At 72.3% G+C, this 114869-nt stretch carries 97 protein-coding genes, 1 tRNA gene and 2 pseudogenes (1 of these 100 running past the window's edge); 45 read left to right on the plus strand and 55 right to left on the minus strand.

Translation table 11 applies throughout. The features are described 5' to 3' along the window. The 3 genes in view from NLX94_RS02660 to NLX94_RS02670 are tightly spaced (each overlapping or abutting the next) and all read right to left on the minus strand, a layout consistent with a single transcriptional unit that may run on beyond the window. Positions 1-41, minus strand: the start of a protein-coding gene (locus NLX94_RS02660; RefSeq protein WP_254380901.1) for an iron-containing alcohol dehydrogenase family protein. The gene continues 1021 nt to the left of window position 1, outside the view; 41 of the gene's 1062 nt are visible here — the first part of the coding sequence; it begins with the start codon at positions 39-41; its stop codon lies off the left edge, out of view. After that, the gene (locus NLX94_RS02665; protein ID WP_254380902.1) at positions 29-781 is read right to left on the minus strand and encodes a sugar phosphate nucleotidyltransferase; all 753 of its coding nucleotides are present in this window, start codon (positions 779-781) and stop codon (positions 29-31) included. The genes NLX94_RS02660 and NLX94_RS02665 overlap by 13 nt, the downstream gene beginning before the upstream one ends. Further along, a complete protein-coding gene (locus tag NLX94_RS02670) occupies positions 778-2568 on the minus strand; it encodes a DUF5941 domain-containing protein (RefSeq protein WP_254381211.1) in 1791 nt (596 codons plus the stop codon). Before NLX94_RS02670 ends, NLX94_RS02665 begins: the two co-directional genes overlap by 4 nt. Before the next feature lie 432 nt (positions 2569-3000). Between NLX94_RS02670 and NLX94_RS02675 the strand changes: the two genes are divergently transcribed. Both NLX94_RS02675 and idi read left to right on the plus strand, forming a co-directional pair. Continuing rightward, positions 3001-4320: a GNAT family N-acetyltransferase gene (locus NLX94_RS02675; protein ID WP_374683888.1), complete on the plus strand. Its 1320-nt coding sequence runs from the start codon at positions 3001-3003 to the stop codon at positions 4318-4320. Between the two features lie 150 nt (positions 4321-4470). Next, positions 4471-5070 (plus strand): isopentenyl-diphosphate Delta-isomerase, encoded by a 600-nt coding sequence (idi, locus tag NLX94_RS02680; RefSeq protein ID WP_254380903.1) that lies wholly within the window; start codon positions 4471-4473, stop codon positions 5068-5070. Positions 5071-5115: 45 nt separating this feature from the next. Here the strand turns inward: idi and NLX94_RS02685 are convergent, their stop codons facing one another. Beyond that, a complete protein-coding gene (locus tag NLX94_RS02685; RefSeq protein ID WP_374683889.1) occupies positions 5116-5670 on the minus strand; it encodes an ATP-binding protein in 555 nt (184 codons plus the stop codon). A 94-nt stretch (positions 5671-5764) separates the two neighbouring features. After that, positions 5765-6457 carry an HdeD family acid-resistance protein gene (locus tag NLX94_RS02690; protein WP_254380904.1) on the minus strand — a complete coding sequence of 231 codons (693 nt, stop codon included), beginning with the start codon at positions 6455-6457 and terminating at the stop codon, positions 5765-5767. Between the two features lie 125 nt (positions 6458-6582). Here NLX94_RS02690 and NLX94_RS02695 point away from each other — a divergent pair, with 125 nt between their 5' ends. Beyond that, positions 6583-7332, plus strand: coding sequence for an enoyl-CoA hydratase/isomerase family protein (locus NLX94_RS02695; RefSeq protein ID WP_254380905.1), 750 nt, complete (start codon positions 6583-6585; stop codon positions 7330-7332). Here NLX94_RS02695 and NLX94_RS02700 read toward each other — a convergent pair. Continuing rightward, positions 7307-7945 carry a DJ-1/PfpI family protein gene (locus NLX94_RS02700; RefSeq protein ID WP_254380906.1) on the minus strand — a complete coding sequence of 213 codons (639 nt, stop codon included), beginning with the start codon at positions 7943-7945 and terminating at the stop codon, positions 7307-7309. The two genes, NLX94_RS02695 and NLX94_RS02700, sit on opposite strands and share 26 nt — an antisense overlap. Before the next feature lie 134 nt (positions 7946-8079). Then, a pseudogene (locus NLX94_RS02705) lies at positions 8080-9033 on the minus strand (GlxA family transcriptional regulator); the annotation flags it as partial. Between the two features lie 125 nt (positions 9034-9158). On the opposite strand from NLX94_RS02705, the gene NLX94_RS02710 reads away from it, so the two are divergent. From NLX94_RS02710 to NLX94_RS02720, 3 genes are all read left to right on the plus strand, one after another. Continuing rightward, complete coding sequence (locus tag NLX94_RS02710) at positions 9159-10424, plus strand: SLC13 family permease (protein WP_254381214.1); 1266 nt, start codon at positions 9159-9161, stop codon at positions 10422-10424. 74 nt (positions 10425-10498) lie between these two features. Continuing rightward, positions 10499-12136, plus strand: a complete 1638-nt coding sequence (locus NLX94_RS02715) for an ABC-F family ATP-binding cassette domain-containing protein (protein WP_254380907.1) — start codon at positions 10499-10501, stop codon at positions 12134-12136. Between the two features lie 244 nt (positions 12137-12380). After that, on the plus strand, positions 12381-12626 hold the full coding sequence (locus tag NLX94_RS02720) for a hypothetical protein (protein ID WP_254380908.1): 246 nt from the start codon (positions 12381-12383) through the stop codon (positions 12624-12626). A gap of 52 nt (positions 12627-12678) precedes the next feature. Here NLX94_RS02720 and NLX94_RS02725 read toward each other — a convergent pair whose 3' ends face one another. The 6 genes from NLX94_RS02725 to NLX94_RS02750 form a co-directional block, all read right to left on the minus strand. Continuing rightward, complete coding sequence (locus NLX94_RS02725; protein WP_254380909.1) at positions 12679-13467, minus strand: SDR family oxidoreductase; 789 nt, start codon at positions 13465-13467, stop codon at positions 12679-12681. Positions 13468-13504: 37 nt separating this feature from the next. Next, positions 13505-14686 (minus strand): MAB_1171c family putative transporter, encoded by a 1182-nt coding sequence (locus tag NLX94_RS02730; protein WP_254380910.1) that lies wholly within the window; start codon positions 14684-14686, stop codon positions 13505-13507. Next, positions 14676-15206, minus strand: coding sequence for a hypothetical protein (locus NLX94_RS02735; protein ID WP_254380911.1), 531 nt, complete (start codon positions 15204-15206; stop codon positions 14676-14678). The genes NLX94_RS02730 and NLX94_RS02735 overlap by 11 nt, the downstream gene beginning before the upstream one ends. Positions 15207-15459: 253 nt before the next feature. Then, complete coding sequence (locus NLX94_RS02740) at positions 15460-17946, minus strand: Tex family protein (RefSeq protein ID WP_308402358.1); 2487 nt, start codon at positions 17944-17946, stop codon at positions 15460-15462. A gap of 124 nt (positions 17947-18070) precedes the next feature. Then, positions 18071-18934 carry a hypothetical protein gene (locus NLX94_RS02745; protein ID WP_254380913.1) on the minus strand — a complete coding sequence of 288 codons (864 nt, stop codon included), beginning with the start codon at positions 18932-18934 and terminating at the stop codon, positions 18071-18073. A gap of 85 nt (positions 18935-19019) precedes the next feature. After that, entirely contained in the window at positions 19020-19595 is a 576-nt protein-coding gene (locus tag NLX94_RS02750) for a cysteine hydrolase family protein (protein ID WP_254380914.1), read from the minus strand. A gap of 297 nt (positions 19596-19892) precedes the next feature. On the opposite strand from NLX94_RS02750, the gene NLX94_RS02755 reads away from it, so the two are divergent. Then, entirely contained in the window at positions 19893-21422 is a 1530-nt protein-coding gene (locus NLX94_RS02755) for a M1 family metallopeptidase (RefSeq protein WP_254380915.1), read from the plus strand. Between the two features lie 34 nt (positions 21423-21456). Here the strand turns inward: NLX94_RS02755 and NLX94_RS02760 are convergent, their stop codons facing one another. Further along, on the minus strand, positions 21457-22329 hold the full coding sequence (locus NLX94_RS02760; RefSeq protein WP_254380916.1) for an oxygenase MpaB family protein: 873 nt from the start codon (positions 22327-22329) through the stop codon (positions 21457-21459). A 95-nt stretch (positions 22330-22424) separates the two neighbouring features. Between NLX94_RS02760 and NLX94_RS02765 the strand changes: the two genes are divergently transcribed. Next, positions 22425-22700: a hypothetical protein gene (locus NLX94_RS02765; RefSeq protein WP_254380917.1), complete on the plus strand. Its 276-nt coding sequence runs from the start codon at positions 22425-22427 to the stop codon at positions 22698-22700. A 130-nt stretch (positions 22701-22830) separates the two neighbouring features. After that, entirely contained in the window at positions 22831-23817 is a 987-nt protein-coding gene (sph, locus tag NLX94_RS02770) for a sphingomyelin phosphodiesterase (protein WP_254380918.1), read from the plus strand. 66 nt (positions 23818-23883) lie between these two features. Here the strand turns inward: sph and NLX94_RS02775 are convergent, their stop codons facing one another. The 4 genes from NLX94_RS02775 to NLX94_RS02790 form a co-directional block, all read right to left on the minus strand. After that, on the minus strand, positions 23884-25542 hold the full coding sequence (locus tag NLX94_RS02775; RefSeq protein WP_254380919.1) for a bifunctional aspartate transaminase/aspartate 4-decarboxylase: 1659 nt from the start codon (positions 25540-25542) through the stop codon (positions 23884-23886). A 49-nt stretch (positions 25543-25591) separates the two neighbouring features. Continuing rightward, positions 25592-27295 carry an aspartate-alanine antiporter gene (gene aspT, locus NLX94_RS02780; protein WP_254380920.1) on the minus strand — a complete coding sequence of 568 codons (1704 nt, stop codon included), beginning with the start codon at positions 27293-27295 and terminating at the stop codon, positions 25592-25594. Between the two features lie 24 nt (positions 27296-27319). After that, positions 27320-29005, minus strand: coding sequence for an aspartate-alanine antiporter (gene aspT / locus NLX94_RS02785; RefSeq protein WP_254380921.1), 1686 nt, complete (start codon positions 29003-29005; stop codon positions 27320-27322). A 121-nt stretch (positions 29006-29126) separates the two neighbouring features. Continuing rightward, positions 29127-30968, minus strand: a complete 1842-nt coding sequence (locus NLX94_RS02790; protein WP_254380922.1) for a long-chain fatty acid--CoA ligase — start codon at positions 30966-30968, stop codon at positions 29127-29129. An 87-nt stretch (positions 30969-31055) separates the two neighbouring features. Here NLX94_RS02790 and NLX94_RS02795 point away from each other — a divergent pair, with 87 nt between their 5' ends. After that, on the plus strand, positions 31056-31832 hold the full coding sequence (locus NLX94_RS02795) for a MerR family transcriptional regulator (RefSeq protein ID WP_254380923.1): 777 nt from the start codon (positions 31056-31058) through the stop codon (positions 31830-31832). After that, positions 31795-32463 (plus strand): 1,4-alpha-glucan branching protein, encoded by a 669-nt coding sequence (locus NLX94_RS02800; protein ID WP_254380924.1) that lies wholly within the window; start codon positions 31795-31797, stop codon positions 32461-32463. Before NLX94_RS02795 ends, NLX94_RS02800 begins: the two co-directional genes overlap by 38 nt. 5 nt (positions 32464-32468) lie before the next feature. On the opposite strand, the gene NLX94_RS02805 is transcribed toward NLX94_RS02800, so the two are convergent. The 6 genes from NLX94_RS02805 to NLX94_RS02830 form a co-directional block, all read right to left on the minus strand. Further along, positions 32469-34640, minus strand: a complete 2172-nt coding sequence (locus NLX94_RS02805) for a 3-hydroxyacyl-CoA dehydrogenase NAD-binding domain-containing protein (protein ID WP_254380925.1) — start codon at positions 34638-34640, stop codon at positions 32469-32471. Positions 34641-34690: 50 nt separating this feature from the next. Then, a complete protein-coding gene (locus NLX94_RS02810; RefSeq protein WP_254380926.1) occupies positions 34691-35905 on the minus strand; it encodes an acetyl-CoA C-acetyltransferase in 1215 nt (404 codons plus the stop codon). Positions 35906-35966: 61 nt separating this feature from the next. After that, positions 35967-37109: an acyl-CoA dehydrogenase family protein gene (locus NLX94_RS02815; protein ID WP_254380927.1), complete on the minus strand. Its 1143-nt coding sequence runs from the start codon at positions 37107-37109 to the stop codon at positions 35967-35969. Positions 37110-37120: 11 nt separating this feature from the next. Beyond that, complete coding sequence (locus NLX94_RS02820; RefSeq protein ID WP_254380928.1) at positions 37121-38146, minus strand: LLM class F420-dependent oxidoreductase; 1026 nt, start codon at positions 38144-38146, stop codon at positions 37121-37123. After that, the gene (locus NLX94_RS02825; protein WP_254380929.1) at positions 38146-39306 is read right to left on the minus strand and encodes a CaiB/BaiF CoA-transferase family protein; all 1161 of its coding nucleotides are present in this window, start codon (positions 39304-39306) and stop codon (positions 38146-38148) included. Before NLX94_RS02825 ends, NLX94_RS02820 begins: the two co-directional genes overlap by 1 nt. A 104-nt stretch (positions 39307-39410) precedes the next feature. Next, entirely contained in the window at positions 39411-39833 is a 423-nt protein-coding gene (locus tag NLX94_RS02830) for an MmcQ/YjbR family DNA-binding protein (RefSeq protein WP_374683890.1), read from the minus strand. Between the two features lie 534 nt (positions 39834-40367). On the opposite strand from NLX94_RS02830, the gene NLX94_RS02835 reads away from it, so the two are divergent. Further along, the gene (locus NLX94_RS02835; RefSeq protein WP_254380930.1) at positions 40368-41996 is read left to right on the plus strand and encodes a PKD domain-containing protein; all 1629 of its coding nucleotides are present in this window, start codon (positions 40368-40370) and stop codon (positions 41994-41996) included. A gap of 147 nt (positions 41997-42143) precedes the next feature. After that, the gene (locus NLX94_RS02840) at positions 42144-43349 is read left to right on the plus strand and encodes a trans-acting enoyl reductase family protein (RefSeq protein ID WP_254380931.1); all 1206 of its coding nucleotides are present in this window, start codon (positions 42144-42146) and stop codon (positions 43347-43349) included. A gap of 10 nt (positions 43350-43359) precedes the next feature. On the opposite strand, the gene NLX94_RS02845 is transcribed toward NLX94_RS02840, so the two are convergent. Further along, positions 43360-44049: an endonuclease V gene (locus NLX94_RS02845; RefSeq protein WP_254380932.1), complete on the minus strand. Its 690-nt coding sequence runs from the start codon at positions 44047-44049 to the stop codon at positions 43360-43362. Between the two features lie 30 nt (positions 44050-44079). Continuing rightward, a complete protein-coding gene (locus tag NLX94_RS39255) occupies positions 44080-46056 on the minus strand; it encodes a zinc ribbon domain-containing protein (RefSeq protein ID WP_254380933.1) in 1977 nt (658 codons plus the stop codon). A gap of 194 nt (positions 46057-46250) precedes the next feature. On the opposite strand from NLX94_RS39255, the gene NLX94_RS02855 reads away from it, so the two are divergent. The 3 genes from NLX94_RS02855 (at position 46251) to NLX94_RS02865 (ending at position 49085) form a co-directional block, all read left to right on the plus strand. After that, the gene (locus NLX94_RS02855) at positions 46251-46550 is read left to right on the plus strand and encodes a YciI family protein (RefSeq protein WP_254380934.1); all 300 of its coding nucleotides are present in this window, start codon (positions 46251-46253) and stop codon (positions 46548-46550) included. Positions 46551-46828: 278 nt separating this feature from the next. Further along, positions 46829-47245, plus strand: a complete 417-nt coding sequence (locus NLX94_RS02860) for an SsgA family sporulation/cell division regulator (protein ID WP_254380935.1) — start codon at positions 46829-46831, stop codon at positions 47243-47245. Between the two features lie 199 nt (positions 47246-47444). After that, entirely contained in the window at positions 47445-49085 is a 1641-nt protein-coding gene (locus tag NLX94_RS02865; RefSeq protein ID WP_254380936.1) for an ABC-F family ATP-binding cassette domain-containing protein, read from the plus strand. A 23-nt stretch (positions 49086-49108) separates the two neighbouring features. On the opposite strand, the gene NLX94_RS02870 is transcribed toward NLX94_RS02865, so the two are convergent. After that, positions 49109-49576 (minus strand): ATP-binding protein, encoded by a 468-nt coding sequence (locus NLX94_RS02870; protein WP_254380937.1) that lies wholly within the window; start codon positions 49574-49576, stop codon positions 49109-49111. 211 nt (positions 49577-49787) lie between these two features. On the opposite strand from NLX94_RS02870, the gene NLX94_RS02875 reads away from it, so the two are divergent. From NLX94_RS02875 to NLX94_RS02900, 6 genes are all read left to right on the plus strand, one after another. Then, on the plus strand, positions 49788-50639 hold the full coding sequence (locus NLX94_RS02875; RefSeq protein WP_254380938.1) for a helix-turn-helix transcriptional regulator: 852 nt from the start codon (positions 49788-49790) through the stop codon (positions 50637-50639). A 67-nt stretch (positions 50640-50706) separates the two neighbouring features. Further along, entirely contained in the window at positions 50707-50946 is a 240-nt protein-coding gene (locus NLX94_RS02880; protein ID WP_254380939.1) for a hypothetical protein, read from the plus strand. 166 nt (positions 50947-51112) lie between these two features. After that, positions 51113-52084, plus strand: a complete 972-nt coding sequence (locus NLX94_RS02885) for an acyl-ACP desaturase (protein WP_254380940.1) — start codon at positions 51113-51115, stop codon at positions 52082-52084. 72 nt (positions 52085-52156) lie between these two features. Then, the gene (locus tag NLX94_RS02890; RefSeq protein ID WP_254380941.1) at positions 52157-52468 is read left to right on the plus strand and encodes a hypothetical protein; all 312 of its coding nucleotides are present in this window, start codon (positions 52157-52159) and stop codon (positions 52466-52468) included. Further along, positions 52461-53636: a hypothetical protein gene (locus NLX94_RS02895; RefSeq protein WP_254380942.1), complete on the plus strand. Its 1176-nt coding sequence runs from the start codon at positions 52461-52463 to the stop codon at positions 53634-53636. The genes NLX94_RS02890 and NLX94_RS02895 overlap by 8 nt, the downstream gene beginning before the upstream one ends. Further along, complete coding sequence (locus NLX94_RS02900; protein WP_254380943.1) at positions 53633-54325, plus strand: hypothetical protein; 693 nt, start codon at positions 53633-53635, stop codon at positions 54323-54325. Before NLX94_RS02895 ends, NLX94_RS02900 begins: the two co-directional genes overlap by 4 nt. A 10-nt stretch (positions 54326-54335) precedes the next feature. Here NLX94_RS02900 and NLX94_RS02905 read toward each other — a convergent pair whose 3' ends face one another. Beyond that, entirely contained in the window at positions 54336-54602 is a 267-nt protein-coding gene (locus NLX94_RS02905; RefSeq protein ID WP_254381216.1) for a WhiB family transcriptional regulator, read from the minus strand. Positions 54603-54708: 106 nt separating this feature from the next. On the opposite strand from NLX94_RS02905, the gene NLX94_RS02910 reads away from it, so the two are divergent. Then, on the plus strand, positions 54709-55455 hold the full coding sequence (locus NLX94_RS02910) for a TetR/AcrR family transcriptional regulator (RefSeq protein ID WP_308402359.1): 747 nt from the start codon (positions 54709-54711) through the stop codon (positions 55453-55455). Here NLX94_RS02910 and NLX94_RS02915 read toward each other — a convergent pair. Further along, positions 55400-56890 carry an MFS transporter gene (locus NLX94_RS02915; RefSeq protein ID WP_302168640.1) on the minus strand — a complete coding sequence of 497 codons (1491 nt, stop codon included), beginning with the start codon at positions 56888-56890 and terminating at the stop codon, positions 55400-55402. The genes NLX94_RS02910 and NLX94_RS02915 overlap by 56 nt on opposite strands. Continuing rightward, positions 56887-57777, minus strand: coding sequence for an alpha/beta hydrolase (locus NLX94_RS02925; protein WP_254380944.1), 891 nt, complete (start codon positions 57775-57777; stop codon positions 56887-56889). The genes NLX94_RS02915 and NLX94_RS02925 overlap by 4 nt, the downstream gene beginning before the upstream one ends. Positions 57778-58140: 363 nt before the next feature. Between NLX94_RS02925 and NLX94_RS02930 the strand changes: the two genes are divergently transcribed. Continuing rightward, positions 58141-59589: a S41 family peptidase gene (locus NLX94_RS02930; protein ID WP_254380945.1), complete on the plus strand. Its 1449-nt coding sequence runs from the start codon at positions 58141-58143 to the stop codon at positions 59587-59589. A gap of 19 nt (positions 59590-59608) precedes the next feature. On the opposite strand, the gene ligD is transcribed toward NLX94_RS02930, so the two are convergent. After that, complete coding sequence (ligD, locus tag NLX94_RS02935) at positions 59609-60628, minus strand: non-homologous end-joining DNA ligase (RefSeq protein ID WP_254380946.1); 1020 nt, start codon at positions 60626-60628, stop codon at positions 59609-59611. Between the two features lie 75 nt (positions 60629-60703). On the opposite strand from ligD, the gene NLX94_RS02940 reads away from it, so the two are divergent. Then, positions 60704-61774, plus strand: coding sequence for an ATP-dependent DNA ligase (locus NLX94_RS02940; RefSeq protein ID WP_254380947.1), 1071 nt, complete (start codon positions 60704-60706; stop codon positions 61772-61774). Between the two features lie 82 nt (positions 61775-61856). On the opposite strand, the gene NLX94_RS02945 is transcribed toward NLX94_RS02940, so the two are convergent. Further along, entirely contained in the window at positions 61857-63251 is a 1395-nt protein-coding gene (locus NLX94_RS02945; RefSeq protein ID WP_254380948.1) for an NAD(P)/FAD-dependent oxidoreductase, read from the minus strand. Positions 63252-63458: 207 nt separating this feature from the next. On the opposite strand from NLX94_RS02945, the gene NLX94_RS02950 reads away from it, so the two are divergent. Continuing rightward, positions 63459-64040, plus strand: coding sequence for an NUDIX domain-containing protein (locus tag NLX94_RS02950; protein WP_302168641.1), 582 nt, complete (start codon positions 63459-63461; stop codon positions 64038-64040). On the opposite strand, the gene NLX94_RS02955 is transcribed toward NLX94_RS02950, so the two are convergent. From NLX94_RS02955 to NLX94_RS02970, 4 genes are all read right to left on the minus strand, one after another. Next, positions 64037-64699 (minus strand): GPP34 family phosphoprotein, encoded by a 663-nt coding sequence (locus NLX94_RS02955; protein WP_254380949.1) that lies wholly within the window; start codon positions 64697-64699, stop codon positions 64037-64039. The two genes, NLX94_RS02950 and NLX94_RS02955, sit on opposite strands and share 4 nt — an antisense overlap. A gap of 91 nt (positions 64700-64790) precedes the next feature. Beyond that, positions 64791-66869, minus strand: coding sequence for an MDR family MFS transporter (locus NLX94_RS02960; RefSeq protein ID WP_254380950.1), 2079 nt, complete (start codon positions 66867-66869; stop codon positions 64791-64793). A gap of 71 nt (positions 66870-66940) precedes the next feature. Further along, positions 66941-68290, minus strand: coding sequence for a 6-phospho-beta-glucosidase (locus NLX94_RS02965; RefSeq protein WP_254380951.1), 1350 nt, complete (start codon positions 68288-68290; stop codon positions 66941-66943). Between the two features lie 64 nt (positions 68291-68354). Next, a complete protein-coding gene (locus NLX94_RS02970) occupies positions 68355-69344 on the minus strand; it encodes a helix-turn-helix domain-containing protein (protein WP_254380952.1) in 990 nt (329 codons plus the stop codon). Positions 69345-69565: 221 nt separating this feature from the next. Between NLX94_RS02970 and NLX94_RS02975 the strand changes: the two genes are divergently transcribed. The 3 genes from NLX94_RS02975 (at position 69566) to NLX94_RS02985 (ending at position 72031) form a co-directional block, all read left to right on the plus strand. Then, positions 69566-70234, plus strand: a complete 669-nt coding sequence (locus NLX94_RS02975) for a helix-turn-helix transcriptional regulator (RefSeq protein WP_243338946.1) — start codon at positions 69566-69568, stop codon at positions 70232-70234. 64 nt (positions 70235-70298) lie between these two features. After that, complete coding sequence (locus NLX94_RS02980) at positions 70299-70856, plus strand: toxin-antitoxin system, toxin component (protein WP_254380953.1); 558 nt, start codon at positions 70299-70301, stop codon at positions 70854-70856. Beyond that, a complete protein-coding gene (locus NLX94_RS02985; RefSeq protein WP_254380954.1) occupies positions 70853-72031 on the plus strand; it encodes an MAB_1171c family putative transporter in 1179 nt (392 codons plus the stop codon). Before NLX94_RS02980 ends, NLX94_RS02985 begins: the two co-directional genes overlap by 4 nt. Before the next feature lie 22 nt (positions 72032-72053). Here NLX94_RS02985 and NLX94_RS02990 read toward each other — a convergent pair whose 3' ends face one another. Together NLX94_RS02990 and NLX94_RS02995 are read right to left on the minus strand one after the other, a co-directional pair. Next, entirely contained in the window at positions 72054-72830 is a 777-nt protein-coding gene (locus NLX94_RS02990) for a DUF4239 domain-containing protein (RefSeq protein ID WP_254380955.1), read from the minus strand. A gap of 48 nt (positions 72831-72878) precedes the next feature. Continuing rightward, positions 72879-73463 (minus strand): hypothetical protein, encoded by a 585-nt coding sequence (locus NLX94_RS02995; RefSeq protein WP_254380956.1) that lies wholly within the window; start codon positions 73461-73463, stop codon positions 72879-72881. A gap of 207 nt (positions 73464-73670) precedes the next feature. On the opposite strand from NLX94_RS02995, the gene NLX94_RS03000 reads away from it, so the two are divergent. Both NLX94_RS03000 and NLX94_RS03005 read left to right on the plus strand, forming a co-directional pair. After that, a complete protein-coding gene (locus tag NLX94_RS03000) occupies positions 73671-75074 on the plus strand; it encodes a M20/M25/M40 family metallo-hydrolase (RefSeq protein ID WP_308402360.1) in 1404 nt (467 codons plus the stop codon). A gap of 38 nt (positions 75075-75112) precedes the next feature. After that, positions 75113-76624 (plus strand): YfcC family protein, encoded by a 1512-nt coding sequence (locus NLX94_RS03005; RefSeq protein ID WP_254381220.1) that lies wholly within the window; start codon positions 75113-75115, stop codon positions 76622-76624. 14 nt (positions 76625-76638) lie between these two features. Here NLX94_RS03005 and NLX94_RS03010 read toward each other — a convergent pair whose 3' ends face one another. From NLX94_RS03010 to NLX94_RS03050, 9 genes are all read right to left on the minus strand, one after another. Continuing rightward, on the minus strand, positions 76639-77718 hold the full coding sequence (locus tag NLX94_RS03010; RefSeq protein ID WP_254380957.1) for a polyprenyl synthetase family protein: 1080 nt from the start codon (positions 77716-77718) through the stop codon (positions 76639-76641). After that, positions 77715-78923 carry a 3-hydroxybenzoate 6-monooxygenase gene (locus tag NLX94_RS03015; RefSeq protein ID WP_254380958.1) on the minus strand — a complete coding sequence of 403 codons (1209 nt, stop codon included), beginning with the start codon at positions 78921-78923 and terminating at the stop codon, positions 77715-77717. Before NLX94_RS03015 ends, NLX94_RS03010 begins: the two co-directional genes overlap by 4 nt. Continuing rightward, the gene (locus NLX94_RS03020; protein ID WP_254380959.1) at positions 78920-80833 is read right to left on the minus strand and encodes an anthranilate synthase family protein; all 1914 of its coding nucleotides are present in this window, start codon (positions 80831-80833) and stop codon (positions 78920-78922) included. The genes NLX94_RS03015 and NLX94_RS03020 overlap by 4 nt, the downstream gene beginning before the upstream one ends. After that, the gene (locus NLX94_RS03025) at positions 80830-81492 is read right to left on the minus strand and encodes an isochorismatase family protein (RefSeq protein ID WP_254380960.1); all 663 of its coding nucleotides are present in this window, start codon (positions 81490-81492) and stop codon (positions 80830-80832) included. Before NLX94_RS03025 ends, NLX94_RS03020 begins: the two co-directional genes overlap by 4 nt. A gap of 85 nt (positions 81493-81577) precedes the next feature. Continuing rightward, entirely contained in the window at positions 81578-82348 is a 771-nt protein-coding gene (locus NLX94_RS03030) for a 2,3-dihydro-2,3-dihydroxybenzoate dehydrogenase (protein WP_254380961.1), read from the minus strand. Positions 82349-82356: 8 nt separating this feature from the next. Next, entirely contained in the window at positions 82357-82827 is a 471-nt protein-coding gene (locus tag NLX94_RS03035; RefSeq protein ID WP_254380962.1) for a DUF2834 domain-containing protein, read from the minus strand. Between the two features lie 51 nt (positions 82828-82878). Then, entirely contained in the window at positions 82879-84384 is a 1506-nt protein-coding gene (locus NLX94_RS03040; protein ID WP_254380963.1) for an NAD(P)/FAD-dependent oxidoreductase, read from the minus strand. Beyond that, positions 84381-85277 (minus strand): 1,4-dihydroxy-2-naphthoate polyprenyltransferase, encoded by an 897-nt coding sequence (locus NLX94_RS03045; RefSeq protein ID WP_254380964.1) that lies wholly within the window; start codon positions 85275-85277, stop codon positions 84381-84383. Before NLX94_RS03045 ends, NLX94_RS03040 begins: the two co-directional genes overlap by 4 nt. Continuing rightward, positions 85274-86011: a methyltransferase domain-containing protein gene (locus tag NLX94_RS03050; RefSeq protein ID WP_254380965.1), complete on the minus strand. Its 738-nt coding sequence runs from the start codon at positions 86009-86011 to the stop codon at positions 85274-85276. The genes NLX94_RS03045 and NLX94_RS03050 overlap by 4 nt, the downstream gene beginning before the upstream one ends. A 188-nt stretch (positions 86012-86199) precedes the next feature. Between NLX94_RS03050 and NLX94_RS03055 the strand changes: the two genes are divergently transcribed. Beyond that, the gene (locus tag NLX94_RS03055) at positions 86200-87489 is read left to right on the plus strand and encodes an FAD-binding protein (RefSeq protein ID WP_254380966.1); all 1290 of its coding nucleotides are present in this window, start codon (positions 86200-86202) and stop codon (positions 87487-87489) included. 72 nt (positions 87490-87561) lie between these two features. Here NLX94_RS03055 and metG read toward each other — a convergent pair whose 3' ends face one another. Beyond that, complete coding sequence (gene metG, locus NLX94_RS03060) at positions 87562-89277, minus strand: methionine--tRNA ligase (RefSeq protein ID WP_254380967.1); 1716 nt, start codon at positions 89275-89277, stop codon at positions 87562-87564. Between the two features lie 365 nt (positions 89278-89642). Continuing rightward, positions 89643-91787, minus strand: a complete 2145-nt coding sequence (locus NLX94_RS03065) for a hypothetical protein (RefSeq protein WP_254380968.1) — start codon at positions 91785-91787, stop codon at positions 89643-89645. A gap of 313 nt (positions 91788-92100) precedes the next feature. On the opposite strand from NLX94_RS03065, the gene NLX94_RS03070 reads away from it, so the two are divergent. Then, complete coding sequence (locus tag NLX94_RS03070) at positions 92101-92628, plus strand: RNA polymerase sigma factor (protein ID WP_254380969.1); 528 nt, start codon at positions 92101-92103, stop codon at positions 92626-92628. A gap of 866 nt (positions 92629-93494) precedes the next feature. Next, positions 93495-94214 (plus strand): annotated as a pseudogene (locus NLX94_RS39565) (IclR family transcriptional regulator C-terminal domain-containing protein); the annotation flags it as partial. Between the two features lie 479 nt (positions 94215-94693). Here NLX94_RS39565 and NLX94_RS03080 read toward each other — a convergent pair. Continuing rightward, positions 94694-96469 (minus strand): protein kinase, encoded by a 1776-nt coding sequence (locus NLX94_RS03080; RefSeq protein WP_308402361.1) that lies wholly within the window; start codon positions 96467-96469, stop codon positions 94694-94696. Positions 96470-96593: 124 nt separating this feature from the next. Here NLX94_RS03080 and NLX94_RS03085 point away from each other — a divergent pair, with 124 nt between their 5' ends. The 4 genes from NLX94_RS03085 (at position 96594) to NLX94_RS03100 (ending at position 104159) form a co-directional block, all read left to right on the plus strand. Continuing rightward, a complete protein-coding gene (locus NLX94_RS03085) occupies positions 96594-99848 on the plus strand; it encodes an NACHT domain-containing NTPase (RefSeq protein ID WP_254380971.1) in 3255 nt (1084 codons plus the stop codon). A gap of 35 nt (positions 99849-99883) precedes the next feature. Next, entirely contained in the window at positions 99884-100444 is a 561-nt protein-coding gene (locus NLX94_RS03090) for a TetR/AcrR family transcriptional regulator (protein WP_302168754.1), read from the plus strand. A gap of 152 nt (positions 100445-100596) precedes the next feature. Further along, complete coding sequence (locus tag NLX94_RS03095) at positions 100597-101772, plus strand: agmatine deiminase family protein (protein WP_254380973.1); 1176 nt, start codon at positions 100597-100599, stop codon at positions 101770-101772. A 167-nt stretch (positions 101773-101939) separates the two neighbouring features. Beyond that, positions 101940-104159, plus strand: a complete 2220-nt coding sequence (locus tag NLX94_RS03100; RefSeq protein WP_254380974.1) for a VCBS repeat-containing protein — start codon at positions 101940-101942, stop codon at positions 104157-104159. Positions 104160-104189: 30 nt separating this feature from the next. Here NLX94_RS03100 and NLX94_RS03105 read toward each other — a convergent pair whose 3' ends face one another. Together NLX94_RS03105 and NLX94_RS03110 are read right to left on the minus strand one after the other, a co-directional pair. Continuing rightward, on the minus strand, positions 104190-104759 hold the full coding sequence (locus NLX94_RS03105; protein WP_254380975.1) for a GNAT family N-acetyltransferase: 570 nt from the start codon (positions 104757-104759) through the stop codon (positions 104190-104192). Positions 104760-104783: 24 nt separating this feature from the next. Continuing rightward, positions 104784-105356, minus strand: a complete 573-nt coding sequence (locus NLX94_RS03110) for a TetR/AcrR family transcriptional regulator (RefSeq protein ID WP_254380976.1) — start codon at positions 105354-105356, stop codon at positions 104784-104786. 243 nt (positions 105357-105599) lie between these two features. Here NLX94_RS03110 and NLX94_RS03115 point away from each other — a divergent pair, with 243 nt between their 5' ends. From NLX94_RS03115 to NLX94_RS03145, 7 genes are all read left to right on the plus strand, one after another. Then, on the plus strand, positions 105600-106613 hold the full coding sequence (locus NLX94_RS03115) for an agmatine/peptidylarginine deiminase (protein WP_254380977.1): 1014 nt from the start codon (positions 105600-105602) through the stop codon (positions 106611-106613). Positions 106614-106726: 113 nt separating this feature from the next. Next, the gene (locus tag NLX94_RS03120; protein ID WP_254380978.1) at positions 106727-108433 is read left to right on the plus strand and encodes an ABC transporter substrate-binding protein; all 1707 of its coding nucleotides are present in this window, start codon (positions 106727-106729) and stop codon (positions 108431-108433) included. Then, a complete protein-coding gene (locus NLX94_RS03125) occupies positions 108430-109389 on the plus strand; it encodes an ABC transporter permease (protein ID WP_254380979.1) in 960 nt (319 codons plus the stop codon). The genes NLX94_RS03120 and NLX94_RS03125 overlap by 4 nt, the downstream gene beginning before the upstream one ends. Further along, positions 109386-110240: an ABC transporter permease gene (locus NLX94_RS03130; protein WP_254380980.1), complete on the plus strand. Its 855-nt coding sequence runs from the start codon at positions 109386-109388 to the stop codon at positions 110238-110240. The genes NLX94_RS03125 and NLX94_RS03130 overlap by 4 nt, the downstream gene beginning before the upstream one ends. After that, on the plus strand, positions 110237-111265 hold the full coding sequence (locus tag NLX94_RS03135) for an ABC transporter ATP-binding protein (RefSeq protein ID WP_254380981.1): 1029 nt from the start codon (positions 110237-110239) through the stop codon (positions 111263-111265). The genes NLX94_RS03130 and NLX94_RS03135 overlap by 4 nt, the downstream gene beginning before the upstream one ends. Next, a complete protein-coding gene (locus NLX94_RS03140) occupies positions 111262-112101 on the plus strand; it encodes an ABC transporter ATP-binding protein (protein ID WP_254380982.1) in 840 nt (279 codons plus the stop codon). The genes NLX94_RS03135 and NLX94_RS03140 overlap by 4 nt, the downstream gene beginning before the upstream one ends. Positions 112102-112209: 108 nt before the next feature. Continuing rightward, positions 112210-113355, plus strand: coding sequence for an agmatine/peptidylarginine deiminase (locus tag NLX94_RS03145; RefSeq protein WP_254380983.1), 1146 nt, complete (start codon positions 112210-112212; stop codon positions 113353-113355). A gap of 79 nt (positions 113356-113434) precedes the next feature. Here NLX94_RS03145 and NLX94_RS03150 read toward each other — a convergent pair whose 3' ends face one another. The 3 genes from NLX94_RS03150 to NLX94_RS03160 form a co-directional block, all read right to left on the minus strand. Further along, positions 113435-113845, minus strand: coding sequence for a DUF4440 domain-containing protein (locus NLX94_RS03150; protein WP_254380984.1), 411 nt, complete (start codon positions 113843-113845; stop codon positions 113435-113437). Between the two features lie 118 nt (positions 113846-113963). Next, positions 113964-114048 (minus strand) — tRNA-Leu (locus NLX94_RS03155). Positions 114049-114216: 168 nt separating this feature from the next. Beyond that, on the minus strand, positions 114217-114678 hold the full coding sequence (locus tag NLX94_RS03160; RefSeq protein ID WP_254380985.1) for a hypothetical protein: 462 nt from the start codon (positions 114676-114678) through the stop codon (positions 114217-114219). Positions 114679-114869 lie beyond the last annotated feature (191 nt).

Here is a 114869-nt window from a genome sequence, read left to right on the forward strand (position 1 = left end):
ACGACGACGGGCGAGGGGATGAGCCTCGTCAGTACTGGCATGCGATCGTCCGGCCCTTGGCGAGGTCGTCGTGGTTGTCGATCTCGACCCACTTGACGTCGCCGATGGGGGCCACGTCGATGGTGAAACCGTCGTTGACGAGCTGCTGGTATCCGTCCTCGTAGTAGAGGTCGGGGTCGCGCTCGAAGGTGGTCTTCAGGGCCTCGGCCAGCGCCTCGGCGGCCTCGGGCTCGATGAGGGTGACGCCGATGTACTCGCCGGTCGCGGTGGCCGGGTCCATCAGCTTCGTGATGCGCTGCACACCCTTCTCGCCGTCGGTGATGACCTTCATCTCCTCGTCGGCCAGGTTCTTGACCGTGTCGAGGGCGAGGATGATCTTCTGGCCCTTGCCGCGGGCGGCGAGCAGGGTCTTCTCGACGGAGACCGGGTGGACGGTGTCGCCGTTGGCGAGGATCACACCGCGCTTCAGGACGTCACGGGCGCACCACAGGGAGTAGGCGTTGTTCCACTCCTCGGCCTTGTCGTTGTCGATCAGCGTGATCTTGACGCCGTACTTGGCCTCCAGGGCCTCCCTGCGCTCGTACACGGCTTCCTTGCGGTAGCCGACGACGATGGCGACCTCGGTCAGACCGACCTCGGCGAAGTTGCCGAGCGTCAGGTCGAGGACGGTGATGCTCTCCTCGTCCCCTTCGGGTCCGACGGGCACGAGGGCCTTGGGCAGGGTGTCGGTGTAGGGACGCAGGCGGCGTCCGGCTCCGGCAGCGAGGACGAGGCCGATCATGCTGGTTCTCCTTCGTCATGTACGGCGGGTGCCCCGGAGGAAACCCAGAAGCGGATGCTCTCCACGAGCACCACGAGTGCCACGAAAACGGCGAGGGCCGTGAGCGCGACGGGGAAGTCGGTGGCGCGCGACGCCAGGACGTAGGCCAGGACCGCGGTCAGCAGCACCCGGCCCTCGTGCCCGCCGATCGTCCGCACCAGCCAGTGCGGGGGCGCGCCCGTACCACCGCGAATGCGGTAGACCGTGTCGTAGTGATGGTAGGCGACCGCCGCGACCAGTCCGAATGCCGCCGGAAGGGCCCCGGGGACGTCCGCCTTGGCGGCGAGGATCAGCACGGTGGTGTACTCGGCGGCCCGGAAGACGGGCGGCACGAGCCAGTCGAGGGCGCCCTTGAGCGGCCGGGCGACGGCCGCGCCGGCGAGCAAGGCGTAGAAGACGGCGGCGACGATCACCTGACGGCTGCCGAAGGTGTGGGCCCATGCGGCCCACAGAAGGGCGCCCGAGCCGATGACGGCCGCGGCGATCCCGGCGCCGGGGGCCATCCGGCCGATCGCGCGGCCCGTGAGCTCGGCGACGGGGCCCGAGTCGGCGAGGTCCGCGAGGGCCTGCGCGGCGCGGTCGGTCCGCTTCGCCTTGCGGGTCAGCGAGCGCAGGACCCGGCCGGCCGTGGTGTAGAGCGCGCCGAAGGCGCAGCCGACGAGCAGGGCGTAGAAGACGATCCGCGGGGTGGTGAAGGCGATGAGGACCGCGATCATGGCCCAGCGTTCGCCGATCGGCAGGATGATCATGCGCCGGACCCAGACCGTCCAGCCGACGCTGTCCAGCTTGTCCGAGAGGGCCGCCGTCGGACTCGTGTTGGCGGTGGCGTCGTGGTTGGCCTCGTTGAAGGCGAAGTCCACCACGTGCCGGCAGGTCATGAGGATCATCGCGCCGAGGGCCAGGGCCCATACGTCGTCGCCGTTGCGGGCCGCGCCGAGCGCGAGGCCCGCGTAGAAGGAGTACTCCTTCGCGCGGTCGAAGGTGGCGTCGAGCCAGGCGCCCATCGTCGAGTACTGGAGCGAGTAGCGGGCGAGCTGCCCGTCCGTGCAGTCCAGGACGAAGGAGACGAGGAGCAGCACGCCGGAGGCCACGTAGCCCCAGCGGTCGCCGGTGGCGGCGCAGCCGGCCGCGATCAGCGCGGTGATCAGCGAGGCGGTGGTGACCTGGTTGGGGGTCAGTCCGCGGCGCGCGCACCAGCGGGCGATGTAGCGCGAGTAGGGGCTGATGAAGAAGGTGGTGAAGAACCCGTCGCGGGACTTCACGGCGGTGCGCAGCCGGACGGCCTCCTCGTCGACGGCGGCGACGGCGGCGGTGGCCGCCCGGCGCTCTTCGACGGTGGCGGGCACGGCGGCGACGAGGGTGCCGAGCTCGGGGCGGTGCACGGGGGTGCCGGCGGCCTCGACGGCGGCGGCGAGCCGGTCCGGGTACGTGCCGTGGCCCACGGGGGCGGACGCGTCGAGCGCGGCGGCCCGGTCCAGGGCCGCGCGGGCTCCGGGCTGGACGGCGAAGGCTCCGGTGACGGCGCAGGCGTCGAACCGCGGGTCGGTCAGCGCGAGCCGCAGGGCGTGCACGTGCCCGACGAACTCCCCGTCCACGACGGCCACCCGCTGATCGGCGGGTACGAGCGCCAGTGCGGCGGCGGTGTCCGACGGGGTGGCCGCGGGGCGCACCTCGAAGCCGAGGGAGCGCAGCTCGTCGGCGAGCGCTGATCCGGGCACCGGCAGGCCGGTAAGGATGACGGTCGGCAGACGAACTCACTCCTTGCACGCACACGGGTAACGAGCGCCGAGTGGGTCGGCGGCACGTCGGCAGAGGCTATCGGATGAACGGAAGCAGGGGTTCACCGCCTGTTTACGCTCCGATAAGCCGAAAATCACGGGCCTGTCGGTCCCGTGGCGATCATCATTGACGATCGGCGGGAGCGATCACAAACCGCCCTCGGCGCTCCCCCTGTTAAGGTGGATCGCAGACGCGTACGAGTTTCGCGTAAGCGTCCCAATCGCCCGAATGTCACCTAGAAGTGACGAAAGAAGAGAAAGAGGTGGGGTTGATGACCGTCGCAGGCGTCGCCGCCCAGCGCAGCGCACTCCGGTACATCCCCCTCTCCTTCCGGGCGTCCGGCCGGGCCTGATCACACCGATCACCCCCGTCGGCCGGAGCCCCCTTTCCAAGGGTTCACGTTGACCGACCACACCGGTAACACCAGCAACTCCCACAGCACCGATTTCAGCACGGAGAGCGACCTCTTCTTCGAGGCGTTCCTCGCGCTGCACCGCGGCCTGCCCCGGCAGTCCCCCGGTTCCGAAGCGACCACCCGGCACCTGCTGTCCCTGTGCGGACCGCTGCCCGAGCGGCCGCGCGCCCTGGACCTGGGCTGCGGTCCCGGCCCCAGCGCCCTGCTGCTCGCCGCCGAGGCGGGCGCTCTCGGCGCCGACGTCACGGCCGTCGATCTCCAGGACGGCTTCCTCGACGAGCTCCGTGCGGCCGCCGCGGCCCGCGGGCTCTCCGACCGCATCCACGCCGTCAAGGCGGACATCGGCGACCTCGACCTTCCGGACGGATCCTTCGATCTCGTCTGGGCGGAGGGTTCCGCCTACAACATCGGCTTCGCCACCGCGCTCGCGCGGTGGAAGCAGCTGCTCGCCCCCGGCGGCACCCTGGTGCTGAGCGAGTGCGAATGGACCGTGGACGAACCGTCCGCCGGAGCCCGCGCCTTCTGGGACGTGCACTACCCGCTGCGCTCCACCGCCCGCAACCTGGCGGCCGTCCAGGCCGCCGGCTACCAGGTGCTCGCGGTCCACCGGCAGCCCGACTCCGACTGGGACGCCTACTACGTCCCGCTCGGCGAGCGGACCTCCGCGGCCGCGGAGCCTTCGGGTCCCGAGGCCGCGGCCGCGCTGGGCTTCGTACGCGAGGAGATCGCGGTACGGGAGCGGTACGGGCACGAGTACGGCTACACCTCCTACGTCCTGCGGCCGGTGACGGCCGGGGACGGCGGCGGCTGGCCCGTCCGCCCCGAGTCCGACGGGGACGCGGCCGCCGTGCACGCGGTGAACTCGACCGCCTTCGAGACCCCGGCCGAGGCCGATCTCGTGGACGCGCTGCGCGCGGACGCCTCCTGGCTGCCCGGCCTCTCCTACGTGGCCGAGGGCCCGGACGGGTCGGTCGCGGCGCACGCCCTGCTGACCCGGTGCGAGGTGGACGGGGTGGCGGCGCTCGCCCTCGCCCCGGTGGCCGCGGCGCCCGCGCTCCAGCGCTCGGGCGCGGGCAGCGCGGTCGTACGGGCCCTGCTCGCGGCGGCCGCGGAGCGCGGGGAGAACCTCGTGCTCGTCCTCGGGCATCCCGCGTACTACGGGCGGTTCGGGTTCGCGCCGGCTTCGCACTTCGGGATCAGGGCGCCCTTCGAGGTGCCCGACGAGGCCATGATGGCGCTGGTGCTCGACGATTCGGTGCCGGTTCCCACGGGCACGATCAAGTACCCGGCGCCGTTCGGGGTCTGATGCCGGGTCCGGCCCGTGGCCGGACGAACAAGTTCCGCCCCCCGCCGCATATCACGCGGCGGGGGGCGGACATGCGCGGATCACCGAAGTCGGGGCAATCCCCATTTGTACGGCAGACTTGAAAGCCGAAGTCCGAAGCGAAGGATGGGTATGCCGACCACACCAGCCACCGCCGCGAACAGTGCGACCACCGGCACCGGCGCTCAAGAACCGATCATGCTCGAACTGGTCGACGAGTCCGGCAACACCATCGGTACGGCGGAGAAGCTCTCCGCCCATCAGGCTCCCGGGCAGCTGCACCGGGCGTTCTCGGTGTTCCTCTTCGACGAGCAGGGCCGGATGCTGCTCCAGCAGCGCGCCCTCGGGAAGTACCACTCCCCCGGGGTCTGGTCGAACACCTGCTGCGGTCACCCCTACCCCGGGGAGTCGCCGTTCGCGGCGGCGGCCCGGCGGACCCACGAGGAGCTGGGGCTGTCGCCCTCGCTGCTCGCGGAGGCGGGGACGGTCCGCTACAACCACCCGGACCCGGCCTCGGGCCTGGTGGAGCAGGAGTACAACCACCTGTTCGTGGGACTCGCGCAGCGGTCCGTGCGGCCCGATCCGGAGGAGATCGCGGACACCGCCTTCGTGACCGCGGAGGAACTCGCGAAGCGGCACGCCGAGGTCCCGTTCTCGGCCTGGTTCATGACCGTGCTGGACGCGGCCCGGCCCGCGATCCGCGAGCTGACGGGCGACACGGCGGGCTGGTAGCCGCCCCGGGGCGCTTCAGGCCGCCTCGGATCGCCCCGGATCGCCTCAGACCGCCGAGGTCGGGGTGGCGGCGGGTGACGCGAGGGCCGTGGTGAGCGGCAGTGCCGCCCAGATGACCTTGCCGCCCGTGGAGGTGTGCTCCACGTCGCAGACCCCGCCGGCCTCCAGCGTGACCTCCCGGACGAGCAGGAGGCCCCGGCCGCCGGTCTGGCCGAAATCGGCCTCCAGCGCCTTGGGGCGGTACGGGTGGTTGTCCTCGACGGCCACCCGTACCCATTCCCGGCCGATGGCCACCTCCACGGCGACCTCCGGAGAGAGCACGGCCGCGTGCCGGACCGAGTTCGTCACCAGTTCGGAGACGATCAGCAGCAGGGAGTAGACCAGGTCCCGGTCGGCCGGCACCTCCTGCCGGCCGAGCAGGTCACGGACCGCACGGCGGGCCTGCGGAACGGATTCTTCTACCGCGGGCGCCGTGAAGCGCCACACTCCTTCGTACGCGAGGGGGGTGGCCGCGACCTCCGGCTCCTCCCCCTTGACTGGCGGGACGCTCCCGCTCACATCCATCTCCCGGCCCCCGTCTTCACGCTCGATCGTCTGCACACGTCAAGAGTGGGGACCGGACCGCTCCGGGCCGGACCACTGACCAGAAGTCAGCATCAATCGGACACTTTCTGACCGCTGGCGTATGACAGAGTCAGTTGTTCGACCGTTCCTGATCTTCTGGGGGCAGCTTCTCGGCCGCCTCGTACGTCTCGGGCGCCGCGGCACCCGCCCCCGCCGGCGTCACCGGAACCTCGTCGTCCCTGACCAAGCCCAGGATGCGGCGGGCTCCCATGCCCACGGCGATCAGACTCAGACCGTCGAACAGCAGCGCGAGGGAGAAGAACGCTCCGATCACGTACAGACTGCTGCCGGGCCAGTTGGCGAGGATCAGCAGGCCCAGCAGGATGCCGAAGGCGCCCTGGACCAGGGTCAGCCCGAGGTGGGCGCCGCGCACCACGACGGCCCCGGCCAGCCGGAACACCCCGCCGGTGAGGAACAGCAGCGCGGCGAACATGGTGAGCGCCTCCGCGCTCGCTTCCGGACGGCGCAGGATCACGAAGCCGGCGGCGATGTTGATCGCGGCGACGATGACGGCGAGCCAGAAGTAGTTGCTCTTGCGGGACTGGATCGCCTGGAGCAGACCCACCAGGCCGCCGAAGAGCAGCAGCCAGCCGAAGAGGAACATCGTGGTCAGGGTGGCGAAGCCGGTGTAGACGAGGCCGACGAGGCCGGCCACCACCAGGAGCGCCCCGAGCAGGGCCATCCACGCGAAACTGCGGCTGACCTTCTTCTTGTCGGCCTTCATGTCCTGTGGACCCGTACGGTCCGCACGGTCTGCGGCCATGGACACGCCACCTCTCAGCTGCCCCCGACGGACCCTCGGACACCGCGACTGCCTGCCGGTCCGCCGAGCTGCCGGTGACCGGTCTTTTGATCATAGGTTTGACCGTCCGGGATAGCATCCGGCGCATGGACGCAGCCCTCCTCTCCTCCGTCGCCGACGGGGTCGCCACCGTCGTGATCTCGCACCCCGCCAAGCGCAACGCCATGACCGCCGCGATGTGGCGCGGGCTGCCGGAGCTGCTGGCCGGGCTCGCGGCGGACCCCGCCGTACGGGTGCTGGTCCTGACGGGGGCCGGCGAGACCTTCTGCGCGGGGGCCGACATCTCCTCGCTGACCGGGGACGACGATCCGCAGGCCCTGGCCGTGGCCGCCGAGGAGGCGCTCGCCGCCTTCCCCAAGCCCACGCTGGCCGCGATCCGCGGGTTCTGCGTGGGCGGGGGCAGCCAGCTGGCCGCCGCCTGCGATCTGCGCTTCGCGGAGGAGGGCTCCTCCTTCGGGGTGACCCCGGCGAAGCTGGGCATCGTGTACCCGACCTCCTCCACCCGGCGCCTCGCCTCCCTGGTGGGCCCGGCCGCCGCCAAGTACCTGCTCTTCTCCGCCGAGTTGATCGACGCGGAGCGGGCGCTGCGCACCGGACTCCTGGACGAGCTGCTCCCGGCGGGACAACTGGCGAAGCGCGTAGCGGAGTTCACCCGGATCCTGGTCACGCGCTCGCGGCTCACGCAGGCCGCCGCGAAGGAGTTCACGGACGGCCGCACGGACCGGGACGGGTACTGGGCCGCACAGGCAGCCGGAAGCGGCGACACCGCCGAGGGTGTCGCCGCGTTCCTGGAGCGGCGCGCGCCCGCCTTTACCTGGACTCCTCCGAAGGCTTGAACGCACGCAGCCGTGCGACCAGTTCGGCGGGTGCCTTCTCGGGGGAACCGGCGTCGTAGGGCGGCTGCGGGTCGTACTCGGTCATCAGCTGCACCATCTGCGCGTACTCGTCGCCCGCGATGCGGCCGAGGAGCGAGAGCCCCATGTCGATCCCCGAGGACACTCCGGCGGCCGTCACGTACTTCCCGTCGAAGACCACCCGCTCCCCGGTGGGCTCCGCCCCGAAACGGGTCAGCTGGTCGAGGTACAGCCAGTGGCTGGTGGCCCGCCGCCCGTCGAGGAGGCCTGCGGCGGCGAGCAGGATCGAGCCGGTGCAGACGGAGGTGGTCCAGGTCGTGGTGGCGTCGACGGCCCGCAGCCAGTCGAGGACGACGGGGTTCTTCGCCTCCACGTCGGGGGCCGGCCCGCCGGGCACGATGACGATGTCCGGCCGCGTCACCTCGCCGAGCCCCCGGTCGGCGACAAGTGCGAGCGCCCCGCTGTCCGTCCTCACGGGGCCGGGGCGCTCGGAGACGAAGACGGTCTCGGCGCCTTCGAGACGGCCGAGGGTGTCGAAGGGCCCGACGGCGTCGAGGGCGGTGAAGCGGTCGTAGAGCAGTACGGCGATCTGCATGGCTCCTCCGGAGCGGTTGTCGGAACTTCTGCTGGAAGTGCTGTCGGGGCTTCTGCCCGGACTCCTGCCGGAGCTTCTGGTGAGACTTCTGCCGGGATCGACCGGGTCCGGGGTGCCGGGACCCGTTGGCGGGGTGGGCCGAACCTGCGGCGGTATTCGGCCGGGGGCTGGCCCAGGGTCTTCACGAAGGCGCGGCGCAGGGCCTCCGGGTTGGTGTAGCCGCAGGCCCGGGAGATCCGGGCGATGCCCTCGCCGCCCTCCTCCAGCATCCGCCGCGCGTGCTCGACCCGTACCCGCTCCACGTACCGCCCCGGCGTCACCCCCGTCTCCGCCTGGAAGGCCCGCGCGAAGTGCCGGGGCGACAGGGCGGCCCGCGCGGCGAGGGCCTCCACGCTCAGGTCCTCCCCCGGGTGCTCCGTGATCCAGTGCTGCACCTCCCGCAGCGGCTCCCGCCGCGCCGTCTGCGCTTCGAGCTGCGCGCTGAACTGCGCCTGGTTCCCGGGCCGCCGCAGGAAGACCACCAGGTGCCGCGCGATGGACAGGGCCAGCTCCCGCCCGTGGTCCTCCTCCACCAGTGCCAGCGCAAGGTCGATGCCCGCCGTGACCCCGGCCGAGGTGGCCACCGGCCCGTCGCGGACGTAGATCGGGTCGGGTTCCACGGTGACGGCCGGGTAGTCCCGGGCCATCCGCTCGCAGGCGTACCAGTGGGTCGTGGCGCGCCGACCGTCCAGCAGCCCGGCCTCGGCCAGCAGCAGGCCGCCGGTGCACACCGACACCAGCCGCTCCGCGGACCCGCCGTACGCGCGGAGCCAGTCCGTGATCTCTGGTGCGAAGTCCCCCGTGTACCTGCCTCCCGGTACCAGCAGGGTGGTCCCGGCGCCCGGGCGCTCGCTCTCCAGGTCACCGTCCGGGACCAGCAGCAGTCCGCTGCTCGTCCGGACCGGGGCGCCGCCCGGTGACACGGTGCGGAGCTCGTACCGCGGCGGTCCGGGGTGGTGGCCGGCAGCGGAGAACACCTCCATCGGCCCCGTGACATCCAGGCTCTGCACGCCGTCGTAGAGGACGACGAGCACGGTTCGTGACGACATGACCTCATCGTGTGCCACCCGCGGCGATGGCCGCAATGACGTCCACCCCACCTATCCGGCCATACGGGTCCTGATGCGATCCTGTGCCGGTCCCCCGCCCTTCACCGCCCGCTCCGGAGCCCGTCCTGTACCCCGCCGCCGCCGCGTGCCTGTCCGCCGTCCTCCTCCTCGGGGTGCTCGCCTTCGCCGTCCTGCGCCCGCGCGGGCTGCCGGAGGCCGCGGCCGCGGTGCCCGCCGCGGGGCTGCTCGTCGTCCTGGGCGTCGTACCGCCCGCCGACGCGTGGGCGCAGACCCGCGAGCTGCTTCCGGTGGTCGGGTTCCTCGCGGTGATCCTGGCGCTGGCCCGGCTCTGCGCCGACGAGGGGCTGTTCAGGGCCGCCGGGGCCGCGGTGGCCCGGCGGGCGGCGGGGCGCGGACCCGTGGCACTGCTCGGCGGGGTGTTCGCCGTCGCCTCGGTCGTCACCGCCGCGCTGAGCCTGGACGCCACCGTGGTGCTGCTGACCCCGGTGGTGCTGGCGACGGCCTCCCGGCTGGGGGCGCGGCCGCGGCCGCACGTGTACGCGACCGCGCACCTGGCGAACTCCGCCTCGCTGCTCCTGCCGGTCTCCAACCTCACCAATCTGCTGGCCTTCGCCGCGAGCGGGCTGTCCTTCACCCGGTTCGCCGCGCTCATGGCCTTGCCCTGGCTGACGGCCATCGGCGTGGAGTACGCGGTCTTCCGGCGCTATTTCCGCAGCGACCTGGCGGCGGCCCCGGAGCACATACCGCTGGCCGGGGATCCGGCGCCGCTGCCGCGGTTCGCGGCCGGGGTGCTCGCGCTGACCCTGGCCGGTTTCGCGCTCGCCTCCTTCGCCGGGGCGAGCCCCGCCTGGGCGGCGCTCGCGGGCACGCTGGTCCTGGCCGTACGGGCGCTGCGGCGCCGGGAGACCACGCCCGCGCGGATCCTGGGCTCGGCGGCGCCGGCCTTCTGCCTGTTCGTGCTGGCACTGGGCGTGGTGGTGCGCGCCGTCGTGGACCACGGGCTCGGGGCCGGGCTGGAGTGGGTGACCCCGGCCGGGGACTCCCTGCCCGCGCTGCTCGCGGTGGCGGCGGTGGCCGCCGTACTGGCCAACCTGATCAACAACCTGCCCGCGGTACTGGCCCTGCTGCCGGTGGCTGCGGCGGGCGGCGCCGGGCCGGTGCTCGCCGTGCTGATCGGCGTGAACATCGGCCCGAACCTGACCTACGCGGGCTCCCTGGCCACCCTGCTGTGGCGGCGGATCCTGCACGCGGACAAGTACGACGGCGTCACCCTCGGGGACTTCACCCGGCTCGGCGTGCTGACCACCGTGCCGGCCCTGGCCGCCGCGGTGACGGCCCTGTGGGCGGCCCTGCGCCTCGTCGGCGCGTGACCCTCCCGGGCGGCCGCCGCACCTGCCCGGCCCCGGGATCCGCACGTGCGGGGCGCGGATAGGATCGGGACATCATGACTGCAACCCTCGTCGCCAAGAAGCTGACCGCCGCGCACGGTGAGCGCACGCTCTTCGCCGATCTCGACCTCGTCGTCGCGCCCGGCGACGTCATCGGCCTCGTCGGCGTCAACGGCGCCGGGAAGTCCACCCTGCTGCGGATGCTCGCCGGGCTGGACGCCCCCGAGACCGGCGAGCTGCGCCTCTCCCCGCCCGGCGCCGCCGTCGGGCACCTGCCGCAGGAGCCGGAGCGGCGCCCCGGCGAGTCGATCCGCGAGTTCCTGGCCCGCCGTACGGGTGTGGCAGCGGCGCAGGCCGAGCTCGACGCGGCGACGCAGGGTCTCGTGGACGGCACCCCCGGCGCGGACGACGCGTACGCGGACGCCCTCGACCGGTGGCTGAACCTCGGCGGGGCCGACCTCGACGAGCGGGCCGTGCAGGTGGCCGACGACCTGGGGCTGTCCGTCGGCCTCGACCTGCCGATGACCGCGCTGTCCGGCGGCCAGGCCGCCCGCGCCGGCCTCGCCTCGCTGCTGCTGTCCCGCTACGACGTCTTCCTGCTCGACGAGCCCACCAACGACCTGGACCTCGAAGGTCTGGAGCGTCTGGAGCAGTTCGTGAAGGGACTGCGCGCCGGCACCGTCGTCATCAGCCACGACCGCGAGTTCCTCACGCGCACCGTCACCAAGGTCCTCGAACTGGACCTGGCGCAGCAGCAGATCAACCTCTACGGCGGCGGCTACGACGCCTACCTGGCGGAGCGCGAGCGAGCCCGCACCCATGCCCGCGAGGAGTACGACGAGTACTCCGACAAGCGCTCGGCCCTGGAGGACCGGGCCGCGATGCAGCGCGGCTGGAGCGACAAGGGCGTCAAGAACGCCAAGCGCAAGTCCACCGACAACGACAAGTCCGCCAGGAAGGCCGCCGCCGACGCGAGCGAGAAGCAGGCCTCCAAGGCCCGCCAGACGCAGCGCGCGATCGAGCGGCTCGAAGTGGTCGAGGAGCCGCGCAAGGAGTGGGAGCTGCGCATGGAGATCGCGGCGGCCCCGCGCTCCGGCTCGGTGGTGGCCACCCTGCGCGAAGCGGTCGTCCAGCGGGGAGACTTCGCCTTCGGGCCGGCGAGCCTGCAGATCGACTGGGCGGACCGGGTCGCCATCACCGGCGCCAACGGAGCGGGCAAGTCGACCCTGTTGGCCGTCCTCCTGGGCCGCCTCGCCCCGGACTCCGGCTCCGCCACCCTCGGCTCGGGCGTCCGGGTCGGCGAAGTCGACCAGGCCCGCGGCCTGTTCCTCGGCGACGAGTCGCTCATCGACGCCTTCTGCGCCGCCGTGCCCGATACCGAGCCCGCCGAAGTCCGCACTCTGCTGGCCAAGTTCGGCCTGAAGGCGGCGCACGTGACCCGCCCGGCGGCCACCCTCTCCCCCGGCGAGCGCACCCGGGCGGCCCTGGCGCTGCTCCAGGGGCGCGGGGTGAACCTGCTGGTGCTGGACGAGCCGACGAACCACCTCGACCTGCCGGCCATCGAGCAGCTGGAGTCCGCCCTGGAGGCCTACGAGGGCACCCTGCTGCTGGTCACCCACGACCGCCGGATGCTCGACGCGGTCCAGGTCACCCGCCGCATGCACGTCGCGGACGGCAAGGTCACCGAGCTCTAGCGCCGAGCCCCGCCCGAGATGCCGACCCGCCCGGGCACGACTAGCCTTTGTGGGTGAGAGCCGCAACCGCGGAGCACGCCCCCATGGCCGGCCGTTCCATGCCGCCCGGGTGGGCTGACTTGTGCTTCCGCATTTTCGGCGGCCCTGTATCCGATCCGCGTCGCGCGTACCCGTACGCGGTCCGCGGTTCCGTCCTTCAGACCTCGGAGAGGTTCGAGGAGGGTGGAAGGAAAGGGAAATTCTCATGTTCGCAACGAGAGCCAAGCGCCTCTTCGTGGTCTCCGCGGCCGGTCTCCTGATGGCCGGCGGGGCCGCGCTGGGTACGGCGGGCACCGCCTCGGCGGCGACCCCGGCCCAGCAGGTGAGCTACGTCGCCGGTGGCTGGGACCACGACGACAACGGCCACCACGGCGGCTGGTGGGACGACGATGACGACTACGGCTACGGAGGCCACGGAGGCTACGGAGGTCACCACCGCGGCGGCTGCTGAACGCCGTTCAACCCAGGCGTGCGCGACCCTGCCACAGGGCCGCGCACGCGCGTCAGCTCCCGTCCGGCCGCTCCGCCGGGGCCCGCCTCGTGCGGGCCATCTTCCGGGCCACGAAGGTCCTCGGGAGGTGCCGGGCGGCCACGGCGTACGCCCGGTAGCGTCGGCCCGTGATGCTCACCGGGCGGCGCCGGGCCAGGTCCTTCAGAGCCTGGGCCACCACGTCCTCGGGCTCCAGCCACACCGCGTCGCGCAGGGCGCTGACGTCCATCCCGGCGCGCTCCTGGAACTCGGTGCGGGTGAATCCCGGCACCACCGCCAGCACGCGGACCCCGTACGGCTCCATGTCCACGCGCAGCGACTCGCTGAAGGCCGTGATCCAGGCCTTCGCGGCGCCGTAGGTGCCGGTCGGCAGCAGTCCGGCCACCGAGGAGACGTTGAGCACGGCGCCGCGGCGCCGCTCGCGCAGGCCCGGGAGGACCGCGTGGGTGAGCCGGAGCGGCACCTTGACCAGCAGGTCGAGCATCCGCTCCTCGTCCTCGACGGGGCTGTACGGGAAGGGCGCGGGGAGTCCGAAGCCGGCGTTGTTGACCAGGATGTCTACGGGCCGGGCCCGGTCGGCGAGCCGCTCGGCGACGGCTCCCAGCCCGCCCGCGTCGAGCAGGTCGGCGGGCAGCACCTCGCAGACGGAGCCGAACTCCCGGGCCAGGTCCGCGGCGACGGCTTCGAGGCGGCCCTTGTCGCGGGCGACGAGGACGAGGTCGCAGCCCTTGGCGGCGAAGCCGCGGGCGAAGGCCGCGCCCAGTCCGGCGCTGGCCCCTGTGATCAGTACGGTGGTGGTCAAGAGACGTTCACTTCCTGGCGGTTGAGCGTGTGGTGCCTCACGCGGTGAATCCGGCGGTGGCCGGGGAGGCGTAGGCCCGGGCCACGTCGACGAGGAAGCGGGCCTCGCCCTCCAGGTCCCCTCCCTCGGCCGAGGTCTGGAGGGCCGCGGGCAGCTCCAGGGCGTTCTCGTCGGAGCGCTGTTGCGGGATCCCGGCCAGCTTCGCCTGCCGCGCCTCCTTCAGTACGCAGGCCAGCGCGGCCGCACTGGCCCGCTGTTCGGGTACTCCGCTGCCGGCCACGTGGCCGCGCGCGAGCTCCGGCACGCCGGGGGCGACGTACTCCCCCAGGATCAGGATGGCGTCGCGGGTCTCGATGACCTTGCGGTAGACGAGGAGGTTGCGCGGGACCGGCGGCCACAGCAGTTCCAGCACCCGGCCGGCGCGCGGCTCGTTGAGGGCGACGTGCGGGACGGCGTGGACCAGGTCGCGCCAGAGCGGCCACAGCCGCCAGGCGGTGGCGGTGTCGGCGGCCGTGCGGCGCAGGGCGAACAGCGTCGGGACGAGGATGGCCGCGGCACGGAGCAGTCCGTGCACGTTCATCAGCAGCGGGTTCGCGGGCAGTGCCCAGGTGGAGCCGAACAGCGCCTTGAGCAGGTACACGAACCAGAACACCCCGGCGAGCGCGGTGCCGAGGCCGAACAGCAGCAGGCCGGCGGCGAGGCCCCGGCTCTCGGCGCGCCGGCTGTAGCGCCAGCAGACCAGTACGCAGACGGTGTTGGCGATCAGGTGGGCGGAGATCAGGACCAGCCAGTACGCGAGGGAGGGCACCGGGTCGCCCGTGGGCGGGATGGTGTGCGTGCCGTGGTCGGGGGCGGCCGCGTCCAGTGCGACGAGCACGGCCAGCCAGAGGAGGGTGCCGGCGCCCGAGGCGATCTGGAGCCGGCGGCCCCGGGTGGCGGAGGCCACGAAGTAGAGCACGGCGCCGGCCGAGAGGACGCCGATGAGGTTGCGGACCAGCCCGATGGCGTGGGCGTAGCCCGGGTCGCGGCCCATGGCGTAGGCGACGACGTCGGGGAGGTTCAGGGTCATCGCGGCCGCGGCGGTGGCGACGGCGAGCCACAGGCCCCGCTGGTGCGGGGCGCGCAGGGCGCCGGGCGCGCGGAGCAGGACGGCGACCCAGAGGCAGACGACGCCGGGGACGGCGAGCGCGTCGCCGAAGGCGATCAGATCAGAGGCCACGGTGGACCGGCCCCCGCCCGCGCCGCTCGTAGCCCATCGCGGACTCCAGCCGGGCGAGGGTGCTCCCGCCTCCGGCGCCGTGGCCGAGGTGCGGGCCTCGGGTCCCGGTGCGGGTGCGGATCATGCTGGCGAGCATCTCCGCCTCCCGCTCCTGGCGGGTGGTGTAGTTGGTGCGTCCAAGCACGGTGGGGACGGATCCCGCGGAGGAGTCCCCGGCCGGGGCTTCCAGGGAGTGGTGGCCGAAGAGGATGTGGCCGATCTCGTGGAGCACGATGTGCTCCCGATGGAGCAGGGTGGTCTGGGCCTCGTAGAAGACGTAGTCCACGTCGGCGGTGCCGACCCACAGTCCGCACACTCCGGACTCCGCGGCCTCCTTGGGCAGCGGGTGGAGCCGGATGGGGCGGCCCCGTTGCTCGGCTATCCGCTCGCACAGTCCGTCGAGCGAGAAGGGGTGGGTCAGTTCAAGACGGCCGAGAATCGCCTCGCACCGCTTGCGCAGACTGGGTTGAGGGTGGCGCATGTGTTCCCTCTTCGGACCCTTTCTCGGGCAACGATGGTAGGCGTGCGTGGGCTGGAGCATGGCGTCCTTAGCCTTCAAAGCGACCTCGGGAGTGCGGTCCTGAGGGGGAAAGCGGAAACCCGTTCGCCGAAAGACGAACGGGCGTTCCGTCATCCCTACAGATCATGCGGATGAGTTGGCAAGGTTTGTCCCCATGTCGGGTACCTATTCAGCCAATCCGGCACTCGCTGTCACCAAAAGCTGTCACCAGCAGCTAGCGCTTGCGGCCGCCCCGCTCGTCGGGGCCGCTGAGTCCCGCGCGGCGCAGGGCGTCGGCCATCGCGCTGTTGGCGGGGGCCGGAGCGCCACCGCCCTGCCGCTGGCCGCCGCCGCCCTGACCGCCCTGGCGCTGCCCACCGCCCTGACCGCCCTGGCGGCGGCCGTTGCCGCCCTCGCGGGATCCGCCCTGACCGCCCTGACCGCCCTGACCGCCGCCCTGGCCGCGCTGCTGCGGGGGCCGGCCGCCGCCGCGCCGCTCGCCCCGCTCCTCGCGCTGGCCCGGCGCACCGCCGCCGGCGCCGCGCTCCGCCTCGTCCTCCAGCCGCAGGGTCAGGGAGATCCGCTTGCGCGGGATGTCCACGTCCATGACCTTGACCCGGACGATGTCGCCCGGCTTCACCACGTCCCGGGGGTCCTTGACGAAGTTCTTCGACAGCGCCGAGACGTGCGCCAGCCCGTCCTGGTGGACGCCGATGTCGATGAAGGCGCCGAAGGCGGCCACGTTGGTGACCACGCCCTCCAGGATCATCCCGGGGGCCAGGTCGCCGATCTTCTCGACGCCCTCCTTGAAGGTCGCCGTCTTGAACGCGGGCCGCGGGTCCCGGCCCGGCTTCTCCAGCTCGCGCAGGATGTCCGTGACGGTCGGCAGGCCGAAGGCCTCGGTGACGAACTGCTCCGGCCGCAGCGAGCGCAGCACGCCCGTGTTGCCGATCAGGGCCGCGACCTCGCTGCCCGCGGTCTTGCCCATGGTGCGGACCACCGGGTACGCCTCGGGGTGCACGCTGGAGGCGTCCAGCGGGTCGTCCCCGCCGCGGATCCGCAGGAAGCCCGCGCACTGCTCGTACGCCTTCGGGCCGAGGCGGGCCACGTCCTTGAGCCCCTTGCGGTTGCGGAAGGGGCCGTTGGCGTCGCGGTGGGCCACGATGTTCTCGGCGAGTCCGCCGCTGATGCCCGACACCCGCGAAAGCAGCGGCGCGGAGGCGGTGTTGACGTCGACGCCGACGCCGTTCACACAGTCCTCGACCACGGCGTCGAGCGAACGCGAGAGCTTCACCTCGGACAGGTCGTGCTGGTACTGCCCGACGCCGATCGACTTCGGGTCGATCTTCACGAGTTCGGCGAGCGGGTCCTGCAGGCGCCGGGCGATGGAGACGGCACCGCGCAACGACACGTCCATGCCGGGGAGTTCCTGCGAGGCGAAGGCGGAGGCCGAGTACACGGAGGCGCCGGCCTCCGAGACCATCACCTTGGTGAGCTTCAGCTCGGGGTGGCGGGTGATGAGGTCCCCGGCGAGCTTGTCGGTCTCCCGGGAGGCGGTGCCGTTGCCGATGGCCACGAGCTCGACCGCGTGCTCCTTCGCGAGGCGGGCCAGCTTGGCGAGGGCCTCGTCCCACTTGTTGGCGGGCACGTGCGGGTAGATCACCTCGGTGGCGACCACCTTGCCGGTGGCGTCCACCACGGCCACCTTGACGCCGGTCCGGAAGCCCGGGTCGAGGCCGAGGGTCGCGCGGGTGCCTGCGGGTGCGGCGAGCAGCAGGTCGCGCAGGTTGGACGCGAAGACCCGTACCGCCTCGTCCTCGGCGGCGGCGCGCAGCCGGGAGCGCAGGTCGATCCCGAGGTGCACCTGGATCTTGGTGCGCCAGGCCCAGCGGACGGTGTCGGCGAGCCACTTGTCTCCGGGCCGGCCGCGGTCGTTGATGCCGAAGCGCCGGGCAACCATGCCCTCATAGGTGGAGGGGCCGGGCGTCTCGCTCGGCTCTTCCGGCTCCAGGGTGAGGTCGAGCACGTCCTCCTTCTCCCCGCGGAGCATGGCGAGCACGCGGTGCGAGGGCAGGGCGGTGAAGGGCTCGGTGAAGTCGAAGTAGTCGGCGAACTTGGCGCCCGCCTCCTCCTTGCCCTCGCGGACCTTCGCGGCGAGCCGGCCGCGGCCCCACATGCGTTCGCGCAGTTCGCCGATGAGGTCGGCGTCCTCGCCGAACTTCTCGGTGAGGATGGCGCGGGCGCCCTCCAGGGCGGCGGCCGGGTCGGCCACGCCCTTGTCCGCATCCACGAACGCGGCGGCCGCCACGGCCGGTTCCACCGACGGGTCGGCCAGCAGTCCCTCGGCGAGCGGCGCGAGGCCGGCCTCGCGGGCGATCTGTGCCTTGGTGCGGCGCTTGGTCTTGAAGGGGAGGTAGATGTCCTCCAGCCGGGCCTTGGTGTCGGCCGCGTTGATCCGGGCCTCCAGCTCGGCGTCGAGCTTGCCCTGCTCCCGTACGGAGTCGAGGATCGCCGCGCGCCGGTCCTCCAGCTCGCGCAGGTAGCGCAGGCGCTCCTCCAGGGTGCGCAGCTGGGCGTCGTCGAGCATCTCGGTCGCTTCCTTGCGGTAGCGCGCGATGAACGGCACGGTCGAACCGCCGTCGAGCAGCTCGACGGCGGACTTGACCTGCCGCTCCCGTACGCCGAGCTCCTCGGCGATCCTGCCTTCGATGGACATCGTCACTGTGCGGTCCCGCCTGCCTTCGTACGTGTGCGTGATGCTGCCGCGTGCTGCCTGCTGCGTCGGAAGGCTGCCAATTGTGGCAGGTGGCGGAGGCGGACGTCGGGAGCCGGGCCCGCTCCGGGGCTCAGGCCTTGCCCATGAGGTCCCCGGGGAAGGCTCCGGCGACGAAGGCCTGGACGGTGAAACCGCCGCCGATCTCCGCGAGCCGGGCGACTGAGGCCGCGCCGAGGTGCTCGTACGGGGCCTCGTCCAGGCGGTCGGTCTCCGTCTCCAGCGCCTCGCGCAGCTCCGCGCCCGCGGGCGTGAGCTCGCCCCCGGAGTCGAGCAGTCCGCGCTCGCGCAGTCGGTCCGCGGCCGCGTCCAGGTCGGACTGCTCCCAGCCGCGGATGTACTTGAGGTACTTCGGGGTCATGCCGTGGCCGCTGGCCGTGTGGCTGACCAGGGCCTCGACCGGGTCCAGGCCGACGGTGAGCAGGGCGGTCAGGTGCCCGTCGCCGCGGTGCTCGCGCAGCAGGGTGGTGGCGTGCCACAGCTTCAGGTGCGGTTCGGCGGGTACGGGGAGGTCCGCGTGGGCCGAGTAGAGCGTACGGGCGTGCCGGGTGCAGGCCTCGGTAGCGCGCATCGCCAGCCCGGCGGCCTCGGCCATCGCGGGGGACGCGAGGGTCTCCTCGCCGAGGAGCCGGCGCAGCGTGCTGTCCACGGCCCGCAGCCGGGCGGCGAGGACCTGTCCCGGGGTGGCGGTGTCCCAGACGGCGGGCAGGTGCCGGGCGACGAGGTCGTGGCGGTAGTTGTAGAAGGTGGCCGTCACCGTGCCCGCTCCGACCGCGCCCATGGCGGCGGAGCGGGAGGCGAGGTTGACGGCGTTGCCGTCGGTGATCCCGATGGCGGCGAACTCCTTGCCGAGGTCGGGCGAGAAGTAGACGGTCGAGTGCAGCGGGTTGATCGCCCCGTGCCAGCAGCTGCGTGCAGCGCGCTCCGGAAGAGTCATGCGGGCAGGCTAACGACTGCTTGGTATGGAGAGAAGTGCTGCACCCGGGGATCCGTCCCGGGTATCGGGGCGGATCGGTACGGCTCTACTTCAGCTCGGCTCCGGTGGCGACGACGACCCCGTAGAGCTCGGTGACGGTGGCGAGGGCCGCCTGGTGGATCTGCCGGGCCGTCAGGGCGCCCGCCGGGCTCTCCAGCGCCCGCGTCGCGGAGGCGTCGGCGACGACCGTCGGGGCGTAGCCGTGCAGGAAGGCGCCCTCGGTGGTGAACAGGGTGCACATGTTGGTCATGAACCCGGCGATGATCAGGTTCTTGCGGCCGGTGGCCTCGATGATCTCGTGGAGATCGGTCCCGTGGAAGCCGTTCGGGACGGACTTGGTGACGACGGCCTCGCCGGCCCGGGGGGCGACGGAGGCGTGGAGGGTGCCCGCCTCGGTGTCGACCCCGTAGCCGCCCTCGCGGACGTGGACGACGGGGGTGCCGGCCTCGCGGGCCCGGGCCAGGAGCCGGGAGGCGGAGGCCAGCGCGGGTTCCCAGCCGTCGAGTTCCATGACGCCGCCGGTGTAGGTGTTCTGGTAGTCGACCAGGACCAGGACCGCCTTCTCGAAGGTCGCGGGGGTCTCGTCGAAGCCGTTGAGCTGACGCAGGGTGGTGGTGGTCATGGGGATGCCGTTCTCGTGAGGGTGGGGTGGGGTGGCGGCCGACGCGGGGCCACGACGTCAACGCTAGGACCCCGCGCGCGCCCGGACAATGACGGCCGACCCGCAGATCCGGACATCGGTCCGCGCAGGCCGGGGGCGGTGCGCGGGCCGTCGCCGCCGCCCGGACGGAGACGTTCCGCACGGGCGCTTTTCAGACGCGTGGCGATCGTGTGACAGGAGGGGCCATGGACATGACGTGGGGTCCCGGGCGTGAATACGGTCGAACGGAAGCCACTCCCCAACCACTTGGAGTTCAAGGTGCACCGCAAAGTCATCGCCCCGAGCGTGCTCGCCGCTTCCCTTCTGCTGGTGATCCCGGCGTCGGCGGCGAGCTCCGTTCCGGGCGCCCCGGGTATCGGCGATCCCTACTACCCGGCCAGCGGCAACGGCGGGTACGAGGTGTCCCACTACGACCTGCGCCTGAAGTACCAGCCGAAGACCGACCTGCTGGAGGGCACCGCCACCCTCCTCACCACCGCCAAGCAGGACCTGTCCCGCTTCAACCTCGACTTCGGTCTGGACGTCAGCGAGATCCGGGTCAACGGGGTCAAGGCGAAGTTCGCCAAGTCCGGCACCTCGGAGCTCGAGGTCACCCCGGCCTCCCCGCTGCAGCGGGGCAAGCAGTCGAGCGTGGTCGTCAAGTACGCGGGCAAGCCCTCGGAGTTCAAGGTCGACGGCTGGTCGGCCTGGCAGCGCACCCCGGACGGCGGTGTCGCCGCGCAGGAGCCCGACTCGGCGGTGTGGTGGTTCCCGAGCAACGACCACCCGCTCGACAAGGCCACCTTCGACGTGTCGGTGAACGTGCCCGACGGCACCCAGGCCATCAGCAACGGCGTGCTCCAGTCGCAGACTTCGCGCCTGGGCTGGACCCGGTACAACTGGCGCTCGAACAAGCCGCAGGCCACGTACCTCGCCACCCTGGCCATCGGCAAGTTCGACATCACCACCGACAAGACGGCGAGCGGGCTGCCGATCCTGAACGCCTACAGCCAGGACCTCGGCGACAACGCGGGCGCGGCGCGCGCCAGCGTGGAGCGGACCGGCGAGGTCGCGGAGTGGCTGGAGGGGGTCTTCGGGCCGTACCCCTTCAACGCGCTGGGCGGCTACGTGCCGAACGTCCCCTCCGGCTTCGCCCTGGAGACGCAGACCCGGCCGTTCTACAGCCCCCGGCAGTTCGCGAACGGCGCGAACGTGTCCGTGGTCGTGCACGAGATCGCCCACCAGTGGTACGGGGACAGCGTGTCCGTCGACGGCTGGAAGGACATCTGGGTCAACGAGGGCTTCGCCCGCTACAGCCAGTGGCTGTGGTCGGAGAAGGAGGGCGAGGGCACCGCACAGGAGCTCGCCGACTGGGCGTACGGGCTGCGGCCGGCCGAGGACCCGTTCTGGCAGGTCAAGCCGGGTGACCCGGGCCCGGAGAACCAGTTCCACGGGGCCGTCTACGACCGTGGCGCGATCGCCCTCCAGGCGCTGCGCAACACGATCGGCGACGAGAAGTTCTTCCGGATCCTGAAGGGCTGGCCGACCGAGCGGGCCCACGGCAACGCCAAGGTCGGCGACTTCGTCCGCTACGCGGAGAAGGTCTCGAACCAGCCGCTCGCCCAGCTCTTCGAGACCTGGCTCTACACCCCGGGCAAGCCGGACGCCTCGGCGCTGAACGCGCCGAAGAAGCTGCCGGCCGCGACCCCGGGCACCGGCACCCTCCGCGCCCCGGCCGCCAGGCCGGCGGCGGAGCCGAAGTCCTGGAAGAAGATCGCCGAGACGAACACGGTGCACGACCACCACTGACCCGCACCGGTACGGAGCTGCGCGCCGTCGCCCCTCAGCGGGCGGCGGCGCGCACCCGCGCCCGGGCCGCGCGGGCGATCGGGAGGTAGCGCAGTCGCTCCGGCAGCAGCGGTACGAGGAGGCGTACGGCCGTGCTGAACCGGCGCAGGCGCCGCTCCTGGGCCGGGGTCCACTCCAGGCCGATGGCGGCGCGCGCCTCGGGCGGCATGTAGCCGGCGGTGACGAAGGCCCGGAAGTGCAGGAAGGCGGCCCGCAGGACGGGCCAGGTCAGGCGCAGCAGGAGCCGGACCGGCAGCGGCCCTCCGGCGGGGCGGGGCAGCGGCGCGTCGGTGGCGAGGAGTTCGCGGGCGACCTTGGTGGGCTCGATCTCCTCGGCCAGCATCCGGTGGTAGTAGGGCCAGTACTCCTCGATGGTCTGCGGCATGTCCCGGTCGTGCAGTCCGAGGATGCGGCCGACCTGGAGCCACTCGCGGTAGAGCTGCCGCTCCTGGGCCGGGGTGAAGGGCCGCAGCAGGTAGCGCCCGGCGTAGAGGTAGACCGGGAAGCCGGTGGCGTGCACCCAGGCGTAGCAGGCCGGGTCGAGGGAGTGGTAGCGGCGCCCCCGGGTGTCGGTGCCCTGGATCTCCTTGTGCAGGCGGCGCACCCGGCGCCCCTCGGCCGCGGCGTCGGCCCCGCCGTACACCCACAGCTGGACGGAGCGCAGGGAGCGCTCGCCGCGGCCCCAGGGGTCGGTGCGGAAGACGGAGTGCTCGTCGACCCCGGCGCCGATGGCGGGATGGGCGACCTGCATGGTGAAGGCGGCGGGCAGCATGAGCAGCGCGCGGACGTCTCCGGCGATGGTCCAGAGCACTCCCCCGGGCGGCGGGGGTTCCGGCTCGCTCCGGTCCGTCCGCTCCGTCGTGCTCATGCGTGTGCCCCCAGGGTGTCGAACCGGCTGTTCTCCCAGTATGCAGGGGGTCCGGCGGCTTCCGCCGGAGCCTGTGGACGGTGCATCCTGCGGCCATGAACCTGTCCCCCTCGGCCGTGGTGCAGACCCTGGCCCCCTGGGTGCTGGCCGGGGCGGCCGTGACGCTGGCCCTGGTCCTCGCGGTGCTCGTCGCGCTGTTCGCGCCGCCGTACTTCCTCCTGCGGCTGCGCCGCCACCGGGAGGAGGGCGCCGGAGCCGGGGACGGCGCCGGCGACAGCCCGGAAGCAGGCGGCATCGGCGGCTTCACCTGGGCCTCCGAGCCGGACGAAGACGGGGACGGCAACCGGGACGAGGACCGACGCGCCGGCTGAGGCCGGCCCCGGGAGCACCGAAGAAGTACGACTGCGTCCAGAAACCCGTGTCATGGGTGTTACCGCGAAGTAACCCTGGCTGCTTGGATGGCGGAGCCGATCTTCCCCCACAGGAACGAGGGAGACCTCCATGCCCCAGACCCAGCCCCGCAGGGCCCGCGCCGCCGCCGCGGCCGTCGCCGCGATCGCCGTCGGATCGCTCGTCGCGGCCACCGCCCCGGCCGCCACCGCCGCGGAGAGCGCCGCGCCGCGGCTCAGCGTGCTGTCGTACAACGCGTTCCTGATGAGCAAGAACCTGTACCCCAACTGGGGCCAGGACCACCGGGCGGCGGAGATCCCGAAGGCCGCCTGGTACCAGGGCCACGACGTGGTCGTCCTCCAGGAGGCCTTCGACAACGGGGCCTCCGACGCGCTGAAGGCCAACTCGGCCGCGCAGTACCCGTACCAGACCCCCGTCGTGGGCCGCAGCAAGAGCGGCTGGGACGCCACGGGCGGCGCGTACTCCGCCACCACCCCGGAGGACGGCGGGGTCACGATCCTCAGCAAGTGGCCGATCGTGCGCAAGGAGCAGGTGGTCTACAAGGACGCCTGCGGCGCCGACTGGTGGTCGAACAAGGGCTTCGCCTACGTCGTGCTGAACGTGAACGGCACCAAGGTCCACGTGGTCGGCACGCACGCCCAGTCCACCGACCCGGGCTGCGGCGCGGGCGAGGCGGCCGAGATGCGCGCCCGCCAGTTCCGGGCCATGGACGCCTTCCTGGACGGCAAGAACATCCCGGCGAACGAGCAGGTCATCGTGGCGGGCGACATGAACGTCGACTCGCGCACCCCGGAGTTCGCCACCATGCTGGCCAACGCCGACCTGGCGGACTCCGACACCCGCACGGGGCACACGTACTCCTTCGACACCGCGCTGAACTCGATAGCGAAGTACCGCTACCCGACCGACCCGCGCGAGGACCTGGACTACGTGCTCTACCGCAAGGGCAACGCCCGCCCGGCGGGCTGGGAGAACAACGTGGTCCTGGAGCAGTCGGCGCCCTGGACGGTCTCCAGCTGGGGCACCTCCTACACGTACAGCAACCTCTCCGACCACTACCCGCTGATCGGCCGCTGATCCAGTACGACGAGGGGGGTGCTCGCCGCGATCCGGCGAGCACCCCCCTTTGCCGCGGCGCGACCGTCAGCCGTTGGCCTTCGACCGCTCCCACTCGCTCGCGTAGTCGTTGAAGATCGCCCGCAGGTGGTGGCCGATCTTCAGGTAGTCCAGGTCGTCGAGGTTGGCCAGCGAGACGCGCACCGACCACTGGGGGCCGTCGAAGCCGCCGCCGTTGAGGAGGACCACCGAGGTCTGCTCGGCGAGCCGGAAGAGCGGGTCGACGGGCTCGTAGTTCTTCTCCAGGAAGTCCGCGAAGTCCTTGCCGTGGACCCGTTCCGCCTCGGCCAGCAGGTCGAGCTCGATGTAGTACCCGGCCCTGCGGTCGTCATCGGAGATCTTCATCTGGGCGCCCTCCAGCAGCAGGTCGAGCCTGCGGTGGACGATCTGCCGGATGCGCTCCTTGTAGGCCTGGCCCTCGTCCAGCATGTCGAAGAGCGAGAAGAGCACCATCATCGTCTGCTGCGGCAGCGAGAGGCCGGCCGTGTGGTTGAGGGCCACCGACCGGGAGTCCGCGACGAGCCGGTCGATGAAGCGGATCTTCTCCGGCTCCAGGGTGAGGGTGCCGTACCGCTTGGCCAGGCGGTCCTTCTGGTCCTGCGGGAACGCGGCGATCATGTCGTCGATGACGTTGTCGTCGTGCAGGCCGATGACGCCGAGCCGCCAGCCCGTGCAGCCGTAGTGCTTGGAGTACGAGTACACGAGCAGGGTGTTGCGGGGCAGGTCGGCGGCGATCGAGCGGAAGCCGGGCACGAAGGTGCCGTACACGTCGTCCGTGACGATCAGCAGGTTCGGGTTGCTGGTGGCGACGATGTCCTTGATCTGGTTCGCCACCCGGTCGCTGAGCGCGAGCGAGGGCGGGTTGGACGGATTGACCAGGCAGACGAGCTTCACGGACGGGTCGGCCAGCTTGGCGACCTCCTCCTCCGGGTAGCGCCACTGGCGCACCCCGGTCTCGGCGAAGAGGCTCGCGGAGACGTTGACCACCTCGAACTCGAAGGTGTCGAGCTCGGGGATCTCGATGTACGGGGTGAACACCGGGGTCATCAGGGCGATCTTGTCGCCCTTCTTCAGGATCCCGTTCTTCATCAGGGAGTCGAAGATGTAGCACATGGCGGCGGTGCCGCCCTCGGTGGCGAAGAGCGAGAGGTTGTTGCCCGCCGGCGGCTTCTTGTCGAACATCTCGTCGGCGACGTAGCCGCGCACGATCTGCTCCGCGTGGGTCAGCATCCGGTCCGGGACCGGGTAGTTGTCGCCGGTGATGGAGTCGGTCAGCTCGTGCAGGAAGGCGTCCTTGTCGAAGGGCCAGCGCGACAGGGCGTACTGGACGCAGGCGGACAGCATCTCCACGCCGGCCAGGTCGGGGTGGCGCCGCGCCCAGGAGTCGAACCGCTCCCCGATGCCCTTCTTCTCCGGCATCCCGCCGAGGTTGTCGGCGGTCCACACCCGCCGGGACTCCTCCAGCGCGAAGTAGCCCAGCGCGTAGAAGGCCTCGCGCGGCCCGGTGGCGATCCAGTTCGGGTTGCCGCGGCCCGCGTTGAGCATGGCGCGGGCGGTGGTGTCCTTCTGGCCCGGCTTGTCGGCCTGGGCGGCCGTGGCGAGCTGGATGAACTTGTCCTTCAGCTCGAACGGGCTGAGCTGCGCGAAGGACTGGATCTCCTCGCGGCTGAAAGTGGTCTCCGGCACGGTGCCATCCTTTGCTTGAAGGGGGCTTTGGTTCGAGGGGGCTGTGCGTTCAGTGGTTGAGGAGGACGATCACCGCGCCCCAGATCGTCAGCAGTACGTTGCTGACCGCATAGGGGATCGTGTAACCGAGCGTCGGCACCTGGGATTTGGACTCTTCGTTGACGGCTCCGATGGCCGCCGTGGTGGTCTGGCCGCCGGCCAGTACGCCCATCAGGATCGGGAAGCGGATCTTCTGGATGTGATGGCCCACGAGGAAGCCCACCAGCAGCGGGATCAGCGTGATGACCGCACCCCAGATCAGCAGCCCCCAACCGGCGGAGGCGAGCCCGCTGGTGAAGCTGGGCCCGGCGTTGAGGCCGACGACCGCGACGAAGAGGCACAGGCCGAGGGTGTCCATGAACCACTGGGCCCCGGGCGGGACGTTGCCGTAGGTCGGGTACCTGCCGCGGATCCAGCCGAAGACCAGGCCCATGATCAGCGCGCCGCCCGAGGTGGACAGCGAGATCGGGACCCCGCCGGCGGTGAGGGCCGGGATGCCGAGGCAGCCGCCGAGGAAGATGCCGAGGCCCACCCAGATCATGTCGGTGGCGAAGCTGGTCGGGACCGGCTTGCCGATGGCCCGCCCGGCCGGGTCCACCAGGCGCTTGGGACCGGAGAGGATCAGGGTGTCGCCGCGCTCCAGCTGGGTGGAGAGCCGGTAGGGGAACTCCGCGCCGGAACGGTAGAGCTTGTCGATGTAGACGCCGACCATGAAGGGCTCGGCCCGCAGTTCCGCGATGGTCTTGCCCAGCTGCGCCTTCTCGGAGGCGACCACGTGCAGGTTCTCCGTCTGGTAGCCGAGGAGTTCGACGTCGTCGGCCTCGGGGCCGATGTGCGTGCGGGCGTCGAACTCGACGAGGGATCCGCGCAGGGCGCTGACGGCGACGACGTCGCCCGCGGCCAGGACGGTCTGCTGGGTGTGTTCGATGATCGCGCCGTCCCGGCGGATCCGGGTCAGGTAGATCCGGTGACCCAGCGACTTCTGCTGGTTCTCGAAGTCGTCGATGGTCCGGCCCACGAGGTCGGGCCGCTGGATCGTGTAGGCCCGCAGGACGACCTCGTAGTAGCCCTCGTGCAGGTCGGGGTCGTCACTGGGCGCGTCGAGCTCCTTGGCGAGCTGGGCGCTCTCGGCGGCCAGGTTCCGGCGGTAGAGCCGGGGCAGCACGTTGGCCAGGAGCATCGCGCAGAGGATGGTGCCGAGCGGGTAGGTGACGGCGTAGCCGACCGCGACGAGGTTCTGCTGCTCGGTGATCTCGGACGGGCTGAGTCCGGGAAGGTTGCCGATCGCGTCCTGGGCGACGCCGATGACGGCGGACTGGGTGAGTGCGCCGCCGAGCAGGCCCGCGCTGAGCCCGGGGCCGTAGCCGAGCATCACGGCGAAGCCCCAGGAGACGAGCAGGCCGGTGACGCAGACGATCACCGCGTTGAGGACCTGCGGCAGGCCGTCCCTCTTCAGGCCCCGGAAGAACTGCGGGCCGACCTTGTAGCCGAGGGCGAAGAGGAACATCGTGAAGAAGAGGTTCTTCACGGTCCCGTCAATGGTGATCTTGAACTGCGCGCCGAAGACCAGGCCCACGATGAGGCAGCCCGTGACGGCGCCCAGCCCGATGGCCTTCCACCGCAGTTTGCCGACGAGGAAGCCGAAGGCGACGGTGATGAAGACCAGGAGTTCGGGATGTGGCTTGAAGATGTTCCGTACGAGGAAGTCGATCATGCTGGTACCCGTCCTGGTGGGGGGTCAGGCGCCGAGGATCCCGACGAGGATCGGTCCGGTGAGTGGGAGCAGGAAGTTGGACAGGGCGTAGGTGATCGTGTAGCCGAGCATCGGCACCGAGCTCTGGGCCACCTGCGTGACCGAGGTGATGGCCGGTGTGGAGCACTGCTGTCCGGCGATGGCGCCGATGAGCAGCGGCTTCTCGATCTTCAGGAGCTTGCGCCCGACGATCAGCGAGATCGTGGCCGGTACGAGGACCATGGCGATCCCGGCGAACGGCAGCAGGGCCCCGTACTCCTTGAGCAGCGGCCAGGCCTGCGGTCCCGAGGTCAGACCGGTGCAGGCGATGAAGACCGCGAGCCCCATGTCCTTGATGGTGGTGGCAGCTTGGGGCGGGAAGGCGCCGAAGGTCTGCCGGCGGGAGCGGAACCAGCCGAAGAGCAGACCCGAGATCAGGCAGCCGCCGCCGGTGCCGAGGGAGAGTGGGACCCCGCCGAAGCGGACCACGATCTGTCCGATGAGCGAGCCGAGCGCGATGCCCAGACCGAGGTAGATGAAGTCGGTGGCGTCGTTCTTGGCCACCGTTCCGATCTTCTCCACGATCCGGTTGAGGCCCGCGCGGGCGCCCACGAGGGTGACGACGTCACCGCGCTCGACGACGGTGTCCGGGTTGGCGGGCAGGTGCTGCTCGCCGCGGAGCACGTCGGTCACGTACACACCGCTGCGCTGGAACTCCGCGTGGGTGGCGCGGATCTCGCCCAGGGACTTGCCTGCGACCGACTTGTCGGTCATCGCGACCTGCCGGGTGGCCAGCGGGGTGTCCACCCCCGGGATGCCGGGGGTCTCCGGTCCGATGGCCCGGCCCGCCGCGATGGCCTCGGAGCGCCGTCCGACCACGAGCACGAGGTCGGAGAGGGTGAGTTCGAGGTCCGGGGCGGGGGTGAGGTCCTTGGAGCCGCGCCGGACGGCCTCCACGGTGACTCCGCCGCCGAAGGCCGCCTCCAGGTTCCCGACGGTACGGCCGTCGGCGAGGGTGACCAGGTGGGTGCGCCCGACCAGGCCGGGCATCGCCTCGCGCTCGTCGCTCTGCAGGCCGCCGCCGGCGCCGCCGCCGCGCATCTTCTCCCACAGGGCGCGCGAGGCGTCCGCGAGGTTGACGCGGAGCATCATCGGCATGATCTGGCTGGTGTAGATGACGATGGTGACCAGGCCGAAGAGGTAGCAGACCGTGTACGCGGTGGCCACGTGGCCCTGGTACGTGGAGATCTGGTCCGGGGTCAGGTCGGGCAGTTTGCCGATGGCCTCGGTGGCGGTGCCGACCACGGCGGATTCGGTGGCCGCGCCGGCGAGGATGCCGGAGGCGGTGCCGACGTCGAGGTCGAAGGCCTTGGCCAGCAGATAGGCCAGGCCGAGCACGCTGATGAGCTCGATGAAGCAGAGCGCGAAGAAGCGCATGCTCTTGCGGTTGAGGTTGGCGAAGAACTGCGGTCCCGCCATGTAGCCGAGGGCGAAGATGAAGAGCGCGAAGAAGATCGTCTTCACGTCCGCATCGATCTCGATCTTGGCCCAGGCGCCGAGCAGCAACGACACGATCAGCGTGCCGCAGATGCCGCCGAGGGTGATCGGGCCGACGCGCACCTTGCCGAGCAGGTAGCCGGCCGCCAGGCAGAGGAACAGGGCGAGTTCGGGGTGGTCTTGCAGCACACCCATGGGCGATCAGCCGCCCTTGCCGGGTGGCGTTGCGGGTTCAGGGCATATGCACATTCCCCCACCCTTGCCCGGTGATCACTCTTCCGCTCACCGGGCAGGGCCATTCGTGTGACGGGGCTTGCTACGGGGCTTCGTACGGCTCCGCGTAGAGCTCCTCGATCAGTTCCGCGTACTTCTCCCGGACTACCCGGCGGCGCAGTTTCAGGGACGGGGTCAGCTCCCCCGACTCCGGACCCCACTCCCCGGTCAGCAGCCGGTAGCGCTTGATCTGCTCGGTGCGGTTGAGCCGGGCGTTGGCGGCCGCGACGGCCCGGGCGATCTCCTCCCGTACGGCCGGGTGCGCGGCGAGCTCGGCGGGAGTGGCGGCCTCGATGCCGCGGGCCTGCGCCCAGGCCGGGCCGAGTTCGGGGTCCAGGACGAGGAGGGCGACCAGGTAGGAGCGGCCGTCTCCGTGGACCAGGGCCTGCCCGATCAGCGGGTGCTCCTTGACGGTGTTCTCCACCAGGGCGGGCGAGACGTTCTTCCCGTTCGAGGTGATGATCAGTTCCTTCTTGCGGTCGGTCAGCCAGAGGTAACCCTCCTCGTCCAGCCGCCCGATGTCCCCCGTCGGGAACCAGCCCGCCCCGTCGGAGGCGCTCTCCACCGAGCCGTCCGGCAGGAGGTATCCGCCGAAGACCGTCTCCCCGCGCGTGAAGATCTCCCCGTCCTCGGCGATCCGCAGCTCCAGCCCCTCGATCGGGCGGCCCACGGAACCCAGCCGGAAGCCGTCCGGACTGTTGACCGTGCACACGCCGGAGGTCTCCGTCAGCCCCCAGGCGTCCATGATCGTGATTCCCCAGCCCGCCCAGAAGCGGACCACGTCGATCGGCATCGGCGCGGTGGCGCTGGCCGTCCAGACCAGGCGGTCCAGCCCGGCCAGCGTCAGCAGCGGGTCCAGCACCCGTTCCTTGGCCTCCGCGTACGAGGCTTCGAGCGCGGCCGGGACTTCCTCGCCCCGCTCCCGGTGCCCGGCCCGCTCCCGCGCCAGGTCGTTCGCGGCTTCGATGGCGCGGCGCTGCTCCTCGGGCAGCCGCCCGAGCACGGCCCGTACGGAGGCGGCCAGCTTCTCCCACACCCGGGGCACTCCGAAGAACTGCACCGGGTGCAGCTCGCGCACCGCGGCCGATACGGCGGTCGGGTCCGCGCACAGCCGGACGTGGGCGGCGCGCAGCAGCGGCAGGTAGATGCCGAGGACCCGCTCGGCGATGTGCGCGAAGGGCAGGTAGCAGACGTGCTCGGCGTGCTCGGGCAGGTCCACGTGCCGGTCGAGCCGGACCGCCTGGAGCACGATGTTGCGGTGGGTCAGGCGCACCCCCTTGGGGTCGCCGGTGGTGCCCGAGGTGTAGACGACGGTCAGCGGGTCCTCGGAGCGGGACTCCCGCCAGCCCTTCTCGAAGGCCTCGGACCGGTGCAGGTGGACCCCGCCGGCGTACACCGACGCGTAGGTGGAGTGCGGGCCGGCTTCGGGGGCCTCGGCCACGACGAGCCGTTCCAGCGGGGTCCCCGGGTCGGCGAGCAGCGGCTCCCACCGGGCCAGCTCCCGGGCGCCCTCGACCACGGCGAGCCGGGCCCGGCTGTGGCGGGCTATGTGGGCGATCTGCTCGGGCGCGGAGGTCCCGTACACGGTGACGGGCACGGCGCCGAGGTGGACGAGGGCGAGGTCGGTGAGCCAGTGCTCGGGACGGTTGCCCATCATCAGCAGGACGTGCTCGCCGCGTTCGACGCCCAGGGAGGCGTAACCGGCGGCGAGGACGGCCACCTTGCGGCGGACGTCGGACCAGCTGAGCGTGGTCCAGCCGGTGCCCTCGGCGCCTTCGCGCCACGAGAGGGCGGGCAGGGCGCCGTGCTCGGCGGCGTTGCGCGCCAGCAGGGCGGGCAGGGTGAGCTCTTCGGGAGGTGCGGGCAGTCGCAGTTTCGTGGGCATGGGCAGCTCCTGGCCGTTTCACATCGTTGGTGCGACAGCAATACTGTTGAACACGAAGTGCTGATCAGCGAGCGAGGCGGAGAGCACATGACCACCCAGGCACCGGAGCCGGCGTCGTTGACCGTCGACGAACTGGCGGCCAGGGCGGGTGTGACCGTCCGCACCGTACGGTTCTACAGCACCCGCGGGCTTTTGCCCCCTCCCGTGATCGGACCCCGTCGGGTGGGCCGCTACGGCCCCGAGCACCTGTCCCGCCTCGCGCTCATCGAGGAGCTGCAGCACCAGGGCATGACCCTGTCGGCCATCGAGCGCTACCTCGACGCCCTGCCCGACGACCTGAGCGCGCACGACCTGGCCATCCACCGGGCCCTGGTGGCGACCTGGGCCCCGGACTCGGCGCTGGAGTCCTCCCGCTCCGAACTGGAGAAGCGGGCCGGCCGGAGCCTGACGGAGACCGACATCCGGCGGCTGACGGCCATGAACGTGCTGACGCCGGCCCCGGAGGGCTTCCGGGTGGACGTGGGACTGCTGCGCCTCGGGGTCGCGCTGCTCGACGTACCGATCGCCCACGAGACGATCCTGGCCGCGCGCGAGGTGCTGCTCGGCCACGCCCGGACGGCGGCGCACCAGCTGACCGCTCTGTTCCGGGACGAGGTGTGGGGGCCGTTCACGGAGGGCGAGAGCGATCCGGAACGGGTGGAGTCGATGAAGGCGCTGTCCGCGCACATGCAGCCGATGGTGGTACAGGCCCTGGTGACCGCGTTCCAGCGGTCGTTGAAGGAGGAATTGCGGGCGGCCTTCGTCTCGGAACCGGTAGGTTCCGGCCATGGCGATGATCTACAAGACCACCATGAGGCCCGGTAAGACGGAGCTGCTGACTGCCTGGCTTCCGACGCGGCCGTGGTACGCGGCCACGGGACACGCACCCGAACTCGACCGGTCGGGCGGGTTCCGGCTCGACGACCCGGAGGGTGAGGTCGGCATCGAGTTCATGGTGCTCACCGACACCTCCGGCGGGCGGCAGACCTCCTACCTCGTACCGCTCACCTACCGCGGGGCCCCGCTCGACGGCGCCGAGGCCGCGCTGGTGGGCACCTCCGAGCACGGGGTGCTCGGCACCCGCTGGATCTACGACGGCGCCCACGACCCGGTGCTCGTGGGCCAGTTGCTCGCGCTGGTCCAGGGCCGGGCCGTGGCCCAGGACCAGTGCGACAGCGGCGTGAGCGACCCCTCGGTCACCGCGTGGTACGAGGGCCCCGGGCTCCCGGCGGCGCTCCCGCAGGGGCGGCCGGAAACCACCGACACCGTGCGGGGCACGGAGGTGCGCGTACCGGGCGGCCCGGCGATCGCCCTGACGCGGGTCCTGCGCCCCGGGGACGACGCGCGCACGGAGCCCCCGGAGGCGGCCGGCCGGCTCACCGCCGGCTGGACCACCCCCGACGGCGCGGCCCACCGGGGCCTCTTCGCGGAGCTCCGCGCGCACGTCACGGCCTGACCTGATCAGTCGGCGTAGGTCTCTCCCCGCTCGGCCTTCTCCACCAGGGAGGCGGGCGGGGCGAAGCGCTCGCCGTACTGCGCGGCCAGCTCGCGGGCGCGGGCGACGAACCCGGCCGGGCCGCCCTCGTAGCCGTTGATGTACTGGATCACACCGCCGGTCCAGGCGGGGAAGCCGATCCCCATGATGGAACCGATGTTGGCGTCGGCGTACGAGGTCAGAACCCCCTCGTCGAAGCAGCGGACCGTGTCCAGCGCCTCGGAGAAGAGCATCCGCTCCTTCATGTCTTCGAAGGGGATCTCGTAGCCGGGCTTGGTGAAGTGCTGCCGCAGCCCGGGCCAGATCCCCGCACGCTTGCCCGCCTCGTCGTACGCGTAGAAACCGCCGCCGCCGCTGCGCCCGGGGCGTCCGAACTCGTCCACCATCCGGTCGATGACGGTGTCGGCCGGGTGCTCCGCCCACTCCCGGCCCTCGGCCTCGAAGGCCTTGCGGGTCTCGTTGCGGATCTTGCGGGGCAGCGTGAGGGTCAGCTCGTCCATCAGGGAGAGCACCTTGGCCGGGTACCCGGCCTGGGCCGCGGCCTGCTCGACGGAGGCGGGCTCGATGCCCTCGCCGACCATGGCGACGCCCTCGTTGATGAACTGGCCGATCACCCGCGAGGTGAAGAACCCGCGCGAGTCGTTGACCACGATCGGGGTCTTGTTGATCTGGCGTACGAGGTCGAAGGCGCGGGCGATGGCCTCGTCGCCGGTGCGCCCGCCCTTGATGATCTCGACCAGCGGCATCTTGTCCACGGGCGAGAAGAAGTGCAGTCCGATGAAGTCGGCGGGCCGCGAAACCCCTTCCGCGAGCCCCGTGATGGGCAGCGTGGAGGTGTTGGAGCAGAGCAGCGCGTCGGGGGTCAGGAACTCCTGGACCTCCTGGAACACCTTGTGCTTGAGGGCGGTGTCCTCGAAGACGGCCTCGATGACGGCGTCGCAGCCCGCCACGTCGGCGGCCTCGGCGGTCGGGGTGATCCGGGCGAGCAGCTCGGCCCGCTTGGCCTCGGTGGTGCGGCCCCGGGACAGCGCCTTGTCGAGCAGCTTCTCGGAGTACGCCTTGCCCTTGGCGGCGGCCTCGGGGGTGACGTCCTTGAGCACCACCTCGATGCCCGCGCGGGCACAGGAGTAGGCGATGCCGGCGCCCATCATGCCGGCGCCGAGGACGGCCACCTTGGAGACCTTACGGGGGGCCACGCCCTGCGGGCGGCTGCGGCCGGCGTTGACCGCCTGGAGGTCGAAGAAGAACGCCTGGATCATGTTCTTGGCGGTCTGCCCGGTGACCAGCTCGGTGAAGTAACGGGCCTCGATGGTCAGCGCGGTCTCGAAGTCCACCTGGGCGCCTTCGACGGCGCAGGCCAGGATGTTGCGCGGGGCCGGGTACGGGGCCCCGTTCAGCTGCTTCTTCAAGTTGGCGGGGAAAGCAGGGAGGTTGGCGGCGAACTTCGGGTTCGACGGCGTGCCGCCGGGGATCCGGTAGCCCGGGACGTCCCAGGGCTGCTTCGACTCCGGGTTCGCGTCGATGAAGGCGTGCGCCTTGGCGAGCATCTCCTCGGGGGTGGCGGCCAGTTCGTGCACGAGGCCGTTGCCCAGGGCGCGCTGGGGGGTGTACTGGGTCCCCTGCAGCAGCACCTTGAGGAGCGCGTCGGCGATGCCCATCAGGCGGACGGTGCGGGTGACTCCGCCGCCGGCCGGGAGCAGGCCGAGGGTGACCTCGGGCAGGCCGATCCGGGAGCCGGGCGCATCGAGGGCCACGCGGTGGTGGGAGGCGAGGCAGATCTCGTAACCGCCGCCGAGGGCAGTGCCGTTGATGGCGGCGACGACGGGCTTGCCGAGGGTCTCGATGCGGCGCAGCGAGCGCTTGATCTCGGTGCCGGTGTCGAAGGCCAGCCGGGCGTCCTCGGGGCGCAGCCGGATCATGTCCTTGAGGTCGCCGCCCGCGAAGAAGGTCTTCTTGGCGGAGGTGTAGATGATGCCGCGGATGGAGTCCTTCTCGGCCTCGGCGCGGTCGGCGATCGCCGCGATCGAGTCCTTGAAGGCCTGGTTCATCGTGTTGGCGGACTGGGCGGGGTCGTCGAGGACCAGGGTGACGACGCCGGTCTCGTCCTGTTCCCAGCGGATCGTGGTGGACTCGCTCATGGTCACTGCTTTCGTTTCGGAAGGTCCGGGAGGCGGGGATACAGGACGGTTCAGAGGCGTTCGACGATGGTGGCGACGCCCATGCCGCCGCCGACGCAGAGGGTGACGAGGCCGTAGCGCTTGTCCTGGCGCTCCAGTTCGTCGACGACGGTGCCCAGGATCATCGCGCCGGTGGCGCCGAGCGGGTGGCCGAGCGCGATGGCGCCGCCGTTGACGTTGACCTTGTCCAGGGAGACGCCCATGTCCTTGACGAAGCGGAGCACGACGCCGGCGAAGGCCTCGTTGATCTCGATGAGGTCGATGTCGTCGATGGTCAGGCCGGCCTTGGCGAGGGCCTTGCGGGTGGCCGGGGCGGGGCCGGTGAGCATGATGGTGGGCTCGGAGCCGGAGACGGCGGCCGAGACGATCCGGGCACGGGGCGTCAGGCCGTTCCGCTCCCCCGCCTCGCGGGAGCCGATGGCGACGAGGGAGGCGCCGTCGACGATGCCGGAGGAGTTGCCCGCGTGGTGGACGTGGTCGATCTTCTCGACCCAGTGGTACTTCTGCAGGGCGACGGCGTCGAAGCCGCCGAGCTCGCCGATGTCCGCGAAGGAGGGCTTCAGCCTGGCGAGGGTGTCGGCGGTGGTGCCGGGGCGGACGAACTCGTCGTGGTCCAGGACCACCAGGCCGTTGCGGTCGGTGACCGGGACGACCGACTTGGCGAAGCGGCCGTCCTTGATGGCGGCGGCGGCCCGCTCCTGGGACAGGGAGGCGTACTCGTCCACGTCACGCCGGGAGAATCCCTCGATCGTGGCGATCAGGTCGGCGCCGATGCCCTGCGGGACGAAGTCGGTGTCCCAGCCGGTCATCGGGTCGTTGAACCAGGCTCCGCCGTCCGAGGCCATCGGGACCCGGGACATCGACTCCACGCCGCCCGCGAGGACCAGGTCCTCCCAGCCGGAACGGACCTTCGCGGCGGCCATGTTGACGGCTTCGAGGCCCGAGGCACAGAAGCGGTTCTCCTGGACACCGGCCACGGTGTCCGGCAGCCCGGCGGCGATCGCCGCGATCCGGGCGATGTCGGAGCCCTGGTCGCCGACCGGGCTGACGACGCCGAGCACGATGTCGTCGATGGTGGCGGGGTCCAGCCCGGGGTTGCGCTCGCGCAGGGCGTGGATGAGGCCGACGACCAGGTCGATCGGCTTGGTGCCGTGCAGGGAGCCATTGGCCTTGCCTCGGCCGCGCGGCGTGCGGATCGCGTCGTATACGTACGCTTCGGTGCTCACTGGTCAAGCCTTTCGGGGGTGCGGAGGCGTGGGAGGGATCAGAGAAGGCGGGGGGGGGAAGTCAGGCCAGCAGGGAACGGCCGATGATCTCCTTCATGATCTCGGTCGTGCCGCCGTAGATGGTCTGGATGCGGCCGTCGGTGAAGGCCCGCGCGACCCGGTACTCGGTCATATATCCGTATCCGCCGTGCAGTTGGAGACAGCGGTCGGCGACCCGCTTCTGGAGTTCGGTGGCCCACCACTTCGCCATCGAGGCGTGGACGTGGTCCAGCTCCCCGTTGGAGTGGTCGGCGATGCAGCGGTCGAGGAAGGTACGGGTGACCGCGCACTCGGTGGCCATCTCCGCGATCTCGAACCGGATGTGCTGGAGCTTGGAGAGCGGCCGCCCGAAGGCCTCGCGCTCCTTCACGTACTGTGTGGTGATCTCCAGCAGGTACTCGGCGGCGGCGATGCCCGCCATCGCGATGCCCATCCGCTCCTGCGCGAGGTTGGTCATCAGGTGGACGAAGGCGCCGTTGAGCTCGCCGAGGAGGTTCTCCTTGGGGACGCGCACGTCGTTGAAGAACAGCTCGGCGGTGTCCTGCGCCTTCTGGCCGATCTTGTCGAGGTTGCGGCCGCGCTCGAAGCCCTCCGTACCGCGCTCCACGACCAGCAGGGACATCCCGTGCGCCCCGCCCTCGGGGGTGGTCTTCGCGACCACGATCACCAGGTCGGCGAGGATGCCGTTGGAGATGAAGGTCTTGGAGCCGTTGAGCACCCAGTGGTCGCCCGCGTCCTCGGCGGTGGTCCGGATGCCCTGCAGGTCGGAGCCCGCGCCCGGCTCGGTCATCGCGATGGCGGTGATGATCTCGCCGGAGCAGAAGCCGGGCAGCCAGCGGCGCTTCTGCTCCTCGGTGGCCAGCGAGGTCAGGTAGGGCCCGATGATGTCGTTGTGCAGGCCGATCGCGAGTCCGGCGGCGCCCGCCCGGGTGAACTCCTCCGCGATCACCGCCGCGTACCGGAAGTCGGTGTTCCCGCCGCCCCCGTACTCCTCCGGGACGGCGAGGCCCAGCAGCCCCTGTCGGCCGGCGGCCCGCCAGGCCTCGCGGCTGACGATGCCGTCCTTCTCCCACTGCTCGTAGTGCGGCAGCACCTCCTTGGTGAGGAAGGTGCGGACGGTCTCGCGGAACGCCTCGTGGTCGGCGTCGAAGAGCTGGCGTTTCATGGAAGGGCCCCCTAGAGCCAGTTCTTGACGGTTTCGACGAGCCGGGCCGGATCAGGCCCGACGGGCGTGACGTTGAGCATGGTCACCCCGGCGGCCCGGAAGGCCTCGACGCGCTCGCGCACGTAACCCTCCGGCCCGCACAGCGTGGTGAGCTCGCACAGCTCGTCCGGTACGGCGGCGGCCGCGTCGCGCTTGCGACCGGAGAGGTAGAGCTCCTGGATCTTCCGGGCCTCGTCCCCGTATCCGTAGGCGACGGCCAGGTCGTTGTAGAAGTTCTTGCCGACCGCGCCCATGCCGCCGACGTACAGGGCGATCTGCGGCCGCGCCAGGTCCCGCAGCGCCGTCGCGTCCTCGCCGATCGCGAGCAGGCCGCCGGCCGTGATGCGGAGCGGGCCGAGCTCCGGGGCGCGCAGGGCGGCGCCTTCGGCGAGGGCGCTCCCCCAGACCGCGTCGGCCTTCTCCGGTACGAAGAGGGTCGGCAGCCAGCCGTCGGCGATCTCCGCCGTCATCCGGACGTTGGCCGGTCCCAGCGAGGCCACGTGGACGGGGATGTCCGCGCGGACCGGCCGGGTCAGCATCTTCAGCGGCTTGCCGTGCCGGCCGCCCTTCTCGGGCGGGAGCGGCATGTCGGTGATGCCGTGGTGGTCGATGGTCTCGCGGCGCCAGATGCGGCGGCACAGCTCGACGGTCTCGCGGGTCCGGCCGATCGGCTTGTCGTACGGCTTCCCGTGCCAGCCCTCGACCACCTGCGGGCCCGACGCCCCGAGGCCGAGCATGGCCCGGCCGCCGGACATCGCGTCCAGGCCGGCCGCCGTCTGGGCGATGAGGGCGGGGGTGCGCGAGTAGACGTTGAGGATGGCCGAGCCGATCTTCATCCGCTCGGTCCGGGCGGCCAGGTACCCCATGATCGTCGGGGCGTCGAAGCCCCAGGCCTCCGCCACCCACACCGCGTCGAGCCCCGCCGACTCCAGCTCCGCCGCCGCGTCGGCGGCGCGGCGCGGGTCGCCGGCGTAGTCGAGCATCATCGAGAGCTCCATCAGCCCTCCTTGCCGAGCAGCCCCGGCACGCCCCAGTCGGCCGCCACCGACTCGGTGTGCGCGCCCGGCAGTGCGGGGCCGCCCACGGCGTCGGCCGGGGTCGCGGAGAAGCGGGGCGCGGGGGCCGGCTGGGTGATCCCGGCGGCTTCGACGAAGGTGCCGCGGGCGGCCAGGTGCGGGTGGTGCGGGGCCTCGCGCAGCGAGAGCACGGGCGCCACGCAGGCATCGGTGCCGGCGAAGACGGCCGTCCACTCCTCGCGGGTACGGGACTTGAACCGCGCGGCGACGGCCTCGCGGAGCTCGCCCCAGCGGGCCAGGTCCTTGCGGGCGGGGGCCTGGTCCTTGATGCCGAGGAGCTCCACGAAGGTGTCGTAGAACTGCTGCTCCAGCGCGCCGACCGCCATGTACCCGCCGTCGGAGGTCTCGTAGCTGCCGTAGAAGGGGCAGCCGCCGTCGAGGAGGTTGGCCCCGCGCCGGTCCTGCCAGCCGCCGGCCGCCATCATCCCGTGGATCATGGCGGTCAGGTGGGCGGTGCCGTCGACGATGGCCGCGTCGACGACCTGGCCGGTGCCGCCCGGGGTGCGGGCGTGCTGGAGCGCGGCGAGGACGCCGATGACGAGGTAGAGCGAGCCGCCCGCGTAGTCGCCGACCAGGTTGGCGGGGACGGCCGGGGGTTCGCCCGGGTTGCCGATCATGCCGAGGGCGCCGGTGACGGCGATGTACGCGATGTCGTGCCCGGCGGTGTGGGCGAGCGGGCCGTCCTGGCCCCAGCCGGTCATCCGGCCGTAGACGAGCCGGGGATTGCGGGCGTGGCAGTCGGCCGGGCCGACGCCGAGCCGTTCGGCGACCCCGGGGCGGAAGCCCTCGATGAGCACGTCGGCGCGCTCGACCAGGTCCAGTACGCGGGCGGGGCCGTCGGGGGACTTCAGGTCGACGAGGACGGAGCGCTTGTTGCGGTTGGTGATGTCGTAGGCCGGGTTCACGGCCAGCCCGCCACCGCCGGGGCGGTCCACCCGCACCACGTCGGCCCCCAGGTCGGCGAGGACCATGGCGGCGAACGGGCCCGGCCCGATGCCCGCCAGCTCGACGACGCGCACGCCCGCGAGCGGGCCGCTCCCGCTGCCCCCGCCGTTCCCGGGCACGTTCCCTGTCACTGCCATCGAGCCCCCAGCATCCGGTGGCACCACTGCCGCCACTGTGTGACACAACTGATGTAACACCAGTGATGCTAGGAACCTGTTCCACTGAGCACAAGAGCAAGCGCTTAGCCGGTTGGCGCCGTTCCCCGTGCGTCGAGTCCCCGTGCGTCGAGTCCCCGTGCGTCGAGCTCCTTGAGGTCCCGCTTCAGCGCGACGGTCCGGTAGCTCTCCTCCACCCATTCGCACAGCACCTCCGCGGAGGGCGCACCCTTCTCCCCCAGCGGCACCGAGACCCAGCCGGCCTTCCCGAGCCCGTACCCGGTGGGCTCCGCGCCGGGCGCGGTCATGGCGTGGCCGTGCAGCGCCTCGTCCTTGAGCTTCACGGAGATCCCGGGCGAGGGCCCGTCGGTGTTCCCGAGGAAGACGAAGATCTTCTTGTTGACCTTCACCACGCAGTCCTCGGGGCCCCACGGGAACTCCTCGCAGGCCTGGGGCAGCCCCAGCGCGAACTCCCGTACCGCCTGCCATGTACGCACCCCTGCTGTCACCGGGACCTCCACTCGCCACGGACCGCGCCCGCCCGTACGGACGGGCACTCCTCACGCTAGTGCCGCGACCCGGCCACGGCACGGTCCCGGGCGGTGCGGGCGAGCCCGGAGGAAACCCACCACAAGGTCCATTCAGTGCATACGCAAACAGATGAACCCGCGTGATCGGCAGCCCCGCCGTTCGGTAGCCTGAGAGGGTTCTCGGCCCCGTTGCAGGGGAGACGACATCTTCGTTATCCGCATGGACAACTGATCCATCGACGGGTAATGATCCACTCATAGTTTCCGGGAACGGCCCTGCCAGGCCCGACCCGGTCCACCCGGTGCCCAGGAGAGCGGCCGCCCAGGCCTCGCTCGCCGGCTCCGGCTGCCGCGCGCACGGTCGGGGAGGGCCCGCGCGCGGCCACCCGCGGGTCAGGGAGGCCCGGCGGGCTCCGCCGCCCTGGTCAAGGGCGCGCGGACACACGAATTCATTGGGGGGGCTCGGTGTCTCATCGCCGACTCGTAGCATCCGCGACCGTCCTCGCGGCAGGCATGGCACTCATTCCGGGGCTGGCCCAGGCCGCCGACCCCGCACCCGCGGCGGGCAAGGGCACCGGGCTCGCGCAGCCCGACCTGAACCTGGCGGCGGAGCTGGCCAAGGCCAAGGGCCAGGTCTCCAAGTCCTTCACCAGCGCGGCCGACCGCACCGTCAAGGCCCCGGCCGCCGCCGGCGCGCCGCGGGCGAAGGCCGCCGCGGAGCCCGACTACGAGGTCGGGCTGGATGCCGGAACCACCAGCGCCCACGGCATCGAGCTGGTGTCCGAGGTCACCGCCCCGTCCGGGCAGTCCCTCACGGTCACCATCGACTGGGGCGACCAGAGCTGGTCGGAGAGCTACGGCACCAGCGGTTCCGGAGTGGAGAAGCGCCCGCACACCTACGCCGAGGTGGGCACCTACGTCGTCACCGTCAAGGTCGAGGACCTCTCCGCCGGCACCTCCGTGACGAACAAGGTCACCGTCACGACCATGGGCTCCGAGTTCACCCCGCACACGCCGACCCGGCTCCTCGACACCCGTGACGGCACGGGCGCACGGCAGGGCAAGGTCGCGCGCAACGGCACGGCGCGCGTGAAGGTCGCCGGCGCCGGCAAGATCCCCGCCGGCGCGACCGCCGTGGTCCTCAACGTCACGGTCACCAACACCACCCGGGCGGGCCACATCACGGCCTTCCCCACCGGATTCCAGCGCCCGGCCACCTCGAACCTCAACTTCGAGCCCGGCCAGACGGTCCCGAACCTGGTCATCGTGCCCGTCGGCGCCGACGGAAAGGTCGATCTCTACAACAGCGGCGTGGGCACGGTCGACCTGATCGCCGACGTCACCGGCTACTTCACCCAGTCCGCCGCCAGCGGCTACACGGCGACCAACCCGAGCCGCATCGTCGACACCCGGGATGGTCTCGGCACCCGCAAGGGCCAGGTGGCCGGTTACGCCACGTTCAGCACCCCCGTCCGCGGCTACGCGGGCGTGCCCGCGGACGCGACCGCCGTGGCCCTCAACGTGACGGTCACCAACCCGAAGGACGCCGGGCACCTCACCGTCTACCCGGGCGGCCAGGTCCCCACGGCCTCCAACCTGAACTTCAGCGGCGGCCAGACCGTCGCCAACGCGGTGATCGTCCCCATCGGCTCCGACGGCAGGATCCGCGTCCGCAACGGCAGCTGGAAGGGGACCGACGTCATCGTCGACGTCGTCGGCTACTACAGCCCGGGCAGCCAGGCCGCGTACGTCCCGTTCCAGCCGATCCGCTGGCTCGACACCCGCGACACCGCCAGCTGGAAGCACGGCCCGCTCCCCAGCGGCTTCTACATCTACTCGAAGCTCAGCACCATGTACCCGGGCACCAAGGCGTTCGCCATGAACACCACGGTGACCAACCCCAAGGGCGTCGGCTTCCTCGCGGTCGCACCGGACCCGAACTCCAAGGAGGCCTACGCGGGCGGCTGGAACGTCCCGCCGGACAACCCCACCTCCTCGACCCTGAACTTCACCCCGGGCAAGACCGTCCCGAACCTGGTCCAGGCGAGCACGGGCAACCACGGCATCGTCGACTTCTTCAACAAGAGCAACGGCTCCATCGACCTCATCATCGACATCTTCGGCGACTACGAGGTCGACTGATCCACACGGGTGAGCCGCCCCGTGAGCGGTGACCGCCGCTGACCGCACGAACCGGCCGCCGTACGGAGCACCGGGCACCCGCCCGTGCCCGTACGGCGGCCGCTGCATTACCCTCGGCCACCACCGACACCGCCTGGGAGGCTCCCGATGAACGCAGCTGGCCGGTACGAACCGCGCACCGCGGAACGGGAGTACGACCTCGTGCTCTTCGGCGCGACCGGGTTCGTGGGGGCGCTGACCGCCGAGTACCTCGCCGCGCACGCCCCCGCGGACTGCCGCTGGGCCCTCGCCGGGCGCGACCTCGCGAAGCTGGAGCGGCTGCGCGAGCGGCTGACCGCCCTCCACCCGCGCTGCGCGGACCTGCCGCTGCTGCGCGCGGACGCCCAGGACCCCGCGGCCACGCGCGAACTGGCCGCCTCCACCCGGGTGCTGGCCACCACGGTGGGACCGTACGTCTTGTACGGGGCCCCGCTGGTGGCGGCCTGCGCCGCGGCGGGCACCGACTACCTGGACCTGACCGGCGAGCCGGAGTTCGTGGACCGGATGTACGTCGAGCACGACGCGCGGGCCCGCGAGAGCGGCGCCCGGATCGTGCACGCCTGCGGCTTCGACTCCATCCCGGCCGACCTCGGGGCGTACTTCACGGTCGGGCAGCTTCCGGCCGGGGTCCCGCTGACCGTGGACGCCTTCCTGCGCTCCAACGCCCTGTTCTCGGGCGGCACCTTCACCACGGTGCTCACCGCGCTGGGCCGCGGACCGCAGAACCTGGCCGCCGCCCGCGCCCGCCGGATGCACGAGCCCCGGCTGCTGGGCCGGCGGGTACGGGTGCCCGTGGGCGCCCCGCGCTTCAGCCGGGAGACCGGCACCTGGGCCCTGCCGCTGCCCGTGCTCGACGTGCAGGTCGTGGCCCGGTCGGCGGCCGCGCTGGAGCGGTACGGCCCCGACTTCCGCTACCGGCACTACGCCTCCGTACGGCACCTGCCGGTCGCGGTGGGCGGTACGGCGGCGGTCGGCGGGGTGGCCGCCCTCGCGCAGATCCCGCCGGTGCGCCAGTGGCTCGCGGGCCGCTGGGAGCCGGGCCGGGGCCCGGACGCGGAGCGGCGGGCGCGGAGCTGGTTCAGCGTGCGGTTCGTGGGCGAGGGCGGCGGCCGCCGGGTCTTCACCGAGGTCTCGGGCGGCGACCCGGGGTACGGGGAGACCGCGAAGATGTTCGCGGAGTCCGCGCTCTGCCTCGCCTACGACGCCCTGCCCGAGCTCTCCGGCCAGCTGACCACCGCCGTGGCCATGGGCGACGCCCTGCTGGACCGGCTCCAGAAGGCGGGCATCCGCTTCCGCGTGGCGGCCTCGGACTGAGCCCGCACGTCTAGGCGATGGCCTCGCGCAGGGCCCGCCGGCACAGGGAGTCGGCGTGCCGGGTGGTCTCCGGGATCCGGAAACGGGGGCTCAGCGCCAGGGTGTGCGCGCAGGCGTTGTCCAGGGAGACCCGGTGGCCCACCGATACGTACACGGGCTTGATCCCGTCCTGCGTGCGCAGCGCCCGCCCGACGACCTCCCCGTCGGGTGCGCGGAGCGGGGAGGTCTCCCCGCGCCGGGCGCCCGGTTCCCCGTAGGTGAAGGTGAACGGGTTCTTCGCGACGCCGAGGGCGGGCAGCCCGGTGACCACCCCGAGGTGGCAGGCGAGCCCGAAGCGGCGCGGGTGGGCCAGCCCGTAGCCGTCGCAGACCACGAGGTCGGGCGTGACGGTCAGCGCCTCCAGCGCGGCGAGCACGGTCGGCAGCTCGCGGAAGGCCAGCAGCCCGGGAACGTAGGGGAAGCTGACCCGGCCGACGGAGACGGCCTCCCCGACGACACGGAGGGTGGCGGCGTCGAGCACGACGGCCGCGGCGGCCACCAGGTCCCGCTCGTCGTCGTAGGCCACGTCCACACCCGCGACCAGCCCTTCCCCGGGCGGGGGACCGATTTCGGTCAGCACCACCTGGCCGCGCAGTCCGTCCTGTACCGCCCGTGCCTCGGCCTCGTCGGCGGGAGTCGCGGGAGTCTTCGCAGTCGTCATAGTGCAGCGAGAGTAGCGTCACGGATGATCTTAGGTTTTCCCGACTGGGGCTGAGTGTTCGGCCTTTGGGGAAAAAGTCTCGGGCTTTGCCGTGGCCGCCGCTGTGTGAGCGGGGTGGCGTGGGTGTGCAGGTGGAAGCCTGCGCCGAGTCTGGCCCCGCGCGGTCGGTGCCGTGTGGGGGTGCTCATCGTGTGCGGTGCCTGCCGCCGGCCTCGCCGCTGGTGGCGGTGGGTGGGTGACTGGGGCTGCCGCCCCGCCGGACGCTTTCCACCTGGACCATTGGCCGGTACGGCTGCTGATGGTGCTCCGGGTGGGGCGGGGACCCTGCGTCGCTGCCTGGGCACAGGGCGGTCTCTCGTCGGGGCCGGCCTCGAACGGGTCCGGGTGGGTGGGCTTGGTGTGCTGGACGGGCTGGTCCAGATCCTGAACGGTGCGGCGGATGACGTAGGTGCCATTCGCGCGGTCCAGGACGGTCAGGTGCTGGTGTTGCAGGCCTCGGGCGCCGATGCGCTGCCAGGCGGCGACGTCCCGGTCCGCGCTGTATCCACAGTCGGGGTGAGGGCAGGTGGCCCATTTCCAGCCCGGCCGGGTGCTGTCGGGGGCGGCGTGGTGACGGAAGGCGGTCAGGCAGCGGGGACAGAATCTGGAGGTGCCGCGCGCGGGGACGATGACCACGGCTATCCCGTGTCGGGCCGCCTGATGGCGTACGTCCGCCACGATCTGCCCTCGTACTGAGCTGGAGAGGCGCGTGTTGAGGGTGCGGCCCTTGCCACGGGACTCCATGTCCCGTAGGTCCTCCAGACAGATCACCGACGCCTGCGCGGCACGGGCGTGGTCCACCATGAACCGGGCGGCCGCCTTGGAGATCTCCGCATTGAGGCGCCGGCGCCGCCCGCTGACCCGTGAGTGTTCGGTGCGCAGCCCGGCGAGCTTGGTGACGATCGCAGGGTCGGGGTGCAGGCCGCGGGCGCGCTGGCCGCCTAGGAGTAGCTCCAGGTGGGCGGCTTTGGTCCACAGGTGTTCGGCGTGGACGCGGAGCCGGTCGGCTTTGGCCAGTGCCCCGTTCGTGCGGAGGAAGGCGGGCTGCCCGTCGGTCAGGACAGTCGGTTGAGTGCCGCCGGTCAGGGTGAGGGTGCCGCCGGTGAGGAGGGTGTTGAGCCCGTAGTCGAAGGCCACCGCCCGGGTATGTCCGTCACGGCGGGTCTTGGGGACAGCGGTGGTGTGGGCGACATCCAGGCGCAGCCGCCCACCGAGCGGGCGCAGGGTGGGGGCGTGCAGGGCGGCGGCGGCGTCGATGGTGGGTGGCAGGCGGATGCGGATCCGTACCGGATGCCAGTCGCCACGGGTGCGCGGGTCGGGGCGTACCGGAAGCCGCACGGTCAGCACCGCGTAGCGGGCTGGGTCGTCCTCGCACCGGGCCAAGGTGGCGAGCTGTTTATCGGCGGCCGCCAGCGCTACCTGCCGACCGCCGCCCGGCGCCGCCTCCAGCTCGCACAGATCAGCGGGCAGGTGCCTGTGCACCGCAAGGAATCGCAGGACTTGACGGGTGCGGGAACGGAAGACGGACGCGGGCACCGCAGCCCCCTGCGGACAGGCCGCCCGCAACGCCGCCCACTCCTCCACGCTGCGTTTCATCGGATCCCCGGCGGCCGGCCACGTCTCGAGGACCGCGTCCACGAGCGCAGCGCGCCATTCAGCCGACCGCAGGACCCGCCCGGCCTGCTCCTCAGCAACCCGGCGGACCCGGTCGGGCACATACAGCCCAGCCGGAACGACAGCCGTCCAGCCCAGAGTCCGCATCGCCATCCATGCGTTCGACGGCAACCGCTCACCCGCCCGGGAAACACCCGAAGCGAGCACGGCCAGCTCGGCCCGAGACCAGTGTCCGCCGACAACCCCGCCAGCCATCGTCTCCACCAGCACAGTCAGCCAGCCCACCCGCTCAACCAGTGCGGCGACCTTCAGGACCTCACCGCTGACGGTGTCAAAACCCCGGAACGCGATCACGGACGCACAGGCGACCCGCCCCGTCTCCCCCTCGTCCAACGCGACCTTCCGCCGCACACCCGTCACCCCCGCCCCCATGTGCGATCTGCGGTCCGATCATCGGACCCGCATACGGAACGAGCCCCGCCCGACAAGGACACGCAACACCCAGGAATGCCAGACGAACCAGACGGCTGCGTGTAACCCTGGCGATCATGTTCGTCATGGAGCTCACCTACACCGCGCCCGTCGAAGCCGTTGAAGAGGAGATGGACGCGCACATCGCCTGGCTGGACGGCTACTACGCCGCCGGGATCTTCCTCGCCTCGGGCCGCAAGGTTCCGCGCGACGGGGGCGTGATCCTGGCCGGCGGGGTCTCCCGCGCGGAGATCGAGAGGATCGCGGCCGGGGACCCCTTCACGGTGGCGGGCGTCTGCTCCTACCGGATCACCGAGTTCATCGCGACGAAGACGTCCGGGGACCTGGCGACGGTACGGGAGATCCCGGCGCTCTAGCGGGGCGCCGCCCGGCGCCCGAATGGGCCGTCCGGGGGTGCCTTGGGCCTGTGGAGTGAGCGGGATCCAGCCGTCCTGGGGAGGCTGCGGGGCCGGACGGCGGGCCCCGGAGCCCCGCGCCGTCCGTCACCCTGTGCGATCGCACAGGCGCGTTCAGGCCAATCGGTGACACAGCTCACTCCGGATCGCGTGCACGGATTCCCCGTCCCACGCGTCTATCCCGTTGCCGGACCCCCACCCCGCGGCCCGGCACGAGATCCGCCGCAAGGGAGCGAGCCTTGATCACTGTCATCGAGCAGGCCGTGCAGGCCCGACTGGTCGCCACCGCACCGAAGGTCGACACCGTACCGGTGACGCTCTGCTACGACCGGTCGGACCCCTTCGCCGTCCGCATGGCCTTCCCCGCTCCCGCCACCCTCGAGGGCATCGAGGTCTCGTGGACCTTCTCGCGGGAGCTGCTGGAGTCCGGGCTGGACCGCCCGTCGGGCCACGGGGACGTGCGCGTGCGCCCGTACGACGCCGACCGGACCACCGTGGAGTTCCACGCCCCCGAGGGGGTCGCGATCGTGCTGATGGTGACGGCCGAGCTGCACCGCTTCCTGGAGCGGGCCTCGACAATCGTGCCGCCCGGCCTGGAGCACCTGTACCTCGACATGGACCAGAGCCTCGCCGAGCTGATGCGCGGCTCCTGCTGACGCCGCTCCCCCGCGCCTCCCGTTAATTCGTTTGCCGGCGGCTCCGGCCGGCCCGTAGCTTCGTAGACGCACCCATCGCCGTCGAAACGGAGCAGGACGTTGCTCTTCTGAGGTCCGAGACACCGACCACCGCCCTCACCCGCGGTCTCCTGTGTCTCCCCCGCGTTGCACTCACCACTCACGCAACCTGGAGGCCTCCATGAGTCCTGCTCCCACGTTCATCACCTGCTCCGGCCTGTCCTTCGACTGGCCCGACGGAACACCCGTCTTCGACAGGTTCCAGCTGACCGTAGGCCCCGGCCGTACCGGCCTGATCGGGCGCAACGGCTGCGGAAAGTCCACCCTGCTGAAGCTGATCGCCGGGGAACTGACCCCGGTCGAGGGCCAGTTGTCGGTGGCCGGCACCGTCGGCCAGCTCCCGCAGACCGTCACCTTCGACACCTCCCTACGGGTGGACGAGGCGCTCGGCGTCCACACCGCCCGGGCCGCCCTGCACGCCATCGAGGCGGGCGAGGCGACCGAGGCCAACTTCGCGGCGGTCGGCGACGACTGGGACGTGGAGGAACGGGCCCTCGCCACCCTCGACCAGCTCGGGCTCGGCCGGATCGGACTGGACCGCACCACCGGCGAACTGTCGGGCGGGGAGTGTGTGCTGCTCCGGCTGGCCGCCCTGCTGCTGAGCCGTCCGGACGTCCTCCTGCTGGACGAGCCCACCAACAACCTCGATCTCCGGGCCCGGCGCCGGCTGTACGCGGCCGTCGAATCCTGGTCCGGGGTGATGCTCCTGGTCAGCCACGACCGGGAACTGCTGGACCGGGTCGACCAGATCGCCGACCTGCGCGACGGCGAAGTCCGCTGGTACGGAGGCAACTTCACGGACTACGAGGAGATGCTCGCGGCCGAACAGGAGGCCGCCGAGCGGATGGTCCGGGTCGCGGAGGGCGACGTACAGCGCCAGAAGCGCGAACTGGCGCAGGCGCACGCCAAACTGGCCCGGCGCAAGCGGTACGGCCAGAAGATGTACGAGAACAAGCGCGAACCCAAGATCGTCATGGGTGCCCGCAAGCGCGCGGCGCAGGAGTCGGCGGGCAAGCACCGCATCATGCACACCGAGAAGCTGGCCGAGGCCGAGGAACGCCTCGACCAGGCGGAACTGGCGGTGCGCGACGACGCCGAGATCCGGATCGAACTGCCCGCCACCCAGGTCCCGCCGGGCCGTCGCGTGCTCACGCTGAGCGGGCTGCACCCGGTGCACGGCGCCCCGGTCGCCGGCGAGTGGGAGCTGCGCGGTCCGGAGCGGATCGCCCTGGTGGGGGCGAACGGCTCGGGCAAGACCACGCTGCTGCGCACGATCGCGGGGGAACTGGCCCCGCTGTCGGGCGAGTCGGTGACCCACGTCCCGGCGCGGTTCCTGCCGCAGCGGCTCGACGTCCTGGACGACGACCGCTCGGTCGTGGAGAACGTGGCGCGGTTCGCCCCGCACGCGACGAACAACCTGATCCGGGCGCGGCTCGCGCACTTCCTCTTCCGGGGTCCGCGGGCGGACCGGCCGGCGGGCACCCTGTCGGGGGGCGAGCGGTTCCGGGCGACGCTGGCGGCCCTGCTGCTGGCGGAGCCGGCTCCTCAGCTGCTCATGCTGGACGAGCCGACGAACAACCTGGACCTGGCGAGCGTGGGGCAGCTGACCGACGCCCTGGATTCCTACGAGGGGGCGCTCGTGGTCGCGAGCCATGACGTGCCGTTCCTGGAATCGATCGGCATCACGCGGTGGCTGCTGCTCGACGACGGACTGCGGCCGACGACGGCCGAGGAGGTCCACCGGTCGCTGTGGCAGGGGTGACCCGCGCAAACGGTCGACCCGTGCTACCGCGGCAGGGGCAGTAAGGCCCAGGACTTGGTCCCGCCCATCGGGGTGAGCACCGGGGTGAGTCCCCAGTCCCCGCCGCAGGCCTCCACCACCGCCGACAGCAGCCACATCCCGCGGCTGCGCCGGCGCCGGCACTCCTCGCTCGCCTCGGGCGAGGAGTGCGCCGGGTGCTGGTCGAAGACGACGATCCGCAGCGCGTCGAACTGCCAGCGGACCTTGAGCACCATCTCCTTGTCGGGAGTGAACCGGTGGGCACAGGCCACGAGTTCGGAGGCGGCCAGGGCCGCGCTGTCGCACAGGTCGGGCAGTCCGTGCCGGTCGAGCAGGGACCGCAGTGCGCCCCGGGCGCTGCCCGCGCAGTGGGCGCCGCCCGGCAGACCTATGGAGTAGCTCAGTTTCTCGGCCCCCGGCGGGGCCTGCCGGAACTCGTGGACCGACCGCAGGCCACGGAGGGTGCCCGTCATCGTGCTGCTCCAAGGTTCTGAGGTGCTGAATGCGCTGATGGCGTGTGGTCATACAAGAGCTGGAGGTCGCCCCGTGTGAGACTTGCGCTACCGACCGTAGCGCAACGTGGTGCACAGTGCTACTACTTGTACGACGACTTGATGTTTTCTCATGTCATTTCCGGACTCGTGAGGGCACTCCCGCATGCCCCGGCCGGAGGAGGGGGGACCTGTGCCACCGAGGAGTACGCCGACCGCGCGCCAGCAGCGCCTGGGCTCCGAGCTGCGCAAACTCCGTGAGCAGTCGGGCATGTCGGTGCAGCAGGCCGCGGCGCTCATGGGGGTGGACCGCACCAGGATCCCCAACATCGAATCCGGCCGGATCGCGATCAGCGCCGAGCGTGTCCGCACCCTCGCCTTCAACTACGACTGCCCCGACACGGGGCTGGTCGACCTGCTCGCCTCGATGGCCCAGGAACGCACCAAGGGGTGGTGGGAGCAGCACCGGGGAATGCTGCCGCCCGCCCTCCTGGACATCTGCGAACTGGAGCACCACTCCGTCGAGTTGCACACCGCGGTGACCACGCACATACCCGGGCTGCTGCAGACCGAGGCGCACGCGCGGGCCGTTTTCGACACCGCCGACCCGCCGCTGCCCGAACCCGATCTGCAGGCGCGGCTCGCCCTGCGGATGCACCGCCAGCAGGTGTTCGCGCGCGAGGCACCGCCGCTGTACGAGGCGGTCGTCCACGAGGCGGCGCTGCGCATGCAGTTCGGCGGACCGAAGGTGGCGCGGGCCCAGCTCGAACACATACTGGAGCAGTCGGAGCGGGCGCGTACGACCGTGCGCGTGATTCCGTTCACCGCCGGCGGCTTCCCCGGCGCCGGCCAGTCCTTCACGTACGCGGCCGCCACGATCAGCGAGCTGGACACCGTGCAGCTGGACAGTTCGCACGGTTCGATGTTGCTGGATTCGCAGATGAAGCTGCTCCGCTACCGGGGCCTGCTGGAGCGGCTGCGCTCCCTGGCCCTTCCGGCCCGCGACTCCCGCGATTTCATCCGGGCCATCGCACACACCCTCTGACCGGGCCGACCGGCCGACCGGCTGACTGACCACCTGACCGGATCCGACGAGGAGACGAGAGAACCACATGGGCACGAAGACCACGACCACGACCGGCGCGGCGATCCCACCGGCGGCGGTGGACATCGCGTGGGACGAGGCGTTCTGCAGCGAGGGGGCGAACTGTTTCCGCTTCGGGCGGGACGCCGAGGGGAAGGCGTACATCGGAACCACCGGGTCCGCCGTCTACGTCACCGATTCGATCGACGCGCTCCGTGCGCTGGTCTCGGCCGTCAAGGCGGGAGCGGCGGACCACCTCCTGGCGTGACTTTGGTCCCTCCGAGCCATTGCGCACCCCCCTCAAACTGCGCAGATAACGGGATGTAACCAGACAGAGGTCCCCCTGGGGCTTGGCTGGTCTTGATGTCGCGCTTAACCTACGACTCCGTAGGCTACGGAACCGTAGGTAATTCGCTTTGCACTCAGGAGTACCCGTGACGATCACCTCTCCCCACCTCGGCAGCTCGGAGGCGTGGACGGACGCCAAGCTGCTGTTCGCGCTGGAAGAGGTGGTCGAGAAGGAACTCAACCGCCACCTGAAGGTCACCAAGGACTGGATGCCCCACGAGTACGTCCCGTGGAGCGACGGCCGGAACTTCCCCGGTTTCTTCGAGGACGGCGAGGCCTGGGACCCGGCGCAGTCGAAGGTCACCGAGATCGGCAAGATCGCGCTCGTCGTGAACCTGCTGACCGAGGACAACCTCCCCAGCTACCACCACGAGATCGCGACGCTTTTCGGCCGCAACGGCGCCTGGGGCACCTGGGTGCACCGCTGGACCGCCGAGGAGGGCCGCCACGGCATCGTGATGCGCGACTACCTGCTGGCCTCGCGCGCCGTGGACCCGGACAAGCTCGAGGCATTCCGGATGCAGCACATGTCGGAGGGGTTCGAGTCCGACAACAGCCACTCGATGCTGCACTCCGTGGCGTACGTGGCCTTCCAGGAGCTCGCGACCCGCATCTCGCACCGCAACACCGGCCACCAGTCCGGTGACCCGGTCTGCGACCGCATGCTGGCCCGCATCGCGCAGGACGAGAACCTGCACATGGTCTTCTACCGCAACCTGCTGGGCGCGGCCTTCGAGATCGCCCCGGACCTGACGATGCAGGCCGTGCGCGACGTCGTGGTCAACTTCCGGATGCCCGGACACGGGATGCCCGGCTTCGAGCGGATGGCCGCGCAGATGGCGATCGGCGGGGTCTACAACCTGCGGATCCACCACGACGACGTGCTGAGCCCGGTGATCCGCTTCCTGAAGATCATGGAGATCGACGGCCTCGGCCCCGACGGGCAGAAGGCCCAGGAGGAGCTGGGTCTCTTCATGAACGGCCTGGACGCCGAGGCCCGCAAGTTCGATGAGCGGCTGGCCGCCCGCGCCGCCCGCATCGCGGCCCGCAAGGCCTGACCGGTTTCCGCTCGCTCGGGCGGGTGACGGCAATTGCCCTGGCAGAGCCCCGCTCTGCCAGGGTTTCGCGTCATGACCGCCATGACGCCGCTCCAGGTCGAGATCGACCAGCTGGCCCGCCTCACCAACGCCCTGGACACCTCGCTGGCCGCCCTGCGCGAGGCCCGGCGGGAGCTGGACCACGTACGGGCCGACCAGCTGGGCACGGCGGACCTCGACGCGGCGTGCGACGGCTTCCAGGAAAGATGGGGCCACGGCACCAAGGAGCTCGCCGGGCGGATCAAGACCGTGCGTGAGGGCGTGCGCCGCAGCGCCGCCGAGTACGCGGAGCTCGAAGAGGCCATCCGCGCAGCCTTCCGGCAGGCGGCCCCCACCCGTGGCTGACTCCCCCCGCAGCGGCCCTGCGACGGCCGGTGCTCCCGCGGCCGGTCACGGCGGGCTCGGCTTCGATCCCGCACCGGGGAGCCCGGACGCGGTACGGGCCCTGGCGAAGAAGCTCCGCTCCTCGGCGGACAGCCTCGCGGAGACCTCCCGGGTCATCGACGCCCTGGTCTCCCACAGTTCGGCCTGGCAGGGCGAGGCCGCCACCGCGTTCCGCGCCTCGCTGTCGCGCGAGCTCCCCCGCCACCTCCACGCGGCCCACACCTCCCTGGCGGAGGCGGCCCGCCGGCTGACCGGCTGGCACGACACCCTGACCGCCCACCGCGCCCTGGCCGACGGCTACGCGGCCCGGGCCTCCGCCGCCACCACCGAGGAGGCGCTCACCGACGCCCGCCGCCTGGCGCACGAACTGGCCTCGGAGCACTCGGCGGCCGCCCGGCGGGTTGCGGACACCCTGACCGCCACGGCGGAGCGGCTGGCTCCGAAGGAGCCCGGGGTGCTGGAGTCGGTCTGGAACAAGATCGTCGACGATCCCGCGGACGCCCTCTCGAACGCGGCCGCCATCCTGGGGGCCGCCGGTGCGGCCGTCGCCCTCTTCTGCCCGCCGGCCGGCATGGCGGTGATGCTCGTCGCGGGCGGGCTCTCGCTGGCCGCCCTGGCCTCGCACCTCGCCGACCCCGGCTTCCGCAAGCCGCTGGCCGACGGGTTCACCCGGGGCAAGTTCGACGCCGCGTTCTGGAAGAACAGCGTGACCCTGCTCGGGGACGGCCTCGGCGCCGTACCGGGCGTGGCCGCGGTCGCCTCCGGCGCGCGGGCCGGCACGATCGCGGCCCGCGCGGCCATGGCGGCCCCGGAGGCCGGCGCCCTCGCGGGTGTCTCGCCGGGCGCGAACGCCTTCGCCCGCACGACGTGGAACACGGCGGACGAGCTGCGGAAGGTGGAGAGCCCGCTCACCGCGTGGGCCCTGCGCTCCTCGACACCCGAGGTCAGGGAGCGGGTCGGGGTGGCCGTGGCCGCCACCGGAGCGGCCACGGCCACCGCCGACTACACCGGTGACGACAAGGCCGTGGACCGCGGCTCCACGGCGGTGGACGGCACCCGCCTCGTCCTGGAGGACGGGCCGACCACGGCCGCGAGGTCGGCCCGGCTCTGGACGCTGGTGCGGACATGACGACGCATCGACCCGTCCCGCCCGTCTGGTTCCGGCTGCCTCCGGGCTTCCACGACATCGGCCCCGGCGACCGGGGCGCCCTGGAGGAGGTCGCCGGAGCCCTGGGGGCCCTGAGCGGCTTCGGGCCCGGGCCCGACGGGGGCCTCGGCGACGGCCTCGACGCGGGGTCGCAGCTCGCCCGGCTGATGGACTGTCTCGACGAACTCGCCGCTCAGCCCGGCCTGCAGCTGCTCCACAGCGCGATCGGCCTGCACCCCGAGGGCCCGGAGGCGGTCTCCGCCTCGGTGTTCTCCCTCGCCGCCCGGCCCGCCGGGGACGTCGGATCCGGAGCGGGTGTGGAGCGTACGGCCCTGGCGCTCGCCCGGTCCGCACCCGTGGGCGACGGGGCGCGCAGGTTCCTCGACCTGGCCTCGGGCCTCCCGTGCGCCCTGGTCTCCGGGGGCCTCCCCGGGCCCGGCACCGGCCCGGAGCTGTTCCAGGCCAGGGCCGTCACGGCGCATCCGGACGGACACCACCTGCTCCTGCTCGACCTCACCAGTACGGCCACCGCGCACGCCGGTGCGTACACCTCCATCCTGGAGGCGGTCGTGCACACGATCGCCTTCGCCGATCCCCGGCCCCGGCCGCCCGGTGGACGCGGAGACGGCGGGAGGGGCGGGAGCTCGCGGATCCTGGAACTGCTGGAGTGAGGGCTCCGGGTCAGGGCCGGCGGCGCAGGGCCTGGCGTTCGGCCTCGGACAGCCCGCCCCAGACTCCGAAGCGCTCGTCGTTGGCCAGGGCGTAGTCCAGGCAGGGCTTGCGGCCCTCGCAGGCCCCGCAGAGCCGCTTCGCGTCGCGCAGTGAGGAACCGGGCTCCGGGAAGAAGAAGCCCGGGCCCGTCTGGGCGCAGAGGGCGAGCTCGTACCAGGCCGGGACGGCGGCGGTGGCAGTGGCGGTAGCGGCGGAAGCGGTATCGGTGGTGTTCATCGACATGCCGCAGAGCCTGTCCGCCGGTGATGGACGTCCGATCAACGCCTGATCAACAGCATTGAGTGAACGACCGTGCGTGCGCTGATTTCGGTACCATGACCGCATGGCAGACGGACGCGTGGAGCGCGGGAACCAGACCCGGCGGACCGTCCTGGAACGGACGATGAGCATCGCCTCGGTGGACGGCCTGGAAGGGCTGTCCCTGGGGAAGATCGCCACGGATCTGGGGCTGAGCAAGAGCGGGGTGTTCGCCCTCTTCGGTTCGAAGGAGGAGCTGCAGCTCGCCACCGTGCACGCCGCCCGGGCCGTTTTCGTCGAGCAGGTCGTACGGCCGGTACGGGACGAGCCCGCCGGACTCGCCAAGGTGTGGCGGCTGTGCGAGAGCTGGCTCGGCTACTCCGGCCGCAGGGTCTTCCCCGGCGGCTGCTTCTTCTACTCCGCCTCCGCCGAGTTCGATTCCCGTCCCGGGCCCGTCCACGACGAGATCGCCGGGATCCGCGGCGAGTGGACGCGGTACGTCGAGCGGCTCCTCGACGAGGCCCGGCTGGCGGGCGGGTTCCGCGGGCCGGCCGGGGAGGTGGACGTGGAGCAGCTCGCCTTCGAGATCATGGCGATGATGGAGCTGGCCAACGCGCATTCCGTGCTGCACGAGGACACCACCGCCTACGACCGGGCCGCGCGGGGCATCCTCGCCCGGCTGCGCGCGGCGACGGCCGCCCCGGAGGAACTCCCGGAGCGGCCGCCCGTACTCTCGTTCCCGGCCGCCGGCTTCTCGGCCGGCGACGCCCCGGCCGTCAGCCTCCCGACCGCGCCTGCTGCGCCGGGCGCGCCTGCCCGGACGGACCGCTGAGCCGCATCGAGGCACCCGCGGCCGCTCCGCCCAGCGCGGTCAACGCGATCAGCAGGAAGACTCCGCGCCAGTGGTCCCCCGCGCCGGGCCCGGTGAGCAGGGCCGCCGTGCCGGCGACGCCGAGCGCGCCGCCGAGCTGGCGGGCCGTCATCAGCAGGCCGGTACCGGCGGCGAACCGCTGCGGCGGGAGGCCGGCCGAGGCCGTCGTGGACAGCGCGGTCACCACGGTCCCGATGCCGAGGCCGCCGAGGAACGAGGCGGGCAGGAAGATCTGGGCGTACGAGGTGGACTCCCCGACCCAGCCCCACAGCAGCAGGGCGTTGGCGGCGAAGAGCAGCGATCCGACGGTGACCGCGGCCCATTGCAGGCGGGCGGGCACCCGGCGGCCGACGACGAGCGCGCCGGCCATGGCGAGGACGGCGCCCGGTGTGACGCCGAAGCCCGCCCGCAGGACCGACCAGTCCCAGCGCTCGATGAGGTAGGACGGGCCGGTCAGCAGCCACGCGTACATGGCGGCGCCGAAGAGCAGGGCGCCGATGTTGGCCCGGGCGAACAGGGGGTCGCGCCACAGGTCCCGGTCCACGGCCGGGGCGGGGTGACTGCGCGAGCGGCGCAGCGCGAGGGTGCCCGCCAGGGCGCCGCCGATGACCGGGGCGAGCACCTTCGGGTCGGTCCAGCCCCACTCCGTGCCCTGGGAGAGCCCGGCCACCACTCCCCCGATGCCGACGGCGAGGGCCGTCGTACCGACGGGGTCGGGGAGCCTGCGTCCAGTGCGCGGCTCCCGCGGGACGACCCGCGCGGCGGCCCAGGCGACGGCCAGGCCGAGCGGGACGTTGATGAGGAAGATGGCCCGCCAGTCCCACCATTCGACGAGCAGTCCGCCGATGCTCGGGCCGACGGCCGCGGCCAGTCCGCCCGCCGCCGACCAGGCGCCGAGGGCCGCGGCCCGGCGGGCGGGCGGGGTGTGGGCGAGTACGAGGCCCAGCGCGGCGGGGATCATCCCGGCGGCGGCCGCTCCCTGGAGCGCGCGGGCCACGATCAGCAGGTCGGCGGTGGGGGCCGCGCTGGCGGCGAGCGAGGTCAGGGTGAAGGCGAGGGTCGAGCCGAGGAAGAGGATCCGGCGGCCCAGGGTGTCCGCGAGCCGGCCGGCCGCGGCGAGCAGGGCGGCGAACAGGACGGCGTAGGCACTGATGACCCAGGTCAGGCGGGCCAGCGACACCTCGGGGAAGGCCCGGCGCAGATCGGGGAAGGCGACGTTGACGACGGTGGCGTCGAGGAAGGCGAGGAAGGTGACGGCACTGGCCAGGGCGAGCACCCGCCCGGCCCCGGGGCCGCCCTCGGCCGATCGCGACCCGGAATCGGACCCGGGGGCGGGGATGGGGACGGAGGCGGGGACGGAGGCGGAGGCCGCGGGTTCGGGTCGGGTGGAGGTCATCGGGTGGCTCCCGCGGCCCCGGCCGGGTGCGGTGCAGGGGTCCGCGCCGGGGGTGCGCTCAGGAATGCGACGGTGGTGGCGATGACGTGCGGGTCGAGGAGGATGCGGCGGTGGCCGAGTCCGCTCGTCTCGATCAGCCGGGCCCGCTCCCCGTAGGCCGCCGCGATGGCGCGGGACTGGCCGGGGTCCGCGGTGTCGTCGTCCGCGTCGTGGACGAGCAGGATCTCCGAGGGGACCTCCTCGGGGCGGTGGCACGCGTCGAAGCGGGGCCAGGTGCCGGGCTCGTCCGGGAAGAGCCGGCGCTGGATGTGGCGCCGCATGGCGTCCTCGACGGCCTGGTTGACGCCCAGCATCGCGCGGAACCGCTCGGCGAGGAAGTCGAAGTCCGCGATGGCGCCGATACCGGCGATCCGGTCGGCCCGGATCCCGTCGCGCAGCGCGAAGAAGGTGGACACCACCCCGAAGGAGTGCGCGAGGACGGCCGAGAACTCCCCGTGCCGCGCGTGCAGTTGCCGGATGATCTCGCGCTGCCGGAGGATGGTGGTGGCCCGGCCGCCGGACGCGCCGTGGCCGGGTGCGTCGAAGGAGACCACGGTCCGACCCTCGGCCAGCAGCGCCTCGACGAAGCCGGCGAAGCGCGAGGCGCGCGAGGTCCAGCCGTGCACGATGAGCACCGGCCGGTCGCCCTCGCCCCAGCGGTAGGTGGTCACGGGTATCCCGTCCACGACGAGCCGTCCGGTCACGGCCCGGGCCATGACCTCCGCTTCGCCCGGCTTCACCTTCGGCCGGCCGAGGGGCCGCACGAACAGCGCGAACGCCACCCGCCCGACCGGGCCCGGGGCGACCCGGGCGGTGATGTTGAGGGTGGTGCTCAGGAGTGAAGCCATGGGGTGCATGCCCGGTTCTCCGGATCTCCTCAGAGTGGCCAGACGGCGCTGGCGGGTCAGGACGATGGGAGGATATTAGCACGATCGTTCGTGTTGTTATGGAGGGATCGCGCGGGCAGGCATCCGGGCGCGGCCACCCCTACCGACGAAGGTAGACGACGTTGATCCACAAATCTGGACGAACTGCCTTCCCCATCAGGGACTTTGATGACCCTCCCGCGCCGGGCAGCCCCCGGAGGATCCGGGGGACAGCCCCACCCGGGGCGGGTGGGCCGCCGGATGTCCCCGGCCCCCGGCCGCCCCGGATCCTGGTCCGGGTCGAGGAACTTCGACCGACGCAGAACGGCGAACGGGGACCACACGATGACCACTCCGCACACGCGGACACGGAGGCGGACGCAGACGCGCGCGGCCGCGGCGGCGCTGCTCCTCGCCCTCGTGGCGAGCACCGCCGGCCCCGCCGCGGCCGCCACCGCCGCATCCGGCGCCCCGGAGGGCCCGGCCGCCGGGGCGGTCGGAATCTGGCAGCTCGACGGCTACGGCACCGTGCTCCGCGTGGAGTCCGGGCGGCTCCAGGAGTACCAGGTCACCGGGATCAGCTGCCTGCCCGGCACGAGCGCGGTACGGGTCCCCGGCAGCGGGAGCGCCACCGCCCTCCGCTACGCCACCGGGGACGGGGACGGGGACGTCCTCACCGTGCGCCCCGGTTCGGTGCGCTTCGAGGGCTCGGTCGGCGACCGCGCGACCCGCCGGCTCGTCGCCCTGCCGGAGCGGTGCCGCGAGGCCCAGCAGCCCGGCCCCGCCGCCGACCCCGTCGCCACCTTCGACGTGTTCTGGCAGACCTTCGCGGAGAACTATCCCTTCTTCGCCGCCAAGGGCGTCGACTGGAACGCCGTACGCGCGAACCACCGGCCCCGTGTGCACGCGGGCACCACCGAGGACGAACTCTTCGCCGTCTTCAAGGAGATGCTCGCCCCTCTGCACGACGCGCACGTCCACCTCTTCGGCGGTGACCGGTTCTTCGCCGAGGGCCGCCCGGGCACCGTGACGCCCAGCCCCGAACTCGACGCCCGCATCAAGGCGTACATCCAGGAGGTGGACCTGGGCGGACGCGCTCCGCAGGAGTTTGCCCGGGGCCGGATCTCCTACGCCGACCTGCCCGACGGCCGCGGCTACCTGCGCCTCTCCGGCTTCGGCAGCTACACCGAGAGCGGGGACTTCGCCTCCGACAGCGCCGAGCTCGACCGTGTGCTGGAGAGCGTCTTCACCGCGGAGCGCACCGCCCGCCTGCGCGGACTGGTCATCGACCTGCGGATCAACGGCGGCGGCTCCGACGAGCTCGGACTGCGCCTGGCCGCCCAGCTCACGGACCGCCCGTACTTCGCCTACGCCAAGCGCGTGCGCAACGACCCCGCCGACGCGACCCGGTTCACCCGCCCGCAGCCCCTGTACGTCCAGCCCGCGCGCGGCCCCCGCTACACCGGACCGGTCGCCGTGCTCACCGGCGGCTCCACCATGAGCGCGGGCGAGACCTTCACCCAGGCCCTCATGGAGCGCCCCGGCCGGACGGTGCGCATCGGTGAACCGACCCAGGGGGTCTTCTCCGACGTGCTCGACCGCACCCTCCCCAACGGGTGGGAACTCGGCCTGCCCAACGAGCAGTTCCTGACCCGTACCGGGAAGACCTTCGACGGTCCGGGCATCCCGGTCCACGTCACCACCCCGGTCTTCACCCCGGAGGAGTTCGACGCGCACCGCGACTCCGCCTTCGCCGCCGCCCTGCGCCTCCTCCCCCGGGCCCGGGCGTCCTAGGAATCACGGTCGGCCACGGTCAGTCCTCGTGCTTCGCGCGGCTCGGCTGGACGCGCTTGGGCTCGCCCGGCATCTTCGGGTAGTCCGGGGGGTACGGCATGTCGCCGAGGCCGTGGTCGCGCTCGTGACGGTCGGCCAGTTCCAGCACGGCGTCCAGGGCGAAGGCGTGCTCGTCCATGTCGGCGTGCAGGTCGCCCAGTTCCGCGAAGCGGGCCGGCATCGTCACGATGTCGAAGTCGCGCGGCTCCGCCGCATCCAGCTCGTCCCAGCGCAGAGGGGCGGAGACCGGGGCGTGCGGGCGCGGGCGGATGGAGTAGGCCGAGGCGATGGTGCGGTCGCGCGCCGTCTGGTTGTAGTCGACGAAGATCCGCTCGCCGCGCTCCTCCTTCCACCAGGCGGTGGTGACCTTCCCCGGCATCCGGCGCTCCAGGTCCCGGCCGATGGCGATGGCGCACCTGCGGACCTCGGTGAAGGTCCAGCGCGGCGCGATCGGCACGAACACGTGCAGGCCGCGGCCCCCCGAGGTCTTGGGCCAGCCGCGCAGCCCCAGTTCCTCCAGCAGTCCGCGCAGTTCGTGGGCGACCGCGACCGCGTGGTGGTAGTCGGTGCCCGGCTGCGGGTCAAGGTCGATGCGCAGCTCGTCGGGACGGTCGGTGTCCCCGCGCCGGACCGGCCAGGGGTGGAAGGTGAGGCAGCCCAGGTTGGCGGCCCACAGGACGGCGGCCGGCTCGGTCGGGCAGATCTCGTCGGCGGTGCGCCCGCTCGGGAAGGCGATGTGGGCCGTGGGGATCCAGTCTGGCAGGTTCTTCGGGGCCCGCTTCTGGAAGAAGGACTCGCCCTCCACCCCGTCCGGGAACCGCTCCAGGGTCGTGGGCCGGTCGCGCAGGGCGCGGGTGATGCCGTCCGCGACCGCCAGGTAGTAGGCGGCCACGTCCCCCTTGGTGAGGCCGCGCTCGGGGAAGTACACCTTGTCCGGGCTGGACAGCCGGACGGCCCGGCCGCCCGCCTCCAGCTCGATCGCCTTGCCCGCTGCACCCATGTGGGCCACGGTAGGCGGCCCCGCGCGGCCCCGCACACCGAGCGGGTGCGTGCGTACCGCCCCAGAATCGGAGACATGGATCTGCCGGTCATGCCACCCGTGAAGCCGATGCTCGCCAAATCCGTGTCCGCGATCCCACCGGGCATGCAGTACGAGGCCAAGTGGGACGGCTTCCGTGCGATCGTCCACCGGGACGGGGACGAGATCGAGCTCGGCAGCCGCACCGGCAAGAGCCTGACCAGGTATTTTCCCGAGCTGGTGGCGGCTCTGAAGGCCAATCTGCCCGACCGATGCGTCCTCGACGGCGAGATCGTCGTCATCCAGGGCGGGCGGCTCGATTTCGACCGGCTGAGCGAGCGGATCCATCCCGCCGCCTCCCGGGTGAAACTGCTCGCCGGGACGACCCCGGCCTCGTTCGTGGCCTTCGATCTGCTCGCGCTGGACGACGAGGCCCTCCTCGACACACCGCTCTCCGACCGCCGCGCCGCCCTGACCCGCGTGCTCTCCACAGCCCGTCCCCCCGTCCACCTCGCACCCGCGACCACCGATCCCGCGCTCGCACGGGAGTGGTTCGAACGATTCGAGGGCGCCGGGCTCGACGGGGTCGTCGCCAAACCCCTCGATCTCCCCTACCGGCCCGATGCCCGCCTCATGTTCAAGATCAAGCACGAGCGTACGGCCGACGCCGTGATCGCGGGATTCCGTTTCCACAAGAGCGGTCCGATTGTCGGATCGCTGCTCCTGGGGCTCTACGACGCCCACGGCACCCTCCAGCACGTGGGCGTCTGCGCGGCCTTCCCGATGAAGCGCCGCGCCGAACTGATCGACGAGCTCGAACCGCTGCGGATGTCCGGCCCCGAGGGCCACCCGTGGGCCGCCTGGGCGGAGGAGTCGGCGCACGAGAGCGCCCGGCTGCCCGGGGCGCAGAGCCGCTGGACCGGGAAGAAGGACCTGTCCTGGGTGCCGCTGCGCCCCGAGTGGGTCTGCGAGGTCGCGTACGACCACATGGAGGGCGACCGGTTCCGGCACACCGCGCAGTTCCGCCGCATGCGGCCGGACCGGGAGCCGCTGAGCTGTACGTACGCCCAGTTGGAGGAGGTCGTCGGCTACGACCTCGCCGAGGTGCTGGGGCCGCCGGCCGGCTGATCCGCCCGCATCGGGAGACCCGCCGCAGGTCAGCCTCGGGTCAGCCGCAGGACCGCCGGAGGTCCGCCAGGTCCGCCGCAGCTCAGCCGGAGGTCAGCGCCTCCCACTGCGCCCGGCTCGGGCCGCCGCTGTTCGGCACGTAGTCGGGTCGCGCCGCCAGCCAGCGCGCCACCCGCGCCCTGATCTCCGGGTCGGCGTACGTCCGCTCGGGCGGATCGGCCAGGTGCCGGACCCTCGCGCGGGCCCGCATCACCTCCGGGTCCTCCAGCGCGCAGTCGAAGAGCGCGGCCACCTCCCGGGCCGTCCCCGTGCGCCCGGCGCGGGTCGCGAACCGCTCCCCGATGGCCCCGTCCGCGACCACCTGGAAGTCGAACCACGGTTTGAGGGTGCGCACCGCCCACGCGTGGTACTCGGCGGCGAACCGTACCGATCCCGGGTCCTGGTGGGCCGTACGGGCCACCCTGCGCGCGGCCCACAAGGTGAGCGAGGCGCCCTGCCCGAGGGTCGGGTTGGTGTGCGTCACGGCGTCCCCGACCGGCACGAACCCGCTCACCACCGGCCCCAGCCCGTCGACCGGGGCGCTCCAGCGGTTGTCCAGGCCGGCCGTGGCCAGGACCCCGGACAGCGGTTCGGCGCCCAGTCCCAGCCAGGCCCCGCCCGGCGGGAAGGCCCGCGCGGCGGCCTCGAACACGGCCGGATCGCGCAGCGCGGAACGCGTGGGGTCCCCGGTGTGCACGAACAGCGTCACGGCGAACAGCCGGTTGTCGGCGGGGAAGACCGCGCACCCGGCGAAGCTGCCGCCCGTCACCGCCCAGGGGCGCCGCGGCCCCTCCTCGCGTCCCTCGGGCAGCCGGTACCAGCGGCAGAAGTAGGCGAGGCCCGTGCGGTGCCGCTCCACGACGCCCGGCCGGCAGCCGATCGCCGCCAGCCAGCGTTCGGAGCCGCCGCGCCGGCCGCCCGCGTCCACGACGAGGTCCCCCTCGTAGGCCCCCGCCTCCGTGGTCACTCCCGTCACACGGACCACGGAATCGGACGAGCCGCCCGCGACCAGTCCGCTCACCGGCTCCCCGTACCGCGCGACCACCCCCGGCTCGGCCCGTACCGCCGTGGCGAGCGCGCTCTCCAGCACGATGCGCCGCGCCTGGAGCATCACCAGGTCCTCGTCCCCGGGCCGCGCGGGCGGGCGTACGTCGAACCAGTCCAGCTCGTGCCGCTCCCGGGCTCCGAGCCGGAGCATCTCGGCGTGGACGTCGGGCAGTTCGTCGCGCAGCACGGCCCGTGCGGCGCCGAGCAGCACGTGCGGCTGGTTCGCCTGGGGCACCGCCGTCCGGTGCCAGCCGAAGAAGTCCCGGTCGAGCGCGGTGCCGGGGGCCCGGGGATCGCGTTCGAAGAGCTCGGCGGTGTGTCCGTGGCGCGCCGCGAGCAGCGCGGTGGCCAGCCCTCCCATGCCCCCGCCGACCACCAGCACGTGTGCCATGGAACCCCCTTGAGCCGATGGACCCGCCGACCGGCCACCGATGCGCCGGTGCACCAGTGCGACGATCTGACCGCGGGAAGTCTGCGCGGGGAGCGCCCCGCCGAAACCCGGCCCACCGGAACCCCCGTCCGGCCTCCTGGACATAAGGTCGCAGCCGGGCCGCACCGCCATGCCGCCCCCGCCGCCCCGATCCGCCGAAGGACGCCCATGAGCACCGAACCCCACCAGGCCGAGGGACCCGACGGAGCCGACGGCCCCGGGGAGCACGGCACGCCCGGAGCACCCCGCAGCCGCGCAGTCCCGGGCGCGCACGCGGTCGTCGGAGTCGGCGTGATCGTGGTGGGCCGCGACGGCCGGGTGCTGCTGGGCCAGGCGCACGACGGCCGCTGGGAGCTGCCCGGCGGCAAGGTGGACCCCGGGGAGCGCTTCGAGCAGGCCGCCGCCCGCGAACTGGCCGAGGAGACCTCGCTGCGGGTCGCCCCGGAGGAGATCCGGATCGTGTCGATCATGCTGGCGGGCAGCTCAGGAACTGACTCCACCGCCCCCTCCGGCCCGACCCGGCTGACGGCCGCGGCCGTCACCTCGGCCGCCGAGGGCACCGCCACGGTCACCGAGCCCCACAAGATCGCCCGCTGGTCCTGGTTCGCCCCGGCCGCGATCCCGGCGGCCCTCTACGCCCCGTCGGCGGCGGCCCTGCGCGCGTGGCGGCCCGAGCTCGCTCCGGGCCTCCCGCACGTGCCCTCGTACGACTATCCGACGACCGGGCCGACCCGGGCGAGCACGGCCTAGCCGAACACCGTCGCCGTCGTGGCCACGGTGATCGCGGCCATCGCCAGCCGCATGTCGCGGATCGCCGTCCGGATGCTCTCGGCTGCCCACTGCCCCTCGGCGATCTCCGCCGTGCGCGCCTTGATCTCCTTGCGCGGGGCCCCCGGGAAGGCCAGGCCGTGCAGGTCGGCGGCGTGGATCACCGTGATGAGGCTCGCGGTGCGCTCGTCCGGCTCCGCGCCCTTCTGGACAGCGGCGGCGATCCGCTCGCGCAGTGCGCGCTCGACCGCGCCGTCGGCCTCCGGGTAGCGGCGGACCGGGAACACGCCGAGCGCCTTGCGCTGCTCCTCGACGACCACGCCGCGCGCGGTCAGCCGCTCCACCGCCGCGCCGATGGCCTTGGCCTGGTCCTTCGTCAGCCATTCGCTGACCCGGCGCTTGGGCCGGCCGCGCATCCAGGTCCGGATCGACTCGGCCCGGCCGTCGAGCAGTTCCTCCCCGGTGGGCGACTTGTCGACCACCTCCAGGTACTTGCCCGAGACCCGTACCCGCTCCGCGAGGACCAGTTCGAGCAGGAGGGCTCCGGCCACGGCCCAGCCCACCGCCTGCCGCTGCTTGACCGACCCGGACTCGTCGTCCAGGGACAGCAGCGTGATCTCCTCCGCCAGCGTGATCGTCATGCCCAGCTCCCCCGTTGGTCGTCCGTGTTCACATGATCAGACGTCCGAACACGCCCGGAGGTTCCGCCGGTTCCGCGATCTCCCGCCCGGTCTACGGCCGCCCCGCCATCGCGCGCGGGGCGAAGTTCCCGTCCCCCAGGTCCTCCGCCAGGAGCCGCTTCGCGATCGCGTCCGCCGCGGCCCGCAGCTCGGCGCTGCGCGGCCGGCCCCGGTCCTTCTCCAGCTGGTCGCCGAGCCACTGGGCCCACGCGGCGGAGATGACTCCCGCTTCGCGCTCGCCCGCCGGGGTCTGCGTGTAGAAGCCGTTCTGCCGCGTCATGTAGCCCTCGTCCACCATCCGTTCGAAGACCGGCAGCAGTACCTCCGGGGGCAGGTGCCGGCGCGAAGCGATCAGTCCCAGGCTCGCGTAGCCGACGGTGCGGGTCATCAGGTCCACCTGCATCACCGCCCACGCGCCCGCCATGTCCAGCCTGGTGTCGGAGGAGTTCACGATCCCGCGGGCCGTCTCCGGCCCCATGCTCCGCACCAGCTTGCCGACCGCCAGTTCCAGCAGCTTCGCCGAGTCCCCCGAGGCCGTGGCGGGCGAGCCGAAGCCGTCGCCCATGTCCGTGGAACCGGCCCGCGCGCTGTCGCGCAGTTTGACCTGCTTGAGGAAGAGCGCGACGACGAATCCGACCACCGCCACCGGCACGGTCCACAGGAACACCGTGTGGAGGGTGTCCGCGTAGGCGTTGATGACCGGCCCGGCCGCCGCCGGATCCAGCCCGTGCACGCCCTGCGGGCTCTGCGCGGCGACGCCCAGCTGCCGCGGGTCCTCGCCGGTGGCGCGCGCCGCCTCGGCCACGCCCTTCGCCAGTGCGGGCTTCAGGGTGTTGGCGTAGATCGTGCCGAAGACGGCGGTCCCGAAGGCGCTGCCGAGGGTGCGGAAGAAGGTGACGCCCGAGGTCGCGGTGCCGAGGTCGGCGTAGTCCACGGTGTTCTGCACGGCGATGGTCAGCACCTGCATGCACAGGCCGATGCCGGTGCCGAGGACGAACATGTACAGCGATTCCAGCCAGGCGCCGGACTGCGGGCCCATCCGCGACAGCAGGTAGAGGCCCACGCCCATCACCGCGCAGCCGACGATCGGGAAGATCCGGTAGTGGCCGGTCTTGCTCGTGACGTTGCCGCTGAAGACCGACGCGATCAGCAGCCCGATAACCAGCGGCAGCGTCCGTACTCCCGAGACGGTGGCCGAGTCCCCGTCCACGTACTGCAGGTACGTCGGCAGGAAGGTCATCGCGCCGAGCATCGCGAAGCCGACGACGAAGCTGAGGACGGAGCAGACCGAGAAGACGGGGTTGCGGAACAGCCGCATCGGCAGCATCGGTTGCGCTGCGCGCGTCTCCACCAGGCAGAACAGCGCCAGGGCCACGACGCCGCCCGCGAAGAGCCCGACGATGAGCGGCGAGCTCCAGGCGTACTCGTTCCCGCCGAGGCTGGTGGCCAGGATCAGCGCGCTCGCGCCGATCGCGACCATCGCGATGCCCAGGTAGTCGATGACCGGCTTGCCCGCGGCCCGCACGGAGGGGATGGTCCGCGCGGCCGCCACCACGACCAGGATCGCGATCGGCACGTTGACGTAGAAGGCCCAGCGCCAGGTCAGGTGGTCGGTGAAGAGTCCGCCGAGCAGCGGCCCGATCACCGTCGCGACGCCGAAGACGGCACCGATCGCGCCCTGGTACTTGCCCCGTTCGCGCAGGGGGACCACATCGGCGATGAGGGCCATCGCCGTGACCATCAGCCCGCCGGCGCCGATGCCCTGGATGCCGCGCCACACGATGAGCAGGGTCATGTTGCTCGCGAGGCCGCACAGGAACGAGCCGGTGATGAAGACGATGGCGGAGACCTGGAAGACAAGTTTCCGGCCGAAGAGGTCGCCGAACTTGCCGACGAGCACGGTCGCGACCGTCTCGGTGAGCAGGTACGAGGTCACCACCCACGACATGTGGTCGCCGCCGCCGAGGTCCGCCACGATCGTGGGCAGCGCCGTGCCCACGATCGTCTGGTCCAGGGCCGCCAGCAGCACGCCGAGCATGATCGTGCCGAACACGATGTTGCGCGAGCGCCGGTCGAGCACGGGCGGTGCCTCGGCGGATATGGCGGGGGCTGCACCTTCGGCTGTGGTCACATCTCGCACTCTCACAGCGCCCCCGCCCCGCCGCATGCGGCACTAGCCCATCCGGGCAGGGGCTGGGGCCGTCAGCACAGGTAGTGGAGCCCCGGGTGCTCCGCCGCGTACCCGGCCAGCAGCCTCCGGGCCACCCCGACCGAGTCCACCAGCGGATGCAGCGCGAAGGCCTTGACCGCGTCCGCCCGCGATCCGCTCGCCGCCGCGGCGAGGACCGCCCGCTCGGCGGCCTTGACCGAGGTCACCAGGCCCACCGCGTGCAGGGGCAGCGGATCGACGGCGACCGGGTGGGCCCCGTTGGCGTCGACCAGGCAGGGCACCTCGATGACGGCCTCGGCGTCGAGCACGGACAGGGTCCCGCGGTTCCGGACGTTCAGGATGAGGGTGGCGCGCTCGTCCCGGGCGATGGCGCGCATCAGGGCGAGGGCCACCTTCTCGTACCCGCCGGACTCCAGGTCGCTCGCCTCGCGCTCGCCGACCCCCGCGACCTCGCGGTTCTCGGCCATGTACGTGGCTTCGCGCTCGGCCCTGGTGCGGTCCCAGGCGGCCAGCGCCTCCCCGGGGGCCCGATCCGGGCGTCCGGCCTCGGCGTAGAAGCCCCGCTGCTGGTCGCGCAGGAACGCGCCGCGCGTCTGCTCGGCCTCCTGGTAGGCCCGTACCGTGTCACGGTTGAAGTAGTAGTAGTGCAGGTACTCGTTGGGGATCGCGCCGAGCGAGCGCAGCCACTCGGCCCCGAACAGCCGGCCCTCCTCGAAGGACTCCAGTGCCCCCGGATCGGCCAGCAGCCGCGGCAGTTCGTCACGGCCACCGATCCGCAGCCCGCGCACCCAGCCCAGGTGGTTGAGGCCGACGTAGTCGATCCAGGCCTCCTCGGGCCGGGCCCCGAGCAGCCGGGCGATCCGCCGTCCGAGTCCGACCGGGGAATCGCAGATGCCGATGACCCGGTCCCCGAGCTCCTCGGCCATGGCTTCGGTCACCACCCCGGCCGGATTGGTGAAGTTGATCACCCACGCCCCGGGGGCGGTACGGGCCACCCTGCGCGCGATCTCGCGGGCCACCGGCACCGTCCGCAGGCCGTACGCGATCCCGCCCGCGCCCACCGTCTCCTGGCCCAGCACGCCTTCGGCCAGGGCGATCCGCTCGTCGGCGGCCCGGCCCTCCAGCCCTCCGACGCGAATGGCCGAAAACACGAAGTCGGCTCCGCGCAGGGCCTCGTCGAGATCGGTGGTGGCCGTGACGGCCGGGGCGTCCGCGATTCCGGCGGCCTGGTCCGCGAGCACCCGCGCCATGGCACGGAGCCGGCCGGGGTCCTCGTCGAACAGGGTCACGTGCGACACCCGCCCCTCGGCGTGGTCGCCGAGCAGGGCTCCGTAGACGAGCGGTACCCGGAATCCGCCCCCGCCGAGGATCGTCAGCCGCACGCCCTTGCCGCCTTTCGCAGTGCTCCCGTACCAGGGTGTCGCGGCACCAGTCTCCCCCGCCGGATCACTCCACCGGCGACGGCACGGCCCTCAGCCTCGGCTGCTGGTACTGCTGCGCGCCCGGACCGCCCGGCAGCGGACCCGTGGGCAGGCCCTGCGGCGCGGAGAGGACCAGGGTCATCCGGGTCAGTCCCATGCCGTCGAGCATGGGGCCGGATTCCGCCACCATCCGGCAGCGCACCAGGCCCCAGCCCGGGTCCGGGTGGCGCACGGTGCGCACGGCGCCGTCCTGTTCGGCGGCCTCCGCCCCGTGGGTCGTCAGCCAGTGCGGCACCCCGTACCGGTAGGCGGCTTCCATGAACGGGTCACGGGCCACCTCCTGACGGATGCTGCGCAGCCCCTCGTCGTCGGGGGCGGCGGCCAGCGCGGTCGCGAACCGGGCCAGCAGCGGTACGCACCAGGCCGGTTCGTGGTCCTCCAGCACGGCCGCGGCGTCCGGGTGGAACAGCACGAAGCGCAGGAAGTTGTCGTCCGGCAGGGCGGTCGGATGCGGGCGCACCGACTGGAAGAGCCGGTCGAACGCCGAGTTGGTCAGGGCCACGTCCCAGCGGTGGTCCACGAGGAAACTGGGGTAGGGCACGGCCTCCATGAGGGCCGCGTAGTCGCACAGGTAGTCGCGCTGGGCCGGATCGTCGGGCAGCCGGCTGTCCTCGGCCGCGCGCCAGGTGGGGGGCGGGTCGCGGTCGACCATGATGCGGAAGAGCCAGAAGCACTGGCGCTCGCTCATTTCCAGGGCCTCGGCCAGGGCGAGCAGCTTGCGGTCCGTCCACTCCTTGACCAGGCCGCGCTCCCAGTTCCCGTACGCGCGCACGCTGATGCGCAGACGCGCCGCCAGGTCTTCCTGGCTCAGCCCCAGTTCCTCCCGGCGCTGGCGCAAAATCTCCTTGCGTCGCTCCGACCGCACGGCGCCGCGTGCGGACTCCTCGCCCGCCAGGCGCTCCCCACCGATGTGGGCGAGGCCATCGGACGGGCCCACCGCTGCGAGATGTGGCACCGAGAGCCCCCTCTTCCTTACGGTCTGGATCTTCATTTCTGTGTGGCGATCCTGCTACCGACTTCATTCGAGTGTCAACTATTGTGGCAATTCCAGCCTCCAGGCAGCTCGATCCCGCCACAGATGTGGCACGTTCTAGCCGTACGGACCGAGACCGGATAGATTCCAGAAGCCGACCACGTGCCCGTACCCCGACCTCGCGCGATCTAGGAGAACCACTGGTGACAGACGGCTTCCCGGCTCCCGTCGCGGTGGCCAACACGCTCCTGGCAGCCACCGTCACGCGGGTCGCAGAACTCGCCGGCAAGCTGGGCCGCGACCTGAACCAGGTCTTCGACCTGCGCCGCCTCTCCGAGGCCTCGGGTGTCCCCGCCGACGTGGTCCGGAGCCTGCTGGACGGCCGGCCCGCCGGCGAGCCCGATCTCCAGACCCGGTTCCTCCAGCGCCTCGACCTCCTGCGCCGCACCCGCGTCAAGCCCAACGGCCGCCGCTACACGCAGCAGGAGATCGCCGACGGCGCCGCCATGTCGCGCCAGCAGGCGGGAGCCCTGATCAACGGCGACCGGCGGCCGACCATGGAACACTGTGACGCGATCCAGCGCTTCTTCGGGGTGCACGCCGGTTTCCTGACCGCCCATGACGCGGACGCGCTGACGGACGCCCTCCAGCGCACCGAACAACAGCTGCTCCAGGACTTCGCGGGCCGCGCCCGGGAAACCGCACCCGCTCCGGCCGCTTCGGCGGGCGATCCGCTGGCAAGACTTCTCCAGAACCACGGCGTCCGGGGCATCGCCTGGAGAGCCGCCCAACTGCCCAGCGACAAGCACCGGGACAAGGTGACCGAATGGCTGGACATGCTCCTCGAAAGCGTCAAACCGAACGAATCCTGACCCAGTCGAAAGTCTGGGTCTGATCCTTGAGTCCTGATCCGGATCCGCGCCGACGGGGAGAACGGTGAGCATAGGCAGAGAGCAGCGGCGGTTGTGCGGGGAGCTGGTGGCGGGCATCAGCCTCACCGCGCCCGTGGAACCCGTGGACCTCTACGCCGCCCTCTGCGAGGGCATGAGCAAGCACCGCGGCCGCCGGGTGGATTTCCGGATGGCCTCGTTCCCCCCGGGAACGGCCAGCGGTCTGTGGCTCGACATGGCGGACCGCGATCTGGTGGTCATCGAGGAACGCACCGCACCCGACCACCAACTGGTGATCCTCGGGCACGAGCTGTGGCACATGAAGGCCGGCCACTGCAGCCACCACGTCGACGGCGCCGCCGTCGCCGCCCGGCTGCTGTCGGACGAGGCCGACATCGGCGAGACCGTACGACGCGTCGCCGCGCGCACGCGCGCCGACGTGCAGGAGGAGACCGAAGCGGAAACCTTCGGGCTGCTCCTGGGCAGCCGCTGCCGGACCTGGCTGGCCGGATCCGGCAGCCACCGGGCACCGGCACAGCGGGACCAACTGGCCGGCCGCATCGAGGCCGCGCTCGGATACCGGGGGCACAGGAACGACCATTGAAAGGCCAGGACTACTACACACCGGCAGCCGCCATGGCGATCGCACTCGCCTTCAAACTGCCGACCCTCCGCAAGAACTGGCGCGATCCGCTCCTGCGGTCGGTCTGCGCCCTGCTCACTCTGGCGAGTGCCGTCTTCACCTTCGCCGCCCCGCCCACGATCGCGGCGGTCAACCGCTGGACCGGCATACCCAACTTCTCCGCCCCGTTCGTCTACTGCCTGATCACCGCCTTCAGCGCCGCCTGCCTCGTGCTCATCGTCAACTGGCGCGGCGGCCCGCCGGAGGAGACCCGGCGCGTCTCGCGCGCCTGGATCCTCGGCTACTCCGTGGTGATCGTGGTGCTGATGGTGCTGTTCACGCTCGGGGACGCCCCGGTCGAGCGGCTGCGGGACTTCGACACCTACTACGCCAACACCCCCTTCATCCGGGAGATGATCGCCCTCTACCTGGTGGCCCACAACGTGGCCGCCATCGTGATGGTCGCGATGTGCTGGCGCTGGTCCCTGCAGGTGCGCGGCTGGCTCCGCGTCGGCCTCGTGATCATCGTCATCGGGTACGTCTTCAACCTCTGCTACGACGCCACCAAGATGACCGCCGTCGTCGCCCGCTGGACCGGACACGACCTGGACTGGCTCAGCACCTCGGTGGCTCCTCCCGTCGCCTCCATCGGCGCCAACGTCAGCGCCATCGGCTTCGTCCTCCCCCTGGTGTTCCAGCGGCTGTCCGACGCCTGGCAGTACTGGTCCACGTACCGGCAGCTGGGCACGCTCTGGCGCGAGGTGCGCACCTGCGGACCCAAGGGTGCCCCCAGCGTCAGGATGGCCTGGTGGTCCCCGGTGGAGCTGCGGATGATCCAGCGCGAGTCGGACATCCACGACGGCTTCCTGCACCTCGGCCCGTACTTCGACCAGTCCCACCGGGACGACGCCCTCGCGCGGGCCTTCGCCGCCGGCGCCGACGAGGAGACCGCGCGGGCCGTGGCCGACGCGGCCATGGTCGCGGCCGCCGTGCGCGCCCGGGCCGCCGACCCCGAGGGGCGGGTCATCGGGGCCAGCGACGAGGGCGCCCCACCGCCCGCCGAAGGCCCCCGCGACCTCGTGCGGATCTCGCACGCGCTGCGCAACTCCCGGGTGGTGGCCGAATGCCGGCGGCAGTCCTCCCTGTCGGGACGCTGAGCACCGGCCTCCACACCGGTTGTCAGCTCCCGGCGGCCAGGGACAGGGACGGGAACAGGTCCTGGAACGGCGCCGCCGAGTCGAGGCCGTCCCGGCCGAAGGGCGCGTCGAAGCTCCACACCATGAACAGCAGGAACACGATCAGCGCGCTGAACAGCCCCGCGAGCAGCAGCTCCCGGCCCGAACGCCGGATCTGCAGGGTGAAGATCAGGCCGACGGTGACCAACCCGCCCGCGACCAGCCCCAGCCAGACCACGCCCGGCAGCGTGGACTCGTCGGTCTGCGTCCGCTCGTGGCGGGCGTCGTCGGCGGCCGCGATGTGGTCCAGGAGCGGCTGGTAGGCCTGTGCCTGCAGCTCGTTGGCCGGAGCCTGGTGGGTGACACCGCTGCGCAGCTTGCCGAGCAGTTCGCCGCCCTCCGGTGACACCGGGGCCCCGGAGGTCAGCCGCGGCCAGTCCACGCTGACGGTGTGGGACACGTACGCGTCGACCTCGCCGCGGATCCGGTCGCGCACGGCGGCCGGGTAGACGTCGGCCCGCTGCGTGACCTCGTACAGGGACTGGGCCTCGCGGCGCACGCTGTCCTCGGCGGCGCCACGGGCCTCCCAGACGCCCGCGATGGCCAGGCCGAGCACGATCGCGTAGACCACGCCGACCATCATCACCATGTACTCGAGGACGTCGGGGGTTTCACTGGTGTCCTCGTCGGCCGCGACCCGGCGGTGCCGGATCGCGGTGAAGGCGAGGACGAGGGCGCAGACGAGCGCCATGGCGATGGCCAGGACCAGCCATTCGGACACGAGGGTTCTCCGTAGGTCGGGATGAGCGGACTGAAGGTGCGGGCGCGGCTAGCCGCGGCTCCGGGAACGGGGCCGCAGCGCGACGGCCGCGAGCACCGCCGGGGTCGTGACGACGACCATGAGCATCAGGGTGGACATGCCGTCCGGGCCGCGCCGCGCCAGGGCCGCGGAGTGGTACGGGCGCACGTGGAAGCGCCCCGCCGCCCCCGCCCCCGCTGCGCCCCGGTCCGGAGCCGCCGCTCCGCCCGGCGGTGCCTGCACGGCATCGGCCCCCTCCACCGCGGCCGCCCGCGGCTGCGCCGCCCCGGGCCTTGCCTGCGCCGTCGGCCGGGGGGCCGCCCCCGGCACCGGGGCGGGCCCGAGCGGCCCGGCCCCCGGGTGGCGCACCGTCGGCCCGGCCGCGCCGGGCAGGACCACCCGGGCCGTCGGCGGCACGTCCGGCACCGGAGCCGGGGCAGGGGCCGGGGGCCGCACCACGGGGGGCAGCACAGGCCGCGCCCGCGTCCCGGCCGGAACGCACAGGTCGACCCGGGCGCCGCGCCCGTGGCCGTCCCCGGCGACCGCCACATGGCCGTGCAGCGGGCAGAGCGCGGCCACCAGGCCGGCCCCGGCGAAGTACTGCCAAGCGGTCACCGCGCGTCTCCCGGTTCAGCGGCAGGGATGAGGGTCACGTCTGAAGAAACGATCACGGCGGTGCTTCGATACGCGGCGGACAGGTCAAGATGCGTTCACCCGCCCGGCCCACTCCGCCACGGCACGGCCCGCTCCCCCGGCCGATGATCGGAAGAACCCGATCCCGCAGCTCAGCGGGGTCGCCCCGGGGAGCAGGGACGGTGGCAGGTGGACGCGGACGGCTCGCAGACCCTCGAAGCACAGGTCGACGCCCTGATGGACGGCCTGCGGGCCGACCTGGAGAGGCTCTCCTCGATCCCCTCGGTCGCCTTCCCCGGGTACCCGCCGGAACCGGTCCTGGAGGCGCACGACCTGGTCGTCTCCCTGCTGCGGGAGGCGGGCGTCCCCACCATCGAGCGGATCGACCTCCCGGACACCGCCCCGGTCGTCTACGGCGTGATCCCGCCCCCTCACCCGGACGCCCCGACCGTCCTGCTCTACGGGCACTACGACGTGCAGCCCGCCGGCAATCCGACCCTGTGGCTCTCCCCTCCCTTCGAGCCGACCCCCGTACCCGGTGTCCCCGGCGCCCTGCGGGCCCGCGGGATCGCCGACGACAAGTCGAACGTGATCGCGCACCTGGGCATGCTCCGGGTCTACGGCGGCCGCCCGCCCGTCGGGATCAAGATCGTGATCGAGGGCCAGGAGGAGTACGGCAGCCCCTTCGACGACTACCCGCCCACCGATCCGGACCGGTTCGCCTGCGACGCGATGGTCATCGCCGACCTCGGCAACCTGCGGCCCGGCACCCCGACCCTGACCACCGGTCTGCGCGGGGCCTGCGAGGTCATGGTGGAGGTGCGCACCCTCGCGGAGGCGCGGCACAGCGGGGAGTTCGGCGGGGCCGCCCCCGACGCCCTGCTGGTCCTGCTGCGGGCGCTGGCGTCCCTGCACGACGAGCACGGGGACGTGGCGGTGCCCGGGCTGCGCCGCGATCCCTGGGAGGGGACGACCTACACCGAGGAGGAGTTCCGCGAGCTGGCCTCCGTACGGGACGGACTGCCGCTGATCGGGACCGGCTCGCTCGGCGAGCGGCTGTGGAGCGGGCCCGCCGTCACCGTCATCGGGCTGGACGCCCCGGACGTGGCGGGCGCCGCCTCCGCCGTGGTCCCGTACGCGCGGGCCAAGCTCAACCTGCGCTTCCATCCGCTCCAGGACCCCAAGGAGGCCCGGAGCGCGCTCGTGGAACACCTGCGCGCGCAGCGCCCCTTCGGGGTCCCGCTCACCGTCACCCCGGGCGACACCGGCCCCGGCTTCGAGGCGCGGACGGGCGGGCCGGCGTACCGGGCGGCGCTGACCGCGCTGAAGGAGGCCTGGGGCACGGAGGCCTCGTACGTGGCCACGGGCGGCTCGATCCCGCTGGTGAACGGCCTCGCGAGGGCGGCTCCGGGGGCGGAGGTGCTGTTGTTCGGCGCGCAGGACAGCATGTGCAATCTGCACGCGCCGAACGAGCGGGTGCTGCTGTCGGAGGTGCGCAACACGGTGGTGGCGATGGCCGCCTTCGTCCGGGAGTACGCGGCGGACTTCCGCGCGACGCCGCCGGCTCCGGCGTCCCCGGGAGGCGAGCGGTGACCACGACGCCCCCGCCGGCCCCGCCGCAGATCCCGGCCGTGCAGGCTCCGCCGGAGGAGCCGCCCCCTGCGAAGAAGTTCTCCTTCCCCAGCGCGCTGACCGTCCTGGCCGTGGTCACCGTCGCCATCTGGCTGCTGGCCTTCCTCGTCCCGGCCGGCCAGTACGACCGCAACGACAGCGGCGCGCCCGTCGCCGGCACCTATCACCGGGTCGAGGGCACCCAGAGCTTCACCGATCGCCTGAACGACCTGTTCCTCTCCCCCGTCAACGGGCTCTACGGCCTCCAGGACCCCAAGACCGGCCAGGTCGGGCCCACCTTCAGCGGTGATCTGTACGGCAGCGCGGGCGTGTTCCTCTTCGTGCTCGCCATCGGTGCCTTCATCACCGTCGTGTTCGCCACCGGCGCCCTCGACCGGGGCATCGCCCGCCTCGCCCACCGGCTGCGCAACCGCGGGGCGCTGCTGATCGCCGCCGTGATGGTGGTCTTCTCGATCCTGGGCACCGTGGAGGGCTTCGCCGAGGAGACCCTCGGCTTCTACGGACTGCTGGTCCCGATGATGCTGGCCCTCGGCTACGACCGGATGGTCGCGGTCGGTGCCAGCATCCTCGGCGCGGGCGTCGGGGTGATGTGCTCCACGGTGAACCCGTTCGCGACCGGGGTGGCCTCCTCGGCGGCCGACATCTCGCTCGGCGACGGGATCGGACTGCGCTTCCTCATGTGGATCGTGCTGACCACGGTGACCGTCCTCTACGTGATCCGGTACGCGCGACGGGTCCAGAAGGACCCCTCCAAATCGATCTGCGGCTTCCTGCCCGGGGACCGGGAGCAGAAGGCCACCGGCGACGAAGAAGTGGAACCGGAGCTGACCGGGCTGCACAAGACCGTGCTGGTCCTGCTGGTCCTCGTCTTCGCCTTCATGATCTTCTCGGTGGTGCCCTGGTCGAGCGCGCTCACCGGAAAGGCGGACGCGACCCCGTACGCCTGGGAACTGGACTGGTCCTTCGCCCAGTTGGCGGCGCTCTTCATCTGCGCGGCCGTGCTGATCGGCCTGGTCGCCCGGATGGGCGAGGCCAAACTCAGCTCCACGATCATCCAGGGCGCCGCCGACTTCATCTCGCCGGCCCTGGTCATCATGCTGGCGCGCGGGGTCACGGTCATCATGAACAACTCGAAGATCACCGACACCGTTCTGCACTCCATCGAGGGCGTGGTGAAGGGGACTTCTTCCGGGATCTTCGCGATCATCGTCTTCCTCGTGAACCTCCCGCTCGCCTTCCTGATCCCCTCCACCTCCGGGCACGCCACGCTCACCATGCCGATCCTGGCCCCGCTCGCCGACTTCGCGGGCGTCTCCCGCGCGCTGATGGTGACGGCCTGGCAGTCGGCGAGCGGCTGGATGAACCTCTGGGTCCCGACCACCGCCGTCACCATCGGCGGTGTCGCGCTGGCGAAGGTCGGCTACGACAAGTACCTGCGCTTCGTCTGGCCGTTGCTCGGCATCCTCTTCGTACTGATCTGCGGATTCCTTGCGCTGGGCGCCGCGATGTGACGGCGCCCGCCCATTCAGTGCCGCCGGACGACGACGAAGTCGGCCAGCGCGGTGAGCTGTTCGCGCACCTCCTCGGGCAGGAACACCGTGTCGAGGGCGCCGAGGGCGGCGTCGTACTGCCGCCTCGCCTCGGCGGCGGTCCAGGCGCGGCCCCCGGCCTCCTCGATCAGGGCGGCCCGGAGCGCGAACTCCGCTTCGTCGAAGGCCTCGTCCGGCGCGCCGCCCGCCGCACCGGCGGCGTCGGCGGCGAGGAGCGCGGCGAGGCGTTCCGCGGCCGGCCCGCCGGCTTCCAGGGCCGCGCACACCGGCAGCGACTTCTTGCGCTGCTTGAGGTCGCTCCACGCCTGTTTACCGGTCTGCTCCGGGGTGCCCCAGATGCCGAGCAGGTCGTCGACGGCCTGGAAGGCGAGGCCGAGGTGGTACCCGTAGCGCTCCAGGGCGTCGGCCGTCTCGTCGTCGGCGCCGTTGAGGACGGCGCCTATCGAGACGGCGCAGGCGAGCAGGGCACCGGTCTTGTTTCCCTCCATCTCCAGGCATTCGGCGACCGTCGCCCGGTCGCGCAGCTCGAAGGACAGGTCCTGGGCCTGGCCGTCGATCAGCTTGCGGGTCGCGGTGTTGAGCCGGCGGGTGGCGCGGCTCGCCTCCGCGGTGCCCAGGTCCAGCAGCACCTCACTGGCGAGCGCCAGCAGCGCGTCCCCGACCAGGATCGCCTGGGCCGGGCCGTGCACCTTCCAGACCGTGTCGCGGTGGCGGCGCTGCTCGTCTCCGTCCATGAAGTCGTCGTGCAGCAGCGAGAAGTTGTGCACGAGCTCGACCGCGACCGCGCCGGGCACCCCCGCCCCCGGCAGGGCGCCGGCGGCTTCGGCGGAGATCAGTGCGAGGGCGGACCGCAGGGCCTTGCCGCCGTCGCCGTCCGAGGGGTTGCCCGCGGCGTCGATCCACCCGAAGTGGTAGGCGGCGATGGTGTCCATGGGCGCCGCCAGCCGTTCGACGGCCGTGCGCAGCATGGGCGTGGACAGCGTGCGTCCCCGCTCCAGCAGGCCGAGTACGTCAACGGCGCCGCGGGTCCTCGGCTTCACATCCAGACGGGTCATGCTGTTTCCTCCCGGAGGGGCCCGGCGCCGTGCAGCCAGGCCATGTGCTCGTACAGGTCGTCCTCGCCCAGGGACCGCAGCATCGCGTTGCGCGCGCGGGCGGCCTCTCCGGCGGGGTGGTAGAGCTGTTCTCCCATCTCCCTGGCCAGGAGCTGGGTGCGGGCGGTGCGTTCGCGCCGTTCGGCGTTGTACTTCTCCAGCCGTGCGGGCGCCTCGCCCGCGGTGGCACCGCCGAGGAGTTCGCCCAGCACCACGGCGTCCTCCAGGCTCTGGCAGGCGCCCTGGGCGGCGTACTGGAGCATCGGGTGGGCCGCGTCGCCCAGCAGGGTCACCCGCCCGTCGGTCCACACGTCCACGGGATCGCGGTCGCACAGCACCCACTCCCGCCATTCCTCGCCCAGTTCGAGGAGCCGGCGGGCCGGGCCGCGCAGTCCCCCGAAGCGTTCGCGCACGAGGTCCCGGGTGGCGGGCCGTCCCGATACGGGCTCGCGGGCGCCGTCGTCCAGGGTGGCGGCGAGGTTGAGGTACTTCCCGCCGCCGATGACGTAGTGGACGAAGTGCCAGCGGGGGCCCGCCCACAGCGTCACCGCGTTCCACCGCAGCTCCTCGGGCACCTTCCCGATCGGTATCACCGAGCGGTAGATGGTGTGCCCGCAGACGCGGGGGGCTCCGTCGCCGACGAGCTGGGCGCGGACCGCCGAGCGCAGGCCGTCGGCTCCGACGAGGAGGTCCCCCGTGAACGTCCGGCCGTCGGCGGTGGACACGGTGACTCCCGACGGGCGCTGCGCGTACGAGCACACGGCGACGCCGGCCAGCAGCTCGATGCCGTCGGCCGCGCGGCAGGCCGCGAGCAGCGGCTCGTAGAGGTCGGCGCGGTGCACCACCGCGTAGGGCTGGGCGAACCGGCGGCGGTAGCGCTCGGCGAGGGGCACGGTGACGACGGTCTCGCCGGTGACGCCGTCCATGAAGCGGAGTTCGGCGACGAACACCGCCCGCTCGCGCACCGCCCGGCCGACGCCCAGCCGGTCCAGGGCGTGGAAGGCGTTCGGGGCGAGCTGGATGCCCGCGCCGAACTCGGTGAAGGCCGCCGCCCGCTCCAGGACCGTGACCCGGTGTCCCCGCCGTGCGAGGGCGAGGGCGGCGGCGAGTCCGCCGATGCCCCCGCCGGCGACGAGCACGCGCGCCGGGGCCTCGTGGGCGGTCATGTCCGCAGCACCCCGGTGAGCAGCGAACCGAGGATCCGCCGGCCTTCCCGAGTCAGGACCGATTCCGCGTGGAACTGCACGGAGGCGAAGCGGCGGCCCTCCAGGGCGTGCACCTCTCCGGTGTCCCGGTCCCGGCTCACCGCCACCCGGCCGTGGTCGGGATGGTCGAGCACGTCGGCCCCGGCGCGGGCGGCGAACGTGTTGTAGAAGCCCACCCGTTCGCGCCCGCCCAGCAGGTCGATCTCCCGCTGCACCCCCTGGTTCGGGGTCTCGCGGCGGACCAGGTCCAGGCCGAGGACCCCGCTCAGCACCTGGTGGCTCAGGCACACCCCCAGGAAGGGCCGGTCGCCCGCGAGCAGCCGGGACACCGCGGCCCTGAGGTGCGCGATCTTCGGGTGCGCGAGGTCGCGGGGGTCGCCGGGTCCGGGGCCCAGGAGCACCAGGTCGTGGGCCCCGGTGTCGTACGGCTCGTCGAACCGCCGTACGGTCACTTCGGCGCCGAGGGAGCGGATCAGCTGGGCGAGCATCGCCGTGAAGGTGTCCTCCGCGTCCACGACGAGGACCCGGCGCCCGGCCAGTTCGGCGGTGGCCCCGTTCCTGCCGTCCGGTTCGTCGAGCCAGAACCCGGCGACGTTCTCGTTGCGCAGGGCGAGCGCGGCGCGGACCTCGGGACGGTCGGCGAAGCGGCTGGGGGCGGGGCCGGCCAGGGCCGCGAGCAGACCGGCCGCCTTGGCCCGGGTCTCGCGCGCCTCGGCCTCGGGATCGGAGTGGCGGACCAGCGTGGCACCGACGCCGATGCGCAGCCTGCCGTCCGCGGCGAGGTCGGCCGTCCGGATCAGGATGGCGGAGTCGAGGCTCCGGGCGCCCGAGGCGTCCCTCCCGATGAGGGCGGCGACGCCGCTGTAGTAGCCGCGTCCGGTGGTCTCGTGCCGGCTGATCACCCGGGCGGCGCTCTCCAGGGGCGCGCCGGTGACGGTGGGGGCGAACAGGGTCTCCCGGAGGATGTCGCGGACGTCCAGGTCGGTGGTGCCCTCGATGAGGTACTCGGTGTGCGCGAGCCGGGTCATCTCCTTGAGGTAGGGGCCGATGAGCCGCCCGCCGGACCGGCAGAGGCGGGACATCATCTTCAGTTCCTCGTCGACCACCATGTACAGCTCGTCGGCCTCCTTCCGGTCCGTCAGGAAGGACAGGACGCCGTCGAGCGTGGGGCCGCCCGGGGGGTAGCAGTAGGTGCCGCTGATGGGGTTCATCACCGCGGTGCCGCCCCGGACGCTGATGTGGCGCTCGGGGGTGGCGCCGATGAGCATCCGGTCGCCGGTGTGCACGAGGAAGGTCCAGTAGGCCCCCGCCTCCCGTTCGAGGAGGCGGCGGAAGAAGGACAGGGCGCCGATGACCGAGCAGTCCGGCAGCCAGGCCGTGAAGGTCCGCTTGATCACGAAGTTCGCGCCCTCGCCGGTGCCGATCTCGTCGGCGACCACCCGGCGCACGATGTCCGCGTACGCCTCGTCCGTGAGGTCGAACTCCTCCGATTCGACCTTGACGGGGTCGTCGGGCAGCCGGCGCAGGGCCTCTGCGAGCGGGAGGTCCTGCCGGCCGGTGACGGTCAGCGCGATCAGCGGCTCGCCGTCGTCGAGGGCGGCGAACCCGCGCTCGGTGATCTGCCGGTACGGGACCAGGGCGAGCACCTCGTCCCGGCCGCCGGCCGGGGCCGCCGGGTCGTCCAGCGGGAGGTCCGCCAGCGTGGCGCAGGCGGCCGTATCGCCCAGCAGCACTTCCAGGGTGCCCGGAGCCGTGGTCTCCGGGCGGTGGAGCAGGGCGAAGGCTCCGGCGGAGCCGTCCAGGACGCGGGCGAGGAGGTCCGGGGGCGCGGCCGTGTCCGGCCCGGCCGCCGCCCGGAGGTTCCCGGTCACCGCGGTTCCCCCGCCGGTACGGCGTCCAGTGCCCGGCACACGGCGGCCGTGGTGACCACGGCGGCGCACCGCTCGGCCGCGTACTCCAGGGCGCGGTGGTGGTGGGAGGCGGAGAAGTCGGCGACGGCGTCGCCCACCAGGAACGGCTGGATGTCGCGCGTGAACGCGTCCACCGCCGTCATCAGGACCCCCACGTTCGCGTACACCCCGCAGATGACGAGCTGGTCGCGGCCTTCGGACCGCATCCGTTCCAGCAGGTCCGAGTTGTAGAAGGCGCTGTACCGCCATTTCACGAACACCCAGTCGTCGGGGCCCGGTTCGAGTCCCGCGACGACCTGGCGGTGCTCCGGTGACGTGCTCATCCCGGGGCCCCAGAAGTCCGCGAGCAGGCCCCGCTCCACGAGGGTCATCCCGCCGGGCTGGGCCGTGTAGGCGATGGGGATGCCGAGTGCGGCGCAGCGCCGGCGCAGCAGGGCCGCGTTGCCCACGAGGGGGTCCCGGGGCGAGGTCCCCGGGGCGAACGGCTGGAGGAAGTACTCCTGCATGTCGTGGACGAGCAGCACGGCGCGCCGCGGGTCCACCCGCCAGCCGACCGCCGCGGGAGGAAGCTCCTCGGGCAGGGGCATCGGATAGGGATCGATGGAAGGCAGTCCTGCCATGCGGTGGTCTGTCCTTTCGGGATGCGGTCGGTGGACGGGCGTGGGCATGGACACCGGGCACGGGCGCCGGGCACGGGCGGCGGGGCTACACCCCGAGGGTCGCCCCGCCGTCGACGGTCAGGCCCTGCAGGGTGATGTGCCCTGCCTCGTCCGACAGCAGGAAGCGGATGGCCTGGGCGACGTCGTCCGGGCTCGCCACCTTTCCCAGCGGGATGCCGGTCCGGTAGGCGTCCGGATCACCCGCCACCGAGGCGGTGACCGCGCTGCCGTCGGCGTGCATGCCGTGCAGCATGTGGGTGTCCGTCGATCCGGGGGCGACCACGTTGCAGCGGACGCCGTACCGGGCGACCTCCAGGCCCATGCACTTGGTGAAGGCGATCGCCGCCGCCTTGGACGCGGCGTAGGCGGCCATGTGCGAGCGCGCGGTGCCGGCGGCGTTCGAGGCGACGGTGACGATCGAGCCCCTGCGGCGCTCCACCATGCGTCTGACCACCGCGCGGGAGACGAAGAAGACCCCGTTGGTGTTGACCCCGAAGGTGAGGTACCACTCCTGGTCGGTGAGGTCCGTGGCCTCGCCGAGGTGGAGCACGCCGGCGGCGTTCACCAGGTAGTCGATGGGCCCCAGTTGCTCCTCCACCGCCTCCACGACGGCCTCGACGTCGGCGCTCGACGCCACGTCCGCCGGGTGGCCCCGTACGGGCAGGCCTTCGGCGGTGAGCTTGCCGACCGTTTCCCACAGCTGCCCGTTGTCGAGGTCCACGGCGGCCACCACCGTGCCCTGTTCGGCGAGCAGCCGGACCGCGGCCGAACCGATGCCCCCGGCCGCCCCGGTGACCAGGGCGACCTTTCCGGCCATCCCGTCACTCATTGCGAGGCCATCGTCGGTACGGGCCGCAGGGCGGACCCGTCGGCGAACTCTTCCGCGGAGCGGGCCCTCGCCTGCACCGCGATCTGCCCGTCGGCGTCCCGCAGGGCCGCGATCTTCAGCTGGCGGACGAGCATGAAGAGGCCGTAGGTCACGATCAGAGCGATGGCCGGAGCCCCGACGATGTACGCCCACACGTGCCGGATGCCGTACCGCCGGCCCTCCACGATCATGTAGGCGCCGACGGCCGCCCAGACCAGCACCAGGTCCATGTAGACGAACTGGGACGCCAGGTTGGTCGTCGAGTCGCGGAGGAAGTTCTCCACCACTCCGGCCGCACCGGCGTCGGCGTTCTGCACCACGAAGGCGACGGCCATGGTCCCCATGACGACCAAACCGATCAGGGCCGAAGCCCCGTACAGGAAGCACAGCGCGCGGTCCTTTCCGCGCACCTCGCTCAAACGGGTCACAACTGCCTCCCAGGCATTGGGTCCTCCCCCGGCCGACCACCGGCCGCGGGGTCATCGCTCGAAGCTGTAGTCGTCCAGGTCGAAGTGCCGGGCCCGCCAGGCCGCTTCGTAGGTGGAGGCGGGGCGGACGGCCGGAGCGTCTCCGTGCTCGTCGAGGTAGTAGCTGTTCGTGCCCCGGCAACTCGGGTCCAGGAAGACGGTGTTGCGCATGCGGCGCAGGTTCCTGCGGAAGGAGCGGTCGTGCTCCTCCGGGCGGACGGCCGCCTCCGTGGCCCCGCGCCGCCGGGCTTCGCCGATCACCCGCAGGGCGTGTGTCACCTGGTAATCGATCATGCCGAACCAGGATCCGCCGGTGAAGGAATAGGGGCCGACGATGAACCACAGGTTCGGGTAGCCCTTGATCGACGTGCCCTCGTACGTCTGGAACCGCTCGGTCCTCCAGAACTCCTTGAGGTCCCGACCGCCCTGCCCGTGCATCGGGAACGGGGGCAGGTTGTCGAGCACGTGGAATCCGGTGGCCAGGATCAGTACGTCGAGGTCCTGTTCCGCGCCGTCCGCGGTGCGGATGCCGGACGGGGTGATCTCCTCGATGGGTTCCGTGACCAGCTCGACGTCGTCACGGGTGAAGGCCCGCCAGTAGCCCTTGCTCAGCGACGGCCGCTTGCAGCCCACCCGGTAGGAGGGGGTCAGCTTGGCCATCAGCGTGCGGTCGCCCTTGACCTGGCGCCGCAGGTAGAACTTGGACGCGGCTTCCCCGGCCTTCGCCAGGAAGGGGAACCGCCGGTAGTGGACCATGGCGATCACGAAGCTGAGCTCGGTCACGACGTCGTTAAGCATCCGGATCGCCCGCTGCGTCGCGGGGACCCTGCGGAAGAGCCGGCGGACGGCCTCCGGGACCGCGAAGTCCGGCTTCGGGAGCAGCCAGGTGGGGGTCCGCTGGTAGACGTGGAGCTGCTCGGTCCGCCCGGCGATCTCCGGGACGATCTGGACCGCCGAGGCCCCGGTGCCGATGACTCCCACCCGCTTCCCGTCCAGGTCCAGGGACTGGTCCCACTCGGCCGTGTGCACGAGGTCGCCCTTGAAGGTGTCGAGGCCGGCGATGGCGGGCGTCTTGGGCTTGGTCAGCCATCCGGTGGCGCAGATGACGAAGCGGGCCGTCAGCTCGGTGCCGTCACCGAGGAGCACCTGCCACAGGTGCGCAGATTCGCTGTACGAGGCCTGCTCGACACGGGAGTTGAAGCGCAGGTGGGGCCGCAGGGCGTAGGTGTCGATGCAGTGGTCGGCGTACGCCTTCAGCTCCTCTCCCGGAGGGAAGACCCGGGACCAGGACGCGAAGGGTTCGGCGGCGAAGGAGTAGGAGAAGGCGGAGATGTCCACGGCGACGCCGGGGTACTTGTTGGCGTACCAGCTGCCGCCCACGTCGTCCCGCTCCTCCAGGACGAGGAAATCGTCGATGCCCGCCCGGCGCAGTCCGAGCGCGGCCCCGATGCCCGAGAACCCGGCGCCGATGACGAGGACTTCGTGGTCCGGACGCGTCGTGTCGCCCACGGCGGTCACAGCGCCAGGCCGATCGCCTGCAGGGACCCGAAGGCGAGCAGCAGCAGGCAGGTGTGCTCCAGCGCCGGAATCAGGTCGCGGCCGGCCGCCCCGCCCAGCACCCGGCGCACCGGCAGGACCGCGACCGGGACCGCGCCGAGGACGAGGAAGGCCCCGGGCCGGGCGGCGGCGAGGAGGACCGCGGACACGAAGGCCGCGGCGACGCAGAGCACGTAGAACTGCCGGGTCGGCCCCGCGCCCATCCGCACCGCGAGGGTGATCTTCCCGGCGGCCGCGTCGGTCGGGATGTCGCGGAGGTTGTTCGTGGTCAGCAGCGCGACCGCGAGGAAGCCGAGGGGCACCGCGGCGCCCAGGGCCACGGCGGGCACGTGCCCGAGCTGGATGGCGGCCGGGGCGCACACGAAGACGACCCCGTGGAAGAGGAAGATGCTGATCTCACCGAGCCCCCGGTAGCCGTAGGGCCGGGCGCCGCCGGTGTAGAACCAGCCTCCGAGGGCGAGGGACACGGTCAGCGGGAGCACCCACCACGAGACCAGCACGGCCAGGACCAGCCCGGCCAGGGCCCCCACGGCGTACAGGACCGCTCCGTGCCGGAAGACCTGGCGCGGCGTGGCCCGCCCCGAGCCCACCAGCCGGGCCGGGCCCGCGCGGTGGTCGTCTACGCCCCGGATCCCGTCGCTGTAGTCGTTGAAGAAGTTGGTCCCCAGGACGAAGCCCAGGACGAGCACGGCCGTCAGGGCCGCGTGCCACCAGTCGACGGCCCCCGCCTCCTCGGCGATGGCGAGGCCCACCACGAGCGGGGCGAAGGTGACGGGCAGGGTCTTGAGGCGTGCACCGGCCACCCAGCTCCGCACGGCGCCGCTGCGCACCGGCCGCTGCTGCTGAAGGGTCATTTCTTCGTCCCCGCGCCCAGGTAGAGGACGGAGGTGGACTTGGTGCGCACCATGGTCACCTCGTCGGTCCGGCCCACCACGAAGCGGGCCATCTCGCGCATCCGCGGTCGCAGGCCGAGCAGTTCGAGCTCGACCCCGTTCTCGCGCGCGGCCCGGGTCAGCCGCTCCCGGTTGACGAAGAGCCGGTGGTCGTGGGTGCCGCGGGGCGGCCGGCCGGGGAGGGGGAGGTTCTCGGCGAGGGTGATGGACACCAGCCGGGCCACCCGGGTGTCGGCGATGGTGTCGACGATCAGCGTGCCTCCGGGCCGCAGGACCCGGCAGGCCTCCGCGACCACCGCGTACGGGTCCGGTACGTGCTCCAGGCACTGGCCGGCGGTGACCACGTCGAACGACGCGTCCTCGAAGGGGAGTCGGGAGACATCGGCCCGGACCACCTCGTCGAACCCGTGCCGCAGCGCCTCGCGGAGCGACATCTCGGAGAGGTCGACGCCGACCACGCGGTAGCCCTTGGCCCCCGCGTGCGGGCCGAACAGCCCGCCGCCGCAGGCGATGTCGAGCAGGGCCGCCTTCTCGGTCCGGGCGACGGGAACGAATTCGGCGCGGGCCCGCGCGATCCAGCCCAATGGTGCGAGCGCGCCCCTGGGATCCCACCACTCGCCGGCGAGACCGTCGTAGTCCGATATGAAGTCCTGCCGGATTTCCGACCTGTCCTTTTCTTCGCTGCGTGCAATCAAAGCAGTTTGCCTCCGCCCATCAGTCGCACTGCTGCCAACCTTTTCCGGAAGCCTGACAGGGGCACATAGAGCGCCCGTGGAGCATCCCTATAGCCGAAGGCCCGAGAGCGTTCCACGGCCTTCCGGAGCGGGGGCGGGGCCGGTTACTCTCCCCTCGCTTCTCCAACTCCGACAAAAGGTGGCAGGCGATGAGCACATTCAGCAGCGATTTCGGACGGTCCCTCACCATCGCTCCCGAGAAGGTGGTGCGGGAGGGGGCGGACGGGGAGATCGGCGACCTCATGGCCGCGGCGGCCGCGTCCGGCAAGGACACCGCCGTACGGGGCGCCGGCCGCTCGTGCAATACGCAGACGCTCGCGTCCGGGACCGTGCTGGACAATTTCCGCGAGGACGCGGAGCCCCGTTTCAGGGGCTCGGAAACCCCCGGAGAACACCTCGGCGAACACCTCGTGGAAGTCCCGAGCGGAATCACCTGGTACGCGCTGGAGAAATGGCTGAACGCGCACGGCCGCGCCAATCCCGTCCTGCCCAGCTATCTGAATCTCACCGTGGGTGGAACGCTGTCGATCGGGGGTTTCGGCCACGGTTCCCTGCGGTCGGGACTTCAGATCGACCAGGTCGAGGAGATCGAGCTCGTCGATGGAACGGGGCGCTCGCGCACCTGCTCCCGCCGGGAGAATTCCGAGCTGTTCCGATTCGCCCTCGGCGGCCTGGGACAGGTCGGTTTCATCCGGACCGCCCTGCTCCGCACCGTGCCGTACCGGGCGGTCACTCCCGTCTCCAGGATTCCGCACACGGGAATATCGGATCTCGCGGAATTCATGAAGGGTGTCGCCGCCGACCCGGCGGTCTCGGGCTATTTCGGAATGTACGACCGGACCTCCTGGTATTCGCAGATCGCCCTCGCGGCGGAGGCCCCGGAGGCCATGGAGGCCGCCGAACCGGGCACCGTGCTCCCCGCACCCGACTACACCTTGCTGCTGCACCAGGAGGTCGACCAGCACCTCGTGCCCGTCCTCCAGGACGAGTCCCGCGTGAACCTCTGGGCCGACTACGTCTTCGACGAGGCGGGCTTCGAGGGGATCACGAAGACCCTGGAGCAGCTGACCCGCGAGTCCCCGTTCGCGGACAACCTGATCAGCCTCTACTTCCTGGTCATCAAGCGTCCCGAGGCGGCGGTGCCGTTCGCCTTCGCCCCGTCGCTCGACACACCGGTCCAGTACGGCATCGGCGTGTTCACCACCATCGAGAAGTCCGACTCCCACGCGGTGGCCGAGACCCGCAGGGTGCTGCGCGAGCTGCTGGCGGCCTGCGCGCAGGCGAAGGGACGCCCGTACCTGTACGGCTCCCACGAGCTGGACGCGGAGCTGCTGGAGGGCTTCTACGGTGCGGACGCGCTGCGGCGGCTGGAAGCTCTGCGCGAGGAGCACGCGTTGACCCGTTTCAACCCGCGGGCCTTCGGCGGCGTACGGCCGTGAGGGCAACGCGCAGGGGCGCGACTCCGACGAGTCGCGCCCCTGCGTGAGTTGCTGCCCGGAAGGCCGGCCGGACTAGGCCTCCGGGGTGCCGCCGAAGCGCTCGCGGTACGACTCCAGGTCCTCTTCGGTGACCCTCGGGAAGAGCACCGCCGGGACCGTGAACGGGGTGCCCGCCGGCACCGCGTCGAGGGACGCGGCCTGCTCCGGGCTGATCCAGGTGGCCGTGTCGCCGGGGAGGTCGAACGCGGAGCGCATGGCGCGCGCCGAGGCCGGGATGAACGGCTCGGAGACCACCGCGTAGAGGTGGATGAGGTTCATCGCCGTGCGCAGGGTGAGCGCCGCGCCCTCCAGGTCGGTCTTGACCTCCGTCCAGGGGGCCTTCTCGTCGAGGTAGGCGTTTCCGGCGGACCACAGGGCGCGCAGCGCGGCCGCGGCCTTGCGGTACTGGAGGGCGTCCATGTGGCCCTCGTACTCGGCCAGCAGTTCGGCGATCTGCGCGCCGAGCTTGGCCTCGGCCTCGCCCGCGGGGGTGCCGGCGGGGACCTCGTCGCCGAACTTCTTGCGGGAGAAGGTCAGTACGCGGTTGACGAAGTTGCCCAGCGTGCCGCCGAGGTCCTTGTTCACCGTGGCGGCGAAGTGCTCCCACGTGAAGGAGGAGTCGTCGGACTCGGGCGCGTTGGCGATGAGGAAGTAGCGCCAGAAGTCGGCCGGGAGGATCTCCAGCGCCTGGTCGGTGAAGACGCCGCGCTTCTGCGAGGTGGAGAACTTGCCGCCGTAGTACGTCAGCCAGTTGAAGGCCTTGACGTAGTCGACCTTCTTCCACGGCTCGCGGGTGCCGAGCTCGGTGGCGGGGAACATCACCGTGTGGAACGGGACGTTGTCCTTGGCCATGAACTGGGTGTAGCGCACGTCCTCGGCCTCGTACCACCACGACTTGTAGTCGCGGTTCTCCGGGTCGGCGTCCGACCACTCCTTGGTGGAGGCGATGTACTCGATCGGCGCGTCGAACCAGACGTAGAACACCTTGCCGTCGGCGGCCAGCTCGGGCCACGTGTCGGCGGGGACCGGGACGCCCCAGTCGAGGTCACGGGTGATGGCGCGGTCGTGCAGGCCCTCGGTCAGCCACTTGCGGGCGATGGAGGACGCGAGCTGCGGCCACTCCTCCTCGTGCTCCGCGACCCAGGCCTCGACCTCGTGCTGCAGCTTGGACTGGAGGAGGAAGAGGTGCTTGGTCTCGCGGACCTCCAGCTCGGTGGAGCCGGAGATGGCCGAGCGGGGCTCGATCAGGTCCGTGGGGTCCAGGACGCGGGTGCAGTTCTCGCACTGGTCGCCGCGGGCCTTGTCGTAGCCGCAGTGCGGGCAGGTGCCCTCGACGTAGCGGTCCGGCAGGAAGCGGCCGTCGACCGGCGAGTAGACCTGCCGGATCGCGCGCTCCTCGATGAAGCCGTTCTTCTCCAGCTGGCGCGCGAAGTGCTGGGTGATCTCGCGGTTCTCCGCGGAGGAGCTGCGGCCGAAGTAGTCGAAGGACAGCTCGAAGCCGTCGTAGACCGCCTTCTGGGCGTCGTGGGCCTGCGCGCAGAAATCGGCGACCGAGAGGCCGGCCGCCTTCGCGGCGAGCTCGGCGGGGGTGCCGTGCTCGTCGGTGGCGCAGATGTAGAGGACGTCGTGGCCGCGCTGGCGGAGGTACCGGGAGTACACATCCGCCGGAAGCATCGACCCGACCATGTTGCCCAGGTGCTTGATCCCGTTGATATAGGGAAGCGCGCTGGTGATCAGGTGTCGAGCCATCCTCGGATGCTCCATTTCGTATATGCCGGTACGACGTGACGTGCGGTTCATCGTATCGAACCGCCGAAACGCCACGCCCCGCATTTCTTCGGGGTGGACTGGGTTGGACTGGGTGCGAAGCACCACCGGGGTGCAAAGCAAAAGCGAGGACTGTGACCACTCCGTCACGGCCCTCGCGCTGCGGCCATGGTACAGCGGGCCGGGCAGCAGCCGAACCGCCGTCCACCGCCGCGGGACACCGTCCGCGGCGGCCGCGGACGGTGCCTGCGGGAGGGCGGCCCCGGCGGCCGGCGGTCCGCCGGGAGGCCGTCCGTCGCGGGCCGTCCGTCGCGGACGGTCAGTCGCGGACGGTCAGTCGCGGGCCGTCAGTCGCGGCCGCCCCGCGCGCCGTCGATCGCGGTGATCCGGGCCCCGCTCGCGAGCCGGCCCGTCAGGGTGGCCGTGGGACCCCCCGGACCGGTGACGGGGACGGCCAGGGTCCGGCCGGCGGTTTCCGCTCTGACGGCCCCGGCCGCCGTGATGCCGGTGACCTCCCGGCTGCCGGCCGCCAGCAGGTACCAGCGGCCGACCGGAGACTTCCACCGGGTGCCCGCGAGGAGGTGCTGCCCGAACCGTCCGCATGCGGCGGTCCCGCGGGACCGGGCCACGTCCTGCGGAGCCCCGGTCGGCAGTCGCAGCTGGACCAGGACGTCACCCGGGCCGGCCCAGCCGGAGGCCCGGGTGCAGGTCCAGACGGCCCGGCCCGCGCCGTCGGGGAGCTCGGAGCCGGCGAAGTCCCAGATGTTGACGGCCCGCACCCCGCCCCCGCCGTACTCCCGCAGCCGGCAGGCGACCGGCGCCCACGCCGCCCGCGCGGCCGGCCCGGTGGCCTCGCGCGGCTGGCGCGCGGGCACCGCCCCCGGACCGTCGGGCAGCGGGGTGTAGGTCAGGTGTACGGGGGTCAGCGCGCCCAGGTCGGCGAGGAGGAAGGCGTGCTTCTCGACGATGCGGGCCGAGGAGGTCAGCTCCAGGACGGGCCAGGCCGCGCAGCCTCCGCCGGCGCCGCCGCCGTCATCCATACGGGGAACCGCCGTCTCCTCGGTGACCCCGTCGGCCGAGACCGCGAGCGGTTCGGCGCCGTCCCCTGTGCGGAGCAGGTCGCGGGTGGCGGCCCCGGCGATCCACGGCGCGAGCAGGTACCTGGCCCGGCCCCCGTCCGTGGCCCCTTTGCCCGGGGAGCGGCTCAGCGTCAGCGCGGCGGCGGTGGTCACGTTCGCCTCGTCGGTACGGGCGAACGCGAGCTCCCGGCCGCGCGGCCCGCCGGGGGCGTCCGTGCCCTCCGCGCCCTCTGCGGGCTCGCCGTACCGCACCACCCGGTCCCCGTCGAGCAGCAGCACCACCGCCCGCCCGGCGACGTCCCCCGCGTACAGGAGTTGCGGCGCGCGCAGCGGGGCGTCGGTGGCCGTCCCCGGCGCGGCCGTCACCGTCACCTCCCGGGGCCGGGCGGCCCAGGCGGCCAGGGCGCGGGCGAGCAGGCCCCGGTCGGCGGTGCGGCCGCCGCGCGCGGGCCAGGCGGTGAAGTCGACGCGGGCGGTGTCCGCCCAGGCCTCGGCGGGCACCCTGACCAGCCGGGCGGGGTCCAGCGTCCCGGCGGCGGCGGGGCCGGCGAGCGGTGACACCTCGGGGCGCCGCGGAGACCCGTCGGCCGCGAGGATCCCGGCGGCCAGGAGCAGAGCCGCCGCGGCGGTCCAGCCGGCCCGGGTGCGGCGGCGCCGGCGCAGCAGGTCGGTGGGGCGGGCGCTGACCACGGCGGCATCGAACCCGCCGCCGTCCGTCCTCCGCAGGAGCGTTTCCCCAGCGGTGTCCCCCGCAACAGATCCCCCACCGGATCCGGAACCTGAGCCGGATCCGGAGCCAAGGCCGACACCGAAGCCGGAGCCGGGCCCGGCAACAGCCCCCGCCACCGCCCCCGGGGATCCGGTGGCGCCGCCCGACCACTCACCCCAGGCGGCCAGCGCCTCCCGTACGGCGTCCGCCGGGTCGGGCACCCCGGCCGCGCCGAGCAGCCGGGCCACCGCCTCCTCGGGCAGGCCGTCCATGCCGTGCAGGACGAACGCGGCCCGGACCGGTCCCGGCGCCGCGCCCAGCACCCGGGCGGGCTCGTCGATGCCGCCCGCCGGCGGCCACAGCCGCAGCCCCCAGACGAAGGGCGGTACCGGCGGCCACCCGAGCCCGGCCGCGGCGAGGCGGGCCCGGCCGGACGGAGCGAGGCTCGCGCGCAGGACCCGTACCCGCACCTGGGTGAGGGGACCGCCCGGCCCGTCGGGACCGGCCGGGGACCGGGCGGCGCCGAGTCCGCCGCGCGGAAGGGCCCGCTGGACCGCCTTGTGCGCGAGGAGGACCCGGGTATGGCGGCCCAGGGTGACCGGGAGCGTCACGTAGGCGAGCCGTACCAGGTGCGGATAGTGCTCGACGAGGACGGCCTCGGCCTGCTCCACGGCGGTGGAGCCGAATCGCTGTGTTGTGCCCACCCTCCGACAAACGAGTGAATCTTGGGATGGTCACACGCCGTGCCCTCCGGGACCGGGCGGCACGGCCGCACAGGAGAACGGCATATGCGTTTGTGCTGGTTGAGCGCGTGCGCGATCGACATCGATCAGCACATGATCATCACCGAACGTAATTCTTCCAGCTTTCGTCTCTGCGCCCTCCGAGTGCGCCCGCGCTGATTTCCTTGCCGCGCACACGGGATGGGGTGGAGCGGTGAGCGATGGCAGCGGTCTTCCGGAGGAGTCCGGTGGCGGAGCCGTGGGTCTGCCGAGCCGGCGACGGCGGCCGGCGCCCATGAGCCAGTGGAACGCACCGGCACGCCTGTCGTACTGGGCCTTCCACGCCGACCGGCGCCCGGCCTACATGCGGTTCGCGTACCTGCAGCTGGGATCGGACACGGCGGCCGAGGAAGCGGTCGACGCCGCCTTCGACTCGATCATGTGCGAATGGCTGCGGATGCTGCACATGGACCGGCTCGACGCCTACGCGTGGACCGTCCTCAAACAGCGCCTGATCGACCGCCAGTTCCACCGCGGCCCCGGGCCGGAGCCGGTGGACACCAGTGCCTTCGAGGCGGCGCTCAAGGAGGCGCACGCGGAAGCCGACCAGTACGAGGTGCTCACCGACACGATCCGCTTCTACTCCGCCGTCTCCCGGCTCGCCGAACGGCAGCGCGACGCCGTGCTGTTGAGGTACGGACTCCAGTGCACCCCCGGCGAAGCCGCCGCGATCATGGGGGTGGACGAGGCCACGGTCCGCTCGCAGCTCGGCCAGGCCCAGCGGCGGCTCGCCCGGTTGCTCGACCCGTCGGCCGAGTCATGAACCGCAACACGAGCCGCGGAACCCGCCGCGAGGACGGCGGACTCCCGCGTTCCCTGGAACGGTTCCTCGCCCGGGCCAGCGTGCGCGACCGCTATCCGCACTACGACCTGGGCGCGGCGGAGGCCCGGCTGCTGCGGGGCACGGACGCCACCGCCGCGGCGCCGGGGCCGGGGCCGGTCCCCGCCCCGGCTCCCAGACGGGGCGGAGGCCACGCCCGGCGCCGCACGCTCGGCTGGAGCGACCCCCTGCGCGATCTGCCGCTGGACTCCGAGCGGGCCGGACGCGACCTCAAGGCCGCCTGCCTGGCCTCCGTCTGTGCCACGGGGGCCCGGGAGCGGCTCGACGCCTTCGAGAGCGGCGGCCACGCCGATCTGCCCGGAGCCGTGGTCTTCGGCTGTCTGCTGCACCTGGCCGGACTGCGCGAAGGGGCCCGCTTCTGGTGGCAGTTCGCCGCCGGGTCCGGGCGCAGCCGGACCGCGCACGCCGCGTACTGCCTCTTCCTCGACCACTCCCGGCGCGGCGAGCACCACGACGCCCGGGTCTGGGCCCGGGAGCTGGGCCGGCGCCGCTTCCGGCCGGGCGGGCGCCGGGAGCTCCGCGAGGTACGGCTGTGCGCGCAGGCGGCCGTCCTGCGCTACGTGGACCAGCTCGAGGATCCCGACCTGGGCCCGGTGCCGCTGCCCAGGCCCGGGGTCTCCCGGGCCCTGGACGCCTTCCGGCCGCAGGCCGCCCCGGCGCGGCCGGAGCCGGACCGGACGGAGCCGCGCCGACCGGAGGCGGGCCGGCTCGGCGCGGGTCCGCTGCGCCACCCCGCGCTGACGGCGGCGGCCCGCGGGACCGTCGTCCAGCCCGGCGGGGGCGAGGCCCTGGCGGCGGCGCGCCGCGCCCTGGCCGTCGTACGGGTCCTGCAGCGGCGGCCGCTCGGCGTACGGGCCGGGCGGCTCGGGCGGGAGGCCGGGCTGGCCGAGGCGGAGCTCGGGCCGCTGCTGTCGATGCTCTGCGAGGAGGGGTACGCGTACCGCTCCGGGGTCGGGGTCTACGCCCCCGGGCCGGCTCTCGACCGGCTCGCGGCCCCGGGCGGCCGGGGCCTGGCGGCCCAGCTGCAGAGCACCCTGTCCCTGGCGCGGGACAGCGCGGGCGCGGCGGTGTACCTGAGCCGGTACGCCGAGGGCGAGGTCCGGATCACCCAGATGGCGGACGGGCCCGGCGCCCCGCCGGTACGGGAGTGGGTGGACTTCCGGGACGCCGCGCACGCCAGCGCGGTCGGCAAGTGCCTGCTGAGCCAGCTCGACCACGACGGCCGCGCCGACCACGTGGCCCGGCACCGGCCCGCCCGGCTCACCGAGCGGACCATCACCGACAGCCGGGCCCTGTTCAGCGCGCTCGACGCGGTGGCCCCCGGGGCCCCCGTCTTCGACCTGCGCGAGTACGCCCCCGGCGTGGTGTGCGCGGCGGTCCCCCTGGCGCTCGGCGACGCGGCGGGCAGCCTCGCCCTGTCGCTGCCCGGCGGGCACGCGCACCGGCTGGGCCGGGCCACCGAGGCGCTCCGGCGCAAGGCGGTACCCGTCCTGCTGGCCCTGCTGCTGGCGGGGGCGATCCCGCCGGACGGCGCGGACGCCCCGCAGGAGGCGGCGGAGCCGGAGGGGGCTGCCGGGGCGCACGGAGCTGCCGGGGGGCGCGGGCCCGGGTCCGACTCCCCGGGCCCGGCCGACGGGCCGCGGGTCCCGGCGGAGCCCGAGTCGCTGCCGATGCCGGTACCGGTCACGGCGGAGACCCTGCGCCAGCTGCGCAGCCTCTTCCGGACCCCGCTGACCCGGGCCGCGGGCGGAGCGGACGGGCCCCACGGACCGCACGGACCGCACGGACCGCACGGGCCGCACCTGGTCAGCGACAGCAGCTCGGAGGCGGCGTACCTCTTCGACGCACCGCAGGACGGCGGAGCCCCCGGGCTGGCGCTCCCGCGCACCTACGCCCCGCTGGTTCCGGGCAGCCTGCGGACGCCCGACGGGCTCGACGGGCTGGTGGTGCTGCGCACCTGACCGGAGTCGGGGGGGCGGCCGGGGCGTCAGGGGGTGACGGAGCCCAGCGCCCCCGGGACGAAGGTGGCCACGGCGGTGTCGAAGTGGCGCTTGGCCGCGTCGACTTCGCCCACGGGGGAGGAGACCCAGATGTCGTACATCCGGCCGTTCTCGTCCCAGCACAGGTCGTAGGTGTGCCGGGCCCCCTCGGTCCGGTCGAAGCCGTTCCAGGTGAACTCCCAGAGCGCCGCCGGGAGTTGATGATGGACGGTCGGTACGACGGTGCCGTCGCGGTAGCCCGCGTTGGTCTCCGGGCCGTTCGCGTGGGCCTGCCGCATCACGCCGAGCGGGCCGCCGGGCACCGGCATCTTCACCCGGATCCCGATGCGGACGGACCCGTCCGGGGAGACGTAGAAGACGCGCTGGTCGTCGGTGGCCCGCTGGTACCCCTCGGGCACGGCGACGGCGAAGCCCTGCGGGTCGGTGACGGTCCGGTACCCGGAGGGCGCCCCGCCCGGGGTCAGGGCCGGGGGCCCGCCCACCGGACTGGCGCTGGAGGAAGCCCCGTTCGGGCTCGCGGAGCCGCCGGGAGCCGCGGCCCCGCTCTGCGGCCCCTGCCCCGTCTCCTCCACCCCGAACAGCGAGCGCAGCGGGCCGGCGCCCACCACCGCCCCGGCCCCCACCAGGACGGCTGCGGCCGCGACCAGCCCGATGCGCAGGCCCGGCCGGACCGCCACGCGCCGCCCGGCCGCCGGACGCGGAGCCACGGCGGGGGCCGTCAGCCCCTGAGGCTCCGGGGCCGGCAGTCTGTCGGGCGACACGGCGCCCGGCGGTCCGTCGGCCGCTCCAGGGGTGGGGTCGGCCGACACGGGGACGCGGTCGGCCGGCTCGGTCATCCGCTCGGCGGCTGCAGGGCCGCCGCCCACGAACACCGCACCGGCCCCATGGCCACCTCCGCTCCCGCCTCCGCTCCCGGGCCCGCTCCCGACGGGCATCGCGCCGCCGCCGGCCAGGTAGGCCGACAGCAGCCGGTCGGCCTCCGCCGCCCCCATCCGCCGCTCCGGGTCGCGTTCCAGCAGCCCCCGGATGACCGGCAGGAGCGGCCCGGCCTGGACGGGCGGGCGGATCTCCGCCGAGACGACGGCGTGCAGGACTCCGCCGAGCGAATCGCGCCGGAAGGGGGACGCCCCGGTCAGCGCGGTGCACATGAGCGTGCCGAGCGACCACAGGTCGGCGGCCGGACCGGCCTCGGCTCCCCGCATCCGCTCCGGGGCGGTGTACTCGGGCGAGCCGATGAAGGCGCCCGTCTGGCTGATGGTGGTGGCCCCGGAGAACCGGGCGATGCCGAAGTCGGTGAGCACCACCCGGCCGGTCCCCGATTCCATGAGGACGTTGGCCGGCTTCACGTCCCGGTGGAGCACGCCCCGGCCGTGCGCCGCGGTCAGGGCGCCGAGCAGGGCGAGTGCGGTACGCGCCGTCTCGACCGGGGTGAGGGTCCGCCCGGCGGAGATCAGGTCGGCGAGGGATCCCCCGTCGACCAGTTCCATCACGATGCAGGGGCGGCCTTCGTGTTCGACGACGTCGTGGACCACGACGACATGGGGGTGGCGCACGTGCGCCACGGCACGCGCCTCGCGCAGGGCCCCCGCGGCCACACCGTCCCCGTCGCCCTCGCCCGCGTGCAGTTCCTTGACGGCGACCGGACGCCCGAGGAGTTCGTCAGTGGCCCGCCAGACCGTGCCCATCCCGCCCCGGCCCAGCCGCTCCCCCAGGCGGTACCGCCCGGCCACCACGACGCTGCCGCGCACTTCGTCCTGCGCCACCGCGCTCACCCCCCTCGCCCGTTCCCGGGGCCATGATGCCGTAGCCGGCTCTCCCGGCGGCGCGTGCACCGCGCAGCCTAGAATCGGGCCGCGCGGCACCGGCACAGCTCTTCGGGGGGCACACGTGGAACCCACAGCCATCGGGCTCAGGTTGGCGACGGCGGTGATCGGCCCGCTCGTCAGGAAGTTCTTCGTCGCCGACGCCCCCGGGGCGGGGCTGGTCGACAAGCCGGTCCGGCTCTCGGGGTACGTCTCGTTCAGGGGCGAGAAGCGCACCCTCACCGAGTCCGACGTGCGCGCCTTGGCGGCCACCCTCGTCGAGCAGGCCCTGCGCACGGGCGAACGCCCGATCCCGGCGGACGAGCGGGACGCCGTGACCGACGCCCTCGCCGCCACCCTGCACGCCCTCGGCGACCTCACGATCACGGACGTCGAAGCCGTCCGGCTCGGCCCGGAGGCCTTCGCCCGCGAGCTGCGCCGCGCGGGCGACCACCCGGAGCGCCACCTCTCGGCCGACGCGACGCACTTCTACGAAGCCCTGCTCGGCGTCGCCTCCCTGCACATCCTGGAGTTCTTCACCCAGCGCAAGACCTTCACCGCGCACGCGCTGGTCGGCCAGACCCGCTCGGTCCACGAACTGACGGCGAAGACGGACGAGTTGATCCGCCGAACCCCGCTCCCCGACGCGGCGGACGCCGCGTTCGAGACGACGTACCTCCCGTACGTGGCGAAGAAGTACTCCAAGCTCACCATCTACGGCATCGACCTGAGCAATTCGCCGACGCGCTGGCCGCTGGACGTGGCGTACCTCAGCCTGGAGGCGGCGCCGCTGGGGCGCACGCCCCCCTCCTGGGACGCCTACGAGACCGCGGAGGATTTCCTCGCGGTGCAGCGGAACCTGGAACCCCAGCCCGCGGACCAGGCACTGGCCCGCACCCCGCGCGTCCTCCTGCGGGGCGAGGCCGGTTCCGGGAAGACCACCCTCGTCCAGTGGCTGGCGGTCACCGCCGCGCAGCAGGACCGCCCGGACCGGCCGGACCACCTCCGCGACCGGATCCCCTTCGTCCTCCCGCTCCGCACGCTCACCCGCCACGGCGAACGGCTTCCGGCTCCGCAGCAGTTCCTCTCCGCGATCGGCTGCCCCCTCGCCGGCTCCCAGCCCGCCGGATGGGAGCATCGGGTGCTCACCGCCGGCCAGGGGCTGGTCCTCGTGGACGGCATCGACGAGGTCCCCGAACCCGAGCGGGAGCGGACCCGCCGCTGGCTGCGGGACCTCATCGACGCGTACGACGGCCACGGCAACCGGTGGCTGGTCACCTCGCGCCCCTCGGCCGTGGGCCAGGACTGGCTGGCCGAGGAGGGGTTCGGCGAACTGGCGCTGTCCTCCATGCGGCCGGCCGACACCGCCACCTTCATCAGGCGCTGGCACGCGGCCGCCCGCGACGGGTCCGGGGACCCGGCCGAACTCGACGCGTACGAGGCACAGCTCCTCACCGCCGTCCGCTCCAAGGCCGACCTCGGCAGGCTGGCCACCAACCCCCTGATGTGCGGCCTGATCTGTGCGCTCCACCGCGACCGGCGGGGGTATCTCCCGTACGGCCGGAAGGACTTGTACGAGGCTGCGCTGTCCATGCTGATCAGCCGGCGCGACCGGGAGCGGGACATGCGGGTCCCCGACCTCCGCGAGGAGCCCCAGCTCGAACTGCTCCAGCGGCTGGCGTACTGGATGATCAAGAACGGCCGTACGGAGATGGACCGTTCCCAGGCCGAGGCCATCATCGGCCGGGCGCTCCCCGCCGTCCCGGAGGCGGCGGCACTGGGCGATGCACCGACCGTCTTCGAGCACTTCCTCCAGCGCAGCGGCCTGCTCCGCGAGCCGACCCCGGGAACGGTGGACTTCGTCCACCGCACCTTCCAGGACTTCCTGGGAGCGCGGGCGGTGGTGGAGGAGGGCGACTTCGGCCTGCTCGCCGGGCACGCCGCGGACGACCAGTGGGAGGACGTCATCCGCATGGCGGTCGCCCTGGCCCGGCCGCGGGAGCGCGTGGGCCTCTTCGAGGACATGCTGAGCCTCGGCGACCGCACGGAGGACCAACGGGTCCGCTTCCGCGTGCACCTCTTGGCCGCCGCCTGCCTGGAACACGCCACGACCCTGGACCCGGCCGTCCGCGAGGCGGTGGAGGAGCGGACGGCCAGGCTGATCCCACCGCGCAACGAGGTCGATGCCCGCGCCCTGGCGAAGCTCGGCCCACTGATCCTGGACCTGCTGCCCGGCCCGGAGGACCAGCGCGAAAGCGATGCCTACTACAGCGTCATCGCGGCTTCCTGGGTCGCATCCGACGCCGCCGTGCCCTTCCTGGCCGGCTACTCCGAGCACGCCTCCTTCGAGGTACGGAGCCAGCTCATGTGGGCCTGGTACCGCTTCGACAGCACCTTGTACGCGGATGAGGTCATCGCACGGCTGGACCCGGAGGGACTGGACTACACCGTCACTTCCGATGAGCAGTTGCACCACCTGGAACGACTGGGAGTGCCTGTGGAATCCCTGGACGTCCGGAGCGATCTGTCCGTGCAGGCGCTCGTCTCCTACCTCTCCCGGCACTCCCTGAAGGCCTTGAGGCTCCGGGACAACTCCACGGAGGGCTTGTCGGTCCTGGCCGGCCAGACCCGGATCGAATCGTTCGTCGCCCACCACTGCGACCTGATCGCGGACCTCTCCCCCCTCATCGGACTGCCGATCCGGGACCTGTGCGTCGACGTCGTCTCGGACGTGGATCTCGGCCCGCTGCGGCAGCTGGCCGACCTCGAGGACCTCTCGCTCGACGGTGGCCCGGACGCCCTGATCTGGACTCCGGACCTCCTCCATCCACAGGCTCCCCTCCGATACCTCCAGGTGTTCGGTCAGGGCTCTTGCGAGCAGGACCTGACGGACATCGGCCGCTTCCCCCTACTCGAAACCCTCGGGTTCTCCGGCACCATCACGGCCGACGGCTGGCGCGAGGTGTCCGGGCTGCCGGCCCTCTCTCGGCTCACCTTGCACGCGGACTCGTTCGAGCACCTTCCCGCCGACGGCGTCCTGGCGGAGGTCACCCACCTCTGCGTGAACCTCGTCGAGGACGCCCACACCGCACAGCGGATCATCGACAGGCTGCCGCGCGCCTTCCCCCGGCTCGTCTCCTTCGAGTTCTGGGGAAGTCCGGCCCTGGACGGAGTCGTCGACGTCTCCCCCCTGGCGCGGCTGCAGGCCCTGGAGGACTTCCTCATGAGCCTGTCTCCGAGCCGGATGAACGGCCTCGCCACGCTGCCTTCGCAGGTCCTGGTCCGCGGACTGAATCTCCGGTCACACCTCTCGACCCAATCGCCAGGAGCCGCCGGGTAAGGTGTCGAGCCGTGGCAGATCGTCGAACGGCAATCATGGAAGGCGCCGCGCGGGTCATCGCCCGGCGCGGCGTCCGCGGCCTGCGCGTGGAGGAGCTCGCCGCCGAGGCGGGCGTGTCCACGGCCTTGATCTACTACCACTTCAAGGACCGCGCGGGCATCCTCCGCGCCACCCTGGAGTTCATCAACGACCGCGCCGGCCGCTACACCACCGAGCGCGACCCCGGGCATCCGCCGCTCGACGCCCTGGGGGAGCTGGAGCAGACGCTCCTGCTGGAGTTCCAGGACGACCCCGCGGTACGGGAGAACAGCACGGCCTGGGGAGAGCTCCGCGCCAGCGCGGTGTTCGACCCCGATCTGCGCGAGGACCTCGCCGAAGCCACCCGGATCTGGATCCAGGAAGTGGGCGAGCTCCTCGCTCAGGTCCGCCCCCTGGCCGCAGCCGCCACCGTCTCCGGTGCCGCCGAGCGGCTGACCGCCCTGGTGGAGGGGCTGAGCTCGCGGTGGCTCAGCGGCAGCCTTCCCCTGGCGCACGCCCGCGAGCTGATGGTGGCCGCCATCGCCGCCGAGCTGGACCGCCTCGCCCGCACCGCCTGAGCCGCAGGCCCCGTAGGCCCCGTAGGCCCCGTAGAACGCCCCCTCAGCAGGGCTCACGCACATCTCACAGGTTGACTGAATTTTCAGTCAGTGAGAGGGTCGAACCGTGGCGCCGCTCTCGGCCCGCACCCCCACGCGACCCGGAGGCCCCTGTGCACGACTCCCCCGACGACAGCCGCTCCCTCCTCGGGCGGCTCTTCGGCTCCGCTCCCTCCCGCAGGCGCGTCCTCGGGGCTGCCGGACTCGGAGCCGCGGGAGTGGCGCTCGGTACGGCGGCCGCCGCGGCCCCGGGGGCGCTGCGGTCGCCGAGCCCGGCGGTGCAGCGCTGGCGGGTGGACCTCGACGACGTGCCCCACACCCGCACCTGGATGTCCTGGCCCTCCCGCTCCTCCATCTGGGGCGGCCGCGCGCTGACCGGGGTCCAGGAGGACATCGCGCTGATCGCGAAGACGATCGCGCGCTACGAGCCCGTCGTCATGTGCGCGCCGGACGCGTACACGGCCGCCACCGCCCGCTCCTGGTGCGGCCCGGGCGTGACCGTGACCACCTCCATCGACACCGACGACCTCTGGATGCGCGACATCGCCCCGGTCTTCCGCCGGGACGGCCGCGGCGGGCTCGACGCGATCGGCCTGAACTTCAACGGCTGGGGCAACAAGCAGGCCCACTCCTACGACCGCCACGTCGCGGAGAGCGTCGCGTACGAGTGCCATCTCCCCTTCAGCAGGACGGACTTCGTCGGCGAGGGCGGATCGATCGAGACCGACGGCGACGGAACCGTGATGGCCACGGAGAGCAGCCTCGTCAACAAGAACCGCAACCGGGGCTGGAGCCGGGCCGAGGTCGAGGACGCCGTCCTGCACGCCTACGGCGCCGACAAGATGATCTGGGTGCCCGGCATCAAGGGCAAGGACATCACCGACGACCACATCGACGTGACCTCGCGCTTCATCCGTCCCGGCGTGGTCATGGTCCAGGTGCCGCCGGCCGGCCGCGACGACATCTGGGCGCGCGACGCACGCGAGCAGTTCTCGATCCTCTCCGCGGCCACCGACGCCCGGGGCCGGCGGCTGACCGTCATCAAGGTCGACGGTCCGGACACCACTCGCTCGAAGAACCCCGAGTTCGTCGACTCGTACATGAACTTCCACGTGGTCAACGGAGCCGTCATCACGGCCCAGTTCGGCGATGCCACCAAGGACGCGGCGGCGAAGCGGGCCCTGGCGGCCGCCTTCCCCGGCCGGACCGTCGTCCAGCTCGACGTGGACCGGCTGATGGCCGGGGGCGGCGGCATCCACTGCTCCACGATGGCCGAACCGCGCCCGTAACACCCGTAAGACGGCAAACCGACGTGGTCCCGCCGGAACAGGGCACCGGCGGGACTGCCCTGCGGACGCGGGCGGACCGGGTGGTACGGTCCGCTCCTGCGATCACGCTCGCACGGACGCCACCAGGGGTTTCGCGTCCGCGCGGAGCGTTTCACCTGGGGGCCCACATGCCGTACCGCCGCACGTCCCGGAGACTCGTCTCGCTCGCCGTCTTCACCGCGCTCGCGGCCGCCGGGGGCCCGCTGGCCCTTCCCGCGGTCGCCGCGCCGGGTCAGGCCGCCCCCGATGAGGCTGCGGCGGCGCTGCCGCGGGTTCCCTCGGATGCGCGGATCGTGAGCGGGGGTCCGGGGGGCTTCTTGATGCGGGCGAACAGCTCCGACCAGGGGCAGGACCTCACCTGGACGCGTTACTCCGACGGCTCGGTCACGCGGATGGACTTCCCGTTGACCTCCGACGAGGAGGCGGGAGCAATGTCCGACACGGTGGTCGAGCACGGCCGCCCCGTGCGGCTGCACCACATGGACACCGGGACCACCACCGAGATCGACGTGTTCGGGATGGGCTACAGCTACCTCGGCGCCGTCGGCACCACGCTCATCACCCTCGGCCCCCGCCCCGGATCGACCCCACAGCTCCACCTGCTCAGCGACCCCCGGAAGGGGATGACCGACCGGGCTGTCAGCGGCCTGCCACGCGGCATCCTGAGTGACAGAGTCGTCGCGTACGCAGACGGGGCTTTCGTCTACGAGTACGCGACCGGCGACAAGTACGCCCCGACCCTCCACCACGCGGTCGTCGACGTCGCCTCGGCCCGCATCGTGAGCACCTACCGGGTGTGGAACTCCTGGGGCGAAGTAGCCCTCTCCGGTACGCACATCGCCTGGATCGGATCTGCCAACGGGGTGAGCGGCACCGTCGTCCGCACCGCGAAGCGCGGCTCCTCGACCGTGTCGGTGACCCAGCTCGGGAGGATCGGCGACGGTCCGTTCATCGGCCTGCTCGACGGCTGGACACTCCTCGGCTCGCAGCGGGACGAGGACGTCAGCGACCACGCCCTGTACGCCCGTCCCCTCGGCGGGGGCGCGCCGCGCAAGGTACTGGACGCCGTGGACTCGCGCACTGCAGGCCTGGCGCCGGGCGGAGCCCTGCTGGTGAGGGGCGGCACGGCGGCCCACGGCGACGGCCTCTACCGCATCACCCGGGGTTCCGACGGGCTTCCGCGCGCCGAGATCGTCGCCTCGACGGGCAAGCCCACCAAGGTGACCCTCGTGAGCAGGAACATTCCTGCCACCGTCGACTTCGACCGCACCCCGACGGTCGTCCTGGGGTGGAAGCTGTCGCGCGACAGAGTCCGTACGACGTTCGTCCTGCGGAACCTGCGGACCGGCCTGAAGGGCGTGTACAGCGACAGGAACGTCCGCCCGCCGGAGGAAACCGGAAACGGCTTCTTCGAACTGCGCTGGCACGGAGCGCTCTACGACGGCGTGACACCGGCGACGGCCCCCAACGGGGAGTACGAATGGCAGCTCACCGCCAAGCCGATCGACGGAATCGGCCCCGACCTCGTCACCAAAGGCCGCCTCACCGTCAACCGGCCCCCGGCCCCGCACGACCTGACCGACGACGGCACGCCCGATCTCCTCGCACGCACCCCTGACGGGCACCTCATCAGTGAGAACACCTACCTCAGCGGTGGCGAGGAACCCGCTCTGAGGTCACAGACGGACCTCGGCAGCTACTGGGGAAAGTACACCGCGCTCGTGGCCGCGGGGAACGCCGGCGGCTCCCAGCACGCCGACCTGTTGGCCCGCGACGCGGCGGGCGTGCTGTGGCTGTACACCGGCAAGGGCGACGGAAAGTTCGCCGCCCGCAGCAAGATTGGGGCGGGCTGGAACCAGTACAACGAACTCACCGCGGGCGGCGACGTGACCGGCGACGGCAAGGCGGACCTCCTCGCCCGCGACAAGGACGGCGTGCTGTGGCTGCACCGGGGCACCGGCACGGCGGACGCCCCGTACGCCACCCGCAAGCGGATCAGCTCCGGCTGGAACCAGTACGACGCCCTGATCTCGGCGGGCAACATCGCCGGCGGCGCGGCGGGCGACCTCCTCGCACGCGACAAGGCCGGGGTGCTGTGGCTCCACCGGGGGCGCGGCGACGGCACCTTCGGCACGCGCAGCCGCGTCGGGTCGGGCTGGGACAAGTACAAGGACCTGGTGGCCTGGGGCGACGCCGACAAGGACGGGACCCTCGACCTCTACGCACGCGACAAGGACGGCGAGAGCTGGTTCTACCGGGGCACGGGAGAGGTCACGGCGCCCTTCCGGAGCCGCAAGGCCCTGAACGGGCTCACGCACCTCCCGCAGGAGTACACCGAGGTCCTGTGATCCGTCCACCGCCGTCAGCAGCGCGCGGGGTCACCCCCGCAGGTCCCGCATGCAGAACACCTTGTCGTAGCGGCGTTCGCCGACGGCGACGAAGCGGGGCAGCCGCCCGTACTCGGTGAAGCCCAGGGAGGCGTAGAGCCGCAGGGCCCGGGTGTTGTCGCCCCGCGCGTCCAGCGTGAGGACCTCGATGCCGGCCCTGCGGGCATCCTCGACGAGGGCTGCGGTCAGTGCCCGGCCGAGCCCGTGTCCGTGGGCCCCGGCGGCGACCGCGAGCTTCTCCAGGTCCGCGTGCGGCCGGTGGGTCGGGCGGGCGTAGCGCTGCCAGTACCCCAGCCCGGCGAGCCGGTCCCCGAGGTAGGCGGCGCGCAGGGCCGCGTCCCCGGCCCGTACGGCGTCCACGACTCCGTCGAGCAGTCGCGCCACCTCGTCCGGCCCGGGCGGTTCGACCCAGCCCAGCGCGGCGCCCCCGGCCACCAGGTCGGCCAGGATCCGGTGCGCCTCGCCAGCGAACCGGGCCGCCCGCCGCTGGTCGGACAGCAGCTCCAGGGCGTCTACGACCACCACTGCGGCGGCCGCCGCGCCGCCCGTCTCCTGATCCATGTCCGGCAGCCTGGGGCCTGTCATCTATACGGCCAGTTCCCCGTCGATCGCGTCGGCGAGGAGCCGGCGGGCGTGGTCCAGGGGCAGCGAGCCGCTGAGCCACCGGACGCTGAGGCCTTCGAGGAGGGCCGTCAGGCGCTCGGCGGCGGCCGCGTGCTCCGGGGCCGTGCCGGTGGGGCGGGCCTGGGCGAGGAGGTAGGAGATCTCGTGGACCCAGCTGTGCGTGGCCTTGGCCACGTCCTCGCGCAGGTCGGGATCGAAGACGGCGCTGGCCCTCAACTCACCCCAGGCGGTGCTGTTCTCCCGCACCTCCGGGGTTTCCTGGAGTTCGAGGAGCAGGGTCCGCTTCAGTTCGTCGCGGGGGCTCTCGGGGCCGTCCGATCCGTCCTCGCGCTCGGCGGTGTAGCGGTCGGCGCGATCGCTGATGAACTCCAGCGTCCGGCGCAGGATCCCGGCGCGGTCGGTGAAGTGGTAGTAGATCAGCGAGGTGGACACGCCCGCTTCGGCGGCGAGCTCCCCCACCCGGAGCCCGCGCACGCCGCGGCGCGCGATCACTCGCGTGGCGGCTCTGAGTATTTCCGTTCGACGGTCTGACACGAAGGGTCACTCTACCCGTCGACTCCGTCACCTGGGGCTTTTCCTGACCGTAACATCAGGATCTCGTTTCCGGCCCATTCGCCGTGATCATGCCGGTTCAGGCCCACTTCCGCAGCGTGTCCAACACGCGGTGTGACCGATTCCGCATCAGCTTGGCCAGAACCATTGACTGAATTTTCAGTTCGGTGGAGGATGCGGGCACCCCTTACGAACACTGACTGAATTTTCAAACAGGAGTGGATCATGACGACTTACCGGATGCCGGCCGAGTGGACGGACCACGAGGGCTGCCTGATGGCCTGGCCGACCCGGCAGGAGCTGTGGGGCGAGGTCTTCGACGAGATCAAGGTCGAGTACGCCCAGGTCGCCGGTGCGATCGCCGAATTCGAGCCGGTCACCATGGTCGCGCTGCCCGGCAGCGGTGACGAGGCCCGCGCGCTGTGCGGTGAGGGCGTCGAGGTGATCGAGCTTCCGATCGACGACTCCTGGTTCCGGGACTCCGGTCCGATCTTCGTGCTCGATGAGGACGGCCGGCGGGCGGGCGTGGACTTCCGCTTCAACGCCTGGGGCGGCAAGCACTTCCCCTACGACACCGACGACAAGATCGCCGCGGCCCTGCTGGAGCACTTCGGCGTGGACCGGATCGACTCCCGGATGATCCTCGAGGGCGGCGCGATCACGGTCGACGGCGAGGGCACGCTGATCACCACCGAGCAGTGCCTGCTCCACCCGAACCGCAACCCGGACATGACCAAGGCGGAGATCGAGGCCGAGCTGATCGCCCGCCTCGGTGTCACCAAGGTGATCTGGCTCCCGTACGGCGGTCTGCTGGACACCGAGACCGACGGGCACGTGGACGGGGTCTGCGCCTTCGTCGCCCCCGCCACCGTCGTCGTCCAGCTCCCGAGCGACCCGGCCCACCCCGACTTCGAGCGCATGCGCGTCAACCGTGCCGTCCTGGAGGGCTCCACCGACGCCGCCGGGCGCCCCTTCACGATCATCGACCTGCCGCAGAGCAACCTCGTCGAGGTCGACGGCAAGGAGACCGAGGTCGGCTACCTGAACTTCTACATCGCCAACGGCGGGGTCGTCGTCCCGATCGCCGGCACCTCCGAGGACGAGGGCGCGCTCGCGGTCATCGCCTCCGCCCTGCCCGGCCGCAAGGTCGTCGGTGTCCGCTCGCGCGTGATCGCGTACGGCGGTGGCGGCGTGCACTGCATCACCCAGCAGATCCCCGCGGCCGGCCGCACCGTCTGATCCCTCGCCCCCTTCGCCGTGCCCGGGCCGGCGGCCCCAGCCCCGAGCCTCCCTCCTCGCCCCGCTCGCCGCCTGCCCGCACCTCCCCGCCCCGCATGGAAGAGAGAGCACCGATGCCCCGATCCCTTCCCTGGTCCAGAGCCGCCAGGTCCGCCGGCCCCGCCACCTCCGGCCGCACCACCTCCGGCCGCTCCGCCGCCCGCCGCTCCGCGCTGCCCGTCGCCGCGCTGGCCGCCCTCAGCCTGGTAGCCGCCTGTTCGGGCCCGCCCAAGGACGGCGCGAACGGCAAGGACACGGCCTTCAAGCTGTCGGCCGGCACCCCGGCCGCCGTCGGCGAGATCGACTCCTTCACCTGGGCCGTGTACGCGGAACCGCCGACGCTGGACTACATCTCGGCCTTCGACTACCCGGCGAACACGATCCTGTCGAACGTCTGCGAGAGCCTGATGCGCTGGACCCCGGAGCTCACCATGGCTCCGGGACTGGCCGAGAAGGCCACCAACCCCAACGACCTGACCTGGGTCTACGACCTGCGCCCGGGCGTGCGCTTCCACGACGGCGGCACGATGACCGCGGACGACGTGGTCTACAGCCTGGGCCGTCAGATGGACCCGGAGAACGGGGCCGCCTGGAACAGCAACTTCTCCAACGTCGAGGCCGTCACCAAGACCGGCCCGCTCCAGGTGACCGTCAAGCTGAAGCAGCCCGACTCGCAGTTCCCCCAGTACATGGCCACCGCGGCCGGCGTCGTGGCCTCCAGGGCCGGGGTGGAGAAGGCGGGCGAGGACTACGGCACCACCGGCAGCCTGGACTGCACCGGCCCCTTCAAGCTGGGCACCTGGAACAAGGGCCAGTCGATCGAGCTCGACCGCTTCGACGGCTACTGGGGCACCAAGGCCAAGTCCGGCAAGGCCGTCTTCACCTTCCTCACCGACCCCAACGCCCGTACGAACGCCCTGCTGACCGGCGGGGCCGACGGCGGCTACCTGATCCCCACCGAGAGCTACGACCGGCTGCGCGCGAGCGGCGCCGGCACGCTCTACTTCGGCGAGGGCCTCAGCACCGTCAACGTCAACGTGACGAGCATGAAGGGCGCGCTCGGCGATGTCCGCGTCCGCCGGGCCCTGTCCCTGGCCCTGGACCGGCGCGGCTTCGTCAAGGCGGGCCTGGGCGGCGCCGGCACCGTCACCAGCTCGCTCACCACCAAGGCCGTCTGGGCCGGCGCCCCCGAGGCCGTCCGTGCCTCCGCCTTCGACACCCTGCCGTCGCCCGACCAGAACGTCGAGGCGGCCAAGCGGATGATCGAGGAGGCGGGCGCCACCGGCAAGACGCTGACCGTGGCCACCAGCGCCATCGGCCAGGACGTCTCGGTGCTGGCCACCGCCATCCAGGACGCGGGCACCAGGATCGGCCTGAAGATCGAGCTGAAGACGATCGCCCCCAACGCGTTCACCGCGCTGTTCACCGACCCGGCGGCGCGCGAGGGCATCGACATGTTCCCGGAGACGTACTACGACTCCATCACCGACCCGATGGACCTGCTGAGCAACTTCCAGACCGGGGCCTTCCAGAACTACGCCGGCTACAGCGACCCGTCCTACGACGCCCTGACCGACAAGGCCCGGGCCGAGTCCGACCCGGCCAAGCGCTTCTCGGCGGCCGCCGAACTCCAGAAGAAGGCCTCCGACCAGGTGCTGTGGATCCCGGTCGCCGAATGGCCGACCGCGGTCTTCCTGAACAAGCGCATCACCGGCGCCCCCACCACCATCTCCTACCTCTACTCCCCCTGGGCCGCCGGAATCGGGGCGGCCGCGAAATGAGTTTCCTGCGCTTCGCCGTACGGCGGCTGGCCGAAATGGCCGCCACCCTGCTCGGCGCCTCCTTCGTGATCTTCGGCGCGCTGTACCTGGCTCCGGGCAACCCGGCGAGCTTCCTCCTGGGCGGCCGCTCGGCCTCCCCGGAGGCCCTGCAGGCGATCAACGAGCACTACCACCTGGACGACCCCTTCGCGGTGCGGTACCTGAACTGGCTCGGCCAGGTGGTGCAAGGGGACTTCGGCCGCTCCATCACGTACCGCACCGACGTGTCGCGACTGCTCGCGGACCGGCTGCCCAACACCCTGATGCTGATCTCGATGGCGCTCGTCCTGGTCCTCGTGTTCGGGCTGATCCTCGGCTGGATCGGCGCCGTCCGCGGCGGGAAGGCCGACTCCGCGATCCTGGTGACGACCACCGTCGCCATCGGCACCCCCTCGTTCGTCGCGGCGGTGCTGCTGCAGGGCCTGTTCGCGGTACGGCTCGGCTGGTTCCCCACCGGCGGGGCCGGCGAGGGCTTCACCTCGATGCTGTGGCACCTGACCCTGCCCGCCGTCGCCCTGGCGCTCTACCTGATCGGCATGCTCGCCCGGGTCACCCGGGCCTCGATGCTCGAGGTCCTCGGCCAGGAGCACGTCACGGTCGCCCGCAGCCGGGGCGTGTCCACGGGCCAGGTCGTCCGGCGGCACGTCTTCCGCAACGCCCTGGGCACCGTGCTCACCACCGGCGGCCTCATCGTCTCCACCCTGCTGGTCTGCACCATCCTGGTGGAGTCCGCCTTCAGCGTGGGCGGCATCGGCCAGCTCCTCGAACTCTCCACCACCACCAAGGACTTCCCCACCGTGCAGGCCATCTCCCTCATCATGGTCGCGCTGTTCATGACGGTGAACCTCGTCGTCGACCTGCTCCATCCCCTGGTCGATCCCCGGGTCACCCTCGGCCCCGCGAAGAAGGCCTCGTGAGCTCCGTCCTGGTGCGCCGGCCGGGCCTCGCCCGGCTCCGGACCTCCCGCGCCCCCCTGTCCCTGTTCTGTACGGGCTTCGTCGCCCTCGTCGTGCTCGTCGCGGTGTTCGCCCCCTGGATCGCGCCCTACGATCCGAACTCCGTCGACCTGGCCAACGCCCTCGCGGGCCCCTCCGCCGACCACCTCCTCGGCGTCGACGCCTCCGGGCGCGACACCTTCTCCCGGCTGGTCCTGGGCGCCCGCACCTCGCTGCTCGGCCCGCTCGGCGTGGTCACCTTCTCCACCGCGGCCGGCGTGGCCATCGGCACCGCCGCCGCCTGGCGGGGCGGCTGGCTGGACTCGGTGCTCTCCCGCAGCACCGAGCTGGTCTTCGCCTTCCCCGGCATGCTGCTGGCCATCCTGATCGTCTCGGTCTACGGCGAGGGCCTGCTCGCCCCCGTCATCGCCCTGGCCATCGCCTACCTGCCGTACGTCAGCCGGCTGACCCGCTCCCTCGTCCTGGCCGAGCGCGCCCGCCCGTACGTGGAGGCGTACCGGGTGCAGGGACACTCCGGGGCGCAGATCTGCCTGCGCCACGTGGTCCCCGCCGTCATGCCCGTCGTCCTCGCGCAGTCCGCGATCAACTTCGGCTACGCCCTGATCGACCTGGCCGGCCTCGCCTTCCTCGGGCTGGGCGTACCGGCCCTGACCCCCGACTGGGGCCGCATGGTCTTCGACGGCAACGCCGCCATCCAGGCCGGCTACCCGCTCTCCGCGATCGTGCCGTGCGCGGCCATCGTGCTGACCGTGGTCGCCTTCAACGTCGTCGGCGAGGCCTGGGCCGACAAGGTAGCCCGGAGGGCGCGATGACTGTGACGAACACCCTTGAGATCGAGGGCCTGCGGCTGCACCTGCCGGGAGCGGTCCGGCCCGTCCTCGACGGCGTCGGGCTCACCGTGGGCCCCCGGGAGACCGTGGCCCTGGTCGGGGAGTCCGGCTCGGGCAAGAGCCTGACCTCGCGCAGCGTGCTGGGGCTGCTCCCCGAAGGGGCCCGTACGGAGGGCGAGGTGCGCGTGGCCGGGGACGACGTCCTCACCATGTCGCCGGGCCAGTTGCGGGTGCTGCGCACCAGCACGGCGGCCATGATCTTCCAGGACCCCCGGGCGGCGGTCAATCCGATGCGCCGCGTCGGCGACTTCCTCACCGAGAGCCTGCGGCTGAACGCCAAGGCGACCAAGGCGGTCGCCGAGGAGCGGGCGGTGGCCATGCTGGAGGCCGTCGGCCTCACGGCGGCCGTGCTGCGCAAGTACCCCGGACAGCTGTCCGGGGGCATGCTGCAGCGGGTCGTGATCGCGGCCGCCCTGATGGGCGACCCGGCCCTGATCCTCGCCGACGAACCCACCACGGCGCTGGACGTCACCTCGCAGGCCGAGGTGATCGGCCTCCTCGGCGATCTGCGCGAACGCTTCGGGACGGGGCTGCTGTTCGTCACGCACGACCTGGGCCTCGCCGCCGCGATCAGCGACCGGGTGTACGTGATGTACGCGGGCCGGATCGTGGAAACGGGCCCGGCCGCCGAGCTGTTCGCCCGCCCCCGCCACCCGTACACGGCGGCCCTGCTGAACTCCACCCCGCGCCTGGACGCACCCCGCGGGCGGCTCGCCGCGATCGAGGGCCGGCCGCCGAGCCTGCGGGAGGAGCTGACCGGATGCCCCTTCGCCGCGCGCTGCGTGCTCGCGACCGAGGTGTGCACGCGGGAGGCGCCGGCCCTGCTGCCGGTCGCCGGGGAACCGGACCGGCTCGCCTCCTGCCACCACGGCGAGCTGATCGCCGTACAGGAACGCGAAGGGGAGCAGGCCCGGGTGAGCACGGAACGAAAGGGGCTCCACCCATGAGCACCGCCACCGGCACGAGCGCCGGCACCACCGCCGCCGCGACGAAGACCGTCCTGGAGGTCCTGGGCCTGCACCGGACCTACGGCAGCGTCCGGGCCGTGGACGACGTGTCGTTCCGGCTGGCCGAGGGCGGCTCCCTGGGCATCGTCGGGGAGTCCGGTTCGGGCAAGACGACCACGGCCCGCATCGTGGTGGGCCTGGAAACCGCGGACGAGGGCCGGGTGCTGATCCACGGCCGCGACCGGGGCGATCACGCGCGCGGCAAGGCGCGCCGGCTCGCCCGGGCCCGTGAGATCCAGATGGTCTTCCAGGACCCCTTCCTCTCCCTGGACCCGCGCACCACCGTGGGCGCGGCCCTGCGGGAGACCCTCGCCCTGCACTTCCCCGGCACCGACCACGCGCGCCGGATCACCGAACTGCTCGACCAGGTCGGCCTCGGCTCCCGCGAGGCGGACGCACTGCCCCGGCAGCTGTCGGGCGGACAGCGCCAGCGCGTGGCGATCGCCCGCGCGCTGGCGGTCGAGCCGGCCGTCCTCGTCCTCGACGAGGCGGTGGCCGCCCTGGACGTCTCGGTGCAGGCGCAGATCCTGAACCTGCTCTTCGACATCCGCGAACAGACAGGAATCGGCTACCTGTTCATCACCCATGACCTCGGCGTCGTGCGCTGCGTGACCGATGACGTGATCGTCATGCGGGGCGGCCGGATCGTCGAGTCGGGGCCGACGTCACAGGTGCTCGCCGACCCCCAGCACCCTTACACGCGCCTGCTCCTGGAGTCCGTACCCCGTCCGGGGTGGGACCCGGGGAGCATCGCCGCCGCGCGCCGCGCCCTGTGAGGGGGGCCGCGGGCGCGTCGGCGCCCGCGGCCCATCGGTTCACCCGCTCACCCGCTCACCCGTTCCACGCAATTCGCGCATCCACGTCGGACTGATCGGAGATCAGAGATGAACGAGCACGTCGTAGGGAAGCTGGACAGACGAGGGTTCCTGGCCGCGGCCGGCCTCACGGCCGCGGGCGCCGCACTGGCATCGGTGGGCGGGCAGGCCTTCGCGGCCGGCCGTCCTGCCGCCGCGGCGGCCGCCGGGTCCTACTTCGTACCGTGCGAGACCGTCCGGCACACCCGGACCTGGATGGCGTGGCCCGACCGGACCGCGATCTGGGGCAACAAGCTCGCGGGGGTGCAGGCGAACATCGCGCTCATCGCGAAGACCATCGCGAAGTACGAGCCGGTCGTGATGCTCGCCAACCCGGCGAGCGTCTCCAAGGCGAAGAGCGCCTGCGGGACGTCGGTCACCGTCATCAGCTCGATCCCCGTCGACGACTGCTGGATCCGTGACAGCGGACCGGTGTTCCGCGTCAACGGGGCGGGCGGCGTGGACGCGTTCGGCACCAACTTCAACGGCTGGGGCAACAAGCAGAGCCACGCCAGGGACGCCCTGGTGGCGGGCCGGGTCGCCGCCTACGCCGGGGTGGCCTTCAGCACCGCCGCGTTCGTCGGCGAGGGCGGCTCGGTGGAGACGGACGGCGCCGGCACCCTCATGGCCACGCGCAGCTCCCTCATCAACTCCAACCGCAACCCCAACATGAGCCAGGCGCAGCTGGAGGCGGGCATGTGCGCCGCCTACGGCGCGTCCAAGGTGATCTGGTTCAAGGGCATCTACGGCCAGGACATCACCGACGACCACGTCGACGCCACCTCCCGGTTCCTGGAGGAGGGCCGGGCCATGGTGCAGATGCCGCTCGCGAGCGAGAACGACATCTGGGCCAAGGACGCGCGCGAGCAGTACCAGATCCTGTCCACCTCCACCGACGCCCAGGGCAGCCCGATCTCGGTCACCAAGCTCCAGGGCCCCGACTACAACAAGATCCGCTCCACGAACCCCGACTTCGTGGCCTCGTACGCCAACTACTACGTGTGCAACGGCGCGGTGATCTCCTCGCAGTTCGGCGACTCCACGGCCGACGCGGCGGCCAAGGCCACCCTGCAGCGGCTCTTCCCGGGCCGGGTCGTCGTGCAGCTGAACACCGACAGCCTGGGCGCGGGCGGCGGCGGCATCCACTGCGTGACCCAGCAGCAGCCGGCGGCGTAACCGCCTCCCCGACCCGTCCGGCCCCCCGCTGTCCGCGGGGGGCCGGTTCGGCTCGGCTTGTCCTACGGTTCAGCTCGTCCTACGGGGCGACGTCGTCCCAGGCCATCGCGCTCATCCGCCAGCCACCCGGGGTCCGTACGTACTGGGTGGTCTTGTGTCCGGTGCCCTCGAACCAGGCCCCGTCGAGGTATCCGGACTTGCGGTACTCGCTGAACCGGTGCGCGATCGAGCCGAAGACCTCGGTCCGCTCGGCGACCTCCCACTCGCGGAACTCCGTCAGCGTCCCGTCGGTGAGGATCTTCTCCCGCGGCTCGATGAAGCCGTCGAGGTCGTAGATCACGGGCTCGGCCCCGACGTTCTTGATGATCATCCCCTGCGGGATGAACACCTCCCGGATGGCGCCCAGATCCGGCCGCCCGCCTCCGGCATTGGTGAACGCACCGAGGAAGACGCTCATCAACCGGTCCAGCTCGGCCTTGACTTCGGACACGCATACCCTCCCGAGGGCGAAGATTCCCGGCCGATCTTCGCCCACCCCCGCCAGGAGGGCAATGCCCCTCCGGAAACACTTCAGGCCCCCTGCGAACCGCAGGGGGCCTGATCATGTGTGTCCGAGGGGGGACTTGAACCCCCACGCCCGATAAAGGGCACTAGCACCTCAAGCTAGCGCGTCTGCCATTCCGCCACCCGGACTAGGTGGTCGGCCCCGGTTTCCCGCGGCGACATGGACAACAATAGCAAAGGTTCGGCGGGGTTCCGACCAGGTATTTCGCCCGGGCCCGGTCCGACGCGCCGCGCTGACCTGCGGGCATGCCCGGGGGCGGGTCGCGCGGTGCGGGCGAGACGTTGCGTCTCGCCGCTCTAGGACTCCGCGTTCGCGCGCTCGCCCGCCACCAGGTCCTCCTTGTGCTGCCAGGCGTAGAGGGTGCCCCCGTCCACGTAGCCGTCGTACGTGCCGCAGCGCAGGCCCGCCCGGGACCGGGCGTCCTTCGGGAACCAGTCCGCCTGGAGCTGGACCTCCTTGGCCCCGGACGTGGGGGCCGGGGTGCACCGGGCCGGGGGCTTACCGTCCGGGAGGGTCGCCCTGAGCAGGCGCTCGCCGCCCGTGGTCTTCATCGAGTACCGGACCGCCCCCGCATCGTCCGGCAGCCAGCGCGGGACGGAGGGGCGCTTCGACTTCGCCTCGGCGCCGGTCGCGTACGCGCTCGTCTCCTGGTGCCGGTTCGCGAGCCACTCGTTCGCCGCCGGTACGGCGATCGCGGCGGCGACCCCGAGGGTGAGGACGGCTCCGGCGGTGGTCAGGGCGATGCTCTTGCGGCTCATGATGCGCTTTGCTCCCGTAGCTCTCGGATTGCGTGGTTTCATCCTCCGAGGCTCCGGCCACCGATCCATCAGCCCGCCGGGCGGGATCGGCGTACCCCTCAGGTCGCACGGCGGGGCTCGGGGGGCTCCCGGATGCTGATGCTCGTGGCCGCGCTCATGACGAAGGCCCGCGCCGCCGGACCCGTGACGGG

It is taken from the genome of Streptomyces sp. TBY4 (genome assembly GCF_024213195.1).
Classification (GTDB): Bacteria; Actinomycetota; Actinomycetes; order Streptomycetales; family Streptomycetaceae; genus Streptomyces.

Excerpts from the sequence above, each read along its gene's own strand:
- NLX94_RS03135 (WP_254380981.1), top strand. The coding sequence starts at position 110,237 with ATGACTGTGACGAACACCCTTGAGATCGAGGGCCTGCGGCTGCACCTG.
- idi (WP_254380903.1), top strand. The coding sequence starts at position 4,471 with ATGCCGACCACACCAGCCACCGCCGCGAACAGTGCGACCACCGGCACC.
- metG (WP_254380967.1), bottom strand. The coding sequence starts at position 89,277 with ATGGCTCGACACCTGATCACCAGCGCGCTTCCCTATATCAACGGGATC.
- NLX94_RS02870 (WP_254380937.1), bottom strand. The coding sequence starts at position 49,576 with ATGACGGGCACCCTCCGTGGCCTGCGGTCGGTCCACGAGTTCCGGCAG.
- NLX94_RS02910 (WP_308402359.1), top strand. The coding sequence starts at position 54,709 with ATGGCAGACGGACGCGTGGAGCGCGGGAACCAGACCCGGCGGACCGTC.
- NLX94_RS02940 (WP_254380947.1), top strand. The coding sequence starts at position 60,704 with ATGGATCTGCCGGTCATGCCACCCGTGAAGCCGATGCTCGCCAAATCC.
- NLX94_RS02720 (WP_254380908.1), top strand. The coding sequence starts at position 12,381 with ATGTTCGCAACGAGAGCCAAGCGCCTCTTCGTGGTCTCCGCGGCCGGT.
- NLX94_RS02905 (WP_254381216.1), bottom strand. The coding sequence starts at position 54,602 with ATGAACACCACCGATACCGCTTCCGCCGCTACCGCCACTGCCACCGCC.
- NLX94_RS02790 (WP_254380922.1), bottom strand. The coding sequence starts at position 30,968 with ATGCCCACGAAACTGCGACTGCCCGCACCTCCCGAAGAGCTCACCCTG.
- NLX94_RS03030 (WP_254380961.1), bottom strand. The coding sequence starts at position 82,348 with ATGGCCGGAAAGGTCGCCCTGGTCACCGGGGCGGCCGGGGGCATCGGT.
- NLX94_RS02865 (WP_254380936.1), top strand. The coding sequence starts at position 47,445 with ATGAGTCCTGCTCCCACGTTCATCACCTGCTCCGGCCTGTCCTTCGAC.
- NLX94_RS03045 (WP_254380964.1), bottom strand. The coding sequence starts at position 85,277 with ATGACCCTTCAGCAGCAGCGGCCGGTGCGCAGCGGCGCCGTGCGGAGC.
- NLX94_RS02800 (WP_254380924.1), top strand. The coding sequence starts at position 31,795 with ATGGCGATGATCTACAAGACCACCATGAGGCCCGGTAAGACGGAGCTG.
- NLX94_RS03015 (WP_254380958.1), bottom strand. The coding sequence starts at position 78,923 with ATGACCGCCCACGAGGCCCCGGCGCGCGTGCTCGTCGCCGGCGGGGGC.
- NLX94_RS03120 (WP_254380978.1), top strand. The coding sequence starts at position 106,727 with ATGCCCCGATCCCTTCCCTGGTCCAGAGCCGCCAGGTCCGCCGGCCCC.
- NLX94_RS02715 (WP_254380907.1), top strand. The coding sequence starts at position 10,499 with ATGACTGCAACCCTCGTCGCCAAGAAGCTGACCGCCGCGCACGGTGAG.
- NLX94_RS03100 (WP_254380974.1), top strand. The coding sequence starts at position 101,940 with ATGCCGTACCGCCGCACGTCCCGGAGACTCGTCTCGCTCGCCGTCTTC.
- NLX94_RS02805 (WP_254380925.1), bottom strand. The coding sequence starts at position 34,640 with ATGAGCGAGTCCACCACGATCCGCTGGGAACAGGACGAGACCGGCGTC.
- NLX94_RS03025 (WP_254380960.1), bottom strand. The coding sequence starts at position 81,492 with ATGGCAGGACTGCCTTCCATCGATCCCTATCCGATGCCCCTGCCCGAG.
- NLX94_RS03105 (WP_254380975.1), bottom strand. The coding sequence starts at position 104,759 with ATGGATCAGGAGACGGGCGGCGCGGCGGCCGCCGCAGTGGTGGTCGTA.
- NLX94_RS03090 (WP_302168754.1), top strand. The coding sequence starts at position 99,884 with ATGGAAGGCGCCGCGCGGGTCATCGCCCGGCGCGGCGTCCGCGGCCTG.
- NLX94_RS02840 (WP_254380931.1), top strand. The coding sequence starts at position 42,144 with ATGAACGCAGCTGGCCGGTACGAACCGCGCACCGCGGAACGGGAGTAC.
- sph (WP_254380918.1), top strand. The coding sequence starts at position 22,831 with ATGCCCCAGACCCAGCCCCGCAGGGCCCGCGCCGCCGCCGCGGCCGTC.
- NLX94_RS03160 (WP_254380985.1), bottom strand. The coding sequence starts at position 114,678 with ATGAGCCGCAAGAGCATCGCCCTGACCACCGCCGGAGCCGTCCTCACC.
- NLX94_RS02825 (WP_254380929.1), bottom strand. The coding sequence starts at position 39,306 with ATGGCAGTGACAGGGAACGTGCCCGGGAACGGCGGGGGCAGCGGGAGC.
- NLX94_RS02945 (WP_254380948.1), bottom strand. The coding sequence starts at position 63,251 with ATGGCACACGTGCTGGTGGTCGGCGGGGGCATGGGAGGGCTGGCCACC.
- NLX94_RS02760 (WP_254380916.1), bottom strand. The coding sequence starts at position 22,329 with ATGAGCACGACGGAGCGGACGGACCGGAGCGAGCCGGAACCCCCGCCG.
- NLX94_RS03145 (WP_254380983.1), top strand. The coding sequence starts at position 112,210 with ATGAACGAGCACGTCGTAGGGAAGCTGGACAGACGAGGGTTCCTGGCC.
- aspT (WP_254380921.1), bottom strand. The coding sequence starts at position 29,005 with ATGGGTGTGCTGCAAGACCACCCCGAACTCGCCCTGTTCCTCTGCCTG.
- NLX94_RS02750 (WP_254380914.1), bottom strand. The coding sequence starts at position 19,595 with ATGACCACCACCACCCTGCGTCAGCTCAACGGCTTCGACGAGACCCCC.
- NLX94_RS02690 (WP_254380904.1), bottom strand. The coding sequence starts at position 6,457 with ATGGCCGCAGACCGTGCGGACCGTACGGGTCCACAGGACATGAAGGCC.
- NLX94_RS02925 (WP_254380944.1), bottom strand. The coding sequence starts at position 57,777 with ATGGCTTCACTCCTGAGCACCACCCTCAACATCACCGCCCGGGTCGCC.
- NLX94_RS03140 (WP_254380982.1), top strand. The coding sequence starts at position 111,262 with ATGAGCACCGCCACCGGCACGAGCGCCGGCACCACCGCCGCCGCGACG.
- aspT (WP_254380920.1), bottom strand. The coding sequence starts at position 27,295 with ATGATCGACTTCCTCGTACGGAACATCTTCAAGCCACATCCCGAACTC.
- NLX94_RS03055 (WP_254380966.1), top strand. The coding sequence starts at position 86,200 with ATGAGCACATTCAGCAGCGATTTCGGACGGTCCCTCACCATCGCTCCC.
- NLX94_RS03070 (WP_254380969.1), top strand. The coding sequence starts at position 92,101 with ATGAGCCAGTGGAACGCACCGGCACGCCTGTCGTACTGGGCCTTCCAC.
- NLX94_RS02665 (WP_254380902.1), bottom strand. The coding sequence starts at position 781 with ATGATCGGCCTCGTCCTCGCTGCCGGAGCCGGACGCCGCCTGCGTCCC.
- NLX94_RS02820 (WP_254380928.1), bottom strand. The coding sequence starts at position 38,146 with ATGGAGCTCTCGATGATGCTCGACTACGCCGGCGACCCGCGCCGCGCC.
- NLX94_RS02900 (WP_254380943.1), top strand. The coding sequence starts at position 53,633 with ATGACGACGCATCGACCCGTCCCGCCCGTCTGGTTCCGGCTGCCTCCG.
- NLX94_RS02890 (WP_254380941.1), top strand. The coding sequence starts at position 52,157 with ATGACCGCCATGACGCCGCTCCAGGTCGAGATCGACCAGCTGGCCCGC.
- NLX94_RS02765 (WP_254380917.1), top strand. The coding sequence starts at position 22,425 with ATGAACCTGTCCCCCTCGGCCGTGGTGCAGACCCTGGCCCCCTGGGTG.
- NLX94_RS02955 (WP_254380949.1), bottom strand. The coding sequence starts at position 64,699 with ATGACGATCACGCTGGCGGAGGAGATCACGCTGCTGTCCCTGGACGAC.
- NLX94_RS02880 (WP_254380939.1), top strand. The coding sequence starts at position 50,707 with ATGGGCACGAAGACCACGACCACGACCGGCGCGGCGATCCCACCGGCG.
- NLX94_RS02855 (WP_254380934.1), top strand. The coding sequence starts at position 46,251 with ATGTTCGTCATGGAGCTCACCTACACCGCGCCCGTCGAAGCCGTTGAA.
- NLX94_RS02950 (WP_302168641.1), top strand. The coding sequence starts at position 63,459 with ATGAGCACCGAACCCCACCAGGCCGAGGGACCCGACGGAGCCGACGGC.
- NLX94_RS02815 (WP_254380927.1), bottom strand. The coding sequence starts at position 37,109 with ATGAAACGCCAGCTCTTCGACGCCGACCACGAGGCGTTCCGCGAGACC.
- NLX94_RS02795 (WP_254380923.1), top strand. The coding sequence starts at position 31,056 with ATGACCACCCAGGCACCGGAGCCGGCGTCGTTGACCGTCGACGAACTG.
- NLX94_RS02835 (WP_254380930.1), top strand. The coding sequence starts at position 40,368 with ATGGCACTCATTCCGGGGCTGGCCCAGGCCGCCGACCCCGCACCCGCG.
- NLX94_RS02700 (WP_254380906.1), bottom strand. The coding sequence starts at position 7,945 with ATGCAGATCGCCGTACTGCTCTACGACCGCTTCACCGCCCTCGACGCC.
- NLX94_RS02695 (WP_254380905.1), top strand. The coding sequence starts at position 6,583 with ATGGACGCAGCCCTCCTCTCCTCCGTCGCCGACGGGGTCGCCACCGTC.
- NLX94_RS02915 (WP_302168640.1), bottom strand. The coding sequence starts at position 56,890 with ATGACCTCCACCCGACCCGAACCCGCGGCCTCCGCCTCCGTCCCCGCC.
- NLX94_RS02930 (WP_254380945.1), top strand. The coding sequence starts at position 58,141 with ATGACCACTCCGCACACGCGGACACGGAGGCGGACGCAGACGCGCGCG.
- NLX94_RS02745 (WP_254380913.1), bottom strand. The coding sequence starts at position 18,934 with ATGACTCTTCCGGAGCGCGCTGCACGCAGCTGCTGGCACGGGGCGATC.
- NLX94_RS02735 (WP_254380911.1), bottom strand. The coding sequence starts at position 15,206 with ATGCGCCACCCTCAACCCAGTCTGCGCAAGCGGTGCGAGGCGATTCTC.
- ligD (WP_254380946.1), bottom strand. The coding sequence starts at position 60,628 with ATGGGTGCAGCGGGCAAGGCGATCGAGCTGGAGGCGGGCGGCCGGGCC.
- NLX94_RS03115 (WP_254380977.1), top strand. The coding sequence starts at position 105,600 with ATGACGACTTACCGGATGCCGGCCGAGTGGACGGACCACGAGGGCTGC.
- NLX94_RS03125 (WP_254380979.1), top strand. The coding sequence starts at position 108,430 with ATGAGTTTCCTGCGCTTCGCCGTACGGCGGCTGGCCGAAATGGCCGCC.
- NLX94_RS03010 (WP_254380957.1), bottom strand. The coding sequence starts at position 77,718 with ATGACCCGTCTGGATGTGAAGCCGAGGACCCGCGGCGCCGTTGACGTA.
- NLX94_RS02845 (WP_254380932.1), bottom strand. The coding sequence starts at position 44,049 with ATGACGACTGCGAAGACTCCCGCGACTCCCGCCGACGAGGCCGAGGCA.